103 protein-coding genes, 1 tRNA gene, 2 pseudogenes and 1 riboswitch (1 of these 107 cut by a window edge) are annotated in these 111,790 nt (G+C 73.1%); of the genes and pseudogenes, 53 read left to right on the forward strand and 53 right to left on the reverse strand.

The features are described 5' to 3' along the window. Positions 1-145: 145 nt before the first annotated feature. The 14 genes from ACIRQY_RS10435 to ACIRQY_RS10500 form a co-directional block, all read right to left on the reverse strand. Positions 146-367 carry a helix-turn-helix domain-containing protein gene (locus ACIRQY_RS10435; RefSeq protein ID WP_403923549.1) on the reverse strand — a complete coding sequence of 74 codons (222 nt, stop codon included), beginning with the start codon at positions 365-367 and terminating at the stop codon, positions 146-148. Positions 368-549: 182 nt separating this feature from the next. Beyond that, a complete protein-coding gene (locus ACIRQY_RS10440; protein ID WP_403923551.1) occupies positions 550-1,758 on the reverse strand; it encodes a DUF3631 domain-containing protein in 1,209 nt (402 codons plus the stop codon). Between the two features lie 191 nt (positions 1,759-1,949). Continuing rightward, the gene (locus tag ACIRQY_RS10445) at positions 1,950-2,906 is read right to left on the reverse strand and encodes a bifunctional DNA primase/polymerase (RefSeq protein WP_403923553.1); all 957 of its coding nucleotides are present in this window, start codon (positions 2,904-2,906) and stop codon (positions 1,950-1,952) included. 90 nt (positions 2,907-2,996) lie between these two features. Beyond that, on the reverse strand, positions 2,997-3,749 hold the full coding sequence (locus ACIRQY_RS10450; protein ID WP_403923554.1) for a hypothetical protein: 753 nt from the start codon (positions 3,747-3,749) through the stop codon (positions 2,997-2,999). A gap of 17 nt (positions 3,750-3,766) precedes the next feature. Next, entirely contained in the window at positions 3,767-4,171 is a 405-nt protein-coding gene (locus ACIRQY_RS10455; RefSeq protein WP_403923556.1) for a hypothetical protein, read from the reverse strand. 11 nt (positions 4,172-4,182) lie between these two features. Further along, positions 4,183-4,677, reverse strand: coding sequence for a hypothetical protein (locus ACIRQY_RS10460; RefSeq protein ID WP_403923558.1), 495 nt, complete (start codon positions 4,675-4,677; stop codon positions 4,183-4,185). Positions 4,678-4,899: 222 nt separating this feature from the next. Continuing rightward, the gene (locus ACIRQY_RS10465) at positions 4,900-7,047 is read right to left on the reverse strand and encodes a hypothetical protein (RefSeq protein ID WP_403923560.1); all 2,148 of its coding nucleotides are present in this window, start codon (positions 7,045-7,047) and stop codon (positions 4,900-4,902) included. Then, positions 7,047-8,630, reverse strand: coding sequence for a hypothetical protein (locus ACIRQY_RS10470; protein WP_403923562.1), 1,584 nt, complete (start codon positions 8,628-8,630; stop codon positions 7,047-7,049). Before ACIRQY_RS10470 ends, ACIRQY_RS10465 begins: the two co-directional genes overlap by 1 nt. A 77-nt stretch (positions 8,631-8,707) precedes the next feature. Then, on the reverse strand, positions 8,708-8,929 hold the full coding sequence (locus tag ACIRQY_RS10475) for a hypothetical protein (RefSeq protein ID WP_403923564.1): 222 nt from the start codon (positions 8,927-8,929) through the stop codon (positions 8,708-8,710). Position 8,930: 1 nt separating this feature from the next. Then, the gene (locus ACIRQY_RS10480) at positions 8,931-9,386 is read right to left on the reverse strand and encodes an NUDIX domain-containing protein (RefSeq protein ID WP_403923566.1); all 456 of its coding nucleotides are present in this window, start codon (positions 9,384-9,386) and stop codon (positions 8,931-8,933) included. A 20-nt stretch (positions 9,387-9,406) separates the two neighbouring features. After that, a complete protein-coding gene (locus tag ACIRQY_RS10485) occupies positions 9,407-10,432 on the reverse strand; it encodes a DUF2637 domain-containing protein (RefSeq protein ID WP_403923568.1) in 1,026 nt (341 codons plus the stop codon). After that, positions 10,429-10,770, reverse strand: a complete 342-nt coding sequence (locus ACIRQY_RS10490) for a hypothetical protein (RefSeq protein ID WP_403923569.1) — start codon at positions 10,768-10,770, stop codon at positions 10,429-10,431. Before ACIRQY_RS10490 ends, ACIRQY_RS10485 begins: the two co-directional genes overlap by 4 nt. Then, on the reverse strand, positions 10,767-11,048 hold the full coding sequence (locus ACIRQY_RS10495; protein ID WP_403923570.1) for a DUF6303 family protein: 282 nt from the start codon (positions 11,046-11,048) through the stop codon (positions 10,767-10,769). The genes ACIRQY_RS10490 and ACIRQY_RS10495 overlap by 4 nt, the downstream gene beginning before the upstream one ends. After that, entirely contained in the window at positions 11,045-11,311 is a 267-nt protein-coding gene (locus ACIRQY_RS10500) for a DUF6284 family protein (protein ID WP_403923571.1), read from the reverse strand. Before ACIRQY_RS10500 ends, ACIRQY_RS10495 begins: the two co-directional genes overlap by 4 nt. Before the next feature lie 625 nt (positions 11,312-11,936). Here ACIRQY_RS10500 and ACIRQY_RS10505 point away from each other — a divergent pair. The 9 genes from ACIRQY_RS10505 (at position 11,937) to ACIRQY_RS10545 (ending at position 21,448) form a co-directional block, all read left to right on the forward strand. Then, positions 11,937-12,707 carry a GntR family transcriptional regulator gene (locus ACIRQY_RS10505; RefSeq protein WP_403923572.1) on the forward strand — a complete coding sequence of 257 codons (771 nt, stop codon included), beginning with the start codon at positions 11,937-11,939 and terminating at the stop codon, positions 12,705-12,707. Next, positions 12,688-13,266 carry a GNAT family N-acetyltransferase gene (locus tag ACIRQY_RS10510; protein ID WP_403923573.1) on the forward strand — a complete coding sequence of 193 codons (579 nt, stop codon included), beginning with the start codon at positions 12,688-12,690 and terminating at the stop codon, positions 13,264-13,266. The genes ACIRQY_RS10505 and ACIRQY_RS10510 overlap by 20 nt, the downstream gene beginning before the upstream one ends. 236 nt (positions 13,267-13,502) lie before the next feature. Next, on the forward strand, positions 13,503-14,555 hold the full coding sequence (locus ACIRQY_RS10515; RefSeq protein WP_403923574.1) for an MBL fold metallo-hydrolase: 1,053 nt from the start codon (positions 13,503-13,505) through the stop codon (positions 14,553-14,555). Between the two features lie 131 nt (positions 14,556-14,686). Next, positions 14,687-14,809: riboswitch (cobalamin riboswitch) on the forward strand. Positions 14,810-14,882: 73 nt separating this feature from the next. After that, positions 14,883-16,130, forward strand: coding sequence for a prenyltransferase/squalene oxidase repeat-containing protein (locus tag ACIRQY_RS10520; RefSeq protein WP_403923575.1), 1,248 nt, complete (start codon positions 14,883-14,885; stop codon positions 16,128-16,130). Further along, positions 16,127-16,822: an SCO2322 family protein gene (locus ACIRQY_RS10525; RefSeq protein WP_403923577.1), complete on the forward strand. Its 696-nt coding sequence runs from the start codon at positions 16,127-16,129 to the stop codon at positions 16,820-16,822. Before ACIRQY_RS10520 ends, ACIRQY_RS10525 begins: the two co-directional genes overlap by 4 nt. A 7-nt stretch (positions 16,823-16,829) precedes the next feature. Next, complete coding sequence (locus ACIRQY_RS10530) at positions 16,830-18,002, forward strand: energy-coupling factor transporter transmembrane protein EcfT (protein ID WP_403923579.1); 1,173 nt, start codon at positions 16,830-16,832, stop codon at positions 18,000-18,002. Continuing rightward, the gene (locus tag ACIRQY_RS10535; RefSeq protein ID WP_403923581.1) at positions 17,999-19,900 is read left to right on the forward strand and encodes an ABC transporter ATP-binding protein; all 1,902 of its coding nucleotides are present in this window, start codon (positions 17,999-18,001) and stop codon (positions 19,898-19,900) included. Before ACIRQY_RS10530 ends, ACIRQY_RS10535 begins: the two co-directional genes overlap by 4 nt. Further along, positions 19,897-20,739, forward strand: a complete 843-nt coding sequence (locus tag ACIRQY_RS10540; RefSeq protein ID WP_403923583.1) for an ECF transporter S component — start codon at positions 19,897-19,899, stop codon at positions 20,737-20,739. The genes ACIRQY_RS10535 and ACIRQY_RS10540 overlap by 4 nt, the downstream gene beginning before the upstream one ends. 307 nt (positions 20,740-21,046) lie before the next feature. Further along, positions 21,047-21,448, forward strand: coding sequence for a transglycosylase SLT domain-containing protein (locus tag ACIRQY_RS10545; RefSeq protein WP_351786382.1), 402 nt, complete (start codon positions 21,047-21,049; stop codon positions 21,446-21,448). Positions 21,449-21,788: 340 nt separating this feature from the next. On the opposite strand, the gene ACIRQY_RS10550 is transcribed toward ACIRQY_RS10545, so the two are convergent. Further along, a complete protein-coding gene (locus ACIRQY_RS10550) occupies positions 21,789-22,958 on the reverse strand; it encodes a steroid 3-ketoacyl-CoA thiolase (protein ID WP_351786379.1) in 1,170 nt (389 codons plus the stop codon). Positions 22,959-23,211: 253 nt separating this feature from the next. Here ACIRQY_RS10550 and ACIRQY_RS10555 point away from each other — a divergent pair, with 253 nt between their 5' ends. From ACIRQY_RS10555 to ACIRQY_RS10570, 4 genes are all read left to right on the forward strand, one after another. Continuing rightward, positions 23,212-24,459, forward strand: coding sequence for a cytochrome P450 (locus tag ACIRQY_RS10555; RefSeq protein WP_403923585.1), 1,248 nt, complete (start codon positions 23,212-23,214; stop codon positions 24,457-24,459). Positions 24,460-24,601: 142 nt separating this feature from the next. Further along, complete coding sequence (locus tag ACIRQY_RS10560; RefSeq protein WP_403923587.1) at positions 24,602-25,300, forward strand: O-methyltransferase; 699 nt, start codon at positions 24,602-24,604, stop codon at positions 25,298-25,300. A gap of 81 nt (positions 25,301-25,381) precedes the next feature. Beyond that, on the forward strand, positions 25,382-25,705 hold the full coding sequence (locus ACIRQY_RS10565) for an antibiotic biosynthesis monooxygenase (RefSeq protein ID WP_351786371.1): 324 nt from the start codon (positions 25,382-25,384) through the stop codon (positions 25,703-25,705). Between the two features lie 45 nt (positions 25,706-25,750). Then, positions 25,751-26,236 carry a GNAT family N-acetyltransferase gene (locus tag ACIRQY_RS10570; protein ID WP_403923590.1) on the forward strand — a complete coding sequence of 162 codons (486 nt, stop codon included), beginning with the start codon at positions 25,751-25,753 and terminating at the stop codon, positions 26,234-26,236. A 126-nt stretch (positions 26,237-26,362) separates the two neighbouring features. Here ACIRQY_RS10570 and ACIRQY_RS10575 read toward each other — a convergent pair whose 3' ends face one another. After that, positions 26,363-28,426 carry a DHA2 family efflux MFS transporter permease subunit gene (locus ACIRQY_RS10575; RefSeq protein ID WP_403923593.1) on the reverse strand — a complete coding sequence of 688 codons (2,064 nt, stop codon included), beginning with the start codon at positions 28,424-28,426 and terminating at the stop codon, positions 26,363-26,365. 224 nt (positions 28,427-28,650) lie between these two features. Here ACIRQY_RS10575 and ACIRQY_RS10580 point away from each other — a divergent pair, with 224 nt between their 5' ends. The 5 genes from ACIRQY_RS10580 to ACIRQY_RS10600 all read left to right on the forward strand — a co-directional run bounded on the left by ACIRQY_RS10580 (position 28,651) and on the right by ACIRQY_RS10600 (position 34,041). After that, a complete protein-coding gene (locus tag ACIRQY_RS10580) occupies positions 28,651-29,673 on the forward strand; it encodes a peptidoglycan-binding protein (protein ID WP_403923596.1) in 1,023 nt (340 codons plus the stop codon). 354 nt (positions 29,674-30,027) lie between these two features. After that, complete coding sequence (locus tag ACIRQY_RS10585) at positions 30,028-30,696, forward strand: HAD-IA family hydrolase (protein ID WP_403923600.1); 669 nt, start codon at positions 30,028-30,030, stop codon at positions 30,694-30,696. A gap of 986 nt (positions 30,697-31,682) precedes the next feature. Continuing rightward, a complete protein-coding gene (locus ACIRQY_RS10590) occupies positions 31,683-32,333 on the forward strand; it encodes an HNH endonuclease family protein (protein ID WP_366440394.1) in 651 nt (216 codons plus the stop codon). Positions 32,334-32,614: 281 nt separating this feature from the next. Then, a complete protein-coding gene (locus ACIRQY_RS10595; RefSeq protein WP_351786586.1) occupies positions 32,615-33,133 on the forward strand; it encodes a DoxX family protein in 519 nt (172 codons plus the stop codon). Between the two features lie 278 nt (positions 33,134-33,411). Next, the gene (locus ACIRQY_RS10600) at positions 33,412-34,041 is read left to right on the forward strand and encodes a DedA family protein (RefSeq protein ID WP_403923604.1); all 630 of its coding nucleotides are present in this window, start codon (positions 33,412-33,414) and stop codon (positions 34,039-34,041) included. Here the strand turns inward: ACIRQY_RS10600 and ACIRQY_RS10605 are convergent. Further along, on the reverse strand, positions 34,016-34,270 hold the full coding sequence (locus ACIRQY_RS10605) for a DUF2277 domain-containing protein (RefSeq protein WP_403923607.1): 255 nt from the start codon (positions 34,268-34,270) through the stop codon (positions 34,016-34,018). The two genes, ACIRQY_RS10600 and ACIRQY_RS10605, sit on opposite strands and share 26 nt — an antisense overlap. Before the next feature lie 160 nt (positions 34,271-34,430). Next, positions 34,431-34,661, reverse strand: coding sequence for a hypothetical protein (locus ACIRQY_RS10610; protein WP_351786354.1), 231 nt, complete (start codon positions 34,659-34,661; stop codon positions 34,431-34,433). A 221-nt stretch (positions 34,662-34,882) separates the two neighbouring features. Between ACIRQY_RS10610 and ACIRQY_RS10615 the strand changes: the two genes are divergently transcribed. Both ACIRQY_RS10615 and ACIRQY_RS10620 read left to right on the forward strand, forming a co-directional pair. Continuing rightward, the gene (locus tag ACIRQY_RS10615; RefSeq protein WP_403923611.1) at positions 34,883-35,644 is read left to right on the forward strand and encodes a GntR family transcriptional regulator; all 762 of its coding nucleotides are present in this window, start codon (positions 34,883-34,885) and stop codon (positions 35,642-35,644) included. Between the two features lie 292 nt (positions 35,645-35,936). Further along, positions 35,937-36,386 carry a lamin tail domain-containing protein gene (locus ACIRQY_RS10620; RefSeq protein ID WP_403923614.1) on the forward strand — a complete coding sequence of 150 codons (450 nt, stop codon included), beginning with the start codon at positions 35,937-35,939 and terminating at the stop codon, positions 36,384-36,386. 28 nt (positions 36,387-36,414) lie between these two features. Here the strand turns inward: ACIRQY_RS10620 and ACIRQY_RS10625 are convergent, their stop codons facing one another. After that, on the reverse strand, positions 36,415-36,984 hold the full coding sequence (locus ACIRQY_RS10625) for a DUF4231 domain-containing protein (protein ID WP_403923617.1): 570 nt from the start codon (positions 36,982-36,984) through the stop codon (positions 36,415-36,417). A 116-nt stretch (positions 36,985-37,100) separates the two neighbouring features. Here ACIRQY_RS10625 and ACIRQY_RS10630 point away from each other — a divergent pair, with 116 nt between their 5' ends. Both ACIRQY_RS10630 and ACIRQY_RS10635 read left to right on the forward strand, forming a co-directional pair. After that, entirely contained in the window at positions 37,101-37,373 is a 273-nt protein-coding gene (locus tag ACIRQY_RS10630; protein WP_403923620.1) for a hypothetical protein, read from the forward strand. Positions 37,374-37,528: 155 nt separating this feature from the next. Beyond that, positions 37,529-38,497 carry an HNH endonuclease gene (locus tag ACIRQY_RS10635; protein ID WP_403923623.1) on the forward strand — a complete coding sequence of 323 codons (969 nt, stop codon included), beginning with the start codon at positions 37,529-37,531 and terminating at the stop codon, positions 38,495-38,497. Positions 38,498-38,735: 238 nt separating this feature from the next. Here ACIRQY_RS10635 and ACIRQY_RS10640 read toward each other — a convergent pair whose 3' ends face one another. Then, a complete protein-coding gene (locus ACIRQY_RS10640) occupies positions 38,736-38,984 on the reverse strand; it encodes a hypothetical protein (RefSeq protein WP_403923626.1) in 249 nt (82 codons plus the stop codon). Positions 38,985-39,077: 93 nt separating this feature from the next. Between ACIRQY_RS10640 and ACIRQY_RS10645 the strand changes: the two genes are divergently transcribed. Continuing rightward, the gene (locus tag ACIRQY_RS10645; RefSeq protein WP_403923629.1) at positions 39,078-39,383 is read left to right on the forward strand and encodes a hypothetical protein; all 306 of its coding nucleotides are present in this window, start codon (positions 39,078-39,080) and stop codon (positions 39,381-39,383) included. A 300-nt stretch (positions 39,384-39,683) separates the two neighbouring features. Continuing rightward, positions 39,684-40,151 carry a DUF4240 domain-containing protein gene (locus ACIRQY_RS10650; RefSeq protein WP_403923891.1) on the forward strand — a complete coding sequence of 156 codons (468 nt, stop codon included), beginning with the start codon at positions 39,684-39,686 and terminating at the stop codon, positions 40,149-40,151. A gap of 6 nt (positions 40,152-40,157) precedes the next feature. On the opposite strand, the pseudogene ACIRQY_RS10655 reads toward ACIRQY_RS10650, so the two are convergent. Further along, positions 40,158-40,484, reverse strand: a pseudogene (locus ACIRQY_RS10655) (UTRA domain-containing protein); the annotation flags it as partial. Between ACIRQY_RS10655 and ACIRQY_RS10660 the strand changes: the two are divergent. Next, positions 40,483-40,797: pseudogene (locus tag ACIRQY_RS10660) on the forward strand (tyrosine-type recombinase/integrase); the annotation flags it as partial. The pseudogenes ACIRQY_RS10655 and ACIRQY_RS10660 sit on opposite strands and share 2 nt — an antisense overlap. A gap of 72 nt (positions 40,798-40,869) precedes the next feature. Here the strand turns inward: ACIRQY_RS10660 and ACIRQY_RS10665 are convergent. After that, positions 40,870-40,944 (reverse strand) — tRNA-Val (locus tag ACIRQY_RS10665). A 332-nt stretch (positions 40,945-41,276) separates the two neighbouring features. On the opposite strand from ACIRQY_RS10665, the gene ACIRQY_RS10670 reads away from it, so the two are divergent. The 3 genes from ACIRQY_RS10670 to ACIRQY_RS10680 all read left to right on the forward strand — a co-directional run bounded on the left by ACIRQY_RS10670 (position 41,277) and on the right by ACIRQY_RS10680 (position 43,883). Further along, positions 41,277-42,020 (forward strand): DUF4097 family beta strand repeat-containing protein, encoded by a 744-nt coding sequence (locus ACIRQY_RS10670; protein ID WP_403923632.1) that lies wholly within the window; start codon positions 41,277-41,279, stop codon positions 42,018-42,020. 188 nt (positions 42,021-42,208) lie between these two features. Next, the gene (locus tag ACIRQY_RS10675) at positions 42,209-43,507 is read left to right on the forward strand and encodes a hypothetical protein (RefSeq protein ID WP_403923894.1); all 1,299 of its coding nucleotides are present in this window, start codon (positions 42,209-42,211) and stop codon (positions 43,505-43,507) included. 157 nt (positions 43,508-43,664) lie between these two features. Further along, entirely contained in the window at positions 43,665-43,883 is a 219-nt protein-coding gene (locus ACIRQY_RS10680) for a zinc ribbon domain-containing protein (RefSeq protein ID WP_403923635.1), read from the forward strand. Here the strand turns inward: ACIRQY_RS10680 and ACIRQY_RS10685 are convergent. The 3 genes from ACIRQY_RS10685 to ACIRQY_RS10695 are packed head-to-tail and all read right to left on the reverse strand — an operon-like array spanning position 43,880 to position 48,339. After that, positions 43,880-44,698, reverse strand: coding sequence for an HAD family hydrolase (locus ACIRQY_RS10685; RefSeq protein ID WP_403923638.1), 819 nt, complete (start codon positions 44,696-44,698; stop codon positions 43,880-43,882). The two genes, ACIRQY_RS10680 and ACIRQY_RS10685, sit on opposite strands and share 4 nt — an antisense overlap. Beyond that, positions 44,695-47,136, reverse strand: coding sequence for a phosphoribosyltransferase (locus ACIRQY_RS10690; RefSeq protein ID WP_403923641.1), 2,442 nt, complete (start codon positions 47,134-47,136; stop codon positions 44,695-44,697). The genes ACIRQY_RS10685 and ACIRQY_RS10690 overlap by 4 nt, the downstream gene beginning before the upstream one ends. Positions 47,137-47,154: 18 nt before the next feature. Further along, positions 47,155-48,339 (reverse strand): HpcH/HpaI aldolase/citrate lyase family protein, encoded by a 1,185-nt coding sequence (locus ACIRQY_RS10695; RefSeq protein WP_403923644.1) that lies wholly within the window; start codon positions 48,337-48,339, stop codon positions 47,155-47,157. Positions 48,340-48,524: 185 nt separating this feature from the next. On the opposite strand from ACIRQY_RS10695, the gene ACIRQY_RS10700 reads away from it, so the two are divergent. Continuing rightward, a complete protein-coding gene (locus ACIRQY_RS10700) occupies positions 48,525-49,364 on the forward strand; it encodes a TerD family protein (protein WP_403923647.1) in 840 nt (279 codons plus the stop codon). Positions 49,365-49,386: 22 nt separating this feature from the next. Here the strand turns inward: ACIRQY_RS10700 and ACIRQY_RS10705 are convergent, their stop codons facing one another. The 6 genes from ACIRQY_RS10705 to ACIRQY_RS10730 form a co-directional block, all read right to left on the reverse strand. Beyond that, entirely contained in the window at positions 49,387-50,127 is a 741-nt protein-coding gene (locus ACIRQY_RS10705; RefSeq protein ID WP_351786319.1) for a Tellurium resistance, read from the reverse strand. Positions 50,128-50,230: 103 nt separating this feature from the next. Continuing rightward, entirely contained in the window at positions 50,231-51,379 is a 1,149-nt protein-coding gene (locus tag ACIRQY_RS10710; protein ID WP_351786317.1) for a DUF475 domain-containing protein, read from the reverse strand. 30 nt (positions 51,380-51,409) lie between these two features. Further along, positions 51,410-51,985 carry a TerD family protein gene (locus ACIRQY_RS10715; RefSeq protein WP_351786314.1) on the reverse strand — a complete coding sequence of 192 codons (576 nt, stop codon included), beginning with the start codon at positions 51,983-51,985 and terminating at the stop codon, positions 51,410-51,412. Between the two features lie 85 nt (positions 51,986-52,070). Continuing rightward, positions 52,071-52,646 (reverse strand): TerD family protein, encoded by a 576-nt coding sequence (locus ACIRQY_RS10720; protein ID WP_351786311.1) that lies wholly within the window; start codon positions 52,644-52,646, stop codon positions 52,071-52,073. A 150-nt stretch (positions 52,647-52,796) separates the two neighbouring features. After that, positions 52,797-53,255, reverse strand: coding sequence for a peroxiredoxin (locus ACIRQY_RS10725; RefSeq protein ID WP_351786308.1), 459 nt, complete (start codon positions 53,253-53,255; stop codon positions 52,797-52,799). Between the two features lie 119 nt (positions 53,256-53,374). Continuing rightward, entirely contained in the window at positions 53,375-53,797 is a 423-nt protein-coding gene (locus tag ACIRQY_RS10730; protein WP_189829444.1) for a DUF3052 domain-containing protein, read from the reverse strand. 417 nt (positions 53,798-54,214) lie between these two features. Here ACIRQY_RS10730 and aceE point away from each other — a divergent pair, with 417 nt between their 5' ends. Both aceE and ACIRQY_RS10740 read left to right on the forward strand, forming a co-directional pair. Beyond that, a complete protein-coding gene (aceE, locus tag ACIRQY_RS10735; RefSeq protein ID WP_351786306.1) occupies positions 54,215-56,947 on the forward strand; it encodes a pyruvate dehydrogenase (acetyl-transferring), homodimeric type in 2,733 nt (910 codons plus the stop codon). A gap of 212 nt (positions 56,948-57,159) precedes the next feature. After that, a complete protein-coding gene (locus tag ACIRQY_RS10740; protein ID WP_403923654.1) occupies positions 57,160-57,936 on the forward strand; it encodes a potassium channel family protein in 777 nt (258 codons plus the stop codon). Here ACIRQY_RS10740 and ACIRQY_RS10745 read toward each other — a convergent pair. Continuing rightward, a complete protein-coding gene (locus ACIRQY_RS10745; RefSeq protein ID WP_403923657.1) occupies positions 57,917-58,402 on the reverse strand; it encodes a peptidase inhibitor family I36 protein in 486 nt (161 codons plus the stop codon). The two genes, ACIRQY_RS10740 and ACIRQY_RS10745, sit on opposite strands and share 20 nt — an antisense overlap. Before the next feature lie 155 nt (positions 58,403-58,557). Beyond that, positions 58,558-60,051 carry an MFS transporter gene (locus ACIRQY_RS10750; RefSeq protein ID WP_403923897.1) on the reverse strand — a complete coding sequence of 498 codons (1,494 nt, stop codon included), beginning with the start codon at positions 60,049-60,051 and terminating at the stop codon, positions 58,558-58,560. 246 nt (positions 60,052-60,297) lie between these two features. Between ACIRQY_RS10750 and ACIRQY_RS10755 the strand changes: the two genes are divergently transcribed. The 6 genes from ACIRQY_RS10755 to ACIRQY_RS10780 all read left to right on the forward strand — a co-directional run bounded on the left by ACIRQY_RS10755 (position 60,298) and on the right by ACIRQY_RS10780 (position 67,044). Then, positions 60,298-60,960 carry a TetR family transcriptional regulator gene (locus ACIRQY_RS10755; RefSeq protein WP_351789077.1) on the forward strand — a complete coding sequence of 221 codons (663 nt, stop codon included), beginning with the start codon at positions 60,298-60,300 and terminating at the stop codon, positions 60,958-60,960. A gap of 146 nt (positions 60,961-61,106) precedes the next feature. After that, entirely contained in the window at positions 61,107-61,997 is an 891-nt protein-coding gene (locus ACIRQY_RS10760) for a DUF4429 domain-containing protein (RefSeq protein WP_403923660.1), read from the forward strand. 345 nt (positions 61,998-62,342) lie between these two features. Continuing rightward, the gene (locus tag ACIRQY_RS10765) at positions 62,343-63,701 is read left to right on the forward strand and encodes a sensor histidine kinase (RefSeq protein ID WP_403923663.1); all 1,359 of its coding nucleotides are present in this window, start codon (positions 62,343-62,345) and stop codon (positions 63,699-63,701) included. Further along, complete coding sequence (locus ACIRQY_RS10770; protein WP_351789084.1) at positions 63,698-64,378, forward strand: response regulator transcription factor; 681 nt, start codon at positions 63,698-63,700, stop codon at positions 64,376-64,378. Before ACIRQY_RS10765 ends, ACIRQY_RS10770 begins: the two co-directional genes overlap by 4 nt. A gap of 483 nt (positions 64,379-64,861) precedes the next feature. Beyond that, positions 64,862-65,842 (forward strand): alpha/beta hydrolase, encoded by a 981-nt coding sequence (locus ACIRQY_RS10775; RefSeq protein ID WP_403923666.1) that lies wholly within the window; start codon positions 64,862-64,864, stop codon positions 65,840-65,842. Next, positions 65,839-67,044 (forward strand): acyltransferase, encoded by a 1,206-nt coding sequence (locus ACIRQY_RS10780; RefSeq protein ID WP_403923669.1) that lies wholly within the window; start codon positions 65,839-65,841, stop codon positions 67,042-67,044. The genes ACIRQY_RS10775 and ACIRQY_RS10780 overlap by 4 nt, the downstream gene beginning before the upstream one ends. A gap of 219 nt (positions 67,045-67,263) precedes the next feature. Here ACIRQY_RS10780 and ACIRQY_RS10785 read toward each other — a convergent pair whose 3' ends face one another. Continuing rightward, on the reverse strand, positions 67,264-68,286 hold the full coding sequence (locus ACIRQY_RS10785; protein ID WP_403923672.1) for an aldo/keto reductase: 1,023 nt from the start codon (positions 68,284-68,286) through the stop codon (positions 67,264-67,266). Beyond that, positions 68,283-68,705 (reverse strand): MerR family transcriptional regulator, encoded by a 423-nt coding sequence (locus tag ACIRQY_RS10790; protein WP_403923675.1) that lies wholly within the window; start codon positions 68,703-68,705, stop codon positions 68,283-68,285. The genes ACIRQY_RS10785 and ACIRQY_RS10790 overlap by 4 nt, the downstream gene beginning before the upstream one ends. A 51-nt stretch (positions 68,706-68,756) precedes the next feature. Between ACIRQY_RS10790 and ACIRQY_RS10795 the strand changes: the two genes are divergently transcribed. Beyond that, the gene (locus tag ACIRQY_RS10795) at positions 68,757-69,587 is read left to right on the forward strand and encodes a serine hydrolase domain-containing protein (protein WP_351789098.1); all 831 of its coding nucleotides are present in this window, start codon (positions 68,757-68,759) and stop codon (positions 69,585-69,587) included. A gap of 26 nt (positions 69,588-69,613) precedes the next feature. Here the strand turns inward: ACIRQY_RS10795 and ACIRQY_RS10800 are convergent, their stop codons facing one another. The 5 genes from ACIRQY_RS10800 to ACIRQY_RS10820 form a co-directional block, all read right to left on the reverse strand. After that, positions 69,614-70,243, reverse strand: coding sequence for a hypothetical protein (locus tag ACIRQY_RS10800; protein ID WP_403923678.1), 630 nt, complete (start codon positions 70,241-70,243; stop codon positions 69,614-69,616). After that, the gene (locus ACIRQY_RS10805) at positions 70,240-71,787 is read right to left on the reverse strand and encodes a sensor histidine kinase (protein WP_403923681.1); all 1,548 of its coding nucleotides are present in this window, start codon (positions 71,785-71,787) and stop codon (positions 70,240-70,242) included. Before ACIRQY_RS10805 ends, ACIRQY_RS10800 begins: the two co-directional genes overlap by 4 nt. Continuing rightward, positions 71,784-72,467: a response regulator transcription factor gene (locus tag ACIRQY_RS10810; protein WP_351789102.1), complete on the reverse strand. Its 684-nt coding sequence runs from the start codon at positions 72,465-72,467 to the stop codon at positions 71,784-71,786. Before ACIRQY_RS10810 ends, ACIRQY_RS10805 begins: the two co-directional genes overlap by 4 nt. 66 nt (positions 72,468-72,533) lie before the next feature. After that, positions 72,534-74,264 (reverse strand): murein biosynthesis integral membrane protein MurJ, encoded by a 1,731-nt coding sequence (gene murJ, locus ACIRQY_RS10815; protein ID WP_403923684.1) that lies wholly within the window; start codon positions 74,262-74,264, stop codon positions 72,534-72,536. Further along, a complete protein-coding gene (locus ACIRQY_RS10820) occupies positions 74,261-75,448 on the reverse strand; it encodes a lipid II:glycine glycyltransferase FemX (RefSeq protein WP_403923687.1) in 1,188 nt (395 codons plus the stop codon). Before ACIRQY_RS10820 ends, murJ begins: the two co-directional genes overlap by 4 nt. A 220-nt stretch (positions 75,449-75,668) precedes the next feature. On the opposite strand from ACIRQY_RS10820, the gene ACIRQY_RS10825 reads away from it, so the two are divergent. Next, positions 75,669-76,829, forward strand: coding sequence for an Ig-like domain-containing protein (locus ACIRQY_RS10825; RefSeq protein ID WP_403923690.1), 1,161 nt, complete (start codon positions 75,669-75,671; stop codon positions 76,827-76,829). Between the two features lie 160 nt (positions 76,830-76,989). On the opposite strand, the gene ACIRQY_RS10830 is transcribed toward ACIRQY_RS10825, so the two are convergent. Beyond that, positions 76,990-77,790 carry a pirin family protein gene (locus ACIRQY_RS10830; protein ID WP_403923693.1) on the reverse strand — a complete coding sequence of 267 codons (801 nt, stop codon included), beginning with the start codon at positions 77,788-77,790 and terminating at the stop codon, positions 76,990-76,992. 183 nt (positions 77,791-77,973) lie between these two features. On the opposite strand from ACIRQY_RS10830, the gene ACIRQY_RS10835 reads away from it, so the two are divergent. The 5 genes from ACIRQY_RS10835 (at position 77,974) to fabF (ending at position 82,860) form a co-directional block, all read left to right on the forward strand. Beyond that, entirely contained in the window at positions 77,974-79,155 is a 1,182-nt protein-coding gene (locus ACIRQY_RS10835; RefSeq protein ID WP_351789112.1) for a helix-turn-helix domain-containing protein, read from the forward strand. Between the two features lie 89 nt (positions 79,156-79,244). Next, positions 79,245-80,162 carry an ACP S-malonyltransferase gene (locus ACIRQY_RS10840; RefSeq protein ID WP_351789115.1) on the forward strand — a complete coding sequence of 306 codons (918 nt, stop codon included), beginning with the start codon at positions 79,245-79,247 and terminating at the stop codon, positions 80,160-80,162. A gap of 18 nt (positions 80,163-80,180) precedes the next feature. Next, entirely contained in the window at positions 80,181-81,212 is a 1,032-nt protein-coding gene (locus ACIRQY_RS10845; RefSeq protein WP_351789118.1) for a ketoacyl-ACP synthase III, read from the forward strand. A 57-nt stretch (positions 81,213-81,269) separates the two neighbouring features. Then, positions 81,270-81,518, forward strand: a complete 249-nt coding sequence (locus tag ACIRQY_RS10850) for an acyl carrier protein (RefSeq protein ID WP_403923697.1) — start codon at positions 81,270-81,272, stop codon at positions 81,516-81,518. Between the two features lie 79 nt (positions 81,519-81,597). Continuing rightward, the gene (fabF, locus tag ACIRQY_RS10855) at positions 81,598-82,860 is read left to right on the forward strand and encodes a beta-ketoacyl-ACP synthase II (RefSeq protein ID WP_351789123.1); all 1,263 of its coding nucleotides are present in this window, start codon (positions 81,598-81,600) and stop codon (positions 82,858-82,860) included. 141 nt (positions 82,861-83,001) lie between these two features. Here the strand turns inward: fabF and ACIRQY_RS10860 are convergent, their stop codons facing one another. Together ACIRQY_RS10860 and ACIRQY_RS10865 are read right to left on the reverse strand one after the other, a co-directional pair. Next, positions 83,002-84,642 carry a PQQ-binding-like beta-propeller repeat protein gene (locus tag ACIRQY_RS10860; RefSeq protein WP_403923700.1) on the reverse strand — a complete coding sequence of 547 codons (1,641 nt, stop codon included), beginning with the start codon at positions 84,640-84,642 and terminating at the stop codon, positions 83,002-83,004. A 54-nt stretch (positions 84,643-84,696) separates the two neighbouring features. Continuing rightward, positions 84,697-85,191 (reverse strand): DUF3145 domain-containing protein, encoded by a 495-nt coding sequence (locus ACIRQY_RS10865; RefSeq protein ID WP_403923703.1) that lies wholly within the window; start codon positions 85,189-85,191, stop codon positions 84,697-84,699. 260 nt (positions 85,192-85,451) lie between these two features. On the opposite strand from ACIRQY_RS10865, the gene ACIRQY_RS10870 reads away from it, so the two are divergent. Continuing rightward, positions 85,452-86,333 (forward strand): SGNH/GDSL hydrolase family protein, encoded by an 882-nt coding sequence (locus ACIRQY_RS10870; protein ID WP_403923706.1) that lies wholly within the window; start codon positions 85,452-85,454, stop codon positions 86,331-86,333. A gap of 244 nt (positions 86,334-86,577) precedes the next feature. Here the strand turns inward: ACIRQY_RS10870 and ACIRQY_RS10875 are convergent, their stop codons facing one another. Continuing rightward, complete coding sequence (locus tag ACIRQY_RS10875; protein WP_403923900.1) at positions 86,578-89,004, reverse strand: beta-glucosidase; 2,427 nt, start codon at positions 89,002-89,004, stop codon at positions 86,578-86,580. A gap of 257 nt (positions 89,005-89,261) precedes the next feature. Here ACIRQY_RS10875 and ACIRQY_RS10880 point away from each other — a divergent pair, with 257 nt between their 5' ends. Both ACIRQY_RS10880 and ACIRQY_RS10885 read left to right on the forward strand, forming a co-directional pair. Then, complete coding sequence (locus tag ACIRQY_RS10880) at positions 89,262-89,873, forward strand: TetR/AcrR family transcriptional regulator (RefSeq protein WP_403923709.1); 612 nt, start codon at positions 89,262-89,264, stop codon at positions 89,871-89,873. A gap of 168 nt (positions 89,874-90,041) precedes the next feature. Beyond that, positions 90,042-90,755, forward strand: coding sequence for a carbon-nitrogen hydrolase family protein (locus tag ACIRQY_RS10885; protein WP_351789138.1), 714 nt, complete (start codon positions 90,042-90,044; stop codon positions 90,753-90,755). 308 nt (positions 90,756-91,063) lie between these two features. Here ACIRQY_RS10885 and ACIRQY_RS10890 read toward each other — a convergent pair whose 3' ends face one another. Continuing rightward, complete coding sequence (locus ACIRQY_RS10890; protein WP_403923713.1) at positions 91,064-93,250, reverse strand: M4 family metallopeptidase; 2,187 nt, start codon at positions 93,248-93,250, stop codon at positions 91,064-91,066. Between the two features lie 146 nt (positions 93,251-93,396). Between ACIRQY_RS10890 and ACIRQY_RS10895 the strand changes: the two genes are divergently transcribed. Beyond that, complete coding sequence (locus tag ACIRQY_RS10895) at positions 93,397-94,359, forward strand: LysR family transcriptional regulator (protein WP_403923716.1); 963 nt, start codon at positions 93,397-93,399, stop codon at positions 94,357-94,359. 247 nt (positions 94,360-94,606) lie between these two features. Here the strand turns inward: ACIRQY_RS10895 and ACIRQY_RS10900 are convergent, their stop codons facing one another. From ACIRQY_RS10900 to ACIRQY_RS10910, 3 genes are all read right to left on the reverse strand, one after another. Continuing rightward, positions 94,607-95,422, reverse strand: a complete 816-nt coding sequence (locus ACIRQY_RS10900; RefSeq protein WP_351789146.1) for an EI24 domain-containing protein — start codon at positions 95,420-95,422, stop codon at positions 94,607-94,609. 203 nt (positions 95,423-95,625) lie between these two features. Next, complete coding sequence (locus ACIRQY_RS10905; protein WP_384859851.1) at positions 95,626-96,048, reverse strand: organic hydroperoxide resistance protein; 423 nt, start codon at positions 96,046-96,048, stop codon at positions 95,626-95,628. Between the two features lie 63 nt (positions 96,049-96,111). Next, complete coding sequence (locus ACIRQY_RS10910) at positions 96,112-97,131, reverse strand: NADP-dependent oxidoreductase (protein WP_351789152.1); 1,020 nt, start codon at positions 97,129-97,131, stop codon at positions 96,112-96,114. A 117-nt stretch (positions 97,132-97,248) separates the two neighbouring features. Between ACIRQY_RS10910 and ACIRQY_RS10915 the strand changes: the two genes are divergently transcribed. Next, positions 97,249-97,695 carry a MarR family winged helix-turn-helix transcriptional regulator gene (locus tag ACIRQY_RS10915; protein WP_403923720.1) on the forward strand — a complete coding sequence of 149 codons (447 nt, stop codon included), beginning with the start codon at positions 97,249-97,251 and terminating at the stop codon, positions 97,693-97,695. Positions 97,696-97,802: 107 nt separating this feature from the next. Here ACIRQY_RS10915 and ACIRQY_RS10920 read toward each other — a convergent pair whose 3' ends face one another. Together ACIRQY_RS10920 and ACIRQY_RS10925 are read right to left on the reverse strand one after the other, a co-directional pair. Next, positions 97,803-98,249 (reverse strand): hypothetical protein, encoded by a 447-nt coding sequence (locus tag ACIRQY_RS10920; protein WP_403923723.1) that lies wholly within the window; start codon positions 98,247-98,249, stop codon positions 97,803-97,805. Positions 98,250-98,566: 317 nt separating this feature from the next. Further along, positions 98,567-99,550, reverse strand: a complete 984-nt coding sequence (locus tag ACIRQY_RS10925) for a hypothetical protein (protein ID WP_403923726.1) — start codon at positions 99,548-99,550, stop codon at positions 98,567-98,569. A gap of 245 nt (positions 99,551-99,795) precedes the next feature. Here ACIRQY_RS10925 and ACIRQY_RS10930 point away from each other — a divergent pair, with 245 nt between their 5' ends. The 4 genes from ACIRQY_RS10930 to ACIRQY_RS10945 all read left to right on the forward strand — a co-directional run bounded on the left by ACIRQY_RS10930 (position 99,796) and on the right by ACIRQY_RS10945 (position 105,985). Then, a complete protein-coding gene (locus ACIRQY_RS10930) occupies positions 99,796-100,857 on the forward strand; it encodes a rod shape-determining protein (protein ID WP_351789164.1) in 1,062 nt (353 codons plus the stop codon). A 107-nt stretch (positions 100,858-100,964) separates the two neighbouring features. Then, positions 100,965-102,797, forward strand: a complete 1,833-nt coding sequence (locus ACIRQY_RS10935) for a GAF domain-containing protein (RefSeq protein ID WP_403923729.1) — start codon at positions 100,965-100,967, stop codon at positions 102,795-102,797. Positions 102,798-103,089: 292 nt separating this feature from the next. Further along, on the forward strand, positions 103,090-104,280 hold the full coding sequence (locus ACIRQY_RS10940) for an MFS transporter (RefSeq protein WP_403923902.1): 1,191 nt from the start codon (positions 103,090-103,092) through the stop codon (positions 104,278-104,280). Between the two features lie 199 nt (positions 104,281-104,479). Continuing rightward, positions 104,480-105,985, forward strand: coding sequence for an AMP-binding protein (locus ACIRQY_RS10945; RefSeq protein ID WP_403923732.1), 1,506 nt, complete (start codon positions 104,480-104,482; stop codon positions 105,983-105,985). Positions 105,986-106,092: 107 nt separating this feature from the next. Here the strand turns inward: ACIRQY_RS10945 and ACIRQY_RS10950 are convergent, their stop codons facing one another. The 3 genes from ACIRQY_RS10950 to ACIRQY_RS10960 all read right to left on the reverse strand — a co-directional run. Beyond that, positions 106,093-109,779, reverse strand: a complete 3,687-nt coding sequence (locus tag ACIRQY_RS10950) for a S8 family serine peptidase (protein ID WP_403923735.1) — start codon at positions 109,777-109,779, stop codon at positions 106,093-106,095. Positions 109,780-110,057: 278 nt separating this feature from the next. Continuing rightward, on the reverse strand, positions 110,058-111,296 hold the full coding sequence (locus ACIRQY_RS10955; protein WP_403923905.1) for an MFS transporter: 1,239 nt from the start codon (positions 111,294-111,296) through the stop codon (positions 110,058-110,060). A gap of 59 nt (positions 111,297-111,355) precedes the next feature. Further along, on the reverse strand, positions 111,356-111,790 hold the 3' portion of the coding sequence (locus ACIRQY_RS10960; protein WP_403923737.1) for a GNAT family N-acetyltransferase. 12 nt of this gene lie beyond the right edge of the window; 435 of the gene's 447 nt are visible here — the last part of the coding sequence; its start codon lies off the right edge, out of view — the gene reads right to left on this strand; it ends in the stop codon at positions 111,356-111,358.

Raw genomic sequence — 111,790 nt, forward strand, 5'->3', positions numbered from 1 at the left:
GGGACCTTCCCGGCGGCGGGCTGCGCGACATTCAACCGGGGGGGGGGTTGGGCCCGGGGGGGGGGGGGCGGCCCGGGGGGGGGGGGCGGGGGGGGGGGGCCCGGGGCCCCCCCCCCCACGGGGTAGAACTCTGGGCTGCTGAGGCTCAGGCCGCGAAGTCGTCGGCCATGCGCTCGTGGGTCCACTGCCGGACGGCGGCGGGGTCGTAGCGGACGTGTTTTCCGACGCGGAAGCCGGGCGGTCCGCTGCGCTTCCTGCGCCACTGGTAGACGGTCTCCAGGGGCACGCCGAACAGCTCGGCGATGTCGTCGGGGGTGAGGTAGCGGTCGGGGAGTCCGGACCGCAGCGTGGTGACGGCGGATGCCATTCGGGTTCTCCTCTACCCGGGGGCCGGGGCCCCTTCCTGTGAGGTCCGCTACCTCCGCTACCGCCGCTACCTCCCTGGTCAGGGGGCTGTCGGTGGTAGCGGATGGGGTAGCGGTAGCGGATACGTGTCTGGGCTCCCGTTGGTGGTGCGGGGGCCCGGACGCGTGGGGTGGTGCGGGTGGGTCAGGGGGTGGTGGCGGGTTCGGTAGCCGCTACCGGGAGGGTGTCCGCTACCGGTTCCGGGGCGTTGACCTGCGGGGTAGCGGAGGTAGCGGTGGTAGCGGACTCGGCGGCGCGGGGCGGGCAGTAGCGGAGCCAGGCGTCCGCGAGGTCGCTCGCGTAGTACCCCTTGGAGACGGCTTTGGGGCCGGTTTTGATGTTGCGGGACCGGATGGTCTGTCCGTCGGTGGTGACGTAGTCGGCCAGCATCCGTGCGAGGGTGCGGGGGGTGAGGGGTTTGCCGTCGAGGTCGGCCCAGGGGGCGTCGTCGAGGGCGGTGAGCCGGTCTACGAGGTCGGCGCTCAGCAGCCGCTCGGCGCCCGCGAAGGCGTCGCGGAGGTCGGTGAGCAGCCGGATGCCGGTGCTGGCCTTGTCTCCGGCGCTGGCGGCGGCGACGAGGGCGACGCAGGCGGCGCGGGCACGGGCGGGCCAGTCGCCCCCGGCGGCGTCGGCGACGGCGATGAGGGGTTCCCAGACGTCGGCGGGCCGGTCGGTGATCCCGTCGGGCATGTCGGGCCATGCTCCTGCGATCTGGTCGCGGACGTGGTCGGCCCACTCCGCGAGGCGGTCGCGGAGCGCGTGCCCCTCGGGCACGTGGACGCGCTCGCGGAACGGTTCCACCGTCTCGTTGGGGGCGCGGCGGCGCATCCGGATGACGACGGAGCGGGTGAGGATGGTGTCGGGGAGGTCCCCGAGTCCGGCCGTGGCGAGCGCCGCGTAGACGGGGAACGGCTGGACGACCTGCGTGCTGCCGTCGCCGACGCACCGGTAGACGACTCCGGAGCGGCGGTGTCCGGCGTTGATCAGTCCGCGCAGGTCCTCGTTGCCGGAGGCGCGGGGGCCGAAGACGGTGTCGATCTCGTCCAGGAGGACGACGGGCCGGGCGGCGGTGTCGGAGACGGACCGGAACAGGGCGGCGGGGGACACGTCGGTGGTGATCATCGGCCGGGGTACGAGGGTCTGGATGATCTCCAGGGCGCGGGTCTTGCCGGAGCCGGGCTCCGGGGACAGGAACGCGATCCGGGGCGTGGACTCGAACGCGTCGAGGAGGTGGGTGTGGGCGTCCCAGAGGGTGACGGCGGTGAACGCGTGCTCGCTGGGGAACACGTTGAACCGGCGGTGGTGCCTCTCCACCTGGTCGAGCAGGGCGGCGCCGTCGATGGGCTCGGGCATGGGGAGGTCCCTCGGGGTCGGGATGGGCAGGGAGATGGTGTGGTCGGCCGGGTGCGGATCAGGGCCAGAAGGGACGCCTTCGGCGACGACCTTCCCGGCGCCCACCCTCCTCAACGACGCTGCTCTGTCGGCGACTTCGGGGAGCGCGGTTGTGGCGGTGGGGCATTTCAGGGAGGGGGGTGCGGGGGCGGTCATGCGGCGGTCGGCCGGGGCCGGGCGGTGCGGATGGACCAGTCGAGGGCACTGCGGATGGTGGTGCGGCACTCGGCCGACGGGAGTCCCGCCGCCTCCCCCGCTCCCTGAAATGCCTCCTCGGCCACGTGACGGGGGAGGTCTCCCCACGCGACGAACCGCCCCACCTTCCTTACGGACGAGAGGAGTTGGGCGTTGCGTCCGCCTTCTTGGGTGGCCCGGACGGCGGCGGTCTCCCGCTCCAGCGCCACCTCGGCGGCGCGCTGCCCGTGGCCCAGGGCCACGAGCCGCACCGGCCTGGGGGCGGCGGTCTCGGGCGGGGCGGTGAGGGCGGTGTGGAGCCAGCCGGGCAGGGGCGCGGGGGGTCGGCTGTCGAGCACCTCGTAGATCCCGGCCGGGGTCACGGAGCCGGGGGCAACGACGTACCCGCCCCACCCCCGGGTGTCCACGTGCGCGCCCAGCCGTCCGGCGGTGTTGCCGAGGCGGGCGCCGTCGGGCTGGGTGAAGTACAGGTGCATCCCGCCGCTGGGGGTCCGGGTGCGGTGGGTGAGGGGGACGGCCTGCCCGGCGCGCTCGCAGAGCGCTTCGAAGGTCGCTACGCCGTCAGGCGTTCCTTCTTTGTCTTCGGGCTTGAGGGTGTCGAGATCGACCACGAGCAACCCGGACGGGCCCGTCGCGATCCCCACGTTGTAGGGGGCGTGGGTCCAGGCGGCGGCGATCAGGTCCGCGTCGGTGGTGGCACGCTGCTCGGGCGTGCGGTGCCCCTCCGTGCACCGGCCGGTGCCGGGGCAGCGGCTCTGCGAGTGGCCTGCGGGGCGCTTGTCGCAGGGGCGGAGGGGGAAGACGTGCCAGCCGCGCTCGGCCGCCGCGAGGGCGTGGGCGAGGAGGTTCAGGCCGGGCAGGTCGATGAGCGGCGGATCCTGGGGGTCTCCCGGGATCAGCGGGGGATGCGTCATGCTGGGTGCTCCAGTTCTGGCTGGAGCCGGGGCGACCGCAGACCTTTTGCCGAGGACGACGCGGTCGCCCCGGCGCGTGTGCGGGGGCTTTTAGCTGGTGGCGGGCGTGACGGAGATGACGATGGTGGTGGCGTCGTCGCGGTATCCGTCGGCGTCGGGGCGGGCGGCGTTCACGAGTGCGTCGGCCAGGGTCTGCGGGTCGTCCGCGTGCTGTCGGACCAGCGTTTCCAGCTCGGCGGGGGTGGTCTGGGCGTGGGCGCCGTCGGAGGTGAGGATGATCAGCGGGTCGGTGATGAACGCGAGGGGCACGGTGGCGATGGAGCACCGGCCGAGGGCGCTGCGGGCGAGGTCGTCGAGGACGAGGGCGGCGGTCTCGACGTCGACGGTCTCGTCGGGGTGGTCGTCGCGGTGGAGGGTGACGGCGGTGCCGCCCCAGCGGCGGAGCCAGGTGCCCATGGTCTGGTCGGTCGAGCGCTGGATCAGCTCGGTTCCGGTCCAGCCGTAGATGCGCGCGTCGCCCGTCCAGGCGATCTGCGTGATCCCGGACTCCTCGCTGGAGACGGCGAGGACGGCGACGCCGTCGTCGACCTGGACCCCGGGCGGGGCGGCGGCCATCTCGGCTGCGGCGAGGATGCCGAGGAGGGGGCCCTTGCGGGCGCCGACCCGGGCGGCGGTCTGCGCGGCGACGTGTGAGAACTCGACGGCGGCGGGGGTGTTGCCGATGCCGTCGACGAGGGCGGCGGCGACCATCGGGGTGCCGGGCAGGCGGTGAACGGTGGCGGTGTCGGCGTTGCGGGGCCGGGTGCCCCGGCGGGACGCGGTCGCGGTGATCACGGGAGCCATCTGGGGGTTCTCCTGTCTCAGGTGGTGGTGCGCGACGGCAGGACGGGGCGGTCGATGTGCCGGTGGCTCACCTGGACGTGGTGGCCGGGGGTGGTGAGGGCGGTGGTGAGGAGTCCGGCGAGGGCGACGGAGCGGTGTCGGCCTCCGTAGCAGTGGACGTGCACATCCACGTGCTGCTCGCCGTCCGCGATGCGCCGCTCGACCGCCCGCCGGGTGGTGTCGAGGAGCTGGGCGGCTCCGGGGGTGGCCATGACGTAGGCGACGACGTCGGGGTGGCGTCCGGTGAGCTGGGTCAGGGTGGCGCGGACGGCGGGGTCGTCGGGCGGGTTGTGCAGGGCGGTGGTGTCGACGACGACCGGGTCGTCGGCGGTGGGGGTGTCGTGGTGTCCGGTGCCGTAGGAGGTGATCCGGATGCTGGCCAACTGGGTTCTCCTCAGGGGTGGTTGATGGTGCCGTTGGCGCGGCCGAACATGCCGCTGGCGGTGATGTTCTGCGTGATGTGCGTCGTCGACCCGCCCCCGCTCTCGCCGGTGCCGGGCGGGCGGCGGACCGTGCGCAGCAGGACGGGGACGGCGACGATCGCGGCGACGACGAGGGCGGCGGCGGACCACAGGGCGTGGCTCATGGCGATCAGTCCCGGGGCGGCGTAGGAGAGTCCGATTCCGGCGGCGGCGGTCCCGCCGCCGACGGTGGGGGCGAGCAGGGCGGTGGTCCGGGCCCACGCGGGGATGGGCTGCGGAGCCGGAAGCGGAACCTGCGGGGGCGGGGTGGGGTGGGTGTAGGCGAGGGTGCGGACGCCGTTGGGGAGGGTGACCCATTCGACGCCGGGCGGGATGTCGGCGGGCAGGACCACCGGCCGCATCACGGGCGCCGGAGGCGGGCTCCAGGGGCGGGCGGCGGTGATCTCGAAGGAGGTCGGCTCGTACACAACTCGGTCCCTTCGCGGGGCCGGGCAGCACCCCGGGGAAGAGGTGGTGCCCGGCGGTCTGCTTGTCTTGTCGCTTGTCGGCTGGCTTGTCGCCTCGCTTGTCGTGCGGCTTGTCTTGTCGCTTGTCTTGTCGCTTGTCGCCTCCCAGGTCAGACAAGGGATCCGGCCCGCCAGAGGGCCGTCAGGGACCTTTCCGGTGGTGGGGGGCGACAAGCGACAAGGTCAGTCCTCGGCGGGCCGGTCGGAGGCGTGGCGGTGGTGGACGTAGCGGGTCTTGGTGCCCGTCCCGATCCGGATCGCGGTGCCGTCCTCGGCCCACTCCTTGAGCCAGCCGACGACCGTCTGCCGGGTGGTGCGGTGCTCCTCGGCGAGCGCGCGGGAGATCGCGGAGGCGCCCGTGCCGTCGGGTCCGGCGGCGAGCAGCAGGGCGAGCGCGTCCCGCCTCGCCTCGCTGTCCTGCTGCTCGTTGCGGAATGCGGCCAGGTTCAGCCCGCGCGGCCGGTCGTCGTCCTCGGACGGGTCGGCGGTGGGCTCGGGAGCAGTGCCGAACTGGGCGTCGATCTGGGCCATGAACTCGGCCGCGAGCGTGTCCTCGTCCGGCCCGCCCGCCGCCAACCCCGGGGTGGGGGTGGTGGTGTCGCGGAGCGCGGAGAGGTTGAGCCCGGCTCCCGTTCGGCCGGGGGTCTCGCGGGCGGGCCGGTCGGCGGGCTGCTCGCTGGTGGCGGGGGTGGTGGTGCGCATCCAGGCGGTGCGGGTGGTGTCCCAGCGGCGGGCGTAGGCGGGTCCGGCGGCGGTCGCGGACGCCTCGTCGAGCCGGGGGTGGAGCGCGGACGTCGCCCGGACGATGTCCGCGATCTGGTGCGGCGTGATCCGCCAGCTCTTGAACAGCCCCGGCGCCTGCTCGGGGGTGCCGACGAACCCGGCGCCCTTGTACGGCGCCTGGTCCGGCCGCAGACCCCGAGTCCCCGGGAAGACCTTGGACAGGTCCATGCCTTCGACCTCCCCGCCGGTCAGGCAGACACGGGCCTTGGCTTCGCGGCGGATCATGAGGTTGCCGAGGACGGAGCTGGTGGCTCCGAGCGCGGTCAGGACCGTGCGCACCCCCATGGCGCGGAGCATCCGGATGACTTCGAGGATCTTCTCGGCGAGCTTGCGCATCTGGGGGTCGGAGCTGGCGAGGATCTCCGCGCCCTCGTCGATCAGGATCATGACCTGCGGGATCTGCGCGGAGACGGGCAGCAGGTCCGTGTTCGCGCGGGCCATGAGGTCCTGGTAGAAGACCTTGCGATGCTTGCCGAGGCGCAGGGCCGCGTCGAGCATGAGCATGGCCTCGTCGTAGGTGGAGGCGAGCCAGTCGATCCCGGGGCGGGTCTCCCGGCCGGGGGTGCCGTCGCCGTCGAGAGCGGGCCGCACCCAGGGCAGGCCCGCCGAGCCCGCGTTGAGGTCGATCACCCAGCTCAGGATGTCGCCGGACCGAGCGAAGGAGCCGAGGACGGTATGGACCATGTTGGTCTTGCCGGAGCCGGTGGGGCCGACGATGAGCGCGCACTGCTCGCGGAGGAAGACCATGACGTCCCGGCCGTCTCCCCGGACGCCCCAGGGGAGGCCGGTGTGGATGGACAGGGGGCTGTAGTCGGCGGGGTAGGGGATCTCGTTGACCAGGACGTTGACGGTGGCGACGTCGATCAGGACGCGTCCCTGGTGGATGCCGGGGGTGGCGGCGACGGTGCAGCCGTGCGGGAGGCGGGCGTCCGCCGACAGGCGGGCGGATTCCTTGGCGACCTGGTCGTAGGTCGTGCCGCCGGGCAGCTCCGCGTCGATCGTGAACCCGGTCGCGGTGGGCCACTTCTCGATCGCGAGGACCGTCACCGTGATGCCCGCGACCCGCTGGATCCGCTCGACCCATTCTGCGGCGACGGTGCGGCGTTCGGCGGAGAGCTCGGCGGCGACCTGCCGGTCCGCGATCGCGATGAGCTCCAGCTCGCGGCCGTCCTCGAACAGGGCCGCACTGCGGGCGGTGGTGCCGATGGCGACGCCGAGGACGGCGAGGGACCCGATCGCGCCCCAGGACAGTGGCCCCGTCGCGACCGCCCACGTGGTCCATCCCGCGCCCAGGAGCCAGGAGGAGGCGCGCAGGGCGACGGTGCGGGCGGAGAGCCGTTCGCGGAGGGTGGAGACGGTGTGGCCGATGGCCCCGGCCGCGCCGACCGCGAGCGCCCAGGTGGGCGGCATCCCGGTGGCGGCGCCGGTGGTGGCCAGGGCGAACGCGCCGGTGGTGGCGGACAGGGCGCCGGTCACAGGTCCGTGACCGGCCGCCCAGTCCCACACCGGCCCCGACGCGGTGGTGTCCTTCGGGGTCGTGGTGGTCATCAGACGTTCCAGCCCTTCTCGGCCTCCGGGCCGTTGCGGGGGTCGGTGTGCCGGGCGATGTCGTACGCGTGGACCTGCCGGAACAGCGGCGCGACGTCTCCCGCCGCGTCGACGGCGTGCAGCAGGGCGCCGAAGATGTCGTCGAAGGCGGCGGCGACGGCCTTCTCCAGCGGGAACTCCGAGTCGGAGCGCTCGGCGAGGATGCGGAAGGTGTTCGCCACGCTGGTCAGGGCCTCGGGCAGACCCTCGACCATGTCCAGGATCTCCATGGCCGTGTCGGGCTCGTAGGTACGGGCCGCCGTCTCCATCTCGGCGGCGGCCTCCTCGAACTTGAAACCGGACATGTTCACAACCTCCAGCGGAGACGACGGGGTGGCGGGGAGAAGGAATGCGGGGCGTTCGACGGTGTCGCTGATCTGCTGCTCGGGGGTGAGGTCGGCGTCGATCGTGGCCTCGGCGGCGGCCCGCCGCTCACGGATCGCCGCGTCCCGGACCGCCCGCTGTTCCTCGGCGGTGCGCATCAGGCGCCGGTAGAAGCGGCGCCCGGGGTGCTGAAGCCAGCCGATGCCGAGCTTCCGGCCGAGCGGGGTGGTCAGCAGCCCGAGGACGCCGAGCGGCGCCGCGAGGAGCGCGGCGAGCAGACGGCGCCCCTGTGTGCGGGCCGCTGAGCGCCACAGGTCCCGCCAGGCCCGCTTACGGACCGCCTTCTTCATGGCGCGCTTCTGGCGGGCGGAGACGGCCGTGCGGGTGGTGTCCCGGGCACCGTCGACCGCCTTCGCGGCGGCCCGGTCCCGTGCCGTACGGGCCCGCTGGACAGCCGTGTCACGAGCCGCCCCCACCCGCGCCCGCAAGCTCGAACCCGGCCTCTTTTTAGTGGAGTTGTGGCCACCGGCCCGGTGGTCGCGGGCGGGGGTGTGCGTGTGGGTGCGGGGGGTCTGACGGGGTGCGGGGGTGGGGGTGGTGCGGCGGTTGTCGGCGTTCTGACGGCGGGCCTGGGTCTCGGCGGTCCGGCGGTCGGCTCGTGTCGCGCCCCCGGCCGTCGAGCGGGCCGACTGACGCAGGTCCCGGACCTGACCGATCCGCCCCTTCTGCTGCTGCCGGGGCGCCGCCGACGCCGACGTCCCCGTCGAGCCGGAACGGCCCCGGGACGCCCCGCCCGGAAAAGCGCCGGCGGAGCGCTGCCCGGCCGCGCGGGGCGAGCTGTTCGGCTGCCGGGACGGGGTTGGGGTCGGCTTCGGGGCCGGGACCTTGGCCCCGGCCTTGGTGGTGGTCTTGGCCTTGGCGGTGCGCTGGCGGATGGCGCGGTGGGCCAGGACGGCGCCGCCGACGAGGGCCGCCCCGGCGACCGCGAGCGCGGCCCCGGCCGGGCCGCCCGCGAGCGTCGCGGCGGCGACCGTGCCCACGGTGCTGTTGACGCTGGTGGTGGCCAGCGGAACCACCGGCCACCCACCCGCCGTATGTGCGACCCCGGCCGGACCCTGCTTCGTCTTCCCCTGCTCCGGAGCCGGAGCAGGGGGCGGGACGGTCGGCGGAGCGGGCGGCGGGACGATGCCCACTACCGGCTCCGTACTGACATCGGTCATGCTGGCTCCCTCCTCAGGGAGATCAGGGGCCCGGCCGGGACTGTGGAAGGAAGCGGCCGGGCCCTGCTTTGTGCGGGTCAGAGGGTGTTTCGGTCGAGGGAGAAGAACAGGACGACGGCGTCCTCCATCTCCCGGTGGGAGCGGGCGGCGTCGGCCCGGAGCTGCATGAGGATGTCGAAGCGGGTCTCGCCCACGCGCGGGGTGTGGGTGCCCTGGAGGGTGCACACGCCACCGTCCGGACCGCCCTGGAGGGTGATCACGTAGGCGTGGGTGCCCTGCCTCTGACTGCGGAGCGCCATATCAAATCCCCTTCACAGAGCTGGAGTTGATGGCGATCGCCGGGGTCTTGCACAGTGCCTCGCGGACGATGTCCGTGTGGTCGAACGCCAGCGGCTGGCCGGGGGTGTCGAAGGGGACCCAGCACACGGCGGCGGCGTCGTCTCCGGCCCGCGCGGTGGTGGTGGCGGGGACGGTGACCATGAAGGCGGCGCTCACGAACCGGCCGCGCGGGTCCCGGCCGGGGGCGTCGTAGAGGCCGACGAGGGTCAGATCGGCCTCGTTCACCTGGATGCCGGTCTCCTCGGCCAGCTCGCGGACGGCGGCGGCGCGGGCGGTCTCCCCGGAGTCGACGTACCCGCCGGGCAGAGCGAGACGGCCCTGGAACGGCGGCCAGCCACGCTCGATCAGCAGGACGTCCCCGCCCCGCACACACACGATGTCGGCGGTGAACTGCACCATCTCGGTCTCGGTGCTCATGGTGGCTCCTTCGGTGCCGCTCATACGGCGGCGGTGACGGGGGTGGTGTGGCGGAGTTCCTGGTAGTGGCCGGTGACCCAGCCGGTCGACCAGCCGCACAGCTCGGCGGCCCGGCGGACCGGGAGCCCGGCCGCGAAGGCGGCGGCGACGGTCTGGCGGGCCACTGCCTCGGACTGCTTCTCGGCGGCGGGTCCGGCGGCGAGGAGGGCGGCGTGTTCACGGGCGGTGCGCTCGGTGGCCTGGCGCTGTTCACGCTCGTCCCGTTCCGCGTGTTCGCGGCGCTCCTTCTCGGCCTGCTCGGCGGCGGCGTGTTCACGGCGTTCACGCTCGGTCCGCTGCTGTTCACGGATCCGCTCGCCGTGTTCACGGGCTACTCGCTCGGCCCGCTCGGCGGCCTCGGTCCGGTCCCGCTCGGCCTGCTCGCGGGCGGTTTCCCGGTCGGCCTGTTCACGGGCCAGCCGCGCCTCGTGGTCACGCTGTTCACGGGCGAGCGTGGCCTCATGCTCCCGACGCTCCCGCTCCCGCCGGTCGGCGTCCTCGGCCCGCTCCCGGCTCGCTGTCTCGGCCTGCTCGGCGCGCTGCCGGGCCTCGTCCTCACGCTGACGGCGCTCGGCCCGCTCACGCTCGGAGGCGACCGCCTGAGCGGCGTTGATGGCCCGCCGGTAGGCCAGGCCGGTCTCCGCCGTCACGATCAGCAGCAGCGGCGCGACCGCATGGACAGCGGCCCCGACCAGGTCTTTCTTCAGGAGGGAGTCGGCGGTGTTCAGGGCCAGGGTCATGACCCCGGTCATCCACCGCAGCACCACCGGCCACCTGCCACCGTCCCCGCCCAGGCGGGCCAGGACCGCGTCGAGGCGGACCACGATGACGACGGCGGCGTCGACCACGATGGGGAGGATGGGGGCGGTCCACTTCCAGCCCTCGGGGGTGTGGGCCCGCATCAGGGGGGTGACCGTGAGGACGGAGTAGAGCATCGCCCCGCACACGATCAGCCACGTCCCGACGTTCAGCGCCTTCTCGGCTGAACGGATCTGAACACTGTTCATCCCGCCGCCCCCGACCCCGCGCCGACCGGCACGAGAGCCGGGATCGGCGCGAAGCCGACCAGCCGAACATCAGCCCCGGCGACAGTCCCGTGAACGATCCGCACCGCCGTCGGGCCGTCACCCTGAACACGGTGAACGATCCCCTCCGGGCTGATGTCCAGAGCCTCACGCCACGCCTCGAACGCGCCGAAGTCGTCGTGGTGGAACGCCAGCTCCAGCCGCTCGGGGAAGATCTCCGAAATGTGGATGGCCGGGGCGGGCAGGTGCGCGAACTCCGTCCCCAGGACGAGCAGGGCCGCCAGCGGCGCGGACAGGTCCGCGAGCCTCAGCGCGTTCACGACGCGCCCCCCTCGGCGAGCGGGCGGACCGGGAGGGACGCCGACAGGCGGACGCGGTAGTCGTCCGGCCCGGACAGCTCCTCCCACTCCCAGGCGGCCCCGGGCTCCACCGGCTCGTAACCGAGGGAAGCCAGGAACGCCAGCCGCTCCGGCCACGTCGGCGCGGACGCACGGGCAAGGTGGACGGTGGGCCAGGACGAGGGCCGGGCGTCGTCGGTGACGACGTGGAGCTCCCACAGACCCGCCGCGCGGGTCACCAGCCGGGCGATGTGCGTCATGCCGCACCGCCCGACAGCGTCGCGGCGGCGCGGTTGGCCAGGTCCCGGCGGGCCGCCAGCACCCGGCGGCGGGCCCGGCGGATCCGCAGCGCGTCCAGCTCCGCCACCGGCCGGTCCAGCGCCATGATCTCTGCGTCGAGCAGGTCGACCGCCGCCAGGATCAGCGGCAGTTCCAGTTCGATCGCGTCCAGCTCCGCGTCCGACGGCTCACCGTCGAACGCCAGGCCCCCGCCATCCGCGGGGAGTGTGATGATGGATTTCATGGGTCTTCCTTCCACAGAGGAACGGCCCGATCGAGGCCCCGGAGCTGTAACTCCGGGGCCTCTCGCCGTTGGAACCATCCGGCTCCCCTCGACTCCGCCCGTACGACACCCCGCAAACGGGGCCGGACGGGCGGAGGAGGCAACCGGCCGCAGCCGAATGGCTGCGGAGGTCAGGCGACTCAGCGGGCATCGCCGTCCGTGCCGGTCCAGCACTGCGGCGCCCTTGGTCTTCGCTTCACGTCGGCCTCCAACGGGGCGGACATGCACATGCGTAGTTCGTTCGCGATCTTTGCCCTTGTCTCACCGCACGTACGGATCGCTTGTCCGCCCCGCAAGGGCGGCCTGGGAAAAGGTGCTTGCTGCTCGTGCGGCAGGGCCTGCGGCTTGTCGCAGATGCCTGTCGTTCTGTGTCCACTGTTCAGTTCTCAAGCCAGCAGTCGCTTCCTTGAGACCCCTTTCGAGGGCCCTCCGGGCGTCGAGCAAGTACGGGCATGCCGTACAGGCCACCTCCTCCGACTTGTCTGGAGGAGTGCCGTGGCATGAGTTTGCCCACTCCCGGGTTGGAGAGTCAAGCCCTCTCGTCTAACTTGTATGGAGGAGTGTCGGACCACGTAGGAAGGTCGCCATGCGACGAGGACTGACCAAGGCGCAGGAAATTGCCGCTGACCTGCGCGATCGAATCGAGAGCGGCGACCTGTCGCCGGGAGACCCGCTGCCAAGCGAGTCCAAAATGATGGCCCAGTACGGCTACAGCCGTGAGACCGTTCGAGCCGGAGTGCGCGTCCTGGTGGACGAAGGGCTCGTGGTCACTGGCCAGGGTCAGGGGAAGTATGTCCGCGAGGACTACCCCCCGGTCGTATGGAACTGGAGCACTCTCGAAAGCCGGAGCCGCCACGAAACCGCTGTCGACGGCAGGACCGCCGGAGACCAGTGGGCCAGCGCTGTGGAGGCCGAGGGGAAGACTCCGCGCCAGGAGATCAGCGTTTCGATCGTGGAGCCACCCCAACACGTCGGCGCCGCACTGAACCTCCCCAAGGGCGGCCTCGCGGTCCTCCGCCAGCGAGTGCGGTACGTCGACAACCGGCCGTACGCCCTCGCTGACAGCTACTTCCCCCAGGAGCTGGTGGCCGGCACTCCGCTGATGGAGCCACGTGATGTGTCGGCACCCGGCGGCATCCTCGCGTCCGTCGGCCTCGTTCAGACGAAGTACGTGGACGAGATCTCGGTGCGGATGCCCACACACCGCGAGGCCGAGCGGCTGGCGCTCCCCGCCGCGACGCCGATCGCGGAGCACACCCGGACCGGCTACGACGCAGACGGTAAGCCGCTGCGCTGCATGGTCACCATCCTCCCCGGAGATAGGCACAAGATCCTCTATGAAGTCGCAACCGACTGATCTCCGTATCCGACCCGCCCGACCGGCCGACGTGCCCGCGCTCATGGCGCTCCGCACGGAGGCGGAACAGTGGCTCGGCACCAAGGGCACGGACCAATGGAGCGACCCGGAGACGGGCGCGCGAGCGATCGGCAAGTGGCACCAGTCGATCGATGACGGGCGTGCGTGGGTGGTGGTCGACCCGTCCGACGCGATCGTCGCGACGGTGAGTCGAGGGCCTGTGGACCGCGACTTCTGGACCGACGACGACCAACCCGAATCGGCGCTCTACCTCTACAAGTTGATCGTCTCTCGGGTCGCGGCGGGGCGGAATCTTGGTGCCCGCATCGTGGATTGGGCCTCACAGCTGGCCGCGCTGGAGGGGCGGAGCTGGGTCCGCATCGACACGTGGCGTACGAACACGGGGCTCCATGCCTACTACGAGCGGCTCGGGTTCACGCACGTACGCACCGAGTCACCGGAGCATCGCCGTTCGGGCTGGCTGGCGCAGCGACCCGTGGGGGAGCTGAGTCGACCCGACGAACCCCTGTCCCCTGCCAGCACGATGCCCTCCACCTAGCGTTCGCGCTTCACGGCCCAGCCCCGTCGACCGGAGAAGGTCGGCGGGGCTGGGCCGTCTGTGGGCCGTGCGAGGGTGCCCAAGGGTGACCAACAACGACCAACCACGACGGTCAAAACCGCAGGTCCCGACAGGTCGAAGTCAATCCAGCACAGGCCATTCTGACGAACTGTCAGTTCTAGTTATGATGGGCAACGGTCGAGCACCCCCGCACCGCCGTGGAGAGACGAGGACCCATGCAGGAATCCACGCCCCAGGTGACCGAGCACGGCGGAGGCGTCTGGTCCCTCCGGGTGCCCATCCCCGACAACCCCCTCGGCCACACCCTCGTCCACGTCCTCGACACCGACCGGGGCCCGGTCCTCGTCGACACCGGCTGGGACGACCCCGCCTCCTGGGCCGAACTCGCCGGCGGACTCGCCGCCCTCGGCATCGCCCCCGCCGACGTCCACGGCGTCGTCATCACCCACCACCACCCCGACCACCACGGACTCTCCGGCCGGGTCCGCGAGGAGTCCGGCGCCTGGATCGCCATGCACGCCGCCGACACCGCCGTGGTCCGCCGCACCCGCGAGTCCCGGCCCGGCACCTGGCTCGACTACCTCGCCCGCAAGCTCACCGCCGTCGGCGCCCCCGAGGACCACCTCGCCCCGCTGCGCGCCGCCCGCGACTCCGGCCGCGCCACCACCCTCCCCGGGCTGCGCGCCGCCCTCCCCGACCGCGAGATCGTCCCCGGCGAACTCCTCGGCCTCGCCGGACGCAGACTGCGCGCCGTCTGGACCCCCGGCCACACCCCCGGCCACGTCTGCCTCCACCTGGAGGAGGAGCACCCCGCCGGGCTCCCCGGCCACGGCCGCCTCTTCTCCGGCGACCACCTGCTGCCCGGGATCTCCCCGCACATCGGCCTGTACGAGGACCCCGACGACGCGACCGCCGCCACCGACCCGCTCGGCGACTACCTCGACTCCCTCGAACGCGTCGGCCGCCTCGGCGTCGCCGAGGTCCTCCCCGCCCACCAGCACGCCTTCACCGACGCCGCCGGACGCGTCCGCGCCCTCCTCGACCACCACGAGGAACGGCTCGCCGGACTCCTCGCGCTCCTCGCCGTCCCCCTCACCCCCTGGCAGCTCGCCGAGCGCATGGAGTGGAACCGCCCCTGGGACCGCATCCCCCACGCCTCCCGCAACATCGCCGTCAGCGAGGCCGAGGCGCACCTGCGCAGACTCGTCAAACAGGGCCGCGCCGAAGCCGTCCCCGGCACCGATCCGGTCACCTACCTGGCCGTATGAGCCCGCGCACCCGGCCGTGTGAACCCGCGCACCTGCCCCTACGAGCCCCGCGCGAGCCGCACCCGAGCCGCCCACGGGCCCGTGCGGGGCGGCCCGCACCCGCCGGGCGCCCTCCCTACGGGCCGGTAGACTGACCCGGTCGTCATCATGCCCGTACGGGGGGAAGCCGGTGCGAATCCGGCACTGACCCCGCAGCCGTAGAGCTGTCCCCCGGACAGCGAGTCGGAATGCCCCGCACGGGACGTGACCGCGGCACCGTCGAGGAATACGGAGCCGGAGCCAGGTGCCCCCGAGGCGTGCCGGTGACCGGCCGCAGGAGAGGGCCCCATGATCACCGTCCGCAACGGCGCCGCCGCGCTCACCGCCGCCGTGCTGCTCGGCACCGCAGCCGCGGGAGCGGCCACCGCCGCACCCTCCCCCTCGGCCCCCGCCGCCACCCCCTCGCCCGGCCTGTACGGCACCAAGGACCCCACGTACGACGGTGTCTGGCGCCAGTCCCTCGCCTTCCTCGCCCAGCGCGCCACCGGCTACCAGCCCGCCGACCGGGCCGTGGACTGGCTGCTCGGCCAGCAGTGCGACGACGGCTCGTTCGCCTCCTACCGCCCCGACACCGGCAAGCCCTGCGACGCCAAGACGATGCGGGACACCAACGCCACCGCCGTCGCCGTGCAGGCGCTCGACGCCGTCCGCCGCCAGGCCGCCGACCCGAAGAAGCTCGACGAGGCCGTCAAGGCGGGCACGGGCTGGCTCAGGACCGTCCAGAACAAGGACGGCGGCTGGGGCTACGGAGCGGGCGGCCCCAGCGACGCCAACTCCACCTCGATCGTCATCGGCGCCCTCGCCGCGACCGGCGTCAAGCCCGGCTCGTACACCTCCGCCGAGGGCCGCACCCCCTACGACGCGCTCCTCACCTTCGCGCTGCCCTGCTCCGACAAGGACGGCGCGGGCGCCTTCGCGTACCAGCCCGGCAAGAACGGCGAGCTGCTCGCGAACGCCGACGCCACCGCCGCCGCCACCCTCGCCGGACTCGGCAAGAGCCCCGTCGCCACCAAGGCCTCCCCCGAGCAGCCCCCCAGCTGCGCCGACCTGACCAAGCCGACCGCCGAGCGGGCCGCCCTCAACGGCGCCTCCTACCTGGCGAAGGCCCTCGCGAAGACCGGCCACCTCATCCTGCCGCCGATGCCCGGCGCCACCGACACCACCGAGCGGCCCGACGTCGGCAACACCGCCGACGCCGTCGTCGCGCTCGCCGCCTCCGGCGCCGCCAAGGAGGCCAAGCCCGCCCTGGAATGGCTGGAGAAGAACTCCGCGGGCTGGGCGAAGGAAGGCGGCCCGGCCGCGTACGCGCAGCTGGTCCTCGCCGCCCGCGCCACCGACACCGACCCCCGCGAGTTCGGCACCACCGACCTCGTCGAGCAGCTCAACGCCACCGGGCCCGCGCCCAAGACCCCCGACACCTCCGCCTCCTCCACCAGCGACGACGAGAACTCCGGCTTCGACGTCTGGTGGATCATCGGCATCGGCACGGTCGTGGGCGTCGGCATCGGCTTCCTCGTGAGCGGCCGCAGGAAGTGACCGTCTCACGGAGAAGGGGCGCCCGGCTCGCGGGCGCCACCGCCGGAGCCCTGCTCACCCTCGCCGGGGTCGCGGCGGCGCCCGCGCAGGCCGCCGGATACCGCTACTGGTCGTTCTGGCAGGGCGACGGCGGCAAGCCCTGGGCGTACGCCACCCAGGGCCCCGCCACCGCCCGCCCCGCCGACGGCGACGTCATCGGCTTCCGCTTCGCGGTCAGCAGCGGCACCGACGACACCTCCCGGCCCTCCGCCGCCCCCGACTTCGCCGGGATCTGCGGAGCGAAGGCGGCCGGGGACGGCGCCAAGCGCGTCGCGGTCGTCGTGGACTCCGGCGGCCCCCGGGACGCCCCGCCCGGCGAGACCCCGCCCCCGGAGCCGGTCACGACCGGCTGCGCCGAGGTCCGCCGGGACGCCACGGCCGCGGAGGCGCTGGCCGCCGTCGCCGCCCCCCTCCGGTACGACAGCGCCGCCATGATCTGCGGGATCGCGGGCTACCCCGCGCGCGGCTGCGGCGAACAGGTCGCCGAACAGGCGGGCGACCCGTCCGCCACGCCGGGCGCCACCGCGACCGCCGCTCCGGCCGCCTCCTCCGGCGGCGAGGGCGGCGGCCCGTCCCTCGGCGTGCTCGCCGGAGGCGCGGCCGTCCTCGCCCTCGGCGGCGCGGCGATCTGGAAGGCCCGCCACCGCGGATGATCCCGGCATGACGAACCCGGCAGGGGCGGGGCGCGCCCGGACGCGCCCCGCCCCGCAGGACGGCCCCCGCACCCGGCGGCCGTCCTCCGTGCTGCGCGCCCCCGAGGCCGACCGGGGCAACGCGCTGCACGCCGGGGCCTGGTGGCTGTGGGCGCTCGGGCTCGCCGTCGCCGCCTCCCGCACCACCAATCCGCTGCTGCTCGGACTGATCGTCGGCGTCTCCGGATACGTCGTCGCGGCCCGCCGCACCGACGCGCCCTGGGCCCGCTCGTACGGCGCCTTCGTCAAGCTCGGCCTGTTCGTCGTCGCCCTGCGGGTCGTCTTCTCGCTGCTCCTCGGCTCCCCCGTGCCCGGCAGCCACCCGCTGTTCACCCTGCCCGAGGTGCCGCTGCCCGACTGGGCTCAGGGCATCCGCATCGGCGGCCGGGTGACCGCCGAGCAACTCCTCTTCGCGCTGTACGACGGCGCCAAACTGGCGACCCTGCTGATCTGCGTGGGCGCGGCGAACGCGCTCGCCAACCCGGCGCGGCTGCTGAAGTCGCTGCCGGGCGCCCTGTACGAGGCCGGGGTCGCCGTCGTCGTGGCGATGACCTTCGCGCCGAACATGGTCACGGACGTGGCCCGGCTGCGGACCGCCCGGCGGCTGCGCGGACGCCCCACCGGCGGGGTCCGGGCGGTGCTCCAGATCGGCCTGCCGGTCCTCGAAGGCGCCCTGGAACGCTCGGTCGCGGTCGCCGCGTCGATGGACGCCCGGGGATACGGGCGGACCGCGCACGTCCCGGCGTCCGTACGGCGCACCACGAACCTGCTCACCCTGGGCGGGCTGCTCGGCGTCTGCGCCGGTACGTACGGGCTGCTCGCCGCCGAGGGCGCCCGGTACGGCCTGCCGCTGCTCGGCGTGGGGCTGCTCGCGGCGATGGCCGGGCTGCGGCTCGGCGGGCGCCGGACGGTCCGCACCCGGTACCGGCCGGACCGGTGGGACGTCCGCGCCTGGCTGGTCGCGGGCTCGGGGGCGGCCGTCGCGGTCCTGATGATCCGGGCGAACGCCTACGCGCCCGAGGCCCTGCACCCGGGGGTCGTGCCCCTGACCGCGCCGCAGCTGCCGCTGTGGCCCGCGCTCTCGGTCCTGGTGGGCCTGCTGCCCGCGTTCGTGGCCCCCGTTCCCAAGGAGAACGCGTGATCCGCTTCGAGAACGTCTCGGTGACCTACGAGGACCACGCCGGGCCCGTCCTGCGGAACCTGGACCTCACCGTCCCCGAGGGCGAGCTGGTGCTGCTCGTCGGCCCCTCCGGGGTCGGCAAGTCGACCCTGCTCGGCGCGGTCTCCGGGCTCGTCCCGCACTTCACCGGCGGCACCCTCACCGGCCGGGTCACCGTCGACGGCCGCGACACCCGCGTCCACCCCCCGCGCGAGCTGGCCGACGTGGTCGGCACGGTCGGCCAGGACCCGTCCGCGCACTTCGTCACCGACACGGTCGAGGACGAGCTGGCGTACGGCATGGAGTCCCTGGGCCTGGCGCCCGGCGTGATGCGGCGGCGCGTCGAGGAGACCCTCGACCTGCTGGGCCTGGCCGAGCTGCGCGACCGGCCGATCGCCACGCTCTCCGGCGGGCAGCGGCAGCGGGTGGCGATCGGCTCCGTCCTCACCCCGCACCCGAAGGTCCTGGTCCTCGACGAGCCGACGTCCGCGCTCGACCCCTCGGCGGCGGAGGAGGTCCTCGCGGTGCTCCAGCGTCTGGTGCACGACCTGGGGACCACGGTCCTGCTCGCCGAGCACCGCCTGGAGCGGGTGGTGCAGTACGCGGACCGGGTGATCCTGCTGCCGGAGGCCCTCATGGGCCCGCCCGCGGAGATCATGGCGGTCTCCCCGGTGCACCCCCCGGTGGTGGCACTCGGCCGCCTCGCGGGCTGGGAGCCCCTGCCACTGACCGTCCGGGACGCCCGGCGCCGCAGCGGCCCGCTGAAGGAGCGCCTGGCGGGGCTGGAGCGGTCCCTCCCGTACGGGGATCCCGGGGATCCCGTACGGGAGGGGCTTGGAGTGTCCGGGGCGCCTGGTGGGGTGGCCGGGACCCCCGGGGCAGCTGGGGTGTCCGGAGCGGCCGGGGTGTCCGGGACCTCCGGGGCGGCCGGGGCGGCTCTCCGCCCCGCTTCCGGGAAGGCGCGGGGCGGGGGCCTCGCCGTGTTCCGGCGGCGCCGGACCGCCGCGCCCGTGCCCGCCGCCCCCCTCGTGGACGTCAGCGGACTGGGCGTCCGCCGGGGCCGGGTCGAGGCCCTGCGCCGGATCGGCCTCCGGGTCGAGGCCGGTGAGACCGTCGCCCTCATGGGCCGTAACGGCGCCGGGAAGTCCACCCTCCTCTCGGCCCTCGTCGGCATGATCGCCCCGACCTCCGGGACCGTCCTCGTCGCGGGCCGCGTCCCGCACACCACCGACCCGCGCGAGCTGATCCGCGAGGTCGGTCTGGTCCCGCAGGAGCCGCGCGACCTGCTGTACGCCGACACGGTGGCCGCCGAGTGCGCGGCGGCGGACACGGACGCGGGCGCGCCGCCCGGCACCTGCCGCCGTCTGGTGTCCGAGCTGCTGCCGGGGGTGACGGACGACGCGCATCCCCGGGACCTGTCCGAGGGGCAGCGCCTCGCGCTCGCGCTCGCCGTGGTCCTGACCGGCCGCCCGCCGCTGCTGCTGCTCGACGAGCCGACCCGGGGCCTGGACTACGCGGCCAAGGCACGGCTGGTCGCCCTGCTCCGCTCGCTCGCGGCGGAGGGGCACGCGATCGTGCTCGCCACCCATGACGTGGAGCTGGCGGCGGAACTGGCGCACCGGGTGGTGATCGTCGCGGACGGCGAGGTGGTGGCGGACGGGCCGACGGCGGAGGTCGTCGTCTCCTCGCCCGCGTTCTCGCCGCAGGTGGGGAAGGTCCTCGCCCCGCAGCACTGGCTCACGGTCGAGCAGGTGGAGCGGGCGCTGGACCGGGCGTCCGGGTCCCGCACCGCGCCTTCCCCTCTCTCCTCCCTTTCTCCCTCTCCTTCTCCCTCTCCTTCCCTCTCGGGGGACGGACCGGCCCCGGAGGAGACCCCGTGAGCGCCCGCCCGGTCCGGCTCGGGCCCCGCTCGGTGGCGGCGCTCGTCCTGGTCTCCCTGATCGGCCTCGGCGCGTTCTGCTGGCCGCTCTTCGCGGACCCCGGCTCGGCCGTCACCTCGCACGCGGGGGACGCGCCGTGGCTGTTCGCCGCGCTGCTCCCGCTGCTGGTGGCCGTGGTGGTGGCGACGATCGCGGACTGCGGGATGGACGCGAAGGCGGTGGCGATGCTGGGGGTGCTCGCCGCCGTGGGCGCGGCGCTGCGCCCGCTGGGCGCGGGCACGGCGGGCCTGGAGCCGATGTTCTTCCTGATGGTGCTGAGCGGCCGGGTCCTGGGGCCGGGCTTCGGCTTCGTCCTGGGCGCGGTGACGATGTTCGCGTCGGCGCTGCTCACGGGCGGGGTGGGCCCGTGGATGCCGTTCCAGATGCTGTCGATGGGCTGGTTCACGATGGGCGCGGGGCTGCTGCCGGGCCCGGAGCGGCTGCGGGGGCGGGGCGAGCTGCTGATGCTCTCGGCGTACGGGTTCCTGGCGGCGTTCGCGTACGGCACGGTCATGAATCTGCAGGGCTGGGTGCTGCTGCAGGGCCTGAGCAGCGGGATCTCGTTCCAGCCGGGTGCGCCGCTCGGGGACAACCTGGTGCGGTTCCTCGCCTATGTGACGGCGACCTCGCTGGGCTGGGACCTGGGCCGGGCGGTGCTCACCGTGGTCCTGACGCTCACCGTCGGCGGGACGCTCCTCAAGGCCCTGCGGCGGGCGACGCGGCGGGCGAACTTCGAGGCCCAGGTCACATTCGAGGCCCCCGGGGAGCCGTCCCGGGGTGAGGCGCCCCACAGGACGTAGGTCACGTACGAGCCGGGATAGTAGCCGTACGACACCCGCACAAACCGCCCACATCGGGTCATGACCTGCGGAAACCCTCGTACTATCGCGCTTCGTGGACGGCCCCCGGGTCCGAACCTCCCTCGTACAGGGGGTCATTGCGCCGGGCTTCCCGCCCTGCTTCTCTGGTGGACGTCGCCAGGCAGCCGGTGCTCATCGCAGCACCACGGACAGCCGGTTCCCCCAGATCCCCGGGTCTCCCGGGTTCTGGTTCCGGCTTGCCGAAACCGCCCGGCGCGCCCCTTGTCCCCGACGTTAGGTCACTACGTTGTTCAGCTCGCTCCTCACTCGTGCCGCCGCCCGCAAGCAGACCTTCGCCGCCTCCGCAGCCGTGCTGCTGGCCGCGTCCGGTGCGGTCCTCGGCACGACGAGCACGGCTTCGGCCGCCAGCCCGCAGGACCTCGCACGCCAGATCGTCCCGGCTTCGCAGTACTCCGCCTTCAGCAAGATCGTGTCCCACGAGTCCGGCTGGAACCACAAGGCCACCAACTCCTCCAGCGGCGCCTACGGCCTGGTCCAGGCCCTTCCGGCCTCGAAGATGTCCTCGGCCGGCTCCGACTGGAAGACCAACCCCGCCACCCAGATCAAGTGGGGCCTCAACTACATGAACGAGCGCTACGGCTCGCCGAACGCCGCCTGGGCGTTCTGGCAGTCCAACGGCTGGTACTGAGACACCGCCGCCGTCAGCCACGCTCACGCAAGGCCCCGCTCCCGTCAGGGAGACCGGGGCCTGCGGCGTTTTCCGGGGGCGTACGGGGACGGATCCGGGGCCACGGACAGGCGGCGGGTGGTGGACCCGGGGCACCGGGGCGGACCGGGGTGCCGGGGGTGGACCGGGGAGGACGGCCGGTGGACCCGGGGCACCGGGGGCGGACCGGGGTGCCGGGGGTGGACCGGAGTGAGGGCCGGGGTGGATCAGAGGTGGACCGGGCCGGGAACGGGGGTGGACCGGGAACGGGAGGGTTCGGACCGGACCGGGACCGGGGCCGGAGGCGCGGGCGCCCCGGGTCTCAGAGTCGCTGGATGATCGTGCCGGTCGCCACCGCGCCGCCCGCGCACATCGTGATCAGGGCGAATTCCTTGTCGGTGCGCTCCAGCTCGTGGAGGGCCGTGGTGATCAGCCGGGCGCCGGTGGCGCCGACGGGGTGGCCGAGGGCGATGGCCCCGCCGTTGACGTTGACCTTCTCCAGGTCCTGGTCGAAGACCTGCGCCCAGGAGAGCACCACGGAGGCGAAGGCCTCGTTGATCTCGACCAGGTCGATGTCCCGGAGGGACATCCCGGCCTTGCCGAGGACCGCGCGGGTCGCGTCGACCGGCCCGTCGAGGTGGTAGTGCGGGTCCGCGCCGACCAGCGCCTGGGCGACGATCCGGGCGCGCGGCCGGAGCTTGAGGGCGCGGGCCATCCGCTTGGACGCCCACATGATCGCGGCGGCGCCGTCGGAGATCTGCGAGGAGTTGCCCGCGGTGTGCACGGCGGTCGGCATGACGGGCTTGAGCCGCGCCAGGCCCTCCATGGTGGTGTCGCGCAGCCCCTCGTCGCGGTCGACGAGCCGCCACATGCCCTGGCCGGCCGTCTGCTCCTCCTCGGTGGTGGGCACCTGGACGGCGAAGGTCTCCCGCTTGAAGCGCTCCTCGGCCCAGGCCAGCGCGGCCCGCTCCTGGGAGAGCAGACCGAGCGAGTCGACGCGTTCGCGGCCGAGACCCCGCCTGCGGGCGATGCGCTCGGCGGCCTCGAACTGGTTGGGGAGGTCGACGTTCCACTCGTCGGGGAAGGGCTTGCCGGGGCCGTGCTTGGAGCCGGACCCGAGCGGCACCCGCGACATCGCCTCGACACCGCAGCTGATCCCGATGTCGATGACGCCCGCCGCGACCATGTTGGCGACCATGTGGCTGGCCTGCTGGGAGGAGCCGCACTGGCAGTCGACGGTGGTGGCGGCGGTCTCGTACGGCAGGCCCATGGTGAGCCAGGCGGTACGGGCGGGGTTCATGGACTGTTCCCCCGCGTGGGTGACGGTACCTCCGACGATCTGTTCGACGCAGTCGGCGGGGATGCCGGTGCGGCCGAGCAGTTCCCGGTAGGTCTCGCCCAGGAGGTAGGCGGGGTGGAGGTTGGCGAGCGCGCCTCCGCGCTTGCCGATGGGGGTGCGTACGGCTTCGACGATGACGGGTTCAGCGGCCATGAGCTCGTCCTCTCCTCGACCGGACGGGGCGTCCCGGCATCCCATCGGTCGGCATCACGGGGGAACTAGTACGCGTTCTAGTTCTGCTTGCAGTCTTATGACTGCCGGCGTGGGTACGCAAGGGTCCGGGAGGCAACAGTTCCCGTTCCGGCCCTTGCCTCTTGCGGAGCTCGTCATTAAATTCCCGACAACTCCTGACGGCCCATCAGATCTCCTCGGATCCCCGGATCCCCTCAGACGTGGAGTGTTGCCGATGCCCTGTCCCCACCTTCCCGAAGGGTTCGACGCCACCGACCCCGATGTGCTCCGCGACCGGGTCCCCCTCCCCGAGTTCACCCTGCTGCGGCAGACCGCGCCCGTCTGGTGGTGCGCCCAGACGCCCGGCAGCACCGGCTACGCGGACAGCGGGTACTGGGCCGTCACGCGCCACGCGGACGTCAAGTACGTCTCCACCCACCCGGAGCTGTTCTCCTCGAACGAGAACACGGCCGTCATCCGCTTCAACGAGCACATCAGCCGGGACCAGATCGAGGTCCAGAAACTGATCATGCTCAACATGGACCCGCCCGAGCACACCCGGGTCCGCCAGATCGTCCAGCGCGGCTTCACCCCCCGCGCCATCCGCGGCCTGGAGACCACGCTGCGCGAGCGGGCCCGGACCATCGTCGAGGAGGCCCGGCGGAGCGCGGACGCCGACGGCACCTTCGACTTCGTCACCCGGGTCGCCGTCGAACTGCCCCTCCAGGCCATCGCCGAACTCATCGGCATCCCCCAGGAGGACCGCTCCCGGATCTTCGACTGGTCGAACAAGATGGTCGCCTACGACGACCCCGAATACGCCATCACCGAGGAGATCGGCGCCGAAGCCGCCATGGAGCTCATCGGCTACTCGATGAACATGGCCGCCGCCCGCAAGGAGTGCCCCGCCGCCGACATCGTCAGCCAGCTGGTCGCCGCCGAGGGCGAGGGCAACCTCTCCTCCGACGAGTTCGGCTTCTTCGTCCTGCTGCTCGCCGTCGCGGGCAACGAGACCACCCGCAACGCCATCAGCCACGGGATGCATGCTTTCCTCACCCACCCCGAGCAGTGGGAACTCTTCAAGCGGGAACGCCCCTCGACCACCGCCGAGGAGATCGTCCGCTGGGCCACCCCCGTCGTCTCCTTCCAGCGGACCGCGACCCAGGACACCGAGATCGGCGGCCAGAAGATCGCCAAGGGCGACCGCGTCGGCCTCTTCTACTCCTCCGCCAACAACGACCCCGAGGTCTTCACCGACCCCGAACGCTTCGACATCACCCGCGACCCCAACCCGCACCTCGGCTTCGGCGGCGGCGGGCCCCACTTCTGCCTCGGCAAGTCCCTCGCCGTCAAGGAGATCGAGCTGATCTTCAACGCGCTCGCGGACGCCCTGCCCGACCTCACGCTCGCCGGTGAACCGCGCCGACTGCGCGCCGCCTGGCTCAACGGCGTCAAGGAACTCCGGGTCCGCACCCGGGTCTGACCGGCCCCGGGGCACGGACACGGACGGCAGGAGGAGGACCGGGCCGGACGCCGTTCCCCGCACACCCGTACGAGGACGCGTACGGAGCGGACGGAACGACGCCCGGCCCGCCACCTCCCGACCCAGGTGTACGTTCGACCGCATGACGAACCCTCAGCCCCAGACGGCCCCCGGGACGGACCCCCGGTGGACCGAGGTCGACCAGTACTTCGCCGACACGATCGCCCCCGCCGACGACGTCCTCACCGCCACCCTCGCGGACTCCGTCGCGGCGGGCCTGCCCGAGATCGCCGTCGCCCCCAACCAGGGCAAGCTCCTCCAGCTGCTCGCCCTCACCCAGGGCGCCCGCCGCATCCTGGAGATCGGCACCCTCGGCGGCTACAGCACGATCTGGCTGGCCCGCGCGCTGCCCGCCGACGGACGGCTCGTCACCCTGGAGTACGACCCGGCGCACGCGGACGTCGCCCGCGCCAACATCGCCCGCGCCGGACTCGACCAGCTCGTCGAGGTGCGCACCGGCGCCGCCCTCGACACCCTGCCGCTCCTGGCGGCGGAGGACGCGGGCCCCTTCGACCTGGTCTTCATCGACGCCGACAAGGTCAACAACCCGCGTTACGTGGAATGGGCCCTGAAGCTGTCCCGGCCCGGCACCCTGATCATCGTCGACAACGTCGTGCGCGGCGGGCGGATCACCGCGCCCGCCCCGGGGGACCCGGCGGTCACCGGCACCCGGGAACTCTTCGAACTCGTCGCCCGCGAACCGCGCCTGGTCGCCACGGCCGTCCAGACCGTCGGCACCAAGGGCTACGACGGCCTCCTGCTGGCCCGCGTCACCGACTGAGCCCCGGGGCCCGGGGCCTGGGTCCCAGGTCCGCCCCGCCCGCGCGGAGGGCGGGAGGACCCGGGACATATCCTGCCCCTCATGAGCATCGTGAAGATCAACGTCCTGACCGTGCCCGTCGAGCAGCGTGAGGTGCTGGAGCAGCGGTTCGCCGCGCGCGGCGGGGCCGTGGAGGGGTCCGACGGCTTCGAGTGGTTCGAGCTGCTGCGGCCCCTCGAAGGAACCGACCAGTACCTGGTCTACACCCGCTGGCGCAGCGAGGAGGACTTCCAGAACTGGATGAACGGCTCCATGCGGGGCGCCCACGGCGGCGGCGAGGGCGGCGGCGAGCGGCCGAAGCCCGCCGCCACCGGCTCCACCCTGTGGTCCTTCGAGGTCGTCCAGCAGGCGAGCCCGAAGGGCTGACCCGCGCCGAAACCCAGCTGCGCGCCGGGGCGTGCGCGCCCCACAATGGCGCGCATGACCTGGACTTTCACCCCCGAGCACGTCCACGCCCCGGACGCCTCGGCGCTCCGCCGTGACTACTACGGGGAGGTCGCCGGGCGGTACTGGAAACGGCCCGCGACCGAGGCCGAGATCGACGAGGGGCTCGCGGACGACGGGGCGGAGCTGCTGACCCCGCCGACCGGACAGTTCCTGGTGGCCTGGTACGAGGGGAAGCCGGCCGGCTGCGGCGGGCTGCTCCTCCTCGACGCCGAACGGGCCGAGCTGACCCGGATCTTCCTGCGGCCCGCCTTCCGGGGTCTCGGCGGGGCCGGGGCCCTGTTCACCGCGCTGGACGCGGAGGCACGGGCGCTCGGTGCCCGCCGGACGGTCCTCACCACCCGCCTCGACCTGGTGGAGGCGCGGGCCGCCTACGTCCGCCACGGGTACGCGGAGATCCCCGCGTACGCCACGGGCCCGTACATGGAGATCTGGTACGGCAAGGACCTCTGAGCCGAGGGCCCTGAGCCCGTACGGACAGAGCCCGTGCGGGCGGGGAGCCCGGAGCCCCGTACGGAGGATGAGCAGGGTGGGGGCCCCGCGGACCCTCACGCCCGGTGGTGGGCGGGCCGCCGCCGCTCACGCCCGGTGGTCGCGGGGCGGTTCGTCGGTGTGGGGGCGTTCCGCGTCGGAGCCGGAGAGTTCCTCCGTCAGCTCCTCCACGAGCCGTATCAGATCGGTCGGCCGGTCCGGCCCCCACCAGTCGCCCAGCAGTTCCGCGAGCGACTCCTCGCGCGCGGCGGCGAGCCGGGTCGCCACCCCCACGCCCTCCTCGGTGAGGACCAGCTGGAGCCCTTCCCGGCCCGCCAGACCCCGCTCCTCGATCTGCCGGGCGGCGTCCGTGATCGCCTTCAGCGGGACGGGCACGACGTCCGCGAGCCGGGCGGGCTCGACGGTGCCGTGACGGCGGATGCGCAGCAGCAGCCAGCTCGCGGCGGGCAGCAGGTCGAGCCCCGCGCGGGCGGTGATCCTCTCGTAGATCGCCTTGCGGCCCGCGCGGGAGCCCAGGACCGACAGGGCGCGGGCGCACTCCTCGTACGAGGAGCGTTCGACGGGGTTGGTGGCGAGCGTCTGGCTGGTGTCGGGCGCGGTGACGGAGCCCCGCAGCTTGTCCTCCTTGAGGAACCAGGAGAAGACGAAGGCCACCAGGACGACGGGCGCCGCGTACAGGAAGACGTCGGTGATCGAGGTGGCGTACGCGTGCAGGACCTCGGAGCGCAGCGCGGGCGGCAGCCGGTCCACGGCGCGGGGGTCGGCGGCGACCTGCCCGGCGCCGGTGCCGGGCGGCGCGGCGCCCGCGCGGGCGAAGACGTCCTCCAGTTTCGAGGTGAGCCGGTTGGTGAAGATCGTGCCGAAGACGGCGACGCCGAAGGAGGCTCCGATGGAGCGGAAGAAGGTGGCTCCCGAAGTGGCGACGCCGAGGTCCTCGTAGGCGACGGCGTTCTGCACGACCAGGACGAGGACCTGCATGACCAGACCGAGTCCGGCGCCGAAGACGAAGAAGTAGACGCTCATCTCCCAGGTGGAGCTGAACTCCGTCATCCGGTGCAGGAGCAGCAGCCCCACGGCGGTGAGGAAGGTGCCCGCGATCGGGAAGACCTTCCAGCGGCCGGTGCGGGAGACGATCTGGCCCGAGCCCGTCGAGGTGATCAGCAGACCGGCGACCATCGGCAGCATGTGGACCCCCGACATGGTCGGGGTGACGCCCTGGACGACCTGGAGGAAGGTCGGCAGATAGGTCATGGCGCCGAACATCGCGAAGCCGATGACGAAGCTGATGACCGAGACCAGGCTGAAGGTGCGGACGCGGAACAGCCTGAGCGGCAGCACGGGCTCGGCCGCCCGCGTCTCGACGTACAGGAACCACACCAGGAGTACGGCTCCGAGGACGGCGGTGCCGATGATCTGCACCGAGCCCCAGGGCCAGGTGGTGCCGCCCAGGGAGGCGACGAGCACCAGACAGGTGGCGACGGAGGCGATGAGGAAGGTGCCGAGGTAGTCGATGGTGTGCCGGGTGGAGCGCACCGGGATGTGGAGCACGGCCGCGATCACGAAGAGGGCGACGATCCCGATCGGCAGGTTGATGTAGAAGACCCAGCGCCAGGAGAGGTGCTGGGTGAAGAGGCCGCCGAGGAGGGGGCCGAGGACGCTGGTGGCGCCGAAGACCGCGCCGAAGAGGCCCTGGTACTTCCCTCGCTCCCGGGGCGGGACGAGGTCGCCGACGATCGCCATCGACAGCACGATGAGGCCGCCGCCGCCCAGACCCTGGAGGGCCCGGAAGCCGATGAGCTGCGGCATGTTCTGGGCGATGCCGCAGAGGGCCGAGCCGATCAGGAAGAGGACGATCGCCGCCTGGAAGAGCTTCTTGCGGCCGTACTGGTCACCGAGCTTGCCCCAGAGCGGGGTGGCCGCCGTGGAGGCGAGCAGATAGGCGGTGACCACCCAGGACAGGTGCTCCAGACCGCCCAGCTCGCTGACGATGGTCGGCAGGGCGGTGGACACGATCGTCTGGTCGAGGGCGGCGAGCAGCAGGCCGAGCAGCAGCGCGCCGACCGCGACGAGCACCTTGCGGTGGCTCTGCCCCTCGCCCGGTACGGGAGCGGCTCCACCGTCGGACGGGGACGGGCGTACTTCCTGGGCCATGGGCGTCTCCTCCGGCGTCTCCTCGGACCTCACGGCACACGACCCCTCCATCCTGTTCCGAATGTCCGGTTATGGCCTGCGGAAGGGCACAGCCGTTCGCCCGCCGGGAGGGGGCGGGCTGCATAATCGCTCGCAGTCGTATCGGGAGGGGACCCATCATGACCGGACATGTCTGTCCTGAATGCGGTGTACAGAGACCTGGCTGCGCCTGCGCACGGGCGGAGATGGCGGCGGCCGAGGACTTCGACCCGCTCCGGATCAGGCCGTATGTGGTCCTGGAGTCCCCGGATTCCCCGGGCTTCCCGGACTCCCCGGAGGGGACGGACGGGGTGGGGGGCGCGTACGGGACCGGTTCCCTCCCCGCCGAGGACCCGCCGACGACCCAGCTGACGGCCGTCCGCGTCGGCGGTGGCGCGCCCACGGCGCCGTACGGGCGGGCTCCCGGCGGGGGCGGCGGGCACGGAGACCGTGGCGGGAGCGGTGGGTTCGACGGGCAGGGCGGGCGCGACGGGCGCGGTGGGCTTGACGGGCACGGCGGGGGCGACCCGTCCGAGACCATGCCGCTGCTGCTGCGCGGCGTCGGCGACGTGCCGCACGCACCCGTGGAGCGGCGGGGCCGCAAGCGGGGGGTGCTGATCGCGGCGGTGGCCGCCGTCGCGGTGGCGGGCACCGCCGCCCTCGCCGCGTCCGTGCTCGGCGACGACGGGACCGACGACCGGGCCGCCGTCCCCGAAGTGACCACGAGCGCGTCCCTGAACGTCGCCGTCTCGGAGGCGCCCGCCCCCTCCTCGAAGACCCCGGAGCCGTCCACGACCGCCCCGACGACACGGCCGACCTCCGCCTCCCCGTCCGCCACGCCCACCCCGACGGCGAGCGGCACCACCACGGCACCCAGCGCCACACCGACCACGGCGGGCACGGGGGCACCTTCGGCCTCCCCGACCTCACAGGCACCGGTCGCCCCGCCGACGACGGCAGGGCCGACGGGCACACCGACGCCCACCGGCACACCGGACGAGGAGGCCCCGACCCTGAGCCCCGGTTCGAGCGGGCCGGAGGTGCGAGAGCTCCAGCGACGGCTGATCGCGGTGATGGTCTATCGCGGGCGCGTCGATGGACGGTACGACGACGAGCTCCGGGAGGCGGTGGAGGAGTACCAGTCGTACATGTACATCCAGGGCGACACCCCCGGCGTGTACGGCCCCCACACCCGGGCGGTGCTCGAACGGCACACCCCCTACATCTGAGCGTCCGGGCGTCCGGGAGGTCCGGGATCGCGCGGTATCGGGCGGGGCGGGGCTCCGGGGGTGCTCCGGGAAGGCGGCGCTCCGGAGGAGACTGCTCCGGGGGAGGCCGTTCCAGGGGTGGCCGTCCCAGGGGGTGGCCCTCCGGGCGGTACGGCCACGGCGGGCCCCCGGCGGGCCCCGCCCGGGTGCGGCCGGAGGGCCGCCCGGATGGCCGCCCGGATGGCCGGAATGCGGACGGGTTGGCCAAGACGGCCTCCTGTTTTGTATCGTGAAAGAACAAAGTGGGCCCGCCCGCAATCCCTGACCGGTGGGCGGGACCACTTCGTTCTCCGCGCCACCCCCTCTGGAGACCCGATGCCCGCCATCACCCCGGCACCGCTCACCGCACGCGCCCTCCTCCTGGACATGGACGGCACCCTCGTCAACTCGGACACCGTCGTCGAGCGCTGCTGGCGGCGCTGGGCGGACCGGCAGGGCCTCGACGCGGACGCCGTGCTCAAGGTGGTGCACGGCCGCCAGGGGTACGCCACGATGGCGCTCCTCCTCCCCGACCGGCCGATGGCGGAGAACCACGCCGACAACCGGGTCATGCTCGCCGAGGAGACGGCCGACATGGACGGCGTCGTGCCGATCGCCGGCGCCCCCGCCTTCATGGCCGCGCTCGCCGAGCTGCCGCACGCCCTGGTGACCTCGGCGGACGAGGCCCTCATGCAGGCGCGGATGGGCGCGGCGGCGCTGCCCGTACCGGTCGACCGGGTCACCGCCGAGCACGTCGGGGCGAGCAAGCCGGACCCCGAGGGCTTCCTCAAGGGCGCGGCGGAACTGGGCTTCGCCCCGGAGGACTGCGTCGTCTTCGAGGACTCCGAGGCGGGGATCGCGGCGGGCCGCGCGGCCGGGATGCGGGTCGTGGGCGTGGGCCCGCGCGCGGCGGCCTTCGGACCGGACGTCCACATCGAGGACCTCACCCGGCTGCGGGTGGACCCGACGGCGGACGGCGCGATATCCCTGACGTTCCTGCCGTAACGGCGCCCCTACTCGGGCGCGGACCCCGGCCCGACCTTCGGGCCGGGCTTCGGGCCGGGCTTCGGGCCGGGCTTCGGGCCGGGCTTCGGGCCGGGCTTCGGGCCGGGCTTCGGGCCGGGCTTCGGGCCGGGCTTCCAGTGGGCTATCGGCGCTCTGCCGGTGGGCTGTCGGTGGGCTGCCGACCAAGCTTCGGGCCGACCTCGGACCTGATGTCCGGTCGCACTTCGCGCCAGGCTTCGATTCCAAGCTCCCGGCCCCCGGTCGCGCTTCGCGCCCGGGGTTCCCGGTGGAACTTCGGGCCTGATTTCCTTCCGTACGAACTTCAGACCAGGACAAGACCCCGGGCCGGTAAGCGGCCCGGGGTCTCGTTCTGAGCGCACCCGCCTTCGGGCCCTCCCCGACCCTCGCGCCGCGCGCCGCACGGACGCGGGACCCATCGACGTACCGTGCGCGACTTCCCGGCGCGGAGGCCCTCGGGGGCCGTACCGCGCCCTCCCGAGCCCGGGAGCGCCCTCGTCGGCATGAGGCCGCGCACCTCCGGCCCCTTCCAGCCATAGGCCCCCGCCCGCACGGCCCTTCCCGGTGGGCAGCTCCTTCCCGGTGGGCAGCTCCTTCCCGTGGCGCACATTTCCTCGGGCCCGAGGTCCTCACCGCGCGCCCCACCTGACGCAGGCCCCTCCCGGGCGCGGGACGATCCCGCCCCTCCGGGCGCGGAAGCGCCCCCCGCACCGACCGGAACAGCCGCCCCGGACTCCCTCCGCCGCGCGCCCCGGCGCCACCGCCTCCCCACCTCCTTTACACCGGGCGGAATCTGTCGCTCCGTCAGGACTCGTCACACCCCTTGATGTGATGTGTCCATGTCGCCACTCTGTTACCTGGCGCACCCCTCACGGAAACCTGGCGCCGCCACGATGACCGGGCCCACCGCCCGGCACCCCACCGGGGGACGGCACCAGCCGAGGTCCCCCCGACCCAAGGGAGTTCCCATGCCCCTCCACGCCGTCTACGCGCGTCGACTCGCCGTCCTCGCCACCTCCGCCGCCCTCGCCCTGACCGGCGCCCTGGCCACCGCCCCGACCGCCCAGGCGGCCATGCCGACCCCGGTCAGCGCCGCCACCGCCCGTACCTACCTGGCCGCCCTCACCGTGCAGGCGGAAGGTTCCACCTCGGGTTACAGCCGGAGCCTCTTCCCGCACTGGATCACCCAGTCCGGCACCTGCAACACCCGCGAGACCGTTCTCAAGCGGGACGGCGTGAACGTCGTCACGGACGCCGCCTGCGCCTCCGTCAGCGGCAGTTGGTACTCGGAGTACGACGGCGCCACCTGGACCGCCGCGTCGGACCTCGACATCGACCACATGGTCCCGCTCGCCGAGGCGTGGCGCTCGGGCGCCGCGTCATGGACGACCGCGCAGCGCCAGTCCTTCGCGAACGACCTGACCCGGCCGCAGCTCATCGCCGTCACCGACAACGTCAACCAGGCCAAGGGCGACCTGGACCCGGCGAAGTGGCTGCCCTCCCGGACCGCCTACCGCTGCACCTACGTCCGCGCATGGGTGGACGTGAAGCACTACTGGAACCTCAGCGTGGACGCCGCCGAGAAGAGTGCGCTCCAGACCGTCCTGAACGGCTGCTGACCGGGCCGCCCCTGAGCGGACGTCATCTTCGGCCGACGGGAAGCGAACAGCACCGCACACCTCCCGTCGGCCGAATGTTGAACTTGCAAGCACTAGTGAGGGGTGCCTAACCTTGCGGCCTCATCGGTTTCCGTCCCCACGCCCCGTCCACCCCACGGACCGGGCCAGGCCGAAGGAGTCCCCCCATGAACGACCCGAGCAACCCGAACAACCCGAACGACTCGACCCACCCGAGTGACCGGAGCGGCAGGAGCGGCCCGAGCGCCGCGGAGGGCGGGGCCATCCCGCCCGCCCGGAGCACCCGGACCGCCCCGCACGAACCGGCCGGTCCGGCACACCGTCTGAACCGGGCGCAGCCGTACGCGCTCGGCGTCTTCCGGATCGTCGTCGGTCTGCTCTTCGCCTGCCACGGCGCCGCCGCCCTCTTCGGCGTCCTCGGCGGCTCGGCGGGCGGCGGCACCGTCGCGGCGGGCACCTGGCCCGGCTGGTACGCCGCCGTCATACAGCTGGGCGCCGGTGGTCTGGTCCTGGCCGGTCTCGGTACCCGGAGTGCCGCGTTCCTCGCCTCGGGCTCAATGGCGTACGCGTACTTCACCGTCCACCAGCCGGAGTCCCTCTTCCCGCTCCAGAACGGCGGGGAGATCGCGGCCGTGTTCTGCTGGGCCTTCCTCCTCCTGGTGTTCACCGGGCCCGGAGCGCTGGCTCTCGACGGGCTCTTCGGCAACCGGGTCGGCCCGGATCCGACGGCTCGCGGCACGAACGCCGACCGCGAGGAACAGGGCACGCCGGTCACGGCCTGACACCCCCTAGCGGAAAGGGCCGGAATGCACAGCACGTCTTCCGGCCCTTTCCGAACCCTCACATCACCTCGAACCAGCCGCTCACTCCGAGCGTTTTCCGTCAAACCCGCACAGCATCGCGCGGTCCCCGCCGGGACCGCGCGCACGACGTCCCGGCGCGCGCGGCCGGGCGGAGCGTACGCCGTCCCGATGCGTGCCCCGGTCCGCCGGTCCGCCGCCCCCCGCGCACCGCACCCACCCGGAAGGCGGCCCACCGTCTCCGCGTAGGCTCTGGCCCTGTGAATCTGCTCGACAGCCTGGGATCGCTGCGGTCGCTCACCGCCGGGCCGTGGATATACCCGGTGGTGGCGGCGTCGATCCTGCTCGACGTCTTCCTGCCCGTGCTGCCGAGCGGTTTCCTGGTGATCACCGCCGCCACGGCGGCCGCGTCGGCCACGGCGGCCACCCCCGACGTCCCCTCGCTCCTCCCCCTGCTGCTCTGCGCGGCCGGCGCCTCGGTGCTCGGCGACTTCCTGGCGTACCGGCTGGCGCTCCGGGGCGGACCCAGGATCGACCGGGCCCTCGCCCGGTCGAAGCGCCTGTCCCTGGCGCAGGAGCGCCTCGGCACCGCCCTGGCCAGGGGCGGCGGCCTGCTCGTGGTCCTCGCCCGGTTCGCCCCGGCGGGACGCTCCGTGGTCTCCCTGGGCGCGGGCGCGGCGAAGCGGCGCGTGGAGGAGTTCCTGCCGTGGTCGGCCCTCGCGGGCGTGACCTGGGCCTCGTACAGCGTGGGGCTCGGCTGGCTCGGCGGTCAGTGGCTGGGCGCGACCTGGTTCAGCGCGGGGGTGTCCACCCTCGCGCTCTTCCTCGCGGGCGGGCTCGCCGCCTGTCTCCTGCGGCGTCCGGTCACGGCCGCGGCGCCCGCTTCCTGACGGCGGCGGCCCCGGGGTGCGCACCGCGCACCTCCAGACCGTCGAGGAGTCTCGCGGTGGCCTCCGCGATCTCGTCCACGGCCCGCTCGAAGACCTCGCGGTTGTGGGCGGCGGGAGCCCGGAAGCCGGAGACCTTGCGGACGTACTGAAGGGCGGCGGCACGGATGTCGTCCTCGGTCGCCTCCTCAGGCAGGATGGGCGGGCGGAGCGTCTTGATGCTGCGGCACATGCCTCCAGTGTGGCGCGTGCCACTGACAGACGCCGGGGCGCGGGCGTCGGTCGGGCACCCCGTATCCGTACCCGCACGTCCACCCGTACCCCGTACTCCACCCTTCTCGGCCCCGTTCTCCCCTCCCCCCGCCCCCTCCCCGTCCCTCCCCCTCGCCGGGTCACCCCAGCCCGCCGACCTCCCGTCTGGTCCGTGCGTTGATCTCGGCGGCGCGGGCACGCAGCTCGCGCAGGGGGGTGGCGGGCTGTACGTCGGAGGGCTCGGCCTCCCACTGGGTGCCGCCGTGGACGGCGCGGATCAGAAAGCGTCCGGCGACGCTCTCCACATAGAAACCGACCCGCCCCGTGGCGGTGTCGCGGACGAGGTCACCGACCTCGGGCAGTGGCTGCATGCATCCCCTCCTTCCCGATTCCTGAAGCGCGCCGGAAGCGCTCCTGAAGACGCTCCCGACACTTGGGGAGAACCAGAGAAGCCCTACGGGCCCGCCCTGTCAACGTATCTCTAGAGATGTCCCCCGTTGGATGGATCGAAGGGCGGGGCCGCAGGTGTGCGTGGACGTCGGCGGCGGGGTGCGCCGTAGGGTGTCGCGGAAAGGAAGGGAGTGGCCCACCCGTGACCGACCAGGACAGTGCCCGTCGCCCCAAGTACCGTCGTATCGCCGATGAGTTGAGAACCGCGATCCACTCGGGCGCGTTCGCGCCGGGCGACCGGCTCCCTGGCGAGAACGACCTCATGACGACGTACGACGTGGCCCGGATGACGGCCCGCCAGGCGCTCTCCGTGCTGCGCGACGAGGGCCTGACCGAGGCGCGCAGGGGCGCCGGGGTGTTCGTCCGCTCCTTCCGCCCGCTGCGCCGCCGGGGCATCCCGCGCCTGTCCGAGGGACTCTGGGGGAACGGGCGTTCCATCTGGACGGCGGACGTGGGGGACGAACGGGACCTGGTGGTCGACCAGGTCGAGGTGACCGAGGTACGGGCGGGCGCGCGGATCGCGGCGACGCTGGGGCTGCCGCTGGGAGCGCCGGTGTGCGCCCGCAGCCGCCGGTTCGTCCTGGACTCCGAGCCGGTGCTGCTCTCGGTCTCGTACCTCTCCGCCGAGCTGGTGCGCGGGACGCCGGTCGCGGAGCCGGACACCGGGCCGGGCGGCCTGTACGCGCGGCTCGCGGAACTGGGCCAGCGGCCGGTGCGGTTCCGGGAGGAGATCCGCTGCCGGATGCCGACGGCGGAGGAGTCGGACCGGCTGGGTCTCGGGTCGGGGACGCCGGTGATCCTCATCGGACGGACGGCGTTCACGGGCCCAGGGGTGGCGGTGGAGCTGAACGAGATGACGCTGGACTCGTCGGCGTACGTGCTGGAGTACGACTTCGAGGGCTGAGGCCCGGGAAGCTCCGATGGGCCCGGGAAGACCCGAGGGGCCTGGAGGAGTCGACGGGGCCGGGAAGACCCGAGGGGCCCGAGGAGGGCGCGGGGTTCGCCGCTGTCGAGGGGGAAGGTCCGGAGGGGGCGGCGGTGCGGCTGTCGACGGCCCGGCCGTCCTGTCACGCCGACGGGGGACGGGAAGTCACGGCGAAGACCGGAAAGTTGTGTGGGCGGAGTGAAGGGCGTGCGTATCCTGTGTGCTCGCCGGGCCCCACAGGCGGGAGCCGGGCAGAAACTGAGGGACATCCATGCTTCGCGCACGCACGTTCGCGGCCGTGATCGCGGCCGCCGCCTCCGGCATCCTGCTGCTGCCCACGCAGGCGCAGGCCGCCGGCTCGGTCCACCTGTACAAGATCTACTACGACAGTCCGGGCACTGACAACCGCTCGAAGGCCAGCCTCAACGCCGAGTACGTCCAGATACGGAACACGACCTCGGCGGCGGTCAGCCTCCGGGGCTGGACGCTCACGGACGCGTCGAACCACAAGTACACCTTCGGCAACTTCGTCCTCGGCAAGGGCAAGACCGTGACGGTCCGTACGGGCCGGGGCACGAACACCGCCGCGAACGTCCACCAGAACCGCGGTGCGTACGTCTGGAACAACGACCGCGACACGGCGACGCTGCGGAAGTCGAACGGCGCGCGGATCGACGTCTGCTCGTACAACTCGACGCGGGTCGACTACAAGTGGTGCTGACGCGCCGGACCTGACATCTTCCGTCGGGTCAGGGGGCCTCGGAGGAAGTCCGGGGCCCCTTGTCGCCGTCGGGATCGGCGGGCGTACGGGCGGCGGGGACGCCGTGCTGCTGGACGTCGGAGTTGACCTGCCCGCCGAGCGTCATGACGTTCAGGGTGGCGGAGTTCTCGCTGGCGATGGCCTTCTCGACCCGGGCGACGAGCGTCGAGAACGCCTCGCGCCGGGGCAGGTTGTAGTACGGCCCCACCTTGGTCTCGAAGTAGACGCGCTCATGCCCCAGGAGCTGCTCGGTGGAGCGGTAGTTCTTCCACTGCTCCCGGTACCGGAAGACGCTCTCCAGGGACACCGCGGCGACGACGACCACGCTCAGGACGGTGGCGGTGATCCGGGCGAAGGCCACGTCCAGATTGACGAAGACGGGCACGAGCGAGCCCCCGACGACCGAGACCGTCCGCATCCGCAGATGCATCGCCTTCATGCGGGTCGCCTTGACGTCGTACCAGCCCTGGTACTGCGACAACCGCCCCTCTATGTACCGCTGCGGCGTCATCTCGCCGCTCCGCACCTCGGGTCCGGGCGCGTCCCCCACGTCAGTCATGCGGGGAGTACACCGGCCGTGCGGCCCGGCCGTCAACTCTTCGCCCATTCCCCCACAGCCCGCCACAAGGTACGTTCATTCCACCTTCAGGCAAAGGCACTTCAGGGAGGCTTCCCGTGGCGCAGGCCCACATCGCTCACTCGACCACGACCAAGGTCGGCATCGCCCTCGGCGTCCTGGCCGCCGCTTTCGCGGCCCTGGCGCTCCACTCGACGACCGCGCCCCAGGCGTCCGACCGCCAGACGGGCACGGTGAAGCCCGCCGTCGCGGCCGACCGCGAGAACGGCACGGTGAAGCCCGCCCTCGCGGCCAACCGCGAAATCGGCACGGTCAAGTGGGTCACGACGGCGAAGACCGCGGGCGACAAGAAGGTCGAGGTCATCAAGTAGGGCCACCGCCCCGGCGCGCACGACGACGGTGCCCTTCGGTCACGACGGCCGAAGGGCACCCCCATGTCACCACTGTCACCGCCCTCCCGCCCCGGCACGGCCACCGGCCTGGCAGGATCGACGGCGGTGGGCGGTACGACGGAAGGGGAGGCCAGATGCGTTCCGGTCCCGAACGGTCAGCGGCCGAGGAAATGCTCGACGGGCTGCTGGACGGCCTGCGGAATCTCCGGGTCCACACCAAGGACGGCGTACCGAGCAGGCACAAGCCCCTGGCGTTGGCCTGGGCGATCTCCCGGATCTCCTCGGGGAGGCCCCGTCTCGCACCCTGGCGGGAGTTCCGCGAGGAGGTCGGCGGGCTGCTGGCGGAGTTCGGCGCGACCACGTCGGCCGTCACTCCCCAGTACCCGTTCTGGCATCTGCGGACCAGTGGCATCTGGGACATGCGGGGCCTGCCCGCCGGGCAGCGCACCGCACCCGGGGTGGCCCTGCTGGAGAGGCTGGGTCCCGAGGCGGGCCTGAGCGCGGAGGCCGCGCGCCTCCTCAGCGGTGCCTCCGCGCGACTGAGGGCCATCGCCGTCCTGCGTGACCACCACCTCACCGGCATCGACCAGCATGCCCTGATGACACGGCTCGGCCTGGCGGACCACACGACGGCGAGCGGTACGACGGACCCGGCCGACGGCGACGAGGACGCGGGCCCCGCCGCCCGGCGCGAGTCCACCCACTCGCGTGTCATACGCGACTCCGCGCTCGCCCTCAGAGTGAAGAGCCTGCACGAGAACCGCTGCCAGGCGTGCGGCCTGCGACTGCGGACGCCCCGGGGCGACCACAGCGAGGCCGCCCACATCCGGGGCCTCGGCCGCCCCCACCACGGCCCCGACGTCCTGTCCAACCTGCTGGTCCTGTGCCCGAACCACCACACGCAGTTCGACCTGCTCGGCCTGTACGTGGACACCGACGACACCGTCCGCCTCACCGTGGACGACAGCAGGGTCGGCACTCTCCGCCGCCACCCCGACCACCGGATAGACCCCAGACACCTCGCCCGCCACCGAGCCCTGTGCGGCAAGGACACCCCGGACCGAAGGGCCGCCGACCGCATCGCGGGGGAACCCGCTCCCTGACACCTCCCCGGACGCCGGAGCGAACCCGCTCGCCCTCACCACCACGCTCCGGCCCCAGCCCTGCACGCCCCGGACGAACGCCGAGGGCCCCCGGCCTCGATCGGCTGGGAGCCCTCGTCACGGTGGGCGCGGACGGTTTCGAACCGCAGACATCTGCTGTGCAAGCTCGTGCGGATCACGGCCGGCGGAGGGTCCACCCCAGCTCGCGGACACCACGAAAGGCCGTGCAGGACAGCTGTCATCCGCCGTCGTTGATGTCAGATGTGGATGTCACCTGGCGCCGGTCAGCGAACGGCCGCCGGTAGTCCGCGGCGTCTCCGACCGGGGGATAGTCCCTGCCGAACAGCACGTAGACGGGGTGCTCGGGATCCCCGGCTTCCATCCTCACCGAGATGTCCACGTCGTGGTTCGCGAACCTGTGCAGGTACTGGACGAACAACTCCAGCTCCTCATCGGACAGCCGCTCGTCGAGCCGCTCGTTATACATGTCACCCTCACTACCGACTGATCGACGGGGCCGGACGATACCCGAGCCGAAACACACGGGCGGCTCGCCGGGCTCCAGCGCTACCGTGCGGGCATGAAGCGCAGACGGAAGCACTGGCGCGACGGCTTCGGGACACCGAAGTTTTTCGTCCTGTACCGCACGCCTGACGTGTGGCGCTACGCCCTGTACTTCTCCGGCGCCATCGTCGACGGCTGCCTCGCCCAGCCCAGCGCCGACAGCGAACCCGGCGAGGCCCAGACAGCCGCACACGGCAGGGCCGAGGACCTGGCCGGCCGGCCGCTGGCGATGTCCTGGGAGGCAAGCGACGAACCAGGCTGGTGGACGGGAACCATTACAACCGAACCCATGGCCCTGGCACTTGACTCTGCTGCTGGTTGATGGGGGATCCCGCAGAGGGCTGCGTATCCGCCTCCAGCTCCGCACGCTCCAAGGCTGCGATTGTCCTGCGTCGCCATCGAACAACCACGAACGAACCGACCACCATCACCAGCAATGCAGCGAACACAGCGCCCCAAGCCAAGGCGCCTGTGAGATACCCGACTGACTCCATGGCGCTCTCCCCCTCGCGTACAGCACTGTTGATCGGAATCTCGTAGACGATCTCATACAGGTGTGGGGGCTCCCTGGTGATTCGGCGGCGTGAATGTCAGACCGCCCTGACATCCTGCGCCCGTGAGAATGACATGGGCCGACTTCTGGGCGCTGATAGCCACCCTGAACGGTGAGGCCACCCACGCGAACTGCCAGCGTCTCGCCGAAGAGCTGAGCCGCCGTCCCGTCTCCGACATCGTCGGCTTCGCGGAACGGCACGCTGAGGCGCTCTACCGCCTGGACCAGGAGAAGTTCGGCACTCTGCCGGTGGTCGACCTGACGGCCCGGTTCGGCAGCCCGTTCCCGCAGTCGTCCGACGTGTTCCTGTACGCACGCTGCGCTGTCGTGACGGCAGGGCAGACTGTGTGGGAGAGCGTCTTCTTCGACGTCGAGAAGTTCGCTCCGTACACCTCAAGCGAGCGTGACGGCGAGTGGCTGCTGTACGTGCCGGACAAGGCGTACGAGCTGGCCACCGGCAAGGAGTGGGACCGCTCCACCCGGCACTGCTTCGAGAGCTACTCCAACAGGGACGGCTGGCCAGACCTGCGAAACTGAGGCGATCTACCTCTTGATCGGGATCTCGTACACGATCTCGCACAGCGCAGCGGGCACGACGATGTCGGCCGTCTCCACGGGGCGCCGCTCATCGCTGTAGTAGGTCCGTCGGATGTGCGTGACAAGTGCAGCTTTCTGGATCCCGAGGAGTGACGCTTCCTCGGCGGGCGCCTGCCGCGGCTCCGGCTGCTCGACGGCATGGCTGACCGTGACCCCGATCTCGACCATCCGGTTCACGACGCCGTTTCCGGCGTGGGCCCCCTCGGGAAGAACGATGAGAGTTCCACCAGTGAGGTCGTACGGCTCCCAGCTCGTCGACAGCAGTGGGACCGGAGAGAAGTGGACCGACACCGGGTACGTCTTCACCACGCGCACCGGCCAGCCCATCGAGCCGCGCAACCTCTACCGCTCGTTCACCCGCGTCGCGAAGAACGCCGGTCTCCGCGTCGTCCGGCTGCACGACGCCCGGAACGGTACGGCGACGCTCCTCACCACCCCCGGCGTCCCTCCCCCCGCCGTGATGGAGATCCTCGGCCACGGCCAGATCGCCGTGCCGATGAACGTGTACACGCACGTCGTCCAGGAAACGCAGCGCGAAGCCGTGAGTCACGTGGATCGGCTGCTCAGGAGCCGTCCCCGGTCGTGATCGAACGTCTCCGTTGATGTCAGATATGGATGTCAAAGGCCCCGGACCATGATGGGTCCGGGGCCTTTGCACTGGTGGGCGCGGACGGTTTCGAACCGCCGACATCTGCTTTGTAAGAGCAGCGCTCTACCCCTGAGCTACGCACCCGTGGAAGAAGCATCAGCCTACATGGCGCGGGGGTGGGTGCCGCAAACCCGTTCCCAGGGGGTGCGAGGCCGCGCGCTCCCCGCCCCGCACCGGTGCCCCGGCCCCCAGGACCCGCCCCGGCCGCGACCCGGGCCCGTACGTGCCCCGGCCCCACGCAGCCGCACCCGCGCGCCGCGCGGTCACGCCCCCGTCCGCGTCCCCACCCGGGGGTTACCCCCACCCCCGGTTCGGTGGGTCGCCGGATCGTGGGGGGTGGGGTGGGGGACGTACGTTTCTGGGACTGTTCGCGTTCTTGGGGGTTCGGGGTCATGGTCGCTGGTCGTGGGGGGCGCGTGCTGTCGGTGTCCGGGGTCGTTCTGCTCGGGGTGCTCGGGCTCGGCGGGTGCGGGTCGCCCGATGTCGAGGGCGCTCCCGTCGAGCGGAAGGCCTTCGCCTTCGAGGGGACCGCGCTCACCGTCGACTCCGACGACTCCGAGCTGATCATCACGCCCGCCGACATCGACGACGTCCGGGTCGAGCGGCAGATCGACGGGTGGGTGTTCATGGGGTCCGGACCGAAGCCCGAGTGGAGGCTGGCCGACGGGCGGCTGACCCTGCGCGTCGACTGCGACGCCGTCGCCTCCAGCTGCGGCGGTGTCCACCGGATCGCGGTGCCGCGCGGTGTCGCCGTCACCGTCCAGGACGACAACGGAGGCGTCACCGCCGAGGGTTTCAGCACCCCGCTGAAGATCCGTTCCGACAACGGCGACGTCCGGGTGAGCCGGGCCACCGCCGCCCTCGACCTCAGCAGCGACAACGGCGACATCACCGTCGGGCCGGGCGCCACCGCCCCGGACGTCGTCGCCCGCTCCGACAACGGCGCCGTCTGGATCACCCTCGGGGCCGTGCCCCGCCGGGTCGAGGCCGTCAGCGACAACGGCGACATCACCGTCGCCCTGCCCACCGCCGAGTACGAGGTGACGGGCGCCAGCGGCAACGGCCGGGTCCGTGTCGACGTCCCCCGCCGGGACGCCTCCGGGCACTCCGTGAGCGCCCGCAGCGACAACGGCGACGTGACCGTCCGCACCGCGGACTGACCGGCCCGTGTGTTCGTCCGTGCCGGGTGGGACAATGAACCGGACCGGGCACGGCGGACACAGCACGGGAGAGGTACGTGGCGGCGAGCGACGCGAGGGGGGCGGGCGGCGTCCGGCATCGTGACGCGCCCCGCCGGGCAGGCACCCGTTCCGAGGGCGGCCCGCGGCCGGGCCCCTCAGGTCTCCGGCTGGCCCTCGCCCTGCCCCTGCTCGTCGGCGCCCTGCTGCCGGGCGCCTTCGCGGGCGGCGGCACCCGCCGCTGGTTCGGCGGACGCGGCGAGAGCCAGCGCGCCGAGGCCCAGGCCGCCAAGGACGCCGCCGCCGCGGCCTTCTACGAGCTCGACACCGCCCAGCGCGGTCTGCGGATCTCCCTGGAGACGATCACCGCGGTGGACAGCTCGCCCGAGGCCCGCCGGGCCGTGGAGGGCTTCGAGGCGCTCGGGCGGCGGATCGACGAGGTCAGCCACACCTACATCGGCGCGGTCGACGCCCATGACCTGGACCGTGACGAGCTGGACGCGGCGACCGCCTCCCGGGCCCGCGCCGAACTGACCCGCGCCAAGGAGGAGCTGGACCGCGCCAAGACCGAGCTCGACCGGTACGAGCAGGGTCTCGGCCCGCTCCTGGACCGCGCCGAGACGCAGCTCGCGCGGCTCGCGCCCGCGGTGGAGCGCGCCCGGCAGGCCCTGCGGGGCGCGAGCGACGCCCTGGACTCCGTACGGGAAGCCGGTCTGCGGGCGGACGACCTCGCGGCCCGGCTCGCGGCCCTGGGGCCCGAGCTGACGCTGCTCAACGAGGGCGCCGGGCGGCACGGTGTCGCCGAGACCCTCCAGCGCGCGGACCGGGTGCTCAGGGACGCCGAGGCGGTGCGGGCCGAGGCCGGGCGGCTGCCCGAGCGGGCCGCCGAGATCGACCGGCGGCTGGTCTCCCTGCGTACCCGTGCCGAGGCGCTCGCCACCCGCGCCGAAGGGGTCGCACCGGTCCTCTCCGAGCTGCGGCGGCGGTTCTCCGCGGCCTGCTGGCAGGATCTCCAGCCGGTGCCCGACCAGGCCGCCGTCTCGCTCGGGCAGGCCGGGGAGCGGCTCGCGGAGGCCGCGCGGGCGCGGGCCGAGCAGCGCTGGCCGGACGCCACCTCGCTGCTCTCGACCGTCCGGGCGCTGCTCGACTCGACCGACGAGGCCGTGTCCGCGGCCGGGGAGCGGCTGCGGCGGCTGGACGCCGTCGCGGTGGACCCGAAGGCGGAGACCGACCGGGCCCGGTTCGCGGTGCGGGACGCCCAGCGGCTGGCGATGGAGGGCCGGAGCACGCCCGATCCCCGGCACGCCGGGCCGCTGGACGAGGCCGTGGCGCGGATCGACCGGGCGGTGGGGACCCTGGAGGGGCGCCACCCGGACTACTGGCACTTCCTGACCGAGCTGGAGGACGTACGAGCCACCGTGACGGGGGTCGTCGGCCGGATCCGGGAGGAGCGCGGGGCGGCCCACTGACCCGTCCGCCCCCGCACCGCCCCGGAACCGGCCAGGGCCCCGGCCGAGCCGCACCCGCCCGAGCCCCCACTCCCACCGGGCTCCGCGCGGACCGGGCCCCGTAGGTCCTGCCCGGGTCCTCCTGTGCCGGGTCCGGTGCAGCCTCTAGCCTGTTCCCATGCCCCGTTACGAATTCCGTTGCCGTACTTGTGGTGACACCTTCGAACTCAGTCGGCCGATGGCCGAGTCCGCCGCCCCCGCCGCCTGCCCCGCCGGGCACGACGACACCGTGAAGCTGCTCTCCGCCGTGGCCGTCGGCGGCTCCGCCGCCCCCGCCCCGGGCAGCGGCGGAGGGGGTGGTGGGGGCGGCTGCTGCGGCGGTGGCTGCTGCGGCTAGTTCGGGGACGCGGCGGCGCGGAAGCGGCGCAGGATCTCCTCCCCCGCCGCGACGCCTCGTTCGGTGAGGACGTCGAGGTGGGGGGCGGTCCAGTCGCTGTCGGCCAGTTCGCCGTGGCCGGGCCGCCAGGCGCGGTCGGCGGCGAGCAGCAGGTCGGCGTCGAGGAGGGAGTCGCCGGCCGCGAGGGTGAGCGTGGCGCCGGTGCGGCGGGCGACCTCCCGGGCGGCAGCGCTCTTGGTGAGCGGCTTCGGTACGGCGTACACCTTGCGGCCCTGGAGGGAGACCGTCCAGCCACGTTCCCCCGCCCAGGTCCCGAAGCGGTCGAGCCAGTCCGCGGGGAGGCGTTCGCGTTCGACGACGAGGTAGGCGAAGAGGTCCTCGGCGACCCGGTGCTTGCGGACCCAGGACAGGTCGGTGGTGGCGGTGAGGTAGGCGCGGATCTCGGAGAGCGGCGCGCACTCCTCGGCGAGGCGGCGCAGTACGGAGGCGTGCCAGTCGGGGTCGGAGACGCCGTCGACGAGGATGTGTCCGCCGTTGGCGCAGATCGCGTACCGGGGTGCGGTGCCGGGGAGCTGGATGCGCAGGTACTGCTTGCGCGTGCGGGTGGTGGTGGGGACGAAGACGGCTTCGCCGGTGAGGCGGGCGAGGAGACCGGCCGCTTCCTCCGTCATGTAGGAGAGCGGCCTGGACTCGTGGACCTCGACGCAGAGCAGCCGGGGTGCCTGTGCGTCGGGCATGCCGAGGGCGAGTGCGGCGGACGAGTAGATGAGGGTGCGGTCGAGGTCGCTGGCGACCAGGGTGGTGGCGCTGCTCATCGGGACACCACCGCCCGGCCGTCGGCTCCGGTGGCCCCTCGGGTGTAGTGGGGGTGGATGAGGCCGACACAGCTGTAGGGGAGGCCGTCGACCTCCTCGACGGGTACGCCGCGCTGGGCGGCGAGGAGCCGGACGTGCGCGAGGTCGGCGTCGGCGCCGCGCCGGGCGAGGATCTTCCAGGGGACGCGGCGGAGCAGGACGCGGGTGGTCTCGCCGACGCCGGGCTTGACGAGGTTGACGTCGTGGATGCCGTACTCCTCGCTGATCCGCTCGACGGCGGCCCAGCCCTCCCAGCTGGGGGTGCGGTCGGCGGAGAGGAGTTCCTCGACCTCGTGGCCGACGGTGTGGGCGGCTTCGTCGAAGCGGGCGGTGACCGCGTCGAGGAAGGCTCCGGAGAGGTCGGCGTCCGCGAGTTCCCGGTAGTGCTTGGCACCGTGGAAGTCGTCGGGGCCGACGAGGTCGGCGCGCAGGACCGTGCGGGAGATCAGGCCGGACACCGTGGAGTTGAGGCAGGCGGAGGGGATGAGGAAGTCCTCGCGGGTGCCGTAGGTGCGGACGCAGGAGCCGGGGTCGGCGAGGACGACCATCTCCGGGTCGAAGCCGGTGATGCCCTCGACGGCCTCGAACTTCCGTATCGCTTCGGCGAGTTCGCGGGATATGGCGCCCTTGCCGGTCCAGCCGTCGACGAACACGACGTCGGCGGGGTCGTGGTGGGCGGCGAGCCAGCGCAGGGCGTTGGCGTCGATGCCCCGGCCGCGCACGATGGAGACGGCGTAGTGGGGCAGTTCGAGGCCGTGGCGGGCCTGCGCCCAGCGGCGCATGAGGATGCCGACGGGGGTGCCCGCGCGGGCGAGCGAGACGAGGACGGGGCGGCGGCCGGGGCGCTCGGCGAGGACGGTCTCGGTGATGACGCCGACGGCGTGGGCGAGGCGGGCGGCGGAGGCTTCCAGGGCGCTGTGGAAGAGCTCCTGGTAGGCGGCGCTCGGCTGGTACTCGACGGGCAGCGACTCGGCGTAGTGGGCGCCGCCGTTCTGGACGGCTTCCTCGCGTTCCTCGGTGGGCGCCTCCAGTGCGACGTCCGAGAGGTCCTGGAGCAGCCAGCCGACCTCTTCGGGGGCGTACGAGGAGAAGGCGGGGCCGCGGAGGGGCTCGGGCAGCATGGAGCTCCTTTCGGGAGCTTCGGGACCGGGGGTCCTGGGGGTGTGCGAGGGCACGACGGCGAGGACGACGCGGGGGATGTGCGCGGCGAGCTGGGCGAGGAGGCCGTCCGGGGCGTGCAGCCCGGGGGTGTCGGCGGTGGAGTCGACGACGGCGACGACGGCGTCGAAGCCCGCGCCCGCCACGTTGTAGGCGTACCGCTCGCCGGGGCCGTCGGCGGGGTCGTCGTGGGCGGGGAAGACGAGCCGGGTGCGGATCGCGTAGCCGGGGTCGTCGACGGCGAGGACGGGTGAGCGGGTGGTGGTGGAGTAGCGGACGTCGTGCCCGGCGTCCTCCAGGGCGGTGGCGAGGCGCAGCGGCGCGTACATCAGCTCTTCGAAGCCGAGGACGAGGACGCGGCGGGCGCCGTGGACGGCGGGGGCGAGGCGGGCGGCGAGGCCGGGGAGCGCGGCTTCGAGGCGGGCGCGGTGCGCGGGGGTGAAGCCGTGGCGTCCGCCGTCGGGCAGTCCGCGGGGCCAGTGGAGGTCGACCCGGAGCGGGGCGGGGCGGGGGCCGGGCGGCGGGGGTGCGGTCGTGGGGGCGGTCTCGTGCGCGGCGACGAGGGCCTGGCCCTTCTCCAGGACCCCTTCGGGGAGGCGTACGGTTCCGGCGGCGCCGGCGACCAGGTCGACGCGGGCGCCGATCTCCTCGGCGAAGGCGTCGAGGCGGCCGAGGTCGGCGGCGGAGCGCATGTCGACGAGGGCGACGACGACGTACCGCTCGCGGGGGTGGCGCTCGTGGAGGGCGCGGACGGTGTTGAGGACGGTGTTCCCGGTGGAGAACTCGTCGTCGACGAGGACGAGGGGTCCGTCGCCCGTGAGGAGGCCGGGGTCCTCGGGGAGCAGCAGGTGGGAGGTGGCGTGGGAGTGGGACTCCTCGAAGCCGCCCGCGGTGGCGACCCCGGCGACGGGGCGGCGGGTGGAGTGGAGGTAGGGGGCGTGGCCGATGCCGTCGGCGACGGCATGGCCGAGGGCGGTGGCGGTCTCGGCGTAGCCGAGGACGACGGCGCGGGCGGCCTCCTCGGCGCCGAGGAGGGCCAGGACGCGCCGTCCGAGTGCGAGGCCCGCGCCGTGGACGACGGAGGGGCGCTGCGGCACGTGTTTGCCGAGCACGCTGGAGACCAGCAGGTGCGCGCGCTTGGGGTTGCGGCGCAGTGCGAGGCCCAGCAGGCCGGGCAGCTCTTCGTCGCCGGTCAGTTCGACGCCCAGTCGCTCCGCGACCCACGTTCCGGTCCACACCACGTCGTCGACGTCCCTTCGTCAGCCGGCCAGTCCGGCGGTGAGCAGTTCCACGAAGCCGATGTCCTCGTTGGCGACGCCGAAGACCTCGGCGCGCAGCAGGATGCGCTCGGCCCAGGCGCGGTGCGGCTTCACTTCGTTCATCTTGTTGGTGTAGGCGGAGCGGAGGACTCCGCCGCCGCCCTGTTCGGGCCTGAGGATGTCCTGGGCGTCGCTCCACTCCTCGTGGCTGACCACGGAGAGTGCGTGCACGGGCACCACGTGGGTGGGGTGGATGCAGGTCTTGCCGAGGAGGCCGTTGGCGCGGTCGAGTTCGATCTCCCTGAGGAGTCCGTCGAGGTCGTGCTCGATGAGGGCGGTGCGCAGGTCCTCGGCGCGGCCCTCCAGGAAGGGGCTGCGGCGCAGTTGCGGCTTGAACATGCGCTCGCCGGGGCGGAAGTACTCCCAGACGGGTCCGGTGACGGTGAAGCCGCTGCCGTCGGAGCGGCCGAGGACGTTGACGACGTCGGCGATGACATTGGCGACGATCTTGACGTCGTAGGCGGTCATGTCGGGTGAGCGGCGCAGTCCGTAGGCGGAGCAGAAGTCGGTGACGCCGAGGCGGAGGGCGAGGACGCGGTCGCGGTGCTTGTCGGTGATCGCGGCGATCCCGGCGAGGGTCTCGGCCCGGGTCTCCAGGTGGAGGAGTTCGGGGGACTCCAGGACGGGCATGGCGAAGAGGCGTCGTCCGCAGGTGCCCTCGGCGAGGGCGAGGGCGTCGAGGAAGGGCCCGCCGCGGCTCTCGGTGAACTTGGGGAGTACGAATCCGGACAGCAGCCGGACGGTGTCGCCGAGGCGGTCGACGAGTCCGGTTATCTGGTGCGGTTCGCGGACGCGGATGAAGAGCAGGGGGAGGTCCGTGCCGGTGCCGTCGCCGGTGGCGGTCCCGGCGGCGAGGTCGGCGAACTGGCGGACGAGGTTGGTCTCGCCCGCCTCGACGTCGGCGTCGCTGATGGAGTCCTCCAGGCAGAGGACCATGGAGACCACTCCGCGGGCGGCCTGTTTGCGGATGTCGTCGGCGAGCAGGGGGCGGGTGGCCGGGCTGTAGAGGGTGGCTCCGAGGGCCACGGCGAGGGTGCGGGCGGGTGAGTCGGCCGTGAAGACGGCGGGCTCCCGGTGGAACAGCCTGGCCCTCGCCGTGGACGGGATGTGACCGAAATGACGCATATGAGTCCCCGTCTGCCTTTCTCGACCCTGACGACATGTGGCCGGTAATAGTACGTAGGTGCGGGTGTCGTTAGTTCCCTCCCCTGATGAAATCCAGGTAACCCGACCGGGGCCGTCGGCCGGGCCGGGCGTCCATGGTGCCCCCGCGTTGTCCGCGGGCCCGCCGGGAGGGCAGGATTGCGGTCATGACGCACGCGATGCTGAAGGGCTCCAACGTCCCTCTCGACACCGCGGCCGTACGGGCCGTGCTCCGCTGGACCCCGGGCCCCGGGGTCCCCGACGTGGACGCGTCGGCCCTGCTGCTCGGGCTTTCCGGGCGGGTACGGTCCGACGCCGACTTCGTCTTCTACAACCAGCCGCGCCACCCCTCGGGGCTGGTGCGGCGGCTTCCGAAGAAGCGTGACTCCGAGGGTCTCACAGACACCGTGGAGGCGGACCTCGGCGGCCTGGAGGGCTCGGTCGACCGGGTGGTGATCGCCGCCTCCTCGGACGGCGGCACCTTCAGCTCCGTCTCCGACCTGCGCATCCTGCTGTACGACGCGGCGCCGGGGGCCGGGCGGGAGCCGCTGGCCCTGTTCCCGGTGACGGCGGAGACCGGCGAGGAGACGGCCGTCATCTGCGGCGAGCTGTACCGGCGCGGGGACGGCTGGAAGTTCCGCGCGGTCGGCCAGGGCTACCCGACCGGCCTGGTGGGCCTGGCGACCGACTTCGGCATCTCGGTGGACGAGGACGCCCGGGACGCCGGGGACGAGCCGGACGTCCAGGACGCGCGGGAGACCCGGCCGGTGCGGGACGCCCCGGGCGGGGCCGGGTCCGGCCTCGACCTGACCCTGGTCCACTCCCCCGTGCCGCCGCAGCCCGCGGCCCCGCCGGTGCCGCCGATGCCCGACCGGGCGCCGGACCACGGCCACCCGGCCCCGGTGCCCGCGTACGGCTATCCGCAGCCCGTCGGCGCCGCCCCGGAACCGGCGCCCTCGCCGGACTTCCGGATGCCGCCCATGGGCCCCCAGTTCGTCCGGCCCTGAGGGCGGGGGGTGGGGGCGGCGGCTACGTCTTGGTCTTGTAGCCGCGGCCCCACTGCAGGCCCCAGCCGTACAGCCGGTCCAGTTCGGCCTGGAAGCCGTACACGAAGCGCACCTCGCGGCGGACGGTCAGCTGGCCCTTGGCGTTCTCCACGGAGAAGACCGCGCAGGAGCGGGCCAGCGGGGCCCGCTCGTCCAGCTCGATCTCGATCCGGGGGCCGTTGCTCGGGTAGAGCGTGATCTTGGCGTGCGTCCGGTCGAAGGCGGGCGTCTGGTCGTAGATGTACGCGAAGAACAGCAGGCGCTTGATCTCGTCCTTGTGGTCCAGGTTGACGTAGATCGTCTCCCCGGAGGAGCCGCCGAAGCGGTCGTCGCCGCTGAGCTTCACGTACGGGGCCTCGTTCAGGTCGCCGAAGAAGCCGCCGAGGGGCTGCACCACGCCCTTGCTGCCGTCGGACAGCTCGTAGAGGCAGCCCAGGTCCAGGTCGACGTTGACCATGCCCTGGGTGTGCGCCTGGACGACCTCGGGCTTGAACAGCTGCGAAGGGTTGCGCAGCAGTTGCACGGTGCTGCGGCGCTGTCGCCCCTCCAGGTCGGAGGTCCGCATCCGCCAGGAGAGGTTCACCCGGAGGTTGCCGGTGGCCGCGCCCTGCTTGGTCAACGAGACGGACGGGCGCCGTTTCGTCAGGTCGATCGAGTTCGACGCGGCGCTGCCCGAGTCGAAGTGCGCCGCCCTCCCCGGAAACAGGTTGTCCCAGAAGGCCATCCCGCCCTCACCCCCCACTGCTCGTGTTCCACCCGCACATGCCCGCGGGGCGGCCGGGTCCACCGGCCGCCCCGCAGAGAAGCGTTCCTCGTCGGCGGGGGCGTCACACCCCGGACGGCACCCCGGTCTTGTCCTCGGAGGACCCCGAGCCTCCGCCGGCCGCCGCGAGCCGCTTGTTGCGGCGGACGGAGGACCAGAAGGACCAGGCGATCAGGGCGACACCGATGAGGCCGGTGACGACCTCGGGGATCTCGTACCGGATGCTGATCATGAGGATCACGGCCAGGGCGCCGATCGCGTAGTGCGCGCCGTGCTCCAGGTAGACGTAGTCGTCGAGGGTGCCCTGGCGGACCAGGTAGACCGTCAGCGAACGCACGTACATCGCGCCGACGCCGAGGCCGAGCGCCATCAGGACGATGTCGTTGGTGATGGCGAAGGCGCCGATGACGCCGTCGAAGGAGAAGGAGGCGTCGAGGACCTCCAGGTAGAGGAACATGAAGAACGCGGCCTTGCCGGCGAGCTTGACGGGCGCGACCTTCTTGCCGCTGCGCTTGGCCGCTTCCTCGGCCTCGTGCTCGCGCTCCTCGTCCTCCTCCAGCTTGTTCTCGAAGAAGCCGGACAGACCGCCGACGACGAGGTACGTGATGAGGCCGGCGATGCCGGAGAGCAGCACCGTCTCGGCCTTGTCGATGTGGGTGCCGCCGTGCTGGTGGGCCTGGGTCGCGAAGGTCATCGCGCTGACCAGCAGGACGATGAGGGCGATGCAGACCGACAGCATGTCGACCTTGCCGAGCTTGGCGAGCGGGCGCTCCAGCCAGGCGAGCCACTTGATGTCACGGTCCTCGAAGATGAAGTCGAGGAAGATCATGAGCAGGAACATGCCACCGAAGGCGGCGATCGACGGGTGCGCGTCGGTGACCAGTTCCTGGTACTTGTCGGCGTCGTTCAGCGCGAGGTCGACGGCCTCGATCGGGCCGATCTTCGCGCTGACCGCGACGATCACGACGGGGAAGACGAGCCGCATGCCGAAGACGGCGATGAGCACACCGATCGTGAGGAAGATCTTCTGCCAGAAGACATTCATCTTCTGCACGATCCCGGCGTTGACCACCGCGTTGTCGAAGGACAGCGAGATCTCGAGGACGCAGAGGATCGCGACGATCCCGAACGCTTCCCATCCTCCGTACAACACCGCCGCGACCAGACCCAGCGCAGTGATCGCGAACGACCAGCCGAAGGTTTTCAGAATCACTGGCTACCCCATTGTGAAATGAACATGCCTTTAGGAAACGTTGACTCCGAAGTCTAGAGCGATGCCCCGCAGGCCGGACGCGTACCCCTGGCCCACCGCGCGGAACTTCCACTCGCCCTGATAGCGATAGAGCTCGCCGAAGATCATCGCGGTCTCGGTCGAGGCGTCCTCGGAGAGGTCGTACCGGGCGAGCTCTTGGCCGTCGGTCCGGTTCACGACCCGGATGAACGCGTTGCTGACCTGACCGAAGCTCTGGCCCCGGTTGTCGGCGTCATGGATCGACACCGGAAAGACGATCTTGTCGCAGTGGGCCGGCACCTGGGCCAGGTCGACGATCAGGGACTCGTCGTCGCCGTCACCCTCACCGGTGAGGTTGTCGCCGGTGTGTTCGACGGAGCCCTCGGGGCTGCGCAGCTGGTTGTAGAAGACGAAGTAGTCGTCCCCGAGCACCCGGCCGCCCCGGCACAGCAGGGCGCTGGCGTCGAGGTCGAAGGGGGCTCCGGTGGTGGAGCGCGCGTCCCAGCCGAGCCCCACGAGGACCTGGGTGAGGTGGGGTGCGGCCTTGGAGAGGGAGACGTTGCCTCCCTTGGCGAGCGTGACGCCCATGATGCGTTTCCTCCCCGGTGACGGCGATGAGGCACGTCCGGCGCCGCACGGGACGTGCGGCGCCGGACGGTTCGAACGGTTCGGCTCAGACGTTGACGCCGAAGTCCTGCGCGATGCCGCGCAGACCCGATGCATACCCCTGACCGACGGCGCGGAACTTCCACTCCGCGCCGTGGCGGTACAGCTCGCCGAAGACCATGGCGGTCTCGGTCGAGGCGTCCTCGGAGAGGTCGTACCGGGCGATCTCGGCGCCGCCGGCCTGGTTCACCACGCGGATGAACGCGTTGCGCACCTGACCGAAGGACTGCTGGCGGTTCTCGGCGTCGTAGATCGAGACCGGGAAGACGATCTTGGCCACATCGGCCGGCACGGTGGCCAGGCTGACCTTGACCTGCTCGTCGTCGCCCTCGCCCTCACCGGTCGTGTTGTCGCCGGTGTGCTCGACGGACCCGTCGGCGCTCTTCAGGTTGTTGAAGAACACGAAGTCCTGGTCGTTGCGGACCTTGCCCGCCTCGCTCACCAGAATGGCGCTGGCGTCGAGGTCGAAGTCCGTACCGGTGGTGGTGCGGACGTCCCAGCCCAGACCGACGGTCACGGCGGTGAGGCCAGGGGCCTCCTTGGTCAGCGAGACGTTGCCGCCCTTGCTGAGGCTGACTCCCACGAGTCCCTCCATAGGTTTCCAGGGGCAACACCCCTGGTCGTGCGTTGGCATCGGATCAACGTCTGGATCCTAGTGACGGGTTCCCTGCCGAAACAGTCGATTCGCCCGCGAATCCGAGGGTGTCGGCCCCGGAAGGCCCCTGAGGGCGGCTCAGAGGGCGTCGAGCGCCTTCACGTAACCGCCTGGGTCACGGGCGTCCGGCAGGGCGTTGACGACCCTCCAGCGGACCGTCCCGGCCTTGTCGATGACGAAGGTCCCGCGCACCGCGCAGCCCTTCTCCTCGTCGAACACCCCGTACGCCCGGGACACCTCGCCGTGCGGCCAGAAGTCGGAGAGCAGCGGGTACTCCAGGGACTCCTGCTCGGCGAAGACGCGCAGGGTGTGGATGGAGTCGTTGGAGACCGCGAGGAGCTGGGTGTCGTCGTTGACGAACACCGGGAGGCTGTCCCTCAGCTCGCCCAGCTCGCCCGCGCAGACGCTGGTGAACGCGAAGGGGTAGAAGACCAGCACCACGTTCTTCTCGCCGCGCAGGTCCGCGAGGCGCACGGTCCGCCCGTGGTTGTCCCTCAGCTCGAAGTCCGGGGCCTGGCTGCCGACCTCGATCGCCATCGCGTACGCGTCCCTTCGACGGGGCCCTGACCTTGGGCCGAACCGGTGAACCCCACCCTACGGCCTGTGCACGAAAGCCCCCGCCGACGGGTCGGCGGGGGCTTCTCGCAGCATTCTGCTCAGCGCTTGGGGGCGGTCAGGCGGGTGCCCGTCCAGTCCTTGGCGACGCTGATGCTCTTGGTCTGGGAGAGACCAGCTGTCTGCGCGGCATCGTTGATGTCGCTCGGCTCGATGTAGCCGTCGCGGCCGGTCTTCGGCGTCAGCAGCCAGATGGTGCCGCCGTCCTCCAGAAGACCGATGGCGTCCACCAGGGCGTCGGTGAGGTCGCCGTCCTCGTCACGGAACCAGAGGACGACGGCGTCGGCGACGTCGTCGTACTCCTCGTCCACGAGCTCGGCCCCGATGATGGACTCGATACCTTCACGGAGATCCTGGTCGACGTCGTCGTCGTAGCCGATCTCCTGGACCACCTGTCCGGGCTCGAACCCCAGCCTTCCGGCCGGGTTGGTCCGCTCCTCCGCGTGGTCCGCGGTCGCGCTCACGGCTTGCCTCCTGCTCATTCGGGAAATGCTTGGGCCACGCGTGGGCGCGCGGCGCTGGCCGTAGTCCACACGTGCCGGGGCGGATCGCGCAAGTACCCGGCCGCGGAGACCGCCGAAACGGTGACGTTTGGGGCCGTCTCGCCGCAACTTCCGGCGCCGAGGGGCTCCGCTCCGTGACCAGGGACACATGGATCGTCCCGGTTTGTGGACTTCTGAGGTTTCAGTCTGCCGAACGCCCGGACTAAACGCATGTGCGAGTTGGGCGTAAGGTTACGATTTGAGCACACCCAGACACGAAGGACACCCCTGGGGGTTACCCCCGGGTAAGTGTGACGTCCGACGCCGGCGGGGTACACGATGAACATCCCGACCACTTTCCGTGGCCCCGCGGGCACCATCGAACAGCGAAGGAAGAGCGTGGCTCCCGGATCCGATCGCAACCCGATCATCATTGGCGGCCTTCCCAGCCAGGTCCCGGACTTCGACCCGGAAGAGACCCAGGAATGGCTCGACTCCCTCGATGCCGCCGTCGACGAGCGAGGCCGCGAGCGGGCCCGCTACCTCATGCTCCGGCTGATCGAGCGGGCCCGCGAGAAGCGCGTGGCCGTGCCCGAGATGCGCAGCTCGGACTATGTCAACACGATCGCCACCAAGGACGAGCCGTACTTCCCCGGCAACGAGGAGATCGAGCGCAGGGTCCTCAACGCCACCCGGTGGAACGCGGCCGTGATGGTCTCGCGCGCCCAGCGTCCCGGTGTCGGCGTCGGCGGCCACATCGCCACCTTCGCCTCCTCCGCCTCGCTGTACGACGTGGGCTTCAACCACTTCTTCCGGGGCAAGGACGAGGGCGACGGCGGCGACCAGATCTTCTTCCAGGGGCACGCCTCCCCCGGCATCTACGCCCGCGCCTACCTCCTGGACCGGCTGACCGACACCCAGCTGGACGGCTTCCGCCAGGAGAAGTCGAAGTACCCGGACGGGCTCTCGTCGTACCCGCACCCCCGGCTGATGCCGGACTTCTGGGAGTTCCCGACCGTGTCGATGGGCCTCGGCCCGCTCGGTGCGATCTACCAGGCGCGGATGAACCGGTACATGGAGGCGCGCGGCATCGCCGACACCTCGAAGTCCCGCGTCTGGGCGTTCCTCGGCGACGGCGAGATGGACGAGGTCGAGTCGCTCGGCCAGCTCTCCATCGCCGCCCGCGAGGGCCTGGACAACCTGACCTTCGTCGTCAACTGCAACCTCCAGCGGCTCGACGGCCCGGTGCGCGGCAACGGCAAGATCATCCAGGAGCTGGAGTCGATCTTCCGGGGCAACGGCTGGAACGTCATCAAACTGATCTGGGACCGCTCCTGGGACCCGCTGCTCGCGCAGGACCGCGACGGCATCCTGGTCAACAAGCTGAACACCACCCCGGACGGACAGTTCCAGACGTACGCCACGGAGACCGGCGGCTACATCCGGGAGCACTTCTTCGGCGGCGACCACCGGCTGCGGGCGATGGTCGAGGGCATGAGCGACCAGCAGGTGCTGCACCTGGGACGCGGCGGCCACGACCACAAGAAGATCTACGCGGCGTACGCGGCGGCGAAGGCCCACGCGGGCCAGCCGACGGTGATCCTGGCGCAGACCGTCAAGGGCTGGACGCTCGGCCCGAACTTCGAGGGCCGCAACGCGACCCACCAGATGAAGAAGCTGACGGTCGACGACCTCAAGCGGTTCCGCGACCGGCTGCACATCCCGGTGACCGACCGGCAGTTGGAGGACGGCCTGCCGCCGTACTACCACCCGGGCCGGAACTCCGAGGAGATCCAGTACATGCACGACCGCCGCAAGGCGCTCGGCGGGTACGTGCCGACCCGTGTCGTGCGGGCGAAGCCGCTGGCCCTCCCCGAGGACAAGACCTACGCGGCGGCCAGGAAGGGCTCCGGGCAGCAGTCGATCGCCACCACGATGGCCTTCGTCCGCATCCTGAAGGACCTCATGCGGGACAAGGAGATCGGCAAGCGCTTCGTGCTGATCGCCCCCGACGAGTACCGCACCTTCGGCATGGACGCCTTCTTCCCGAGCGCCAAGATCTACAACCCGCTGGGGCAGCAGTACGAGGCAGTGGACCGTGAACTCCTCCTCGCCTACAAGGAGTCCCCGACCGGTCAGATGCTGCACGACGGCATCTCGGAGGCGGGCTGCACCGCCTCGCTGATCGCCGCCGGTTCCGCGTACGCCACCCATGGCGAGCCGCTGATCCCGGTGTACGTCTTCTACTCGATGTTCGGTTTCCAGCGGACCGGCGACCAGTTCTGGCAGATGGCCGACCAGTTGGCGCGCGGCTTCGTGCTCGGCGCCACAGCGGGCCGGACCACCCTCACCGGCGAGGGCCTTCAGCACGCGGACGGCCACTCCCACCTCCTCGCCTCGACCAACCCCGCCTGTATCGCCTACGACCCGGCGTACGGCTTCGAGATCGCGCACATCGTCAAGGACGGTCTGCGCCGTATGTACGGCCCCGAGGCCGAGGACGTCTTCTACTACCTGACCGTCTACAACGAGCCGATCCAGCACCCGGCCGAGCCGGACGGGGTGGACGTCGAGGGCATCCTCCAGGGCATCCACCGGCTGAAGCCCGCCGAGGCGGGGACCGTCCCGGCGCAGATCATGGCCTCCGGCGTCGCCGTGCCGTGGGCGATCGAGGCACAGCGGATGCTGGCCGAGGAGTGGAACGTCCGGGCCGACGTCTGGTCCGCGACCTCCTGGACGGAGCTGCGGCGCGAGGCCGTGGCCGTCGAGCAGCACAATCTGCTCCACCCCGACGAGGAGCAGCGCGTGCCGTACGTGACGCGGAAGCTCCAGGGGGCCGAAGGGCCGTTCGTGGCGGTCTCGGACTGGATGCGGGCGGTGCCGGACCAGATCTCCCGCTGGGTGCCGGGCACGTACGGCTCGCTCGGCGCGGACGGTTTCGGCTTCGCCGACACCCGTGGCGCGGCCCGCCGCTACTTCCACATCGACGCCCCGTCGATCGTGCTCGCGGTCCTCACCGAGCTGGCCCGCGAGGGCAAGGTCGAACGGTCGGCCCTGAAGCAGGCCGTCGACCGCTACCAGCTGCTCGACGTGACCGCCGCCGCCCCGGGCACCGCCGGCGGCGACGCCTGACGGGTGACACCGATCTCCCGGTGAGGGGCGGTGGGTCCCGGTCCTCCGGGCCGGAGCCCACCGCCCCTCGCGCCTGTCGGGGGTGGGGCAAGGGGTGCGGGGCCGCGGGTCCCGATGCCTGCTGCCGGTCGTGAAGACCGGGCGTCCGGTTCCTGGTCGGGGGCGGTGGGATCGTGGTCCCGCCGCCCTTCGGCGTTCTCTACGATTCCCGCATGAGGGAACGCTGGGAAGAGCGCACGCAGATGCCGCTGCTGGTGCTTGCCGTGGCGTTCGGCGTGGCGTACGCCGTGCCCATCGTGGCTCCCGGCGCCGAACCCTGGGTGCACCGGCTGTGCACCCATGTCGAGTGGGTGGTCTGGGGTGCTTTCGCCCTGGACTATCTGGTCCGGCTCGCCCTCGCCCCGGCCCGCTGGGCCTTCGTCCGCTCCCACCCCCTCGATCTGCTGGCGGTCCTGCTGCCGATGGTGCAGCCGCTGCGGCTGCTGCGGGTCGTCTCCACGCTCCTCCTGGTGGGCCGCCGGGCCCGGATGGCCCCGCAGATAACGCTCACCACCTATGTGGCGGGCGCGGTCGTCGGACTGATGATGTTCGGCTCGCTGGCCGTGCTGCACGTCGAGCGGGATGCCCCGAACGGCAACATCAAGACCCTGGGGGACGCGGTCTGGTGGTCCTTCACCACGATGACCACGGTCGGATACGGAGACCACGCCCCGACCACGGGCCTCGGCCGGGTCCTGGCCGTGGGCCTGATGCTCTCCGGCATCGCCCTGCTCGGTGTCGTCACCGCCAATATCGCGGCCTGGTTCATCTCCCGCTTCGAACGCGACGACGCCGTGGAGCGGCGGCAGACGGAGCTCCTGGAGGCCCTCACCCTGGAGGTGCGCGAGCTGCGCGCCGAGGTGGCCCGGCTCTCGGTCCCGGACGGGGCGCCCGCGAAGGACGGGGCGCCCGCGCCGGGCCTTCCCTCGCCTACCGCTCCCAGAGCTTGAACGCCCTGACCTCGTAGGGCGTGTGCGGCACCCAGGTCCCGTGTCCGGGATAGGTCTCGAACTCGCCCTCCTCCGCGCACTCGGCGGACTGGTACGTGGTGACCGGCCGCCCCGTGCGGTTGGCCAGCGACTGGGCCGGGACGCCCGGTGGCAGCGCGACACAGCTGTCGATGTCGGTCGTGGCCAGCTCATGGCTCCGCACCCGGCCCTTGAAGTCCGGCTTGGGCCAGAGGCAGAGCCGACCGGGCCCGCAGGCTCCGAGCACCGTGCCCCCGGCGGCCGTACTCCCGGCCGGTGCGGCACCCGCCGGTGCGGCGCCCGCCGATGTGGTGCCCGCCGATGTGGTGCCCGTGTGCGCGGTCGTCGCGGTCCTCGCGGATGCCGCACTCACCGGTGCCGCGAGCAGGGCGGCCAAGGCCCCCAGCGCCGCGGCGGCGGTCAGCGCCGTCTTCGTACGCACCCTCATGTCCGTACAGAACATACAGATCAACCCCCGCTTCGTCACTCTCTGTAATCAAGAGCATGGCGGAGGTCGGCCGCCGACGGAAGAGGGGCCGCCCCCGTTCACGCGAACGGGTGACGGCCCCCTACGGGAACCCTGACGAGCGTCGGGGACGGGGGTCAGATGTGACCGCCCATGCCGCCCGCCTCCGCGTTCTCGCCGCGCTTGGTGAGCGTGGCGACCAGCGCCGCCACGACGGCCACACCACCGGCGACGGTGAAGGCGAGGCCCATGCCGTCGAGGAAGGTGTCGTGGATGACCTTGCTGATCTGCTCGAACATGTCCGGGGTCATGCCCGGCGCCTTGGCCAGCTCCGCCGGGGCCATGCCGAACTCGGCGGCCTGCTCCAGCCGCGGGTCGGCCGGGGCCGGAATGCCCGCCGCCACCCAGTTGCCCTCGAAGGAGTCGGCGACCTTGGAGGACATGACCGCGCCGAGCACCGCCGTACCGAGCGCGCCGCCGACCTGCATCGCGGCCTGCTGGAGACCACCCGCGACACCGGAGAGCTCCAGCGGCGCGTTGCCGACGATGACCTCGGTGGCGCCGACCATGACCGGGGCCAGGCCCAGACCGAGGAGGGCGAACCAGAGGGACATGGCGAAGGTGCCGGTGCCCTCGGAGAGGGTGATCATGCCGAACATGGCGACGGCCGTGCAGACCATGCCGCCGACCAGCGGCACGCGCGGGCCGAACTTGGTGATCAGCGCACCGGCCAGCGGCGAGGAGACGATCATCATCGCGGTCAGCGGCAGCAGGTGGAGACCGCTGTCGACCGGGCTGAGTCCCTTCACGCCCTGGAGGTAGAAGGTCACGAAGAACAGGCCGCCCATGAAGGCGAAGGCCATCAGGACCATCAGCACCACACCGGCCGAGAGCGGCACGGAACGGAACATGGCCAGCGGGATCAGCGGCTCCTTGACCTTGGTCTCCCAGAGCGCGAAGAGCCCGAAGAGCACCACGGCGCCGAGCAGACAGCCCCAGGTCTTGCCGCTCGACCAGCCCCAGGACTCGCCGGCCTTGATCAGGCTCCAGACGAGGGAGGCCATGGCGCCGGAGAGCAGCAGGATGCCGAGGACGTCGAAGGAGCGCGGCGCGTTCTCCGCGCGGTGGTCCTTGAGGATGACCAGGCCGAGGACCAGGGCGAGGACGCCGACCGGCACGTTGATGAAGAAGACCGACTGCCAGCTGACGTGCTCGACGAGCAGTCCGCCGACGATCGGGCCGCCCGCCGTGGAGGCGCCGATGACCATGCCCCAGATGCCGATCGCCATGTTCAGCTTCTCGGCGGGGAAGGTGGCGCGCAGCAGGCCGAGCGCGGCGGGCATCAGCAGGGCGCCGAAGAGGCCCTGGAGCACACGGAAGGCGATCACGGCCCCGATGGAGTCGGAGAGGCCGATGGCACCGGAGGCGACGGCGAAGCCCGCGATGCCTATGAGGAAGGTCTGGCGGTGGCCGAAGCGGTCGCCGAGCTTTCCGGCGGTGACCAGGGCGACGGCGAGCGCCAGCAGATAGCCGTTGGTGATCCACTGGACCTGGGCGAGGGAGGCGCCCAGGTCGGTCTTGATGGCCGGGTTGGCGATGGCGACGATGGTGCCGTCGAGGGCGACCATCATCACGCCGACGGCAACGCCGAAGAGCGTCAGCCATGGGTGGCCGCGCAGTCCCTTCGCCGGTCCCGGTACGGGTTCCGGGACGCCCCCCTGACCCTGCGGGGCCTTTTCCACGGTGGTCTGACTAGTCATGCGGCGAGGATAATGACAGTCACTGACAATTGACAAAGCGATTCACACGTCGGTAACTGTCACGTAGCTCACAGGTACGCTGAGCAGGACGAAATGCCTGAAAAGAGAGGACCTGACGTGACATTGCCCGGCCTGCGCGAGCGCAAGAAACAACGCACGCGTGACGCGCTGATCCGGGAGGCCCTCGAACGGTTCACCACCCACGGGTACGAGCGGACCACCGTCGACGAGATCGCCGCGGCCGTCGAGGTCTCCCAGCGGACCTTCTTCCGGTACTTCGCCTCCAAGGAGGACGTCGCCTTCGCCGTGCAGCACATGGTGGAGGAGCGTTTCGTCCACACCCTGCGGCACCGGCCGCCCGGCGAAGCCCCCCTCGACGCGATGCGCAACGCGGTGCTCGGCGCCTGGGACACCATCGGGGACGCGATCGTCGAGGTCGTCCCCGTCGAGCTGTACCTGCGCACCTTCCAGATGATCGAGTCGACGCCCGCGCTGCTCGCCGTCCATCTGCGCCGCTCCACGGAGATGGAGGAGACCATCGCCCGGATCATCGCCGAACGCGAGGACGTGGACGTGGACGCGGATCCCCGCCCACGGATCGCGGTGGCCGCCTTCAGCGGGGTGATGCGGGTGACCGGCCGGCTGTGGGGACGGGGCCCGGACCAGAGCCTGGCGGCCATCCGCGCCCTCACCGGGGAGTACCTCGACCAGCTCGCCCCGGCCCTCGCCCCCCGCTGGCGCGATCAGGACGGGGACGGCGGCCGGGCGCACGGGGAATGAACCGATGGCCCCCGTGTCCGGTACGCGCACGTGCCGACAGCGCTTGCCACGGGCGTTCATCCGGTGCGGAAGGCCGCTGACGCGCGTAGATCACGTAATTTCGGGACCTATCACAGGGGGCGACGCAGGGGCACGCGCCGCTTACGATGAGGCGTATGGGTGATGTGCTGGCCGGAATTCATGCCACCTGGGAGTTCGAGAGCGACGCCCTCGTCATCCGCTTCGAACGGGGGATCCGTACACCGAAGCTCTTCCAGGCGCTGGGCGAACGACGTGTACCGCACGAGGCGCTGGCGTCCGTGACGCTCGCGCCCGGGAAGCGGGGCACCGTCGTGCTCCACGCTGTCCCGAGACCGGGGGCCGATCCGCTGATGGAGGCGGCCGGGGGGCAGCTGAAGGAGGCGTGCGACCCGTACCGCCTGGTGCTTCCGGCGGACCGGGAGGCGCTCGCCGGGAACTGCCGGGACGAACTGCTGGCCCGGGTCGAGGCGGCGGCGCCGGGCGCCCTGGACCCGTTCGGCGCGTACGACGAGGGAGTGCCGTCCACCGACCGGTTCCTGGTGGCGGCGCCGCAGGGCCCGCTGTCCTTCAAGGCGTACGACGGCAGGGCGACCTTCGACGGCAGCGCCGAGGTCGCGTTCCGCTGGTCGTGGACGGGGGCGTCCTCCGAGAAGTGGAAGGCGGGCGACCGGTCCTTCTCCGTACGGGACCTCTGCGGGGTCGAGTGGCGCTCGCCCGACGTCCCCGACGGGCATCTGCGTCTGGTGCGGCGGGGCGGCGGACCCCGGGCGGGACGGCCCGACCAGGACCCCGACACGGTCGTGTTCGGCCTCGGCTACGGGCCGGTGCACGAGTCGCTGCCGTTCGCGGCGGCGGTCCTCGCGGCGATCCGCCGAACGGACCGCACCCCCGCGCGCGTGGCCGCCCCCGGAGCCGTTGCCGAAAGGATTCGCCACCTGGGTGAACTCCACCAGGCGGGACTGGTGACGGACGAGGAGTTCTCGGCGAAGAAAGCGGAACTGCTGGCGGAGCTGTGAGCCCGCGGAACGACCGCGCCTGACACCGGAGCGCGCGCCTGGGCCGGGGCCCGCGGCCGGGGAAGGGCCAGAGCCACGGGACCGGGGAAGGGCGCGAGTCACGGGACCGAGCAAGGGCACGAGCCACGGGGCCGGGTCCCGCCCGGCCCACCGGGACCCTCGCACGCCCGCGTGCCCCCGCTCGTGCCCGTACGCGGCGGGCGGATCGACCGGGAACTCCCGCCCGCCCGCTCACCCCGCGTATCCGGTCGTTCCGGGGGCCCATGTCATACCCCGGTAGCGGGGTGCGGTCCGGTCCCCGGTATGACGTCGGGGGACGGGTCCGCTGCCTACCCTGGGCGGGTCATGGCTACCGAACAGCGGCACCAGCCGCCCCTCCCGCACCGGCTCGGCACCCGGACCCGCACGATGCTCCAGGGCCTCGGGACCGCGCTCACCACCCCCGCCGCTCCCGGCGCGCCGTTCCTCGCCGGCGCCTCCTCCCCCTGGGTAAGGCTGCTGCCGTACGCCGTGGCCGTCGCCTTCACCGCCGCGCTGCTGCCCACCACGATCCTGCTCCTCTCCGGCGACTACGGCGTCAACGGCGCCCTCGCCGGAGCCCTCGGCACCGCGCAGGCCGCGCCGCTGCTGCTGGCCGTCTCCCGTCCCCTCCAGGCCTGGTGGATCGTCTTCGCCGCCGATGTCATCGGCGCGCTCGTCCTGCTCGGCGCCGACGGCCCCCGCGCGCACCTCTGGCCCTGGACCCCGCCCGCCGTCGTCGGCTACTGCGCCCTCATGGTCGCGCTCGGGCTCCGCGAGTCCCGCCGGGCCCTGTTCGGGGTGTGGCTGGCGACGGGGGCCGCCGGATACGTCCTGGAGGTGTTCCGGCCGGACGGCTACACCAGCGTGCACACCCTGCTCCTCGTCCTCAGCGGTGTCCTGCTGCTGCTCACCTCGGCGGTACGGGCCCGGGGCGACGCCCAGCGCAAACTGGTGGAGCAGGAGCACATCAGCGAGGCCGAACGGGCCCGCCGCACCCTCCTGGAGGAGCGCGCCAGGATCGCCCGCGAGCTCCACGACGTGGTCGCCCACCACATGTCCGTGATCACCGTGCAGGCGGACTCGGCCCCGTACCGCGTCCCCGGTCTGCCCGACGCGGCCCGCGAGGAGTTCGCCTCGATCGCGGCGAGCGCCCGCGAGTCCCTGGCCGAGATGCGTCGGCTGCTCTCGGTGCTGCGCAGTGACGGCAGCGAGGGCGAACGGGCCCCGCAGCCGGGCCTCGACCGGGTCCAGCAGCTGGTGGAGGCGACCGTGCGGGCCGGGGTGCCCGCCGAGCTGCGGCTCGCCGCCGACCTCGGGGAGGTCCCGCAGGCGGTGGACCTGTCCGCGTACCGGATCGTGCAGGAGGCCCTGGCCAACGTCGTCCGGCACGCGCCGGGCGCCGCGACCCGGGTGTCGGTCCGCGCGGACGACGGCGTGCTGACCGTCCTGGTCGTCAACGGGCCCGCCGCCGAAGCGGGTTCGCCGGTCGAGCGGGGTGTCCCCGGCACCGGTCACGGGCTCGTCGGGATGCGGGAGCGCGTACGGTTGACGGGCGGCTCGCTCGACACCGGGCCGCTGCCGGACGGGGGCTTCCGGGTGGCGGCGCGGCTGCCGCTGGACCCGGATCCGGCCGTCCCCTCCCCGGCGCCGAACACCGCCCCGACCGTCAAGGACCCCGAGTGACCATCCGTGTGATCATCGTCGACGACCAGGCCATGGTGCGGGCCGGTTTCGCCGCCCTGCTCGCCGCGCAGCCCGACATCGACGTCGTGGGCGAGGCCCCCGACGGACGGCAGGGCGTGGACGTGGCCCGGACGACGCACCCGGACGTGGTGCTGATGGACGTACGGATGCCGGAGCTGGACGGGCTGGCCGCCGCCCGGGAGATCCTGCACCCCCCGGCCGGGGTCACGCACCGGCCGAAGGTGCTGATGCTGACCACCTTCGACGTCGACGACTACGTGTACGAGGCACTGCGCGCGGGCGCGTCCGGCTTCCTCCTCAAGGACGCGCCACCCGCCGACCTCATCTCGGCGGTCCGGGTGGTGGCGGCGGGCGAGGCGCTGCTCGCGCCCTCGGTGACCCGGCGGCTCATCGCGGACTTCGCGGCCTCCCGCCCGGCCCCGCGCCGGGACACCACGGCACTGCGTCTGAACGGCCTCACCCCGCGCGAGACGGAGGTCCTCGAGCTGATCGCGCGGGGCCTGTCGAACCAGGAGATCGCGGACCGGCTGGTGCTCGCGGAGCAGACGGTGAAGACCCACATCGGGCGGGTCCTGGCCAAGCTGGACCTGCGCGACCGGGCACAGGCGGTGGTCTTCGCGTACGAGTCCGGTCTGGTGACACCGGGCACGTCCTGACGGGCACCTCCTGACGGACCCCGCCGCCGGGAGCCCCCGACGGACCCGGGACCAGGACCGGGACCGGGACCGAGAGCAGGACCGGGAGCGGGAGCGGGACCGAGACCCGGACCGACGCGGGAACCACCACCGGCACCGGGGCCGACCGCCCGGCCCCTTCCCGCCCCCACCGGAGCCCAGCCCCCGGCCCCCGGCCCCCGCCGGTCCGGGCCCTCCGCGTGCCGTGCCGGAGCCCGGTCCGCCGGGCCCGCACCCGTGGACCTCGCGCGCCGCGCGCCCCTCCCCTCGGCCTCTCCCCCCCCGGAGGGGTCCCGTTGTCCCCCGGGGGACAGCCCCACCTCCTCCCTGGTGTTGGCTGCTCCACCACCCCCTACCCCGGTATCGGAACGCAGTTGGCTCCCCGGGGTGACGTGCCGTCACCCGTCGTCTTCCTACCTTCCTCTCGCAGCGAACGAGCGAGTACCGGAGAGGGAGGGCGACCCCATGCGCCGCTTGACGAGGACCCTGATCACGACGGCCCTGGTGACCGCCGCCGTCGCCGGAACGGCCGGCTGGGCGTCCGGGACGGAGCAGCGGGCCGTGACCGGGGCGCCCGTCGGGACGGAGCGGTGGCGGGCGGCGGGGCTGCCCGACCCGGAGTCCATGAGCCCGGCCGGGGTCGCGCGGTTCTTCGCGGGACTGAGCCCCGTACGGCAGCGGGCCCTGGCCCTGGCCCATCCGACGGTCGTCGGGAACCTGGACGGCGCGCCGCTGGAACTGCGGTACGCGGCCAACGCCCGTTCCGTCCGGGGGGAGTTCGGCGGGGCGCGGGTCCTCGCCCACGACACGCGCGGCCGGGGACAGGTCGCCCTGGTCTACGGGGATCTGGCGCGGGCCGAGCACGTGGCGGTGATCGTGCCCGGCTCGGACGTCGACGCGGCGCACACGCGCCCGCTCACGGCCATGGCGGAGGCCCTGCGGAGCGCGACCGGCGGCCGTACGGCGGTCGTCGCCTGGGCCGGGTACACCACCCCGGTCGGGGTCGGTCTCGACGCGGCCACCGGGCGCCTCGCGGAGGCGGGGGCGGAGCGGCTCACCCGGTTCACGGACGGTCTCGCCGCCGTCGGCGCGGCCGAGCCCTCGGTCTTCTGCCACAGCTACGGCTCCGTGGTCTGCGGTCTGGCCGCACGCGATCTCAAGGCCAAGGACCTGGTGGTCCTCGGCTCGCCCGGGATGCGCGCCGAGAACGCGAGCGCTCTGGGCACCTCCGCCCGGGTGTGGGCCGCGAAGGACCCCACCGACTGGATCGACCGCGTCCCGAACGTCCGGCTCGCGGACCTCGGGCACGGCACCGACCCGGCCGATCCGGCGTTCGGGGCCCGCCGGGTCCCCGCCGACGACGCCCGGGGGCACGGCGGCTACTTCGCGGCGGGCACCTCCTCGCTGCGCGCCTTCGCCGCGATCGCCGTGGGGGACGTCCGATGAGCGCCCTCGCCACCCTGGCCCGGCGGATCGAGTCGGGCACCCCGGCCCACCGCGACCGGGCCGTCGACGGGCTGCGCGCGCTGGCGCTGCTCGCCGTGCCGACCGGGCACTGGCTGCTGGGCGGCTTCACGCTCTCCGCCGACGGCGCGATCCACAACGCGAGCCCGCTGGGTACGTTCGCGGGGCTCGCCCCGGTCAGCTGGGTCCTCCAGATGCTGGGGATCTTCTTCCTGGTCGGCGGTTACGCGTCCGTCCTGTCGTTCCGGCGCCGGAAGGGCTCCACCAGCGACTGGCTGCGGGGCAGGCTCGCCCGGCTGGGCCGCCCGGTCCTGGGGGTGACCGCCGTGTGGGCGGCGCTGCTTCCGCTGCTGCACTTCGGCGCGGGCGTGCCGGTGGACACCCTGCGGACCGCGTCCACCCTGGTGATCCAGCCGCTGTGGTTCGTCGGGGTCTACACGGTCGTCACCGCGCTCACCCCGCTGTGCGTGCGGGCGGCCCGGCGCCTGGGGGTGTGGGCGGCGGCCCCGCTGCTCGGCTCGGTCGCCGTCGTCGACTTCCTGCGGTACGGGCCGTTCGCCGACGCCGTACCGTCCTGGATCAGCCTCCTGAACATCCTGCCCGGCTGGCTGTTCGCCTATCAGCTCGGGGTCTCCTGGGGCGAGGGCCGGGTCACCCGGCGCCACGCGTGGGCCCTCCTCGCGGGCGGGGCCGCGCTGTTCGCCGCGCTGCTGCTGGTCTTCGGGTATCCGGCGTCGATGGTCGGCGTCCCGGGCGAGGCACGGACCAACTCGCACCCGCCGTCGCTGCTGGTGCTCGCCCTGGCCGCCGCGCAGAGCGGCGCGGCGATCCTGCTCAGGGAGCGGCTCGGGCGGCTGCTCGCCCGGCCCGCGCTGTGGGCGCCGGTCGTGGTCGTCAACCTGTCGGCGATGACGGTGCTGTGCTGGCACCAGACGGCGATGCTGGCGGCGGCGGTGCCCGGCTCGTACCTCGGGGAGGTGCCCGGTCTGGTCGGCGCGCCGGACTCGGTCGGCTGGATCCTCGCCCGGCTGGCCTGGATGCCGGTCTTCGCCGGGCTGCTGGTGCTGATCGGCCGGTACGCGCGGAGGTTCGAGTCCCCCTGGACCCGGACCGGTCCGGGGCTCCGGGTCCTGGCGGGGCTGCTGGCGGCGGGCTTCGCGGCCTTCGCCCTGAGGCTGGTGTGACGGCCGGGACCGGAAGGGGGGCTGGGACCGGAAGGGAGGCTGGGACCGGCCGGGATGCTGGGACCGCCCCACGGCCCGGAGTTCTCCCCGGCCCGGGGAAGGCTCCGGCCCGGGGAGAACTCCGGGCCGTGGAGAACTCCGGCCCGGGACCGCCGCGCGGTCGGGCGGGGGCTCCGGCCCGGGGGCGTGTCCACCCGGGCCGGAGGAGCGGCCGGGTCCTCAGTCCTCGCGGCCCACCGAGGTGAACCGCATGTCCGGGTAGCGGTCGCCCGCCACCCGGGAGGCGATCGGCTCCAGTTCCGCGAGTTCGGCGTCGGTGAGGACGATCCGGGTCGCCGCCGCGTTCTCCAGGAGGCGGGAGCGCTTGCGGGTGCCGGGGATCGGCACGACCGTCAGCCCGTGCACGGCGGCCCGCCCCTGCACCCAGGCGAGCGCGATCTGCGCGGGGGTCGCCCCGTGCGCGGCGGCGATCTTCCGGACCGGGTCGAGGAGGGCCGCGTTGCGCTCGGCGTTCTCGCCGGTGAAGCGGGGCTGGTGGCGGCGGAAGTCGCTGCCCGACAGGTCCTTGGCGGCGTCCGCGAACGCCCCGGTGAGGAAGCCGCGCCCGAGCGGCGAGTACGGCACGAACGCCACTCCGAGTTCGGCGGCGGCGCCGACGGCGCTGCGCTCCACGTCCCGGGAGAAGAGGGACCACTCCGACTGGAGGGCGGTGATCGGGTGCACCGCGTGGGCCTCGCGGAGTTCCGCGCCGGTGACCTCGCTGAGGCCCAGGTGGCGGACCTTGCCCTGCCGGACGAGTTCGGCCATCGCGCCGACGGACTCGGCGAACGGGACCTCCGGGTCGCGGCGGTGCATGTAGTAGATATCGATGGTCTCGATCCCGAGGCGTCGCAGGCTGCCCTCGACGGCCTTCCTGATGTACGCGGGATCGTTGCGGACGGCCCGCCGGGTGGGCTCGGCCGGGTCCCGCTCGATGGCGAACTTGGTGGCGAGGACGACCTCGTCGCGGTGGGCGGCGAGGAAGGGCGCGAGGAACTCCTCGTTGGCGCCGCTGCCGTAGATGTCGGCGGTGTCGATCAGGGTGACGCCCGCCTCCAGGGCCGCGTCGAGGGTGTCACGGGCGGCGGCCTCGTCGGTGTCGCCGTAGAACTCGCTGATGCCCATCGCGCCGAAGCCCTGGACGCCGACCTCGGGCCCGTCCTGGCCGAGGCGGACGGTGTCGATCCTGGTCACACTGGTCATGAAGGTGTTCCTCCGCAGGTGGTCCCGTAGTGACTGATCTTGCTGTCGAGCACGGCGAGGGTGTCCTGGAGCTCGGTGATCCGCGAGAGCACGTCGCGCCGGGTGGTCTCCAGGAGTTCCCGGCGCCGGTCCCGCGTGTGGTCGCCCTCCCGGACCAGTTCGGCGTACCGGACCATGTCGGCGACCGGCATCCCGGTCAGCCGCAGCTTGCCGACGAACGCCAGCCAGCCCAGGTCCTTCTCGGTGAAGCGGCGCTGCCCGGTGTGCGAGCGGTCGACGTGCGGCATGAGGCCGATCCGCTCGTACCAGCGCAGGGTGTGCGCGGTGAGACCGGTCAGGGCGGCGACCTCGCTGATGGTGTAGTGCGTCCGGGTGCGGACCGGGACCGGGCTGGGACTCGTGCTCGCCATCACGCTCATGCCCCCACGCTAAAAGGTTGGAGTGCACTCGAAGCAAGTAGGCTCGGGGCCATGCAGAGCAGCGTGCCGAGCCTGGCGTCGATCGAGAACTGGCCCGTCCCCACCGCCGCCGCGGCCGTGGTCCGCGCGGACGGCACCACGGCCGGGTCCCACGGGCCGACCGGGAAGCGCTTCCCGCTGGCCTCCGTGACGAAGCCGCTCACCGCGTACGCCGTTCTCGTCGCGTACGAGGAGGGGGCGGTCGACCTCGACGAACCGGCCGGGCCCGAGGGCGCGACCGTCCGCCATCTGCTCGCCCACACCTCCGGGCTGGCCTTCGACGAGAACCGGGTGACGGCCGCGCCGGGCAGCCGCAGGATCTACTCCAACACCGGTTTCGAGGTGCTCGGCGACCATCTCGCCAAGGTCACCGACATCCCCTTCGCCGACTATCTGCGCCAGGCGGTCCTGGAGCCCCTCGGCATGACGGCGACGACCCTGGACGGCTCGCCCGCGAAGGACGGAGTGTCCACGGTGGACGATCTGGCGCGGTTCGCCGCCGAGGTGCAGGCGCCCCGGCTGCTCGACCCCCGGACCGTGCTTGCCGCGATGACGGTGGCGTACCCCGGTCTGACCGGCATCCTGCCCGGTTACGGGCACCAGCGGCCGAACGACTGGGGTCTCGGCTTCGAGATCCGCGACGGCAAGACCCCGCACTGGACGGGCGCGACCTCCTCGCCGCGCGCCTTCGGGCACTTCGGGCAGTCCGGCACCTTCCTGTGGATCGACCCGGACGCGCGCGCCGCCTGCGTGGCCCTCACCGACCGTCCCTTCGGACCGTGGGCCGTCGAGGCCTGGCCGTCCTTCACCGACGGGGTCCTCGCGGACCTGCGGAGGGCCTGACCGGCACCCGGAGGAGACGGTCGGGCTCAGTCCTCCCGGGAGGCTCCCGGGCCGTCGCAGGTGGCGGTCGGCAGGGCGCCGTCGGGGCCGTTGAGGACGATGTCCACGAGGCCCGCCGGGTGTTCCGCGTAGGCCGTCGTGCAGACCAGCTGGCGGACGGCCGCCTCGGGCAGTTCCATGACGGGGAAGGGCGCCTCGATCCGCAGCAGACGGCGGGCGGAGGCGGTGGTGGCGTCGGCCGGGACCTGGAAGACGTGCAGCGGGCCGGTCACGCCGTCCGGCAGGGCGGTGGTGATGCCCTGCTCGGCCTCGGCCGGCAGCGGGCCCGCCAGGAGGACGGCGAGGAGCTTGTCGATGCGGATCCGGAAGGCGCTCGGAGGCATGGAGAGATCGACCTCCCCGCCGCCCCGCCCCGTGGTGCCCGTACCGTCGCCCGCCGGGAAGTCGGGCATCCCTCCGGGCCCTCCGATCTCCCGGGCCACCGGCATCGACTTGCCGTCGGGGCCCAGGAAGTAGAGCACCGCCCGGCCCCCGGGGCCGGGATCGACCAGCGCGGTCGCCGCCCCGCCCGACTCGACGACATCGCTCTCCCGGATGCCGCATCCGGCGAGCGAGAGCAGGGCGAGCAGGACGGCGGCGACCGCGCCGCGCCTCACAACGGCATCCGCACGGTGAAGACCGCGCCTCCGTCGGGGCGGTTGGCGGCCGTGACGGTGCCGCCGTGGAGCCGTACGTTCTCCAGGGTGATGGCCAGGCCGAGGCCACTGCCCACCGACCGGGTCCTGGCCCGGTCCGCCTTGTAGAAGCGGTCGAAGACGTGCGGCAGGACGTCCGGGTGGATGCCGGGACCCCGGTCGGCGACCTCCGTCACCAGTTCGCCGCCCGCCGCGTACAGCCGGACCGTGACGGGCGCCCCGCCGTGCCGCAGGGCGTTGCCGACGAGGTTGGCGACGACGACGTCGAAGCGGCGCGGGTCGAGCCGGGCCCTGACGCCCTCGGCGAGGTGCGGGACGATCCGCTCCGGGTCGGTCCAGTGCCGGTTCTGGAGGGTCTTGCGGACGCAGTCGGCGGCGTCCACCTCGTCGGTGTGCAGGGCGGCGGCGCGCGCGTCGAAGCGGGAGATCTCCATGAGGTCCTCGACGAGCACCGCGAGCTTCCCTGTCTCGGTGCTGATCAGGCGGACGGCGCGGGCGGTGTCGGTGTCCAGGCCCGCGGCGTCCTCGTCGAGGACCTCGGTGACCGCGAGCATCCCGGCGAGGGGGGTGCGCAGTTCGTGCGAGACGTCGGAGGCGAAGCGGCGGGCGCGGGCCTCGGCGTCGCGCAGTTCCGTGACGGAACGTTCCAGCTCGGCGGCGGACTCGTTGAACGTCCTTGCCAGGTCCGCGAGTTCGTCCCTGCCCTTGGCGTGGATACGGGTGTCCAGACGGCCGCGTCCCATGCTGTGGGCGGCGAGCCGCAGCTCCCGCACCGGCCGGAGCACCCCGCGCGCGGCGATCAGCGCGGGGATCAGGGCGACGGCGAGCGCGGGCAGGGCCCCGTCCCGGGCGGCCATGACCATGGCCTCGATGTTCGCCTCCTCCTCGTCGAGCTCCATGACCGCGTAGACGACGAGCCCGGTCCGCTGGGGCGCCCCGTCGGGCGAGTGGGCCAGGAAGACGGCGGGGACGGCGATCGTCAGGTACGGGACGCCGTCCTTGACGACCCGCTGGAAACCGGCGTGCGGCACGGTCTGGTTGAGGGCGCGGCTCCGCAGCTCCGGGGTGACGACGGAGGAGCTGGGCCGGTCGGTGGAGGAGACCCGGAGGGTGCCGTACTCGGCGTAGACCCGCCAGGGGCGCGGCTTGCCCTGCCGGGCGATCAGCATGAGCTGGCTCCGCAGTGTGTCCGGCTCGACGGGGAGCTGGAGGCGCAGGTCCTCGACCTGCTCGCGGAAGGCGGAGACCGCGGTGTTCTGGGTCTGCTCCAGGATCGCGTTGCGGGCGGCCCGGTAGGTGAGGGCGGCGGTGGTGCCGCAGCCGACGGCGGCGACGAGGAGGAAGGCGAGGATGAGCCGGGTGCGCAGTCCGAAGGGGTGGGGGCGCAGCCGGGGGCCCCGGTGGCGGCGCCGGGGGCCGCGGGCGGGGTCTCCCGGGTGCCGGTGCCGGGCTTCGGGTTCCGTCGGGTCGAGGGTGTCGGGTTCCGGTCCGACGCAGGTTCTCACAGCGGTCCGAAGCGGTAGCCGAAGCCGCGCAGGGTCTGGATGTAGCGGGGTTCGCCGGGGGTGTCCTCGATCTTGTTGCGGAGGCGTCGGACGCAGGCGTCGACCAGCCGGGCGTCGCCGTGGTAGCTGTGCTCCCAGACGTGTTCGAGGAGCTGCTGGCGGCTGAAGACCTGCTCGGGGGCGGCCGTGAGGTGCAGGAGGAGTTTCATCTCGGAGGGGGCGAGGCCGATGCGTTCGCCGGACTTGGCGACGGTGAGCCCGGCCCGGTCGATGGTCAGTTCGCCGTGGAACTCGACGGCGGCCCGTCCGGTCCCGGGCTCCTCGATGCGGCGGAGCACGGCCCGTATCCGGGCCTCGATGACCTCGGTGCGGGCGGGTTTGACGATGTAGTCGTCGGCCCCGGCCTCCAGTCCGACGACAACGTCGAAGTCGTCGCCCCGGGCGGTCAGCATGATGATCGGCAGCTGGCTGGTCTCGCGGACGGTACGGCAGACCTGGACGCCGTTCATCCCGGGCAGCATCAGGTCGAGCAGCAGCAGGTCGGGGCGGAACTCCCCGAGGGCCGTGAGCCCCGCCTCGCCGGTGGCGGCGGTCCGCACCTCGTGCCCCCGGCGGCGGAGTCCGAGCTCGACGCCTTCGCGGACGGAGGGGTCGTCTTCGATCAGCAGCACGCGGGGCATCTGTGGAGTATCCCAAGGTCGGCGGGGCCCTCGTCAGGAGGGGGCGGTGAGCGGGTCGGCGGGGGTTCAGGTGCGGCGGAGACGGCGGGTCCCGGCGGCGAGCAGGGCGCTCACCTCGGTGAGGCGGAGGGGCCGGGCGAGCAGGGCGAAGACCGCGACGATGGTGAGGGCGCCCGCGAGCCCGGCGGGCACGGCTCCGGCGGGACCGGTGAGGTGGGTGACGACCAGCCCGTATCCGGCGGCGGGCAGGGCGGCGACCAGCAGACGGCCGAGGGACCCGGCGGAGCCGCCGTCCGGGGTGGCGCCGGGGGTGGTGGGGTCCGTGCCGGTGGGCCGTGTGGTGCCGGTGAGATCCGAGGGGCCGGTGGGCTTCGTGGCGTAGGTGAGGTCCGGGGTGCCGCTCCGGCCCGTGGACCGCAGTCGTCGGCGCAGGACGTACGCCGTGACGGCCCAGCCCGCCCACAGGGCGAGGGAGTATCCGGCGGCCATGCCGGTGACGGCCCAGCGGGTCGGCAGGAGGAGATGCGCGGCCAGCGAGAGGAGCGCGTTGAGGCCCGCGATCACCAGGTTCAGCAGGAAGGGGGTGCGGGTGTCGCGCAGCGCGTAGAAGGCGCGGGTGCACACGTACTGCCCGGACAGGGCGACCAGTCCGGGGGCGAAGGCCATCAGGATCCAGGACATGGCGCGGATGTCGTCGCCGCTGGTCGCCCCGTACCGGAAGACGACCGTCATCAGGGGGACGGCGAGCGCGAAGAGGGCGCAGGCGGCGGGGACGACGGCCGCCCCGCTGGTCCGCAGGGCGTAGCCGATGTCCCGCCGGACGCCCGCGAGGTCGCCGTCGGCCGCCGCGCCGCTCATCCGGGGCAGCAGCGCCGTCACCAGGGAGACCGTGATGATGCCGTGCGGGACGGTCCACAGCAGATAGGCGTTGTTGTACGCGGCGAGGCCGCCGCCGCTGACCGTTCCGCCCGCCGAGGTGGCCAGCAGGGTGGTCACCCAGTACGCGCCCTGGTTGGTGAGGACCAGCAGCACCAGCCAGCCGGCCGAGCGCAGCGGGGCGGCGAGACCGCTGCCCCGCCAGTCGAACCGGGGCCGCCAGCGGAAGCCCGCGGCGCGCAGCGGGGGCAGCAGGGCGAGGGCCTGGAGCGCGATGCCCGCGGTGGTGCCCCAGCCGAGCAGCGCGGTCTCGCCGGGGGTGAGGGCGCCGCCGTCGCTCACCACCAGGAAGAGGCCGAAGACGGCGACGACGACCACGTTGTTGAGGACCGGGGTCCACATCATGGCGCCGAACCGGCCGCGGGCGTTGAGGACCTGGCCGAGGAGGGTGAAGACGCCGAGGAAGAGGATCTGCGGGAGGCAGGTGCGGGCGAAGGCGACGGTCATCGCGCGCTGGTCGCCCGTGTAGTCGGTGTAGAGGTCGACGATGAGGGGCGCGGCGAGGACGGCGGCGGCGGTGAGGGCGGTGAGGGCGAGCGCGCAGAGGGTGAGGAGCCGGTCGGTGTAGGCGACGCCGCCGTCGGCGTGTTCCTTGGCCGCCCTGACGAGTTCGGGGACGAAGACGGCGTTGAGCGCGCCGCCGAGGAGCAGGGTGTAGACGATGGTGGGGACGGAGTTGCCGACCGCGTAGCCGTCGGCGACGTAGCCCGCGCCGAGGGCGGCGGCGACGACGGCGGCGCGGACGAAGCCGGTGGCCCGGGAGACGAGCGATCCGGCGGCCATGAGGGCACCGCTGCGGAGCGCGGTCGGGGCCTTCGCCCGTCTCCCGCCGGGCCGTCCGGTGGTGAGGGCGGCCGTCACCGGCGGGCCAGGTACGCCTGGAAGGCGCGGTACAGCGCTTGGTTGGCCGTGCCCTGCATCGGTGTCTCCCACTCCCCCAGCGTCTCGACGACCTGTCCGCCCGTGCCGAGCTTCCAGCGGAGCAGCCCGTGGGCGCGGTCGCCCGGATCGAGGGTGGAGGGTACCCCGCGCAGGTCGTAGACGTCGGCGCCGAGGGCCTGGGCGTCGAGCATCATGCGCCACTGGAGGGCGTTGGAGGGCCGTACCTCGCGGCGGTGGTCGGCGGAGGCGCCGGTCTGGTACCAGACCCGGCCGCCCACCGTGATCATGGTGTGGGCGGCGAGGACCTCGCCCTCGTGGCGGGCGAGGTAGAGCTTCATGCGGCCGGGGTGTTCGGCGTTGAGGACGGCGTACTGGCGCTCGTAGTAGGCGAGGGAGCGGCCGAGGCGGAAGCCGTCGCGTTCCTCGGTGACGCGGAGCAGCCGGTAGAACTCGGGCAGGTCGGCGGCGGAGCCCACGGTGATCTCGACGCCGGACTTGCGGGCCTTGCGGACGTTGCGCCGCCACTCCTGGTTGAGTCCGGTCCACAGGTCGTCGGGGGTGCGGCCGGTGAGCGGGACCTGGAAAACGTGCCGGGGCTGGGCGTCGGCGCCGTCCTCGGACTCGCCGCCGCAGCGCCGCCAGCCGCGGGCCCTGAGCCGGTCGGCGACGAGGGTGCCGAGCGGGTCGACCTCGTCGGCGAGGACGTCGGAGAGCCTGCGTCCGGGGCCGGTGCCCGCCTTGACGGTGGGGGCGTGCCAGCGCCGGTAGGCGGGGGTGGGGCCGATGCGGACGGCGAAGGCGCCGGAGGCCCGCAGGTGCCCGAGCAGGGGCGAGAGCCAGCCGTCGACGTCGGGGTCGGCCCAGTCGGCGACGGGCCCCTCGGGGAGGTAGGCGAAGTACTTGCGGGTGCCGGGGAAGGGCCGCAGCAGCACCAGGGCGGCGCCCCGGAGCTGCCCGGAGGCGGGGCCCCAGCCGATGAGCTGGTGGGACCAGCCGTCCTTGACCCGTGCCCAGGCGGGGACCTGGAGGAAGCTGGGTCCGTGCGCACCGGAGCGGGAGGCGAGGAACGCGCGGTACGCCTCCGGGGTCACGGGCCCGAGACGGAGCGGCTCCGCGGGGATGTGGTGGTCGGTGGGTGCGGCCGTCACGAGCAGCGCTGACACAACGGGGCCTCCTGGTTCCGCCCCTCGGTGGTCGGGGCGGACAGCAGGTTCACAGCCGAATGAGACCGGGTCGCGCGGCGTGTGTGACAGGACGGTGACGGTTGTGCCGCAGCCCCCGTCACATGGGCCCTCCCGCCCCCGGTGGGGGCAGGGCGCGGCCTAGAGTCCGGATCATCCCAGTCACTTCCCTCCGCGGAGGTCTTCCGTGTCACACATACGCATGTCCCGTCCCGTCCTGGCGGCGACCGCCCTCGTCGTCTCCCTCACCGCCTGCACGGCCCAGGCGGCGGGCGGACCCGCCGCCTCGGGGGCGTCCGCCGCAGCGTCCTCGGGCTCGCCGGCGAAGGTGCGGGTCGTCACCCAGGAGGCGGGCAAGCCGGTGATCGTGACCGCGACGGGCGGCACGATCGCGGAGGTGACCGTCACCGACACGGAGGGCGGGACGCTCACCGGCCGTACGGGGAAGGGCGGGGCGGCCTGGACCTCGGACCGCAAGGCCGCGCCGGGCACCTCGTACACGGTCGCGGTGACGGCCCGTGGGACGGGCGGCAAGGAGTCGATGACGACGTCCTCCTTCCGCACCCCGGCGGCGGGGAAGGTCAACAAGCTGACCCTGGCTCCCGGCAAGAACACCACCGTGGGCATCGCCCACCCCCTGTCGATCGTCTTCGACCTGCCGGTGACGCGGAAGGCGGACGTGGAGCGGCAGTTGAAGGTGACCACGTCGAACGCCACCGAGGGTTCCTGGGGCTGGGTGAAGGACCACTCGGGCCGCGACCGGGCCGACTGGCGGCCCCGGGAGTACTGGAAGCCCGGCACCAAGGTGACGCTGGCGGCGGACCTGAACGGGACGGACTCCGGCGGCGGCTGGTTCGTCCGTGACTACCTCACCGGATTCACCGTCGGCACCGCGCAGGTCGTCAAGGTCGACCTGGACCGGAAGCGGCTGACGCTGTCCCGGAACGGGAGCGTGGTCCGCACGATCCCGGTCTCCGGCGGCACCCCGGGCGGCGACAAGCGGTCCTGGCGGGGCACGGCCGTGCTGATGGCGAAGGAGGGCACCATCAACATGAACTCGGAGACGGTCGGCCTCGGAGACGCCTACGACAAGATGGTCGACTACTCGATGCGGCTGACCTGGTCGGGCATGTACGCGCACGCGGCCCCGTGGAACGCGGCGAACTTCGGCCGCGCCAACCGGAGTTCGGGCTGCATAGGGATGAGCGACGCGGACGCCACCTCGTTCTACGGGCAGGTGAACGTCGGCGACCCCTTCGAGATCACCGGCAAGGACACCAAGGGCGTGGTCGCCGAGGGCAACGGCTACGGGGCCTGGAACCTGAGCTGGGAGCAGTGGAAGGCGAAGAGCGCGCTCGGCTGAAGGACACCGCCGGGGCCGCGCGACGGGGCCGCGCACCGGGCGGGGGACGACCCGGGGACGCGTGACGGGGCCACTTTCCCGGGACCGCGTGACGGCACCGCACACCGCCCCGAGGGCACCCCGGGGCCGCGGGGCACCGGGCCCGCCTCCCGACGGGCCCTCAGCCCAGGCCCTTGCGCCAGTCCCGCATCTCCCAGACCAGCACCTCCGCGCCGGTCGTGGCCACGAGGCTGCCCCCGGTGGCACCGGTGATCCGGACGGCGTCACCGGGCGCGAGCGGCACCCCGGCCCGGGACCCCGGGCCGGCCGCCGGGGCCCCCTCCCCGGCCGTCCGGGCGCCCTCCGGGCCCGTCGGCTCCCCCCGCTCCACCAGCCCCGTCGGCTCCCCCGGCTCCTTCGGCGTCTCCGGCTCCATCAGCCGGACCGTGCCCCGTACGACATGGACGTACGCGAAGTCCGCCGCCGGTACGGGGGCGGACTCGCCCGCGCCGAGCCGGTGGACGCGCAGCCGGGCGTCCGCCGCCGGGAGGTCGTACGGACCGGAGTCCCCGGCTCCCCGCACCACCTCGTACGAGGGTTCCCCGCCCGGCGCGAGCGGTGCCAGCCACATCTGCACGAAGACCAGCGGCACGTCCCCGTCGTTGCGTTCCACGTGCCGGACGCCGTCGGCGGAGCTGAGCCGCTGGAGGTCGCCCGGCCGGACGACCGTGGTGTGCCCGGCGGTGTCGTGGTGGGTGAGTTCCCCCTCGACGACCCAGGTCACGATCTCGGTGTGGCTGTGCGGATGCTCCTCGAAGCCCGCGCCGGGCGCGAGCCGCTCCTCGTTGCAGGCGAGCAGGGCGCCGAACCGGAGGTTGTCGGGGTCGTAGTGCGGCCCGAAGGACAGCGCGTGCCGGGTCTCGATCCCGGCCGCCGGGTCGCCCCCGGGGTACCGCTCCACCGAACGCTGGATACGTATCACGGCGCCTACGGTAGTCCGGCCACCCAGGGCCGGACCCGGGCCACGGCCCCGGGCCGTACCCCGACGACGGCCCGGGGCCCGGCCCCGACCGGGGTCCGGGGCCGGACCCGGCACCGGACCCCGCCGGGAGGCGAACCCGCCCCGACCCCGCACGCCGCCGCCCGGATAAGGCAGTCTTGTCCCGTGCCAGAACCCACGAACGCCGCCCATCCGCACGCCGCGACCCTGAAGCGCCTCGAACAGTCCTCCGGGCGGCTCGCCGCCGGCGCCATCGCCCGCATGGACGAGACGCTGCCGTGGTACCGGGCGATGCCGCCCGAGAACCGGTCGTGGATCGGCCTGGTGGCCCAGGCGGGCATCGCCGCGTTCACGGAGTGGTTCCGGCACCCCGAGACCCCGCAGGCGATCTCGACGGACGTCTTCGGCACCGCCCCCCGCGAGCTGACCAGGGCGATCACCCTGCGCCAGACCGTGGAGATGGTCCGTACGACGATCGAGGTCATGGAGTCGGCCATCGAGGAGGTCGCCGCCCCCGGCGACGAGGCGGTGCTGCGCGAGGCGCTCCTCGTCTACGCCCGGGAGATCGCCTTCGCGACCGCCCAGGTGTACGCGCAGGCCGCCGAGGCCCGGGGCGCCTGGGACGCGCGCCTTGAGTCACTGGTCGTGAACGCGGTCCTGTCCGGCGAGGCCGACGAGGGCGCCGTCTCCCGCGCCGCCGCCCTCGGCTGGAGCTCCCCCGACCATGTGTGCGTGATCCTCGGCACCGCCCCCGACGGCGACAGCGAACTCACCGTGGAGGCGATCCGGCGGGCCGCCCGGCACGCCAAACTCCAGGTCCTCACCGGCGTCCTCGGCAACCGTCTCGTCGTCATCGCGGGCGGCAACGACAATCCGCTCTCCGTGGCGAAGGCCCTGATCGGCCCGTACGCGGCCGGTCCGGTCGTCGCCGGTCCCGTCGTCCCCGACCTGCTGGCCGCGACCCGCTCCGCGCAGGCGGCGGCGGCCGGTCTCAAGGCCTGTTCGGCATGGCAGGACGCGCCCCGGCCCGTCCTCGCCGACGACCTCCTCCCGGAGCGCGCCATCGCCTCCGACCCCGCGGCGCGCGAGCAGTTGGTGGAGGAGATCTACAGACCGTTGGAGGAAGCGGGCTCGGCGCTCCTCGAAACTCTCAGTGTCTACCTGGAGCAGGCCAGCAGCCTGGAAGGCGCGGCGCGGATGCTCTTCGTCCACCCGAACACCGTGCGCTACCGGCTCCGACGTGTGACCGACGTCACCGGCTGGTCACCCTCCGATGTCCGCTCCGCGTTCACGCTGCGGATCGCGCTCATCCTCGGGCGCTTGGCCGACGCGGATCCGCAGCTCTAGACTTTTGTAGAACACCGACAATTACCCCGACGGTTCTTCGTCCTTGTCCCCACGGGCGCCAGGAGCCGTCCGCAAGAGAGAGTGTGAGGGTGCTCGTACTCGTCGCTCCCGGCCAAGGCGCCCAGACGCCCGGCTTCCTGACCCCCTGGCTCGAACTCCCCGGCGCCGCCGACCGCATCGCGGCCTGGTCCGACGCCATCGGTCTCGACCTCGCCCACTACGGCACGAAGGCGGACGCGGACGAGATCCGCGACACCGCCGTGGCGCAGCCCCTCCTGGTCGCCGCCGGTCTGCTCTCCGCGACCGCGCTCGGTGACGTGTCCCCCGGGGTCGTCGCCGGGCACAGCGTCGGCGAGTTCACCGCCGCCGCGCTCGCGGGCGTCCTCGACGACACCGCCGCCCTGCGGCTCGTCCGCACCCGGGGCCTGGCGATGGCCGAGGCGGCCGGGATCACCCCGACCGGCATGTCGGCGCTGCTCGGCGGCGACCCCGAGGTCACCGTCCCGCACCTGGAGCGGCTCGGCCTGACCGCCGCGAACGTGAACGGCGCGGGCCAGATCGTCGCCGCGGGCACCCTGGAGCAGCTGGCCGCTCTGGAGGCGGACAAGCCCGAGGGCGTCCGCCGGGTCGTCGCGCTCAAGGTCGCGGGCGCGTTCCACACCCACCACATGGGCCCGGCCGCGGCAACCCTCGAAGAGGCCGCGCGGGAGCTTTCCCCGGCCGCCCCCACCACCCGTTACGTGTCCAACAAGGACGGCCTGGTGGTCGCCGACGGTGCCGAGATCGTGGCCCGTCTGGTCGGCCAGGTCGCGAACCCGGTCCGCTGGGACCTGTGCATGGAGACCTTCCGGGCACTCGGCGCGACCGCGCTGGTCGAGGTGTGCCCCGGCGGCACCCTGACCGGCCTCGCCAAGCGGGCCCTGCCGGGTGTGACCACGGTCGCCCTGAAGACTCCCGACGACCTGGACGCGGCCCGTACGCTCATCGCTGAGCACGCGGCCGTCTGACGAGGAGTGTCGAGAATCATGTCGAAGATCAAGCCCAGCAAGGGCGCCCCGTACGCGCGCATCCTCGGTGTCGGCGGCTACCGCCCCACCCGGGTCGTGCCGAACGAGGTGATCCTCGAAAAGATCGACTCGTCCGACGAGTGGATCCGCTCGCGCTCCGGCATCGCGACCCGTCACTGGGCCTCGCCGGAGGAGACCGTCGCCGCCATGTCGGTGGAGGCCTCCGGCAAGGCCATCGCCGACGCCGGGATCGCCCCGGAGCAGATCGGCGCCGTGATCGTCTCCACGGTCTCCCACTTCAAGCAGACCCCGGCCGTCGCCACCGAGATCGCCGACCGGATCGGCGCCGGGAAGCCCGCCGCGTTCGACATCTCCGCGGGCTGCGCGGGATTCGGCTACGGCCTGACCCTCGCCAAGGGCATGATCGTCGAGGGTTCGGCGGAGTACGTCCTCGTCATCGGTGTCGAGCGGCTCAGCGACCTGACGGACCTGGAGGACCGCGCGACGGCCTTCCTGTTCGGCGACGGCGCCGGTGCCGTGGTCGTCGGCCCGTCCGACGAGCCGCACATCGGCCCCACGGTGTGGGGTTCGGAGGGCGACAAGTCCGAGACGATCAAGCAGACCGTCCCGTGGGACGAGTTCCACGCGGGTGACGCCTCGACGCTTCCCCTGAACCAGCAGGGCGAGATCAAGTTCCCCGCCATCACGCAGGAGGGCCAGGCGGTCTTCCGCTGGGCCGTCTTCGAAATGGCGAAGGTCGCGCAGCAGGCCCTGGACGCCGCCGGCATCACGGCGGACGACCTGGACGTCTTCATCCCGCACCAGGCCAACATGCGGATCATCGACTCGATGGTGAAGACGCTCAAGCTGCCGGAGCACGTCACGGTCGCGCGGGACGTCGAGACCACCGGCAACACGTCGGCGGCCTCGATCCCGCTCGCCATGGAACGGCTCCTGGCGACCGGCCAGGCGAAGAGCGGCGACACCGCGCTCGTCATCGGCTTCGGGGCGGGTCTCGTGTACGCCGCGTCGGTCGTTACCCTCCCCTAGTCACACCGGATCCTTCCGGCAAACCATTCACCAGCAATCACAAGAAGGAGCGCCACCATGGCCTTCACCCAGGAGCAGGTCGTCGAGGGTCTCGCCGAGATCGTCAACGAGATCGCCGGCATCCCGACCGAGGACGTCCAGCTCGACAAGTCCTTCACCGACGACCTGGACGTCGACTCGCTGTCCATGGTCGAGGTCGTCGTGGCCGCCGAAGAGCGCTTCGACGTCAAGATCCCGGACGAGGACGTCAAGGACCTCAAGACCGTCGGTGACGCCGCCGGCTACATCCTGAAGCACCAGGCCTGATTCGGCCCACGCTGACCCGGCCCGCCACCCGGCGGTGGCGCCGTCTTTCGACCATCACACACATGGAGAACGAATTCCTGTGAGCTCGACCAATCGCACCGTGGTCGTCACCGGTATCGGCGCAACCACACCGCTGGGTGGCGACTCCGCATCGACCTGGGAAGGTCTGATCGCGGGGCGCTCCGGCGTCAGGCCCCTGGAGGGCGAGCGCTTCGCTGAACTGCCCGTCAAGATCGCCGCGACGGCCGCCGTCGACCCCGGCGACGTCCTGCCCCGCCCGCTGGCCCGCAAGCTGGACCGCTCGGCGCAGTTCGCGCTGATCGCGGCCCGCGAGGCCTGGGCCGACGCGGGCTACACCGCGCCCGCCGGAGAGGACGACAAGGTCGTCCCCGAGCGGCTCGGTTCCGTCATCGCCTCCGGCATCGGCGGCGTGACCACCCTGCTCGACCAGTACGACGTGCTGAAGGAGAAGGGCGTCCGCCGCGTCTCCCCGCACACCGTGCCCATGCTCATGCCGAACAGCCCCTCCGCCAACGTGGGCCTGGAGGTGAACGCCCGCGCGGGCGTCCACACCCCGGTCTCCGCGTGCGCGTCGGGCGCCGAGGCGATCGGCTACGCCGTCGAGATGATCCGTACCGGCCGTGCCGACGTGGTCGTCGCCGGTGGCACCGAGGCCGCGATCCACCCGCTGCCGATCGCCGCCTTCGCCAACATGATGGCGATGTCCAAGAGCAACGACGAGCCGACGAAGGCCTCCCGCCCGTACGACACGGGCCGTGACGGCTTCGTGCTCGGCGAGGGCGCGGGCGTCGTGATCCTGGAGTCCGAGGAGCACGCGAAGGCGCGCGGCGCGCGCGTCTACTGCGAGGTCCTCGGCCAGGGCCTGTCGGCCGACAGCCACCACATCGCGCAGCCCGAGCCGACCGGCCGGGGCATCGCCGCCGCGATGCGGCACCTGCTCGACTCGACGGACCTGAAGCCGTCCGAGGTCGTCCACCTCAACGCGCACGCCACGTCGACGCCGCAGGGTGACGTCGCCGAGATCAAGGCGCTGCGCCGGATCCTGGGCGACGACCTCGATCATGTCGCGATCTCCGCGACGAAGTCGATGACCGGCCACCTCCTCGGCGGCGCGGGCGGCATCGAGACCGTCGCCACGGTCCTGGCCCTCCACCACCGGCTGGCCCCGCCGACGATCAACATCGACGAGCTGGACCCGGAGGTGGACGCCGACATCGTCCGCGACGAGCCCCGCGAACTGCCGCAGGGCACGATCTCCGCGATCAACAACAGCTTCGGTTTCGGCGGCCACAACGTCGTCCTGGCGTTCCGCAGCGTCTGAGCGCCCGACTGGACTCCTGTCCGGACTCCGTCCGAGCGAGCGCCGTCCGAGCAGCCTCCGGGCACGGTCCGAGCGCTCCTCCGACACGGCGAAGGCCCGTCCCTCCCCCGGGGACGGGCCTTCGCCGTACGCGGTACCGGCTCAGCGCAGGGCGAAGGCCGCCGGTTCCGCATGCATCAGGATCTGGTTGAGGACGACGTGCCCGCCCTTGACGGGGACGAGTTCGGGGCGGATGGAGATCATGTCGGCGTCCGCGTCCGTGTCCGTTTCCGGGGCGATCCGGGCCCGGACCTTCCCGGTGGCGGAGTCGAGCAGCAGGACATGGCCGACGCCTTCGTTCTCCAGGACCCCGACGGTGCCGTCCGGCTCCGCCGTGAGGGCCATCGTCTGGTGCTCCGCGCGGTGCGACCAGACCTTGCGGCCGTCGGCGAGGGAGTGGGCGACGACGATGTCGGGCACGAGCCCGCCCCGCTCCGAGAGGGTGATCAGGAGGTCCCCGAGGACGAGCGGCCGGGCTGAGTCCCCGTCTCCGATGTCGCCGCGGACGGAGAGGATGCCTTCGGGCCCGGCCAGCGGCACGCTCCCCCTCGGGTTGCCCCGTTCGTCGAAGGCGAGGACGGCGTGGGTGCCCCGCTGGTCCGCCTCGTCGACCGCGACGACGACCGGGGAGACGGAGACCACGCTCGCGGACGCCTCGGACTCGACGGGCAGGTCGCGGACCCACCGTTCGGCGCCGGTACGGGTGTCCAGGGCGAGGAGCCGGGCGCGCTCGCCGCACTGTTCCACCAGGAGGGTGCGGGTGGCGTCGGCGTCCATGGCGAGGGGCGCGCAGCCCTTGCCGTGGGGCCGCTGCCAGCTCTGCTTCCCGGTGGCCGTGGACTGGGCCCGGAGGGCCTTCTCCTCGGTGCTGACGGCGGTGGCGCCGCCGACGGCGAGGTCACCCGTGAGGCCGTCGTCGGGCAGGTCGCGCCGCCAGAGGACCTCTCCGTCGGCGGTGCGGACCGCGAGCAGGGCGGCGCAGGGCTGTTCGTGGCGGCTGAAGGCGAGGAGTCCGATCCCTTCCCCGGTGCCGGGGGACATCGCGCAGGAGGCCTGCCGGGCGGGTGCCGGGACGCTCCAGCGGACGGCGCCGGTGGCGCCGTCGTAGGCGAAGAGCCCGTCGACACGGCCCTGGGCAACGGTGGAGCCGAGACCCCAGGCGCCGATGGCCTCGTCGAACTTCTGGCCGACGCCGGGGACCTGCCAGGCGACGGCGGGCCTGGGGTCGAGTCCCGTGGTGGCGGTGGGCCGGGCGCCGGGCCGCGCCTCGGCCCGCTCGTCGTCCTCGTCGTCGCCGGACCCGACCGCCCAGAGGCCCGAGGCCAGCAGGGCGAGGGCCCAGAGCGCGGCGGCCGAGACGAGCGGGAGGCGGCCGGTCCTGGCGGGACCCGGGACGGAGCCGGTCTTGGTGAGGTCCGGGACGGACCCCTTCTTGGCCAGGTCCGCGGCGGACCGGGCCTTGGCCGAAGCGGACGCCGGGCCGCCCGCCCGGCCGGGCGTGTCAGCGGCGGGCGGGGCGCCGTGGGCCGTACGGCTCCGGCCCTGACTACGGCTACGGCTCCGCACCGCGAGCACGGTCGCCCCCAGCGCCGCCAGGACCAGGGCGCACACCAGGGCCGCCCAGCCCCGGGGCCAGGAACCGGCGAGGACCCCCGCCCCCAGGAAGACCGCCGCCGCGCCGAACGCGGCGCCCGACAGCAGAACGGCGGCCGGACCCGGCGGCGCCGTGCGTCCACTCTTCATTCGTGCTCCCCCCGGAGCACGCCCCCTGCGCGCCCCGGGCGGAATCTACCGGGCTCAGACCACCTGGTGCAGCCAGCGGACGGGGGCGCCCTCACCCGCGTACCGGAAGGGTTCGAGTTCGTCGTCCCAGGGCTTGCCGAGGAGCTTGGCGATCTCGGCCTCCAGCTGGGTTTCGCCCTGCGCGGAGCGCGCGAGGGCGGCCCGCAGCCGGTCCTCGGGGACCAGGATGTCGCCGTGCGGGCCGGTGACGGCGTGGAAGATGCCCAGTTCGGGGGTGGCGCTGTAGCGCTCGCCCTCGGCGGTGGCGCAGGGTTCCGCGGTCACCTCGAAGCGGAGCATCTGCCAGCCGCGCAGCGCGGAGGCCAGCTCGGAGGCGGTGCCGGTGCGGCCCTTCCAGGAGAACTCCGCTCTCCAGGTGCCGGGGGACGCCGGCTGGCGGATCCAGTCGAGCTGGACCCTCGCACCGAGGACACCCGCGACCGCCCATTCGACGTGCGGGCACAGCGCGCGCGGTGCGGAGTGTACGTACAGGACTCCACGTGTCGTCACCGGGACCTCCAGTGTGGGACGAGGGTCGCCTTTCCCCAGCGGCCTCAGTAAACAGCATCAGGAGCAGAACATCGCAAACCGTCAAAAAGGGGACAGCATGTGACGTGATGTAATTTACCGGAGCCGGTCGGCAAAGGTGCCTCTGGTTCGACGGGGGAAAAGCTACCGTGCCGCACCGTCATCGGTGTGACGTACGGTCGGTCCGGGGGCGGGTGCACACGAAGCTTTCACCCGCCAGGACGTCGAGGGAGGGGCCAGGGATGCGCGGCCGACGCCGATTCCGCACCACCGTCGCCGTCGTGACGGCGGCACTGCTGAGCGCGGGGGCGCTCTCCGGCTGCACCGCCGGGGAGCCGTCCGCCGTGCGGTCCGCCACGAGACCGGCACCGAGCCCGACGCCGCTGTGGGACGTCTCCCCGTCGTCCGTGGCCGCCGTCGGGGACTCCATGACCCGTGCCTTCGACGCCTGCGCGGTCCTGTCGGACTGCCCCGAGGTGTCCTGGGCGACCGGCACGGACACCGCCGTGAACAGCCTGGCGCTGCGGCTCCTCGGCCCGGAGAAGGTGGCCGCCCGCAGCTGGAACCTGGCCAGGACGGGCGCCCGGATGGCGGAGCTGCCGGAGCAGATGGCGGGAGCGGCGGCCCGGCGGCCGGAGCTGGTGACGGTGATGATGGGCGCCAACGACGCCTGCCGTCCGACCCCGGACCTGATGACCCCGGTCGAGGACTTCCGGGCGTCCTTCGAGACGGCGCTGTTCCGGCTCCGGAAGGGCGCGCCGAAGGCGCAGGTGTACGTGACGAGCGTGCCGGACCTCAAGCGCCTGTGGTCCACGGGGCGGGTCGATCCGGTGGGACGGCAGGTGTGGAAGCTGGGGATCTGCGGCGCGATGCTGGCGGACGCGGAGGACCTGGGCCCGGCGGCCGAGCGGCGGCGGACGGCGGTGCAGGACCGGGTGGTGGCGTACAACCGGGTGCTCAAGGAGGTGTGCGCCGGGGACGTGCGCTGCCGGTACGACGGCGGGGCGGTCTTCGGTTTCCGCTTCGACGGAGAACAGCTGAGCCCGTGGGACTGGTTCCACCCCAGCAAGGACGGCCAGGCGCGGCTCGCGGAGCTGGCGTACCGGCGGATCACGGCGGCGTGAGGGGCCCCGGGGCGGCTGTCAGGTACCGCCCCGGGGCCGTACGGGGGACCTCGGAGGGCAGGGCCTTCCGAGGTCGGCCCGGGCCCCGGTGGGCCGGGGCTCCGGGGCTCCGGGGCTCCGGGGCGGGAGCCCCGGAGGTCGAGCCTCCGGCGGCGGGAGCCTGAGGCCGGGCCTCCGACGGCAGGGGTCCGAGGCCGGGCCTCCGGCGGCGGGAGCCTGAGGCCGGGCTCCGGCGGCGGGAGGGTCAGACCTCCAGGGTCGTGCTCAGGCGGGCGTCCGCGAGGGAGTGCGCGGCGACGACCTCGTAGGTGCCGGGGACGAGCGTCCAGTCGTTCTTCTCCTCGTCCCAGATCTCGAAGGCGCGGCGGGGCAGCGCGATCTCGGCCTCGACGGTCTCGCCGGGGCCCGCCTCGACGCTCGTGAATCCGGCGAGCCAGCGGGCCGGGCGCTCCACCGGGTCGTCGGCGGGGGCCAGGTAGAGCTGGACGGTCTCGCGGCCCGCCCGGCCGCCGGTGTTGGTGAGCCGGACGGTCGCGGTACCGGGGCCGGTGCTCAGCCCCTCGTACGACCAGGTGGTGTAGCCGAGGCCGTGGCCGAAGGCGTACGCGGGGACGGCCGGGCTCCGGTCCCAGGCCCGGTAGCCGATGAACAGCCCCTCTTCGTAAGTGAGTTGACCTTCGGCCGGGGTGACGTCGGTGACCGGGGCGTCGGCGAGGGTGCCGGGCCAGGTGGTGGGGAGACGGCCGCCGGGCTCCTCGGCGCCGGTGAGGACGTCGGCGAGGGCGGCGCCGCCCTCCTGGCCGGGGAACCAGCTGAGGAGCACCGCGGCCACGTCCTCGCGCCAGGGCAGTTCGACCGGGGAGCCCGCGTTGACCACGACGACGGTGTTCGGGTTGACGGCGGCGACCGCCTGTACGAGGTCGTCCTGGCGTCCGGGGAGGGCGAGGTCCTTGCGGTCGAAGCCCTCGGACTCGACCCGCTCGGTGGTGGCGACGACCACGACGGCGGTGTCGGCGGTGCGGGCCGCCTCGACGGCCTCGGTGATCAGTTCGTCGGGGTCACGGCGGGGCCCGAGGTGGACGAAGGAGAACATGACGGCCGGGAGCGGGGCCGCGAACTCCTTGTCCAGGGTGTGCAGCAGGGAGACCTCGACGGTCTCGCCCCTGGTGAGCGTGACCTTGGCGCGCTCGACCGGGGAGCCGAAGAACGCTTCGAAGGGGTCGGTCTCGGGGCCCATCGTCTGGACGCCGTCGAAGACGGTGGTGCCCCCGACGGCGAGAGTGAAGGCGCCGAGCCCCCGGGTGCCGAAGGAGTGTTCCCCGGACTCGCGCGGGGTGAAGGTGCCGACGACCTCGACGGAGGCGAGGTTCTCGTGGCTGACGCCCGCCGGGAGGTCGTCGCCGATCCACTGGACCTGCCCGTTGGGCAGGGAGCCCTCGCCGAGGAGCCGTCCGGCGGCGTCGCGGCAGCGGGCGCGGAGGGTGAAGCCCTGGTCGGCGGGGGCGAGTTCGTCGCTGGGGTCGGCGCCGACCGCGTAGGAGAGGCTCCCGGCGGGCAGGGCGGCGGTGAGGCCGTCGAGCGGGGAGACGACGTGCTCGGGGAAGACCTGCGCGGAGCCGCCGCCGAGGACGCGGGCGTCGCGGGCGGCGGCGCCGGAGAGGGCGACGCTTCCCGCCCGCAGGGGCAGGGCCGCGTTCTCGTTGCGGACCAGGACGAAGCCCCGGCGGGCGATCTCGCGGGCGAGTGCGTCGCCGTCGAGGGCGGCGGGGGGTTCGGTGACGACCGGCGGGGCGCCTTCGAGGGCGCCGACGCGGGCGGCGAGCCGCAGGACGTTGCGGACGGCGGTGTCGACGGCGGACTCCTCGGCCTCTCCGGCGCGCACGGCGGCGGCGAGGGCCTCGCCGTAGACGGTGACGGGGCCGGGCATGGCGACGTCGAGGCCGCCCCGGATGTCGCCGGTGGTGGAGCGGGCTGCCATCCAGTCGGAGACGTTGAAGCCGTCGAAGCCCCATTCGCCGCGCAGCACCTCGTTGACGAGGTGGTGGTGCTCGGTCATCGTCACGCCGTTGACCTGGTTGTAGGCGGTCATGATGCCCCAGGGGCGGGCGTTGGTGACGATGGCCTCGAAGGGCGCGAGGTAGAGCTCGCGGAGCGGGCGCGGGGCGATCCGGTTGTCGACGGTGAAGCGGTCGGTCTCGGCGTCGTTGGCGACGAAGTGCTTGACGGTGGTGCCGACGCCGCCGTCCTGGACGCCCTGGACGTAGCCGGTGCCGATCGCGCCGGTGAGCAGCGGGTCCTCGCTGTACGCCTCGAAGTGACGGCCGCCGAGGGGCGTGCGGTGCAGGTTGACCGTGGGCGCGAGGAGGACGTGGACGCCCTTGCGGCGGGCCTCCTGGGCGAGGAGGCGGCCGGCCCGGCGGGCGAGGGCCGGGTCCCAGGTGGCGGCGAGCGCGGTCGGGGAGGGCAGGGCGACGGACGGGTCGTCGGCGGTCCAGCGGACGCCCCGGACGCCGATGGGGCCGTCGGACATGACCAGTGACGCCAGGCCGATCTCCGGGAGGGCGGGCAGGGACCACATGTCCTGGCCGCCGAGCAGCCGCGCCTTGGTGTCCAGGTCGAGCCGGGCGAGCGCCGCCGCCACGGCCGCCTCGCGCAGGGCGTCGCCGCTCACCGGGCTCCCGTCCGCCGCGCTCCCGTTCGTCGCGTCCCCGTCCGTGGCGCCCTGGTTCGCGGTGCCCTCATCGGCGTTGGCCTCGCGCACCGCATCCTCGTTCACGTCCGTCACGTCCGTTACCTCCGCGTTGAAGTGCTGGTGGGGCCATCATGGACCCACTTACCTGTAGATCGGTAGGTAACGTGACCTCTTCGTTATTTTCATCATGGCGTACGGTCCTTGGAGACGAGGACCTGCGGAAAGGGGCCGGGCCGATGGCACGGGCGAGGAGCGAGGAACGCCGGGCGGAGATCCTGCGCGCCGCCCTGGAGGTGATCGCCGAGCGCGGCTACCGGGGTGCCGCCCTCGGCGCGGTCGCCGAGCGCGTCGGCCTGACCCAGCAGGGGCTGCTGCACTACTTCCCCACCAAGGAGGCGCTGCTCGTCGCCGTCCTGGGGGAACGCGACCGCTGGGACACCAGCGGCGGCCGCGACCGCGAGAACTGGCGGCTCGACCTGCTGGACTCCCTCGTCGAGTACAACGCGATGCGGCCCGGGATCGTGCAGACCTTCTCCGCGCTGCTCGGCGAGAGCGTCACGGACGGGCACCCGGCCCGGGAGTTCTTCACCGAGCGGTACGCGCAGGTGCGGGAGAACATGGCGCGGGTGCTGCGCCTGGAGTTCGGCGACCGGCTGCCGGGCGGCCTCACCCCGGAGCGGGCCGCGCCGCTCCTCACCGCGGTGATGGACGGCCTCCAGTACCAGTGGCTCCTGGACCCCTCGGCGGTCGACATGCCGGGCGCCTTCCGGGACTTCCTGGCGCTGCTCGGCGGCGACGGGACGGCGGAGGACGCCCCGGGGCGGCCGGGAGCGGACCGGGCGGGATGAGCAGAGGCTCCGGCCACCGCTCCGGACCGCGCGGGATGAGCAGAGGTCCCCGCCACCGCTCCGGGCCGGGCCGGGCGGGATGAGCAGAGGCCCCGGCCACTGCTCCGGACCGGGCGGGACGGGGGAGCCCCTGGCTTCCGTCACGGGGCCGGGCGGGATGATGGGGGCATGATCATCGCCGCCACCCAGTTCGCCCCCGTCGCGGGGGACCTCGACGCCAATGTCCGGACCGTCGCCGGCCTGGTCCGGGCCGCCGGGGCCGAGGGCGCCCGCCTGGTCGTTTTCGCCGAGCTCTGCCTCACCGGCTACGAGCCCTCCCTGATCCGGGACACCCCCGCCCTGGTCCTCACCGAGGACGACCCCCGGCTCGAACCCGTACGGGACGCCTGCCGCGCGGTGTCGGCGGCGGCCGTCGTCAACGGGCCGGTGCGGACGGACGACGGACGCCCGGCGGTCACCTCGCTGGTGATCGGCCCGGACGGCTCGCTCCTCGCCCGCTACGACAAGCGGCACCTGTACGGGATCGAGCGGGAGGTGTTCGCGCCCGGCGCCACCGACGGGCGGTTCACCCTCGACGGGCTCCGGTTCGCCACCGCCACCTGCTACGACAACCGCTTCCCCGAACTGGCCGAACGGGCCGCCGCCGACGGCTGCGCCGCCTATCTGGCCAGCTCGGTGCTGGCCGCCGACAACGACTCGTTCGACACGGTCTATCCCGTACGGGCCCGGGACTTCGGCCTGTACGTGGTGCTCGGCAACGTCCTCGGGGCCAACGAGGACGGCACGGGCTGCGGCCGGGCCGGGGCCTGGGGCCCGGACGGCGCCCGCCTCGCGGACGCGGGCGGCACGGAACCGGGCTTCGCCCTGGCGGAGATCGGCTGAGGCCCCGCCGGACGGGACGGGGAGGGGCCCGGTCCGGCGGCCGGTGACGTCGGCGCGGCTCGGACGCGGAGACGCGGAGACCCAGAGACGCAGAGACGCGGAGACGCGGAGACATGGAGAAGCCGGGCCGCCGTGGGACATACGGCGGCCCGGCTCCATGGAGAGACCTCACGGAACCCCCGGTCCGCGATGCCTCCCCGCCCCTCTTGAGGGGCGGTCTTTCGGGTGGGCGTCCTCCGAGGGGCGGTCCCCTACGGGGCGGTTCCCATGGGACCGCCCCTGAGGGGTGGTCCCGTACCGGATGGTCCCTACGGGGCCGTCAGGCCCAGCGTGTACGCGCCCGAGCCGCTGTACGCGTGGACCACGTACCGGTAGTAGCCCGCGGTGCCGTAGTAGCTGGTGTTCTCGTCGGCGGTCTCCGTGCCGCCCACCGCCACGTCCACCCAGCTCGCGCCGTTCCACTTCTGCAGGTACAGGTCGAAGTCGGCACCGGCCGGACCGCGCAGGCAGCCCACATGGGTGCCCGAGGCCGCCGAGTAGTAGTACGAACCGTCCGGCTGCGCCTGGGCCTGGCCGGAGGTCAGGGTGCCCTGGTAGGTCTTCTGGGTGTTGCCGCAGCCGGTGGGCGGGTTCGTCGAACCGACCGACAGCTGGTAGGTGACGGTGTGGGTGGCGGAGCCCGTACCGGTCACGGTGATCGGGTACGTGCCGTTGGCCGTGCCCGCCGCGACCTGCACGGTCATCGTCGACGAGGAGCCCGAGGTCACCGAGGAGGGGCTGAAGGAGACCGTGACCCCGCTCGGGGCACCGCTCGCGGAGAGCTGGACGGTCTGCGCGCTGCCGCCGGTGGTGCTGGTGTTCACCGCCGAGGTGACCGAGGCACCGGCCTGGACCGAACCCGAGGAGGGGTTCAGGGCGAGCGAGAAGTCCGGGGTGCTGGTGCCGCCGCAGTCGGTCTCACCGGACTGGGCCGGAACGCCGATCGCGTTCCAGGCGGTCTTCACCGCGTTGCACTCGACGCTGCCGTAGGTGTTCTTGGCGCTCGTCAGGGTCGCCTTGCGGGCGGCCAGGTGGTTCCAGGAGGACGTCTTCATGAGCAGGGCGCCCATGAAGATCTTGCCCGCCTTCTGGATGCCGATGCCGGTCACCGAGGACGGACCGCCGGAACATATGGGGCTGTTGGGCTTGCCGCCGCCCGGGCTGGAACCCTCGGCGAGCAGGTAGAACCAGTGGTTCTGCGGACCGGCCGCCGCGTGCACCTCGGTGCCCGAGCTCAACTGGGGATAACAGTTGGGGTCGTTGTTCGCGAGCGACGGGTTGTACATGTACCGGATGGGCTTGTTGTCGCCGAGGAAGTTCAGCTTCTCGCCGACCGTGTAGTCCGGGGTGTCGTTCGGGTTGTTGGCATAGTGCTCGGTGAGCGCGCCGAAGATGTCGCCCGTCGACTCGTTCATCCCGCCGTTCTCGTTGGACGAACCCGCGCTGCCCGGCGTCCGGTCGAAGATCTCGTGGCCGTACTCGTGCGCCACGACGTCGATGCCGGTGAGCTGCATGGTGCCGTTCTGGTTGCGGCCGTACGTGGTCTTCGTCCCGTCGTAGTACGCGTTGACCTCGCTCAGACCGGCGCGCGCCGGGACCATCCCGCCCTGACCGTTCTGGCCGTTGTAGCCGAACCACTCCTTGAGCATGGAGTGTTCCTTCTGCGCCGCGTACATGATGTCGACGCAGGCGGTCACGAGGTCGTTGGCGCCGCTGTTGCCCCACGGCGAGGATCCCGTGTACGCGCTGCCGTTCTGGCCGCCGCACTTGAAGGAGCCCCGGGTGGTGTCGGTCATGGAGCTCGCGGCGGTGTCGATGGTGACGTTGCCGTTGTGGTAGCCGCGCCCGTCGGCATGCAGGATCTTGTCGGTCGACCGGGCGATGGCCCCGGTGCCCGCGTCCACATAGGTGTCGAGGGCGCTCGGCGCGTTCTTCGCGGTGCGGCCGACGACCCGGGTGTGCCAGGTCAGCACGGCCTTGCCGCCCTTGAGAAGCACGGTCAGCTCGGGGGCGCCCGCGCTCTCCACGGACGCCAGCTGCGCGCGGGCCGTGGCCAGGGCGGCGGCGGAGGTCACCTTCGCCCGGGTGGAGAGCCGGAGGGCGGGCGCCGGGGCGCCGGTGACCTCGCGTACCTTCCCCGTGCTGTCCGAGACGACGACCGCGTCACCGCCGACGACCGGGAGACCGCGGTAGGTGCGCTCGTAGGAGGCGTAGTACAGGCCGTTCGCCCACGGGGTGACGGACGTGCGGACGAGCTCCTCGTCGGCGCCGTGCCGCAGCTCGTCGAGACCGCTCTCGGCGGCGTCGTCGGCGGCGGCGAGAGCCAGGGACTTGCCGTGGCCCGGGGGCACGGGCTGCGCCTGCGGGGCCGCGACGGCCGGAGCGACGAAGGCCGTCGCGAGGCTCGCCGAGAGCGCGAGGGCGGCCACGGCCGCCGTCAGTCTGGTGGGGTGCACGTCTGCTCCGATCGAGGGGTGGATCGTGGTGGGGGAGACGGTTCGTCGCGCCGAGTATGGGCGTGGACATGGCTAGTTCGGGACATCTCACGCGGCATAAGACGCGGGTTATGGTGCGCCCGCACGGCCCTGCGTACGCTGCTGAAATGCAGCTGGAGTTGAGGCATCTTGAGGCCGTCTGCCGGATAGCGGAGGCGGGCAGCCTGGGGCGGGCCGCCGGGCGGCTCGGGGTGTCGCAGCCCGCGCTCTCCGCACAGCTCCGCCGCATCGAACGGGTCGCGGGCGGGGAGCTGTTCCTGCGCGGCCGGCACGGGGTGGAGCCCACCCCGCTGGGCGAGTTCGTCCTGTCGAAGGCCCGGCTGGTGCTCGGTGAGATGGACGCGCTGGCCGCCGGGGCGCGGGCCGCCGCCCCGGACACCCCGCTGCGCCTCGGCTGCATCCTGCTCGTCCTCGTCGACGGACTGCTGGGACAGCTGGAGCGGGTGATGGCCGGGCAGGACATCTCGGTGACCGTGGAGCACTCGGCGACGACACTGACCCGGCAGCTGGGCGCGGGACGGTACGACGCCGTGCTGTACGGGGAGGTCAACGACCACGAGGTGGCCCTGCCGGAGGGCACCACCGCGCGGACCGTGATCGCCAAGGAGCCGTTCTGCGTACGGCTGTCGGCGGCGCACCCGCTGGCGGCCAGGGAGCGGATCTCCCTCGCCGAGCTGGCCGGGGAGGCCTGGATGATGCTGGTGGAGGACGACGACGGGGGCCCCGAGGCGCTGGTCGCCGCGTGCGCCCGGGTCGGGTTCGCCCCGGCGCTGCGGCACCGGGTGCCCGACCGGAAGATGCACTACGACCTGATCGCCTCGGGGCGGGCGATCTCCCTGAGCCAGCCGACCGCCCCGCCCGCGCCGGGCACGGTGCTGCGGCCGTTGGAGGGCGATCCGATCATGGGCCGTATCCGGCTGGCCTGGAACAGGGCCGCGGTGTCCGCCCGGGACGCGGAACTGCTGCACCGGGCGGCGGTGGCCGGCTATCTGGCGAACGTCGACAACAACGCGTTCTACCGGACGTGGTGGGACGCCCGCCCGGAGCTGCACCCGGTGCTGGAGGTCTGAGCGGGGGCGGTACGGGCTCCGCCGACGGGCCCGGTCGCGTACGGCCCCGGGACCGGCCGGGGATCGGGACCGGACGCGCACGGCCCGGCCGGGAAGGCCCGGCTGACGCGCCCCGCCGGATTCGCCCGGGGTCCGGGGTCTGGGGCCCGGGGTCTGGGGCCCGGGGTCTGCCGGGCGGAGCCGGGACCGGTTCGGGTCCGGTACGGCCCGGCCCCGCTGGGCTGGGCTGGGCTGGGTCGAGGTCCTGTCAGGCGGGGGTGGGGCCGTCGACGGCAGGCCGCGCGACGGCGGCCGGACGGCCCTCCTCGTCGTGTCCGCCGCCGGACGTCTCCCCGCACAGGTCACGGGCCATCAGGGTGGCTCCGGCGACGGCGCCCGGCATCAGGAAGACGGCGACGAAGGGCACCAGGAAGGCGAGGGTCAGCGGAACGCCGAAGCCGAGGACGGCCGCCCGGCGCCCCCGGAGCAGCCGCAGCCGCTCCTTCAGCTCGACGCCCCGGCGCTGGAGCGCGACGGCAGCCAGTTCCTCGGTGAGGAAGAAGCCGGAGACACAGAAGCCGATCGCGGGCACGACGGTCTGGCCGACGACCGGGATGAACCCGCAGGCGAAGAGGAGGAGGCCGTAGAACGCCACCCTCAGCAGGACGCGCAGGCTGTCGCGGGCCGAGATCCACAGATCGCGCCAGAGCGGCAGCCCGGACTCGGGGACCTCGCCGCCCTCGCTCCGGTCGACCTCCTCGGAGAGCGACTCGTAGAACGGCTGGCCGACGAGGAGCGTGACGGCGGTGAAGGTGATGACCGCGAGGAACAGACCGAAGACGAAGACGAGGGCGGTCAGGGTGCCCCGGAAGATCCCGATCCAGGGCGAGGTCCAGTCGTCGGCGAACGGAGTGACCCAGGCGACCAGGTCGTCGGCGCCGTAACCGAGCCCGACGAGCGCCCCCGCGTACAGCACGAGGGTCACGAGTCCGGGCAGCAGCCCGAACCCCAGCCAACGCCCGTGCTGCCCGACCCACTTCTGGCCCCGCAACAGATATCTGAAACCCACCCCGAGATCACGCATGGGGGTCACTGTAGCGGTGGACCCCGAAGGCCCCCGCAGCCGTCCGACCAGCGGCCCGACCACAGCGAGAGGGCCGGCCACTCCCCCGGACACGGCCGAGGGCCGCACCCCGGACGGGATGCGGCCCTCGCCGGTACCGCGCGTCCGGAACCGGACGGCGGGCTCCGCTCGGAGGCGGGCTCGGTTCAGACGGCGAGCCTGGTTCAGACGGCGAGCTCGACCGTGATGTTGCCCCGGGTCGCCTTGGAGTACGGGCAGACCTGGTGGGCCTTCTCGATCAGGTCCCTGGCGGTGTCCGCGTCCACGTTCGGTATGCGGGCCGAGATCCTGACGATGATGCCGAAGCCCTCGTCGTTCTTGCCGATGCCGACCTCGGCGGTGACCGTCGAGCCGGAGATGTCGGCCTTCTCGTTGCGGGCGACGACGCCGAGCGCGCCCTGGAAGCAGGCGCTGTAGCCCGCCGCGAAGAGCTGCTCGGGGTTGGTCCCCTCGCCGGAACCGCCCATGGCCTTCGGCGGGTTCACGACGACGTCGATCTTGCCGTCGTCGGTGGAGACCCGGCCGTCCCGGCCGCCCTCGGCGGTGGCGACGGCGGTGTAGAGGACCTCGGAGTGCTGGATCGGCATACCTGGTACTTCCTTCATGGTTCGCCGCGACTCGCGCCCACGATCGCGGCGGCTGAGGGAAGACTAACGCGTCAGCGAGACGATCATCTTTCCGGTGTTGTCCCCGCGCAGCAGTCCGAGGAAGGCGTCCACACCGTGCTCGATGCCCTCGGCGAAGGTCTCTCGGTGCTTGAGCTCGCCCGAGGCGAGCCAGCCGCCGACCTCCTGGACGAACTGCTTCTGGAGGCCGTAGTGGTCGCCGACGAGGATGCCCTGGAGCCGCAGCCGCTTGCCGATGATCATCGCCATGTTGCGCGGACCGGGCACCGGCTCGGTGTCGTTGTACTGGGCGATCATGCCGCAGATGGTGGCGCGGCCGTGCACGTTGAGCGAGGAGATCGCGGCTTCGAGGTGGTCACCGCCGACATTGTCGAAGTAGACGTCGATACCGTCCGGGGCGGCGGCGCGGAGCTGCTCGTCGACCGGGCCGTTCTTGTAGTTGAAGGCGGCGTCGAAGCCGAGCTCCTCCACGAGGAACTTCACCTTCTCGTCGGAGCCCGCCGAGCCGATGACCCGGGAGGCGCCCTTGATCCGCGCCATCTGGCCGACCTGGCTGCCGACCGCCCCGGCGGCGCCGGAGACGAAGACCGCGTCGCCCTCCTTGAAGGAGGCGACCTCGAAGAGGCCCGCGTAGGCCGTGAGGCCGGTCATGCCGAGGACACCGAGGTACGCGGAGAGGGGGGCGAGCTCGGGATCGACCTTGGTGGCCTGCTGCGCGGACACGTCCGCGTACTCCCGCCAGCCGAGGCCGTGCAGGACGTGGTCTCCGACCGCGAAGCCCTCCGCACCGGAGGCGACGACCACGCCGACGGCGCCGCCGTCCATGGGCCGGTCGAGCTGGAACGGCGGGATGTACGACTTGGTGTCGTTCATCCGGCCGCGCATGTACGGGTCGACGGAGAAGTGCAGGTTGCGCACGAGGACACGGCCCTCGGCGGGCTCGGCGACCGGCACCTCGCGCAGGGCGAAGTCCGTGGGGACGGGCCAGCCGTGCGGGCGGGCGACGAGGTGCCACTCACGGCTGGACGCGGGAAGAACGGACATGAGTACGGCCTCCGGGGAGAAGCTTCGGGAAGCTTCGGATCAGAAAAGCTTCATGGACTGAAACAATCATGCGCCTGGATATTTCATGTTGTCAAGTATCTGGGTAGACTGGTGCGCATGGCCACCTCACGCACAGACCCCCTGACCCTCGAAGTCGTCGAGCTGATCGGCACGGTCGTGGCGCGCTACTACGAGGAGTACGAGCAGGCGGCCGCGCAGCACGCGCTGACCGGCGCGCAGGCGCGGGTCCTCGGCCTGCTCTCGCTCGACCCGCTGCCGATGCGGCGCATCGCCCAGAAGCTGAAGTGCGAGCCGTCCAACATCACCGGGATAGTGGACCGCCTGGAGGCCCGGGGCCTGGTCGAGCGCCACCCGGACCCGGCCGACCGCCGCGTGAAACTGGCCGTCCCCACCGAAGAGGGCCGCGCCACGGCCCACCACCTCCGCGACTCCCTCAACTTCGCCCGCGAACCCCTCGGCGAACTGACGGAGATCGAGCGCACGCTGCTGAGGGACCTGCTGAGGCGAATGCTGGGCGCCGACGCGGGCGAGGGCCTGGTCTGACGGCCGGGAGTCCCCGGACATCCACGGCCGGAGGCCTCCCCGGCGCCCCGGACGGAAAAGGGTGCGGCCGAAGCCCCCGAGTGGGGAGCACCGGCCGCACCGCCGAGTCAGAGCTGCCGAAGCCCGGGCGTCCTGAGGAAGTGGTCCATCTCGGCCCATTCGAAGAGGCACGCGCCGAGCACCACCGTGTCCGTGGGAGCGGAGAGGTCCCACCTCCCCGCGCTCCTCGACCCCTGCGGCTCATCGCCCTGAACCACCTGGATCCTCAGCCCGGCGGGCCGGAAGGCGACCCGGACGGACGCCCGCTCGACACTGGCCGAGCGCCGGGACCGAGCGAGCGACGAGGCGACCCGCACCCGGCACTCCTCACCGTCCCAGACCCCGTCGAGGCCCCGGGCGAGCAGCTTCCGGGACAGGTGGCCGGGTGCGCCGAGCCCCTGGATCCGCAGCCGGGGTTCACCACGAAGGGCCAGCGTCCAGTCCTCCCAGCCATCGGCGGCGGCCTCCGGACACGAACGGGCTCCGGGCCCGCGCGTCAGAACGACGGGCCCCACCGGCGTCACCCCGGTCGCGTACACCGCCTCCTCGGCCGCGGGCGACCTCCAAGCGCTCAGAGAGACCTCTCTTCTCAGTTCCATACCTGTCAGCCCGCACACTTCCTGCCGATTCCGACCGGACATCGGGCCCCATGCCATCCGCTGTGACCCGCCATGCCTGCCGGGTCACGGCGGAAGAGCCCTTCTCGTCCCCGAAGGGACAACGTACTGGCCGCCTCAGGGCCGGTTGTTCCGTACCCCATGACGCTGTTGGCGGAAAGGTCCCTGACGACGGGCCCGGCACCCGTGGACGCCGGGCCCGTCGTCGCCTCGCGCTACACGCACCACCACAGGAATGGGGTGCAGGTCGGGGCGGGTGCAGGGGCGGGGCTGGTCGTCGGTGGGGTGGCCGAGGGGGGCGTGGGGGTGCTCGCAGGCGGGGGCGCGGAGGACGGCGTTCCGGCCGGGTCCGTGGGAGGCGGGGGCGGGGTGGTCGTCGCCGGGGGCGCGGACTCCGTGGGTTCCGGCGGTGCCGGGGAGTGCTCGGAGGGAGCCGTCGTCACGGGCGTTGCCGCGGGGCCCTCGGCGGCGGACGGCGCGCCGGTCCCCGGACCCGTACCCGCGCTCGCCCGGCGCGGGCTCGTCGGGGGTGCCGTGGCCGGGGTGTCCACGGCTGGGGCGGTGGTGGGTTCCGCCGGCTCGGGCGGTGGTGGCTCCGTCGTGGTGTCCAGTTCCTCGACCGCCGTCGCCGCGCCCGTCGGGGCCGGGTCCTCCAGGGCCAGCCTCGCCAGACCCAGGGAGCCCACCGCGAGCACCAGGCCCAGGCCGCTCACCAGGGCTGTACGGCCCCTGCCGCCCCGTGCTCCTCTTCCGCCGCGCTTCGCGGCCCGGCCCCGTACGGCCCGGCGGCCCCCGTGCGCGGCCGGACGGCGCGGTGGCTCGACGGCGTCCAGTTCGTAGACGTACGCGTGGTCCGGCGTCGGCTCCGCCGCGCCGGGGAAGCCGCCCGGGGCGAAGCCCTCGCCCCCGGCGGTGGGGGCGGACCGCTCGGGCCCGCCGAAGATGTCGGCCGGGGTGGATCCCCCGGCCGTCGCCGAGAAGCCGACCGAGCCGGACAGGACGGACGGGGCCGACGGGGCCGACGGGGCCGACCGGGCCGACCGGGCCGACGGGGTGGACAGGGCGGACGGAGCCGACGGGTTCGGTGCGGGGGTGGGTATGTGGGGGTTCTCGTACCGCAGTTGCTCGGCGGGAGTCCCGCACCCGGCACAGGCGAGGGCCCCGTTGAGGTGCCGCCGGCACGCGTGGCAGTAGTCCATGGGGCCCGCAGGCTATGCCGGGCCGTACGCCCAAGGGGAGGCACCGACGTGAGGATTCTGTGAGGAAACCGCAGGTCGGCGGCGGTGCGTCGTGATTCTCCCGCTTCGGCACCCCCCGTCCGGCCCGCCCCCGGCGCCCCGGGCGGCTCATCCCAGCGCGCGCCGCGCGCCGGACCGCCGGACGATGCCAACAAGGACCGCGCACCACCTCGCCCGTGCCAGCACCGCACTCCGGAGGAACCGTCGTGACCGTCAGCCTTGAGCAGCTGCGTCGTTGCCATGTCGCCGTCGACCTGGGTGCCGCCCGCACCCGGGTCTTCGTCAAGGGAGCCGGACTCGTCGTCGACGAGCCGAGCGTCGCCGCCGTCAACACCCGTACCGGAGCGCTGATCGCCGTCGGCGCGCTGGCCGAGAAGATGACCGGCCGCACCCCCGACTACATCCGGGTCGTCCGCCCGGTCTCCGGCGGCACGGTCGTCGACATCGAGATGGCCCAGCGGATGCTCCGCCACCTCCTTGGCGAGAAGCTCCGCCGCCAGCTGCGCCGCAAGCCCCGGCTGCGGGCCGCCGCCTGCACCCCGCACGACAGCGATCCGCTGGCGCAGCGCGCCGCCGTCGAGACCCTCGTCGGGCTCGGAGCGCGCCGGGTGGAGCTGGTGGACACGCTGATCGCGGCGGCGGTGGGCTGCGGGCTGCCGGTCGAGCAGCCGACCGCCACCATGATCCTGGTGTGCGGGGCGGCGACGACGCAGGTCGCGGTCCTCTCGCTCGGCGCGATCGTGACGGCGGAGCGGATGCCGGTCGGCGGTGACGCCATCGACCACGCGATCATCCAGCATCTGCGCCACCACCACGAGCTGATGCTGCCGAGCCAGTCGGTACGGCCGCTCCAGCTGGCCCTCAGCGGCAACGGGCTGACCCCGCAGGGCCCGGCGTGGACCGAGATCCACGGGCGGGACGTCGCGACGGGCCTGGCCCGGTCGGTGACGGTCGACACCGCCGCCGTGCGGGAGGCCATCCACACTCCGCTGACGGCGGTCCTGGACGGCATCGGGAAGGTGCTGCGGGACTGCCCGCCGGACCTGGTGGCCGATCTCGCGGACCGGGGGATCATGATGGTCGGCGGCAGCGCCCTGCTGCCGGGGCTCGACCAGATGCTGCGCGAGGCGACCGGCATGCCGGTGCACATCGCCGAACGGCCGGACGTGTGCGCGGTCCTGGGGCTCGGCGCGATGCTGGAGGGCAAGGTCCAGCCGATGATCCTCGACCCGCTGGCGGAACGCGACCCGCTGGCCGACGACGACTGAACCCCCGGCGCGGGCACGGCGGTCGGGCCGTTCGCGGCCTCCCGTCCCCTCCCGCACCGCCCCGGACACTCCAGGCGAAAGCCCATCATCCGCACGACAATGGGATCATGACGATCACGGACGAGGACACGGACGCAGGCCCGCCCGCCGACGGGGACACGGGCACGCGCACGGACATGGACACGGGCACAGGCACGCTCACGGGCACGGGCACGCGCACGCGCACGGGCACAGGCACAGGCACAGGCACAGGCAGGACAGCCGACAGGGACACCGGCCCGGCCACCGCACCCGGTACGGCCACGCCCACCGCCGCCGACGGGGCCGCGTCCTCCCGTGGAAGCACGGCCACGCCCGGAGAGGTCGCGGCCGCCACGCCCCGAGGAACCACGCCCGACGCGTCCCCGGGGAGCGCGGACGACGGCTCCTCCCGTCTGCCCGCGCTGCTCGAAGCCGTCCTCGGCGTCGGCACGGACCTCGAACTCCGCACCACGCTCCAGCACCTCGTGGACTCCGCCACCGAGCTGACCGGAGCCCGTTACGGCGCCCTCGGAGTGGTCGACCCCGAGGGGCCCCGGCTGACCGAGCTCTTCACCTCCGGCATGACCGACGAGCAGCGGAGCCGTATCGGCCGCCTCCCCGACGGCCGCACCGGGCTCCTCGGCTCCCTGGTCCGGGACCCCCGGCCGCTGCGCCTGGACGATCTGACGGCCGATCCGCGCTCCTCCGGCGTCCCCGAGGGGCACCCTGAGATGCGGTCCTTCCTCGGCGTCCCGGTCCGGGTGGACAGCGAGGTCTTCGGGAACCTCTACCTCACCGAGAAGCGGAACGGCAGCTTCACCGAGGAGGACCTCGCCCTGCTGCGGGTGCTGGCCTCACAGGCGGGCATCGCCATCGGCAACGCGCGCCTGTACGAGACGGCCCGGCAGCGGGAACGCTGGATCGAGGGCGCCGCCGCGGTGACCACGGCCCTGCTGACCGGCCAGTCCGCCGAGAACGCCCTGACGGCCGTCGCCGAACAGGCCCGCGTCCTGTCCGGCGCCTCCGCCGGGGTGGTCCTCCAGCCCACCCCCGAGGGCGGTATGGAGATCGTGGCCGCGTCCACCACGGACGACCCGGGCGACCTGGTCGGCACCACCATCGCGCCCGGCTCCCCCGTCCTCGTCCAACTCCTCGGCGGGGAGCCCGTCTTCATCGAGGACTCGGCGACCGACCCCCGGATGACCACTCCCGTACGGTCCCGGTTCGGCCCGTCGATGATGCTGCCGCTGCGCAGCGGCGGGCGGCTCATCGGCACCCTCGCCCTCCCCCGGCGGCGCGGCGGACCGCCCTACTCGGCGGTGGAGCGGCTGCTCGCCTCGCAGTTCGCCTCACAGGCGGCGCTCGCCCTGGTGCTGGCGGGGGCCCGGCAGGACCGGGAGCGGCTCGCGGTGTTCGAGGACCGGGACCGGATCGCGCGCGACCTGCACGATCTGGTGGTGCAGCGGCTGTTCGCCACCGAGATGATGCTGGAGTCGACCCGGCGGCGGGCGGCCGGCTCCGCCGAGGACGACGTGCTCCTCGGGCGGGCGGTGGACGAGCTGGACTCGACGATCCAGGAGGTCCGTACGACCATCTTCGCGCTCCAGCAGCCGCCCGCCGACGCGCCCACCTCCTTCCGGGGGAAGGTGCTGCGGGAGACCGGCGGGGCCTCCGCGCTGCTCGGTTTCCAGCCGTCGGTGCACTTCTCCGGCGCTGTGGACACCCTCGTCGAGGAAGCGGACGCGGAGAAGATCCTGGCGGTGCTGCGCGGGGCGCTGGCCTCGGCGCACCGGCGGCCCGGGGTCGGCGCGATCACGGTCGAGGTCTCGGCGGGCACGGGAGGCACGGGAGGAGCGGGAGGCGTCCGGCTGCGGGTCACGGACGACGGCACCCCGCCGACGACGGTGGCCTGGCCGTAGCGACGGCCACTCCCCGGCCGGACGGCGGCCCCGCGCGATACGCCGCAGGCCCACCGCCGGAGTCCGCACCCCGCCACCCACAGCAGACGCACCACCGGAGTCCGTACCCCCCGCCACTCACCGCAGACCCGCCACCGGATGCCGCGCCCACCACAGACCCACCGCCGGAATCCCCGGCCGTGCTCACCCCTACGGAGCAGCCCCGCGCGCCCCGGCCCCTCCCCCGGCCTTGACTGGTCGCGTGGACACCGACACCGCGCCGCCGACCGCCGCGGCCTACCGCAATCTGGTGATGGCCACCATCGGCTTCGCACTGACCTTCTGGGCGTGGGACCTGATCGCGCCGCTGGCGAGCTGGTACGGCGACCGGCTCTCGCTCAGCTCCTTCGAGCAGTCGCTGCTGGTGGCGGTGCCCGTCCTCGTCGGCTCGCTCGGCCGGATCCCGGCGGGCGCGCTGACCGACCGGTACGGCGCCAAGCTGATGTTCCCGCTGGTGTCGGCGCTGACGATCGTGCCGGTGCTGCTGCTGATCGTGGTCAAGGACAGCTACGGCCTGATGCTGGTCGTCGGCTTCCTCCTGGGGCTCGGCGGCACCACGTTCGCCATCGGCGTCCCGCTGGTCAACTCCTGGTTCCCGCCCGCCAAGCGCGGTCTGGCGCTCGGGGTGTTCGGCATGGGCATGGGCGGTGTGGCGCTCTCCGGCTACTTCACGCCCAGGATCGCGAAGCACGGCGAGAACCTGCCGTTCGTCGTGGTGGCGGTCGCGCTCGCGGTGTACGCCGTGCTCGCCACGTTCCTCATCACGGACCGGCCCGACCGGCCGGTGCCCACCGCGTCCCTGGCGAGCAGGCTCGGCGCGGCCGGGCGGCTGCGGGTGACGTGGGAGCTGTCGGCGCTGTACGCGATCGGCTTCGGCGGCATCGTCGCCTTCGGCGTCTACCTGCCGACGTACCTGAAGACCTGGTACGAGCTGGACCCGACGGACGCGGGCACCAAGGCCGCCGGGTTCGCGCTGGTCACCGTGGTCTTCCGGCCGATCGGCGGCTGGCTGTCGGACCGGGTCCACCCGGCGCTCGTGACGGCGGTCGCGCTGGGCACGGTCGCGCTGCTCGCCATCGTCCAGGCCTTCGATCCGCCGCTCAACCCGGGCGGGACGGTCGCCCTGCTCATCATGGCGGCCGGTCTCGGCACGGCCAGCGGTTCGGTCTTCGCCCTGGTCTCCCAGGTCACCCCGCAGGCCAAGGTCGGCTCGGTGACGGGCATCGTGGGCGCGATGGGCGGCCTCGGCGGCTTCCTGCCGCCCCTGGTGATGGGCGCGATCTACAGCGCCAAGGGCTCGTACTCGATCGGCTTCATGCTCCTGTCCGACCTGGCGCTCGCGGGCTGTGTGTACGCGTACGGGCGGATGCGCGGGATCCGCCCGGAGAGCGAGGAACAGCCGCCCGCGCCGAAGACACCGGCGGCCACGCCCGGCGGGGCCTGACGGACCGGAGCACGGCGGCCGGGCGGGGGCGCGCCCGGGAAGTCCGGGCGCGCCCACCTCGCCCCGCCTCACCCCGCCCACCGCACCCCGCACCCCGTCCACCTCACCCCGCCCACCGCACCCCACTCGCCGCCCGGCCGGGTCCCGGCAGAATGCCTTCCGGCGACCTTCGCCCTCGACGAACCGAGGAGTACGAACGGTGAGTGCGTTCTTCCCTGCCCTGACGGCCGGAGCCGATCCCGGCCGGACCGCCGTGCGCTGCGGCGCGGACACCCTGACGTACGAGGGCCTCGCGCGGGCCGCCGGAGCCCTGGCGGACCGGATCGCGGGAGCGGAGCGGGTCGCGGTCTGGGCGACCTCCGGCGCGCACACCGTGGTCGCGGTGGTCGCGGCCCTGCTCGCGGGCGTGCCCGCCGTCCCGCTCAATCCGCGCACCGGTGAACGGGAGCTGGCGCACGTCCTGGGGGACAGCACGCCCTCCGCCGTACTGGCCGGGCCCGCCGACGCCCTGCCCGCCGGGCTCGACGGGGTGCCCCGGATCGACGTGGACCTCGCACCCGCCGGGGCCGGTCCCGTACGGACCGTTCCCGATGCCGTACGGACCGGTCCCGGTCCCGTTCTCCTGCCCGCCGAGCCGGACGATCCCGAGGTGCCCGCCCTCGTCGTCTACACCTCGGGCACCACCGGGCCCCCGAAGGGCGTGGTGCTGTCCCGCCGGGCCGTCGCCGCGTCCCTCGACGCCCTCGCCGGGGCCTGGTCCTGGACGGCCGACGACGTCCTCGTGCACGCGCTGCCGCTGTTCCACGTCCACGGTCTCGTCCTCGGGGTGCTCGGCCCGCTGCGGCGCGGCGGTGAGCTGCGGCACCTGGGCGCGTTCTCCGTGGAGGGCGTGACCCGGGAACTGGGCGCCGGGGGCGGCACGATGCTGTTCGGCGTACCGACCATGTACCACCGGCTCGCGGACGCGCTCGCCGGGGACCCGGCGCTGGCCGGGGCGCTGGCGGGGGCCCGGCTGCTGGTCTCCGGTTCGGCGGCGCTGCCGGTCCACGACCACGAGCGGATCACGGCGGCGACGGGCCGGACCGTCGTGGAGCGGTACGGGATGACGGAGACGCTGATGAACACCAGCGTCCTGCCGGACAGCGGGCCGCGCCCGGGGACGGTCGGGGTGCCGCTCGCGGGCGTGGGGCTGCGGCTGGTCGACGACGACGGTTCGGTGCTCGGGGCGTACGACGGGGAGACCGTCGGCGAGGTGCAGGTGCGCGGCCCGAACCTGTTCTCCGGGTACCTCGGGCGGCCGGAGGCGACGGCGGCGGCCTTCGACGGGGACTGGTTCCGCACCGGCGACATGGCGGTACGGGACCCGGACGGCGCGGTGCGGCTGGTGGGCCGGAGGGCGACCGACCTGATCAAGAGCGGCGGCTACAAGATCGGGGCGGGGGAGATCGAGAACGCGCTGCTCGACCACCCCGGGGTCCGGGAGGCGGCCGTCACCGGCGAGCCCGACCCGGACCTGGGCGAGCGGATCGTGGCCTGGGTGGTGCCGGTGGACCCCGGGAGCCCGCCGACGGACGCGGAACTCGCCGCCCATGTGGCGGAGTCGCTCGCCCCGCACAAGCGGCCCCGGGTGGTGCGCCACCTCGACGCGCTCCCCCGCAACGACATGGGCAAGATCCTGAAGAAGGCTCTTCCCGGGGCGGGTTGAGCCCGGAACTCCCCCATTCGCCGTATCCCGTGTCGCGCACGGGAGAGCCGGGCCCCTCCGTCCCGTCACGACGGAGGGGCCCGGCCCGGACCCGGTGCGCGGTGGCGCTACTTCACGCCGACCGCGCGGAGCAGTTCCTGCTTCACCGAGCCGCCCCGGTCGTCGCTCGCCCCGGCCCGCAGCGAGACGGAGGCCGCGCCGGACGGTACGCGCAGTTCGCCGTTCCAGGCGGCGCCGTGCCGGGACTTCCTCAGGGTGACCTTCTTCCAGGTCGTGCCCTCGTCGTAGGAGACCTCCAGGGTGCCGCCGCCGATGGTGCCGGTGCCGGTGGCGCCCTCCACGTACTCGGCGAAGATCCCGACGGGGAGGGTCCGTCCGGCGCGGACGTCCCCGTTCAGGTCGGTGTCGACGTCGAAGCCGAGGTTGAGCATCGGCAGCCGGGTGGTGCGGCCCTGCGGGGTCTCGGCGGACCGGAAGGTCCACTCGCTGCGGCCCTGGGTGGCGAGCCGCCAGCGCTCCTCGTCGAGCTTGGTCTCGGTGACCACCTTGTACGTGGCCTCCTCGGCGGGCGCGTCCCACGCGTAGGCGCCGGAGCTCATCCTGCGGTCGACGCGGACGCCGTCGACGTACACCTCGGTGTACTGGCTCATGGTGTCGTCGCCCCACACGTTGCCGAAGCCGGTGTGGTCGGTGCCGGAGTCGCCCCAGCCGGGGGTGTTGAACCGCAGGTCGTTGCCGCTGCGCTCCTGGCCCCAGCCGAGGCCGGTGCCCAGCCAGGGGTGCCAGACGGGGCCGAACCAGTCGAGGTCCACCCGGCTGCCGCCCCGGTAGGACGGGGTGCCGCCGCGCTGTTCGAGGGAGTCGCCGAGGTCGACGGACTCGTGCCAGCGCTGGCCGGTGCCGGTGGAGACGTACTCGGTGCGCCGGGCCGGGAAGGAGACGTACTCCTTGAACCCGAAGCCGATCGGGAAGGCCTCGGTGATCGAGTAGCGGAACTCGCCGCCCAGTTCCTTCCGCCTGGTCGGCATGTGGAACGTGGAGTCGACGGTGGCCAGTTCGTCACGGCCGGGCCGGAAGACGAGGTCCTTCCCGATGGCGCCGGGGTGTCCCTCGGAGAGGTCGTAGGTGTACGGGGTGAAGCGGGTTCCGGTGAGTTCGACGCGCTTGCCCCGGGCGGCCGCCGCGGCGAGCCGCCGGGCGTCGGCGGTGTTGACGGTGGCGACGGACAGCGGGCGCTCCTCGTAGCCGTCGGTGCCGAACCACTTCATGAGGCGGCCGGGCCGGTCGTCGGTGACGAACAGGGCCCTGGCGCCCGCGTCCTGCGCGGTCTGGGCGAGCCGTGTCGGGTCGGCGCCTCCGGTGAGGCGGACGAGGACGGCCTTGCCGGTGACGTTCCTGCCGGTGTACTCGGCGGGGGTGCCGGTGCCCGCGTCGACGAGTCCGAGGCGGTGGTCGCCCTCCAGGAGGGTGGTTCCGGCCTGCGGGGTGGCGTCGGAGAGCCGGGTGCCGTCGACGCCCGCCTCCAGGAGCGGCTTGCCGAGGCGCCAGACGGTCCGGTACTCGAAGGTGCCGGTGGCGGGCCTGCGGGTGGGCGCGGCGAACACCGAGTCGTAGGTGGCCGGGACCTGGACGGCTCCGCCGAAGGCGGCGCCGTTCGCCTTCCGGTCGAACTCCATGAGGAGCTGCCGGGTCTCGGTCCGCCGGCCGACCTCGGCGCGGATCTCGCGCAGCCCCCGGCCGTCGAGGGTGATCTCGCGGTCGCGGTCGAGGGTGATCTCCGGGTCGGTGAGGAAACCGAGGCCGAGGGAGTCCGCGCCGTGGGAGCCGCGGACGTCGAGGAAGGTGTCGACGGCGTACGTGCCGGGCTTCAGCCGCAGCTTGAGGGTGCCGGACTCGCCGACCTGGGCGGGGAAGGGGTCGACGCCCTCGGTGAGGTGCTGGACGGCGAGGGAGGCGGCGGCGGGGGCGCCGTCGCGGTCCTTCACGTGGACGGTCAGGGTGTGGCGCTCCTCCTCCTTGACGAGGCCGAGGGCCGTGTGCGCGACCGGTGTGCCGGAGACGGTGGCGGTGATCCGGCCGGTGGACTGGCCCACGGGCGCCTTCGTCCCGTCGCCGGTGACGGTGGTGCTCGCGGTGCCCCCTGCGGGGACGGTGAGGGCGGTGTCGGCGAGGGTGGCGGTCCCGGCGGGCATTCCCTCCACGGCGAGGTCGAGGACGACGGGCCCGTCACCGGAGTTGGTGTAGGTGACGGTCCGGGTGACCGGCTTGTTCTCCTCATACGGCCAGGAGACGAAGCCGAGGTCGGCGGAGCCGGTCGCGGTGACGGCGGCGGAGATCGCGGCGGGCACGTCGACGCGTCCGGCGCCGAGCGCGTACGGGGAGGCGTCGAGGGTCTTCGAGGAGGACATCAGCGCGTCCTTGAGGCGGGCGCCGGTCCAGTCGGGGTGCTTCTCGGCGAGCAGGGCGGCGACGCCCGCGATGTGCGGGGTGGCCATCGACGTGCCGCTCATGGCGGTGTAGAGGCCATCGCCGGGGGCGAGTTGGGAGCGGGCCGCGAGGATGCCGACGCCGGGCGCCGACAGATCGGGCTTGAGTGCCTGGTCGCCGTAGCGGGGGCCCTGGCTGGTGAAGTACGCGGCCTCGTCGGCGGAGTCGACGGCGCCGACGGTCAGCGCGGAGTCGGCGGCGCCCGGCGAGCCGATGGAGCCGGGTGCGCCGGAGTTCCCCGCCGCGATCACGAAGAGGGCGCCGGTCTCGGCGCTGAGGGTGTCGACCGCCTGAGCCATCGGGTCGGTGCCGTCGCTGGGCTCCCGGGAGCCCAGGCTCATCGAGACGATCTTCGCGTCGATGTCCTTCGCGGCCCACTCCATGCCCGCGATGATCTGGGACTCGGTGCCGGAGCCCTCGTCGCTGAGGACCTTGCCGACGGCGAGGACGGCGCCGGGGGCGACGCCCTTCTCCCTGCCGTCGGAACCGGCGCCGCTGCCCCCGACGGTGGAGGTGACGTGGGTGCCGTGTCCGTCGCGGTCGGCGACCTCCTGGCCCTCGATGAAGGACTTCGACTCGGCAATCCGGCCGGTCAGGTCGGGGTGGGTGAGGTCGGCGCCCGTGTCGAGGACGGCGACCTTGACGCCCTTGCCGGTGAGCCCGGCCTCCCAGGCCCTCGGGGTGCCGATCTGGGCGTTGGAATCGGCCATGGCGGCCTCGACCCGGCCGTCCAGCCACACCTTGCCGGGGGCGGCGGCGGTCCGTGCCGCCCCGGTGGCGGTGAAGGCGTCCCAGAAGGCGGCGGGGTCGGTGACGGTGACGGCGGCGCCGCCGACGCTGGGCAGCGGACGGACGGTCTCGGTGCCGCGCGGGGCGGCGGCGGTCCGGGCGCCCTTGCCGTACGTGACGATCAGCGGCAGATCGCCCGTGATGCCCTGCTCGACGAGGCCGGTCACGTCGAAGAGACGCGGGTCGAGCGCACCGGAGGCCAGGTGGGGGCGGGCCTCGTCGGGGACGACGGTGACCCGGCCGTCGGTGATCCGGCTGCGTATCGCGCCGGTGGCGCCCGCGGCCCGGTCGACGGTGACGGTCCGCCGCCCGTCGCCGAGTTCGGTGAGGGTGACGCGGTCGCCGGTGACGAGGGTGACGGTGGCGCTGCTCGCCGCCGCCTTCTTGAAGGTGTCCGGTACGGAGGGGGCGGTGGTCCCGGCGGCGGCGGTCTGCCCGGCCGAGAGCATCACGAGGGAGACGCCCGCGGCGAGCAGGGCGACCCTGCCTCTGCCGAAGGGTGTGGACCTCGACGTCATCGTTCGAACTCCTCGCGGACCCGGGGTCGGGGGTGTTTCCGGGTGCCGCGAGGAGTCTTGGCCGCTGGGGCGGGAGTTGACGCCTGTCGCCCTTGGCGGTTATGTGCCGTGGCGGTCAACCGCCATGTGGAGGCGGACCGTTCGGGCGCGTCGGCACCGGAACCGGGCCGGGTCTCGTTCCACTCCGCCGAACGCCTCACAGGGCCGGGCCGGGCACGCCGTGACCGGTCCGGCCCCTCAGGGAGTCGGGCCGGGCGCGTCGTGACCGCTCCGGCTCCTCAGGGAGTCGGGTCGAGCGCGTCGTACCGGCGGAAGCCGCGCGCGTACAGGGAGAGGGCGCCGACGGCAAGGACGCAGGCGATCCCGCCGCCCGTGACCGCCACGGCGGGCGAGGTCAGACCGGCGACGGAGCCCGCGAGGAAGTCCCCGAGCCGGGGCCCTCCCGCGACGACCACGATGAACACGCCCTGGAGTCTGCCGCGCATCTCGTCCGGCGCCGCGACCTGCATCATCGTGTTCCGGAAGATCATCGAGACGGTGTCGGAGTAGCCCGCGACGGCGAGGAACAGCAGCCCCAGCCACAGGTTCCGGGTGAGCCCGAAGACGGCGATGGCGGTGCCCCAGCAGGCGACGGCGATCAGGATCGCCTGCCCGTGGTGGCGGATGCGGCCCTGCCAGCCGGAGAGGACCCCGCCGAGCAGCGCGCCGAACGCGGGCGCGGCCACGAGGAGTCCGGCGGTCCTGGCGTCCCCGCCGTACCAGAGGACGGCGATGGCCGGAAACAGGGCGCGGGGGTGGGCGAGGATCATCGCGCAGAAGTCGGAGAAGAACGTCATGCGCAGGTTGGGGCGGGTGGCGAGGAAGCGCAGCCCGTCGAGGACGGAGGCCCGTTTGCCGCCGGTCCATTCGGGGAGCATCGACGGCAGCCGCCACATCGCGTACAGGCTCGCGGTGAAGGCGAAGGCGTCGATGAGGTACGCGGTCTGGTACCCGGCGAGGCCGACGATCAGGCCGCCGAGGCTGGGCCCGACGAGGGTGCCGAAGGTGGTGACCATCGAGTTCAGCGCGTTGGCGGCGCGCAGCTGTTCGGGCGGCAGCAGCCGGGGGATCATCGAGGAGCGGGCGGGTGCGCTGAGCGCGGCGCAGACGGCCTGGAGGGCGACGATCCCGTACAGGAACCAGACGTGGTGGAATCCGGCGAACGCGGCGGCGGCGAGCGTGATCGACAGGACGGCGGAGCCGCAGGCGCTGTGGAGGCCGAGCTTGCGGCGGTCGACAGTGTCGGCGACCGCCCCGCCGTACAGCCCGAAGACGACGAGCGGGACCAGTGAGAACAGCCCGACGAGCCCGACGGAGAAGGTCGAGCGGGTGATGTCGTAGACCTGGAGGGAGATGGCGAGCGTGGTCATCCCCTGGCCGACCCAGGAGGCGGCGCCGCCGAACCAGAGCCTGCGGAAGTCGGGGGAGGTCCGCAGCGGGGTGAGGTCCGCGAGGAGCCTGCGGCGGCCGAGGTCCACCGGTTCCGGGGCGGGCCCCTCCGGCCGGGAGCCGGGTCCCGGGGGCGGCTGGGTGGCGGTCACGCGATGTCGTACCGGAGCTCGGGGCGCTCCCAGTAGATGTGTCCGGTGGGGCGTACGGTTCCGGTGCGGACGGCTCCGGTGCGCAGGTAGAACTCCTCGGCGGGCGGGTGCGCGACGACCCGTACGGTACGGAGCCCGGCGGCCCCGGCCTGTTCGGTCATGTGCTCCATCAGGAGCCGTCCGACGCCGAGGCCCTGGGCGCTGTCGGCGACGAACGCGAGGTCGAGCTCGGCCTCCTCGACGAGCAGCGCGTAGAAGCCGACGACCCTGCCGTCCGCGTCGACGGCGACGAAGACGCGGTGGTGCTCGATGTAGGTGCCGCCGACCTGGTACCCCTCGACCATCGGGGCGTAGTCTCCGCGATAGGCGCCGGAGGTCCGGACGAGCCGGGTGAGCCTCGGGGCATCCTCGGCGGTGGCACGCCGGACAGT

It is taken from the genome of Streptomyces sp. NPDC101490, assembly GCF_044767145.1.
GTDB lineage: Bacteria > Actinomycetota > Actinomycetes > Streptomycetales > Streptomycetaceae > Streptomyces.

Excerpts from the sequence above, each read along its gene's own strand:
- ACIRQY_RS10435 (WP_403923549.1), bottom strand. The coding sequence starts at position 367 with ATGGCATCCGCCGTCACCACGCTGCGGTCCGGACTCCCCGACCGCTAC.
- ACIRQY_RS10440 (WP_403923551.1), bottom strand. The coding sequence starts at position 1,758 with ATGCCCGAGCCCATCGACGGCGCCGCCCTGCTCGACCAGGTGGAGAGG.
- ACIRQY_RS10445 (WP_403923553.1), bottom strand. The coding sequence starts at position 2,906 with ATGACGCATCCCCCGCTGATCCCGGGAGACCCCCAGGATCCGCCGCTC.
- ACIRQY_RS10450 (WP_403923554.1), bottom strand. The coding sequence starts at position 3,749 with ATGGCTCCCGTGATCACCGCGACCGCGTCCCGCCGGGGCACCCGGCCC.
- ACIRQY_RS10465 (WP_403923560.1), bottom strand. The coding sequence starts at position 7,047 with ATGACCACCACGACCCCGAAGGACACCACCGCGTCGGGGCCGGTGTGG.
- ACIRQY_RS10470 (WP_403923562.1), bottom strand. The coding sequence starts at position 8,630 with ATGACCGATGTCAGTACGGAGCCGGTAGTGGGCATCGTCCCGCCGCCC.
- ACIRQY_RS10475 (WP_403923564.1), bottom strand. The coding sequence starts at position 8,929 with ATGGCGCTCCGCAGTCAGAGGCAGGGCACCCACGCCTACGTGATCACC.
- ACIRQY_RS10480 (WP_403923566.1), bottom strand. The coding sequence starts at position 9,386 with ATGAGCACCGAGACCGAGATGGTGCAGTTCACCGCCGACATCGTGTGT.
- ACIRQY_RS10485 (WP_403923568.1), bottom strand. The coding sequence starts at position 10,432 with ATGAACAGTGTTCAGATCCGTTCAGCCGAGAAGGCGCTGAACGTCGGG.
- ACIRQY_RS10495 (WP_403923570.1), bottom strand. The coding sequence starts at position 11,048 with ATGACGCACATCGCCCGGCTGGTGACCCGCGCGGCGGGTCTGTGGGAG.
- ACIRQY_RS10500 (WP_403923571.1), bottom strand. The coding sequence starts at position 11,311 with ATGAAATCCATCATCACACTCCCCGCGGATGGCGGGGGCCTGGCGTTC.
- ACIRQY_RS10505 (WP_403923572.1), top strand. The coding sequence starts at position 11,937 with ATGCGACGAGGACTGACCAAGGCGCAGGAAATTGCCGCTGACCTGCGC.
- ACIRQY_RS10510 (WP_403923573.1), top strand. The coding sequence starts at position 12,688 with ATGAAGTCGCAACCGACTGATCTCCGTATCCGACCCGCCCGACCGGCC.
- ACIRQY_RS10515 (WP_403923574.1), top strand. The coding sequence starts at position 13,503 with ATGCAGGAATCCACGCCCCAGGTGACCGAGCACGGCGGAGGCGTCTGG.
- ACIRQY_RS10520 (WP_403923575.1), top strand. The coding sequence starts at position 14,883 with ATGATCACCGTCCGCAACGGCGCCGCCGCGCTCACCGCCGCCGTGCTG.
- ACIRQY_RS10530 (WP_403923579.1), top strand. The coding sequence starts at position 16,830 with ATGACGAACCCGGCAGGGGCGGGGCGCGCCCGGACGCGCCCCGCCCCG.
- ACIRQY_RS10550 (WP_351786379.1), bottom strand. The coding sequence starts at position 22,958 with ATGGCCGCTGAACCCGTCATCGTCGAAGCCGTACGCACCCCCATCGGC.
- ACIRQY_RS10555 (WP_403923585.1), top strand. The coding sequence starts at position 23,212 with ATGCCCTGTCCCCACCTTCCCGAAGGGTTCGACGCCACCGACCCCGAT.
- ACIRQY_RS10560 (WP_403923587.1), top strand. The coding sequence starts at position 24,602 with ATGACGAACCCTCAGCCCCAGACGGCCCCCGGGACGGACCCCCGGTGG.
- ACIRQY_RS10565 (WP_351786371.1), top strand. The coding sequence starts at position 25,382 with ATGAGCATCGTGAAGATCAACGTCCTGACCGTGCCCGTCGAGCAGCGT.
- ACIRQY_RS10570 (WP_403923590.1), top strand. The coding sequence starts at position 25,751 with ATGGCGCGCATGACCTGGACTTTCACCCCCGAGCACGTCCACGCCCCG.
- ACIRQY_RS10575 (WP_403923593.1), bottom strand. The coding sequence starts at position 28,426 with ATGGCCCAGGAAGTACGCCCGTCCCCGTCCGACGGTGGAGCCGCTCCC.
- ACIRQY_RS10580 (WP_403923596.1), top strand. The coding sequence starts at position 28,651 with ATGGCGGCGGCCGAGGACTTCGACCCGCTCCGGATCAGGCCGTATGTG.
- ACIRQY_RS10585 (WP_403923600.1), top strand. The coding sequence starts at position 30,028 with ATGCCCGCCATCACCCCGGCACCGCTCACCGCACGCGCCCTCCTCCTG.
- ACIRQY_RS10590 (WP_366440394.1), top strand. The coding sequence starts at position 31,683 with ATGCCCCTCCACGCCGTCTACGCGCGTCGACTCGCCGTCCTCGCCACC.
- ACIRQY_RS10605 (WP_403923607.1), bottom strand. The coding sequence starts at position 34,270 with ATGTGCCGCAGCATCAAGACGCTCCGCCCGCCCATCCTGCCTGAGGAG.
- ACIRQY_RS10610 (WP_351786354.1), bottom strand. The coding sequence starts at position 34,661 with ATGCAGCCACTGCCCGAGGTCGGTGACCTCGTCCGCGACACCGCCACG.
- ACIRQY_RS10620 (WP_403923614.1), top strand. The coding sequence starts at position 35,937 with ATGCTTCGCGCACGCACGTTCGCGGCCGTGATCGCGGCCGCCGCCTCC.
- ACIRQY_RS10625 (WP_403923617.1), bottom strand. The coding sequence starts at position 36,984 with ATGACTGACGTGGGGGACGCGCCCGGACCCGAGGTGCGGAGCGGCGAG.
- ACIRQY_RS10635 (WP_403923623.1), top strand. The coding sequence starts at position 37,529 with ATGCGTTCCGGTCCCGAACGGTCAGCGGCCGAGGAAATGCTCGACGGG.
- ACIRQY_RS10640 (WP_403923626.1), bottom strand. The coding sequence starts at position 38,984 with ATGTATAACGAGCGGCTCGACGAGCGGCTGTCCGATGAGGAGCTGGAG.
- ACIRQY_RS10645 (WP_403923629.1), top strand. The coding sequence starts at position 39,078 with ATGAAGCGCAGACGGAAGCACTGGCGCGACGGCTTCGGGACACCGAAG.
- ACIRQY_RS10650 (WP_403923891.1), top strand. The coding sequence starts at position 39,684 with ATGACATGGGCCGACTTCTGGGCGCTGATAGCCACCCTGAACGGTGAG.
- ACIRQY_RS10680 (WP_403923635.1), top strand. The coding sequence starts at position 43,665 with ATGCCCCGTTACGAATTCCGTTGCCGTACTTGTGGTGACACCTTCGAA.
- ACIRQY_RS10685 (WP_403923638.1), bottom strand. The coding sequence starts at position 44,698 with ATGAGCAGCGCCACCACCCTGGTCGCCAGCGACCTCGACCGCACCCTC.
- ACIRQY_RS10695 (WP_403923644.1), bottom strand. The coding sequence starts at position 48,339 with ATGCGTCATTTCGGTCACATCCCGTCCACGGCGAGGGCCAGGCTGTTC.
- ACIRQY_RS10700 (WP_403923647.1), top strand. The coding sequence starts at position 48,525 with ATGACGCACGCGATGCTGAAGGGCTCCAACGTCCCTCTCGACACCGCG.
- ACIRQY_RS10705 (WP_351786319.1), bottom strand. The coding sequence starts at position 50,127 with ATGGCCTTCTGGGACAACCTGTTTCCGGGGAGGGCGGCGCACTTCGAC.
- ACIRQY_RS10715 (WP_351786314.1), bottom strand. The coding sequence starts at position 51,985 with ATGGGCGTCACGCTCGCCAAGGGAGGCAACGTCTCCCTCTCCAAGGCC.
- ACIRQY_RS10725 (WP_351786308.1), bottom strand. The coding sequence starts at position 53,255 with ATGGCGATCGAGGTCGGCAGCCAGGCCCCGGACTTCGAGCTGAGGGAC.
- ACIRQY_RS10740 (WP_403923654.1), top strand. The coding sequence starts at position 57,160 with ATGAGGGAACGCTGGGAAGAGCGCACGCAGATGCCGCTGCTGGTGCTT.
- ACIRQY_RS10745 (WP_403923657.1), bottom strand. The coding sequence starts at position 58,402 with ATGAGGGTGCGTACGAAGACGGCGCTGACCGCCGCCGCGGCGCTGGGG.
- ACIRQY_RS10750 (WP_403923897.1), bottom strand. The coding sequence starts at position 60,051 with ATGATGGTCGCCCTCGACGGCACCATCGTCGCCATCGCCAACCCGGCC.
- ACIRQY_RS10760 (WP_403923660.1), top strand. The coding sequence starts at position 61,107 with ATGAGGCGTATGGGTGATGTGCTGGCCGGAATTCATGCCACCTGGGAG.
- ACIRQY_RS10765 (WP_403923663.1), top strand. The coding sequence starts at position 62,343 with ATGGCTACCGAACAGCGGCACCAGCCGCCCCTCCCGCACCGGCTCGGC.
- ACIRQY_RS10775 (WP_403923666.1), top strand. The coding sequence starts at position 64,862 with ATGCGCCGCTTGACGAGGACCCTGATCACGACGGCCCTGGTGACCGCC.
- ACIRQY_RS10780 (WP_403923669.1), top strand. The coding sequence starts at position 65,839 with ATGAGCGCCCTCGCCACCCTGGCCCGGCGGATCGAGTCGGGCACCCCG.
- ACIRQY_RS10785 (WP_403923672.1), bottom strand. The coding sequence starts at position 68,286 with ATGACCAGTGTGACCAGGATCGACACCGTCCGCCTCGGCCAGGACGGG.
- ACIRQY_RS10790 (WP_403923675.1), bottom strand. The coding sequence starts at position 68,705 with ATGAGCGTGATGGCGAGCACGAGTCCCAGCCCGGTCCCGGTCCGCACC.
- ACIRQY_RS10795 (WP_351789098.1), top strand. The coding sequence starts at position 68,757 with ATGCAGAGCAGCGTGCCGAGCCTGGCGTCGATCGAGAACTGGCCCGTC.
- ACIRQY_RS10810 (WP_351789102.1), bottom strand. The coding sequence starts at position 72,467 with ATGCCCCGCGTGCTGCTGATCGAAGACGACCCCTCCGTCCGCGAAGGC.
- ACIRQY_RS10825 (WP_403923690.1), top strand. The coding sequence starts at position 75,669 with ATGTCCCGTCCCGTCCTGGCGGCGACCGCCCTCGTCGTCTCCCTCACC.
- ACIRQY_RS10845 (WP_351789118.1), top strand. The coding sequence starts at position 80,181 with ATGTCGAAGATCAAGCCCAGCAAGGGCGCCCCGTACGCGCGCATCCTC.
- ACIRQY_RS10850 (WP_403923697.1), top strand. The coding sequence starts at position 81,270 with ATGGCCTTCACCCAGGAGCAGGTCGTCGAGGGTCTCGCCGAGATCGTC.
- ACIRQY_RS10860 (WP_403923700.1), bottom strand. The coding sequence starts at position 84,642 with ATGAAGAGTGGACGCACGGCGCCGCCGGGTCCGGCCGCCGTTCTGCTG.
- ACIRQY_RS10870 (WP_403923706.1), top strand. The coding sequence starts at position 85,452 with ATGCGCGGCCGACGCCGATTCCGCACCACCGTCGCCGTCGTGACGGCG.
- ACIRQY_RS10880 (WP_403923709.1), top strand. The coding sequence starts at position 89,262 with ATGGCACGGGCGAGGAGCGAGGAACGCCGGGCGGAGATCCTGCGCGCC.
- ACIRQY_RS10885 (WP_351789138.1), top strand. The coding sequence starts at position 90,042 with ATGATCATCGCCGCCACCCAGTTCGCCCCCGTCGCGGGGGACCTCGAC.
- ACIRQY_RS10895 (WP_403923716.1), top strand. The coding sequence starts at position 93,397 with ATGCAGCTGGAGTTGAGGCATCTTGAGGCCGTCTGCCGGATAGCGGAG.
- ACIRQY_RS10900 (WP_351789146.1), bottom strand. The coding sequence starts at position 95,422 with ATGCGTGATCTCGGGGTGGGTTTCAGATATCTGTTGCGGGGCCAGAAG.
- ACIRQY_RS10905 (WP_384859851.1), bottom strand. The coding sequence starts at position 96,048 with ATGCCGATCCAGCACTCCGAGGTCCTCTACACCGCCGTCGCCACCGCC.
- ACIRQY_RS10910 (WP_351789152.1), bottom strand. The coding sequence starts at position 97,131 with ATGTCCGTTCTTCCCGCGTCCAGCCGTGAGTGGCACCTCGTCGCCCGC.
- ACIRQY_RS10915 (WP_403923720.1), top strand. The coding sequence starts at position 97,249 with ATGGCCACCTCACGCACAGACCCCCTGACCCTCGAAGTCGTCGAGCTG.
- ACIRQY_RS10925 (WP_403923726.1), bottom strand. The coding sequence starts at position 99,550 with ATGGACTACTGCCACGCGTGCCGGCGGCACCTCAACGGGGCCCTCGCC.
- ACIRQY_RS10935 (WP_403923729.1), top strand. The coding sequence starts at position 100,965 with ATGACGATCACGGACGAGGACACGGACGCAGGCCCGCCCGCCGACGGG.
- ACIRQY_RS10940 (WP_403923902.1), top strand. The coding sequence starts at position 103,090 with ATGGCCACCATCGGCTTCGCACTGACCTTCTGGGCGTGGGACCTGATC.
- ACIRQY_RS10950 (WP_403923735.1), bottom strand. The coding sequence starts at position 109,779 with ATGACGTCGAGGTCCACACCCTTCGGCAGAGGCAGGGTCGCCCTGCTC.